This is a genomic window from Streptomyces sp. Ru62 (assembly GCF_002920615.1).
Lineage (GTDB): Bacteria > Actinomycetota > Actinomycetes > Streptomycetales > Streptomycetaceae > Streptomyces.
Genome location: NZ_PQSU01000008.1, coordinates 57,164 through 172,506 on the forward strand (window position 1 = coordinate 57,164; position 115,343 = coordinate 172,506).

The following is a 115,343-nucleotide window of genomic DNA, read 5'->3' on the forward strand; positions in this document are numbered from 1 at the left end:
CGGACCGGGACCGTCGCCGGCCGCGAGCCGGTCCGCGACGGCTCCGGTGACGAAGGCGTAGACGGTCTTGTGCAGGACGTCGAGCACGAGTTCTGTGCGGGGCCAGGTGGCGGGCGGAGCGCCCACACCGGTGGCGTTCTCCAGGATCTGGTCGTTGGTGAGGCGCACGACGGCGAACTTGGCGGAGGCGAGCGGTCCGCGCAGACCGGCCTGTGCCATGACCGAGCGCAGCACGCCGAGCGCGGCGGCCTGGCCGTAGTGCATGGCCCAGTTGACCGGCAGCGGCTGTCTGCCGGGGCGCTCCGGCAGGCCGGTCAGGCGCTGGAGCACGCGCGCGGGCACATGGGAATCGGGCCGGCCGGTGAGGGCCTGCTCGGCCTTCTCCCCGAGAGTCATCACGACCCCACCGGCGATACCGGCGAGCGAGCCCTGCCACAGCGCGCGCCTGATCATGCCCTGACGAGTACCCGGGGGCACCGCGCTCACCCACCCGGAGCGGCCGGCCGACCGCTCCGCCCGGGAACGGGATCGTCAGGACGTCCGCCGCCCGCCCGCGTGACCGGTCCGGCTCCCCGTCCCCCGTACGGCCCGGCGCAGGACGGCGAGGCGGCGGGCGAGCCCCGGGCCGTGTCCGGCGACACCGGCTCCGGCGGGATCGGCTCGGTCACGGGATCCCGCACCACCGGCTGCCACCCGGCGCGACCCCGAGCGTGTCGCGCGGTGCTCCCGGCCGTCTCGCGCAGCGGTCCCGGCGGGATCACGGCGGCGGGAGCCGGAACAGCTCGTACGCGTCGACCGTCCGGAAGCCCATGCGGCGGTACAGCCCGACGCCGAGGCTGCCGGCCTGAAGCGTGCCGGTCCGCAGACCGCGTTCCCGGCCGGCGCGCAGGGCCGCGGCGGTGAGGGCCGTTCCGATGCCCTGGCGGCGGTGGTCTTCGGCGGTGGTGACCACGTAGACGCCCGCGACACCGTGTGCGGCGAACATGAGGGCGGTGCCCACGGGCTCCCCGTGGAGGCGCCCCGTGAAGCGGACGAGAGCGGGGGCATCGGGCCTGGTGGCCTCGCAGCGCACGAGGCCGTCCAGCAGATCGGCGGCGAAGCCGAAGGAGGCGCTGTACACGCGCACCCACTCGGTGAGGGCGTCCGTGCCGTCGACGGTTTCGACCTCCAGGCCCGGAGGGCCGCTGACGTCGGGGAGCCGGTCGGTGCCGACAGCCATGATCGGCATGGAGCCGACCAGGGTCGCGCCGTGGCCGACGAGCCGGTCACGGACCCCGGGGGCACTGTCCGGGCCGACCCACCACAGCCACGGCACCCCGGCCAGGGCGCGGGTGGCGCGCTCGACGCACGGGCCGATCCGGTCGCCGGCACGCAGGCGCAGCACCGCGTTGAGCGAGGGATGGGCCACTCCGCTGCGGTAGTAGGTCAGGCGGTCGTCCTGCCGGTCCTGTGCGCCCCAGCCGAGCCAGTAGTCCCGGCAGTTGGCCAGCAGTGCCTGGACGGAGGGGGTCGCGTGCGCTGTGCTGCCACGTGTGTTCATGTCACTCACCTGTGGGGTGCGGTAGGTTTCCGGCGCCGGCGCGGGGAGCTGTTCCGGGCGCCGCGGGGATGGTCTGCTCGGCCCAGACGAGCTTGCCGTCGGGCGTGCGGCGGCTGCCCCAGCGGCGGGCCAGTCGCGCGACGAGGAGGAGCCCGCGGCCGTTCTCGTCGTAGGGGCGGGCCTGGCGCGGGCGTGGTGCGACGGTGCTGCCGTCGGCGACCTCGCAGACCAGTGCCTGATGGCGGATCAGCTTCAGGCGGACGGGGCCCCGGGCATGGAGCACGGCGTTGGCGACCAGCTCGCTGACGATGAGCTCCGTGGTCGCCGCCAGTTTCTCCAGTCCCCACCGGGCCAGCTGCCGGGTTGCCAGGGAACGTGCCGTGCGGGCGGAGGCCGGGTCGGCGGGCAGGTCCCACGAGGCGGTGTCGTGGGGGCCGAGTGAGCGGGTCCGGGCGAGGAGCAGCGTGACGTCGTCCGGGGGTCGTGTCGGCGGCAGGGTGTCGATCAGGACGCGGGACAACTCCTCCAGGGTGGCGCCGGGCCGGGCGAGATGGGTGCTGAGGCGCTCGATGCCTTCGTCGATGTCGTGGCGGCGGTCCTCGACGAGGCCGTCGCTGAACAGGGCGATCACGCTGCCCTCGGGCAGTTCCAGCTCTGCGCTCTCGTACGGCAGTGTCGCCAGGCCCAGCGGTGTGCCGGCCGGGACGTCGGGGACGCCGACCTTGCCGTCGGGCCGGAGGACCGCCGGCGGGGGATGCCCGGCGCGGGCCATGACGCAGGTGCGGGTGACCGGGTCGTACACGGCGTAGAGGCAGGTGGCCCCCACCGAGGACGCGGACTCCTCCTCGGCGGGGTCGTCCTGTGCCAGGCGGCTGACCACCTCGTTGAGGTGGTCGAGCAGTTCGTCGGGGGGAAGGTCGAGTTCGGCCAGGGTCCGTACGGCCATCCGCAGGCGCCCCATGGTGGCCGCGGCGTCCAGGCCGTGTCCGACCACGTCCCCCACGACGAGGGCCACCCGGGCACCGGGCAGCGGGATGACGTCGAACCAGTCGCCGCCGACGCCTCCCTCGGCGTCCGCGGGCAGGTAGCGGGTGACCACGTCGAGGGCGGCCCCGCCCGTCACACGTCGGGGGAGCAGACTGCGCTGGAGCGCGAGGGCGGTGGTGCGTTCGCGTGTGTACCGCCTGGCGTTGTCCAGGCCGAGCGCCGCCCGTCGGACGAGTTCCTCGGCCAGGAGCAGGTCCTCTTCGTCGAACGGCGCGGGGTTGTCGCTGCGGACGAACACCGCGACACCCAGCAGGACCCCGCGGGCGTGCATGGGCACGATCATCAGGGAGTGCATGCCGTAGGCGCGGATCCTCTCGGCTCGTGCCGGGTCCAGGTCCAGTCGTGCCCGCGTGGAACCGGCCAGGTCGGGTTCGAGCAGGGAGCAGCCGGAGGACAGGACCTGGGTGAACGGTGACGTCTCGGCCACGTAGACCGCCTCGCCCCGGTCCCAGAGCCGCTCCGGTGCTCCCGGCCGGACGGAGGCCAGCCCGGCCCGCCGGAAGACGGGTATGCGCCCGTCCGTCGGGCCGAGCCGGTCCAGGGGCTCCGCGCCCAGCCGTACGGCCTCGGTCAGCTCGACCGTCACGTGGTCCGCCAGGAACGGCACGGCGAAGTCCGCCAGTTCCTGCCCCGTCCGCATGACGTCCAGCGTGGTGCCGATCCTGGTGGCGGCGTCGCTGAGCAGGGACAGCCGCCGCCCGGTCCACCGCCGGCGGGCCGGGTCCTGGACCAGGGAGCAGACGCCCAGTGGGCGGCCGTCGGTGTCGTCGAGCCGGAAGAAGGAGACCGAGAGGACACGGTCCGGGCGCCCGTCGCGCGCGGCCGGTACGCGGTACTCCCGGCCGATCACCGGAGCGCCGTCGGCCAGGACCTGCCGCATCACCGCTTCCAGCGCGTCGGCGTCGCCGCGCAGCGCCCGGGAGGCCGGTCGGCCCTGTCGTCGCGGGGCGGGGACGCCGTCCTGGCGTCCCAGTGTGGCGTTGACCCAGACGCAGCGCAGTCCTGTGTCCCAGACCGCCAGTCCCACTCGGGGGCGGGTCACCAGGGATTCCAGCGTCGCTCTGCCTGCCGTGGACGCGGTGCGCAGGATGCCGTCCAGGCCGGCCGGTATCCGTGCGGTCATGCCGGTTCCTTCCGGTTGGTTCATGAGATGCGTGAGACGGGTGATCGGTGAGATCCGTGACCCATGAGATCCCCGAGATGCATGACTGGGGGAGTCCATGGGCACCGTGCGGTGGCCGGGGTGTCCGGCGGGCGCGGTGAAGGGCTTGCCGCCGTGCCCGCGGGGCCGCCTCAACCCGGGTCCGTGCGGGCCGACCGGGTGCCGCGCTGGGCGGGCGTGTCGTCCCCGGCCGTGGGCAGGGGCGTGGCGGTGAAGACCCGGTCGGGGTCGTAGCGCTTCTTGGCCGCCAGGAGCCGACCGGTGTGGGGGCCGTAGGCGTGAGCGGCCCGGTCGTGGGCTTCGGGTCCGAGGAGGTTGGCATAGCCGCCGGGCAGTGCGTGGGGCGCGAGGGCGTCGGAGGTGGCGTCCGCCCAGGCACGGTGGTGGGTGGCGCGCTCGTCGCCGGGTTGCCAGACCGCCACCATCTCGACGACGAAGTGGTCGCGCCGCAGACCGAAGGCGGTCGACTCCAGGGGCACGCGCGTGGCCGCCCCGTGGAAGTGGTGGACGGAGATCCCGGTCAGGGGTGAGGTCCTGGTGGCAGCGGCTTCGGCCAGTTGGGCGGTGGCGCCGGGAGTGAAGCGGGTGAGGGTCCGGGTGGCGATGGCGTAGTGGCGTCCGGCGGGAGCCCACTGCTCGTTCAGACGCAGTATCCGTGCCAGGGGCATGGGAGCCGTCTGCGCCGCCAGGGGCGGTCCGAGCCGCTGGAGCGGACTGAGGGCCGCTTCGCCGCGGTCGGTGTCGCCGCTCCAGACGGGTGCGAGGAAGAGGACGGGACTGCCGTCCGGGCCGGAGACGAATCCGCTCTGGACGGTCAGCTCGTCCGGCGCGGCGGCGAGGAAGGCGTCCAGACGCTCCCGCACCTGTGCCGCTCGGGACAGCGGGTAGGTGATCAGCCCGGCCACGATGCCGGGCACCGGGTGCAGCCGGATCCGCAGGGAGGTGACCGCGCCGAAGTTGCCGCCTCCGCCGCGCAGGGCCCAGTACAGCTCCGGTTCGCGGTCGGGACCGGCGCTGACGAGGCGGCCGTCGGCGAGGACGACGTCGGCTGCCAGGAGGTTGTCCAGGGCCGGCCCGGCACGCCCGTTGAGGGGGCCGTAACCACCGGCGAGGGTCAGACCGGTCATGCCGACGCCGGCGACCGTACCGGTGGCGGGGCACAGTCCGTACGGGGCGGCGGCCGTGACCACGTCCCCGGCGGTGGCGCCACCCTGCACCAGAGCGGTGCGTGTGCGGGGCTCGACGACGACCTGCCGCATCGCGGACAGGTCGACGACGAGGCCGCCGGGGCGGAGCGAGCGCCCGGCCCAGTCGTGTCCGCCGCCGCGCACCGACAGGGGCAGCCCGTCGCCACGCGCGGCTCGGACCGCCGCCTGCACCTGGGCCGGGGTCCGGGGCCGCACGATCAGCGCGGGCCGGTGCCGTACGGCTCCGTTCCACAGCCGGGTGCCCTGCTGGTAGCCGGGGCCGTCGGTGAGGACCTGTTCCGGGTCCAGTCGCGTCAGCAGTTCCCTGGCGGCGTCGCGGCCCGGGGCGGGGTTCCGCATGGTCGTCTCCTTGATCTCGACGGGAGGGGGGAGTCATCAACGGGGGGAGGGGACTGGGCCGGGCAAGCTCGCCGGGCGGTGGCTCAGCGGGCGTGCGGAATGCGCCGGTGGTCATGAACGGGGGTCCCGACCGGGCAGACCCGGCGGGGGGCGGCTGGGCAGGCGTCCGGAGTGCACCTGGACACACGCCCGTACGACGGGGGGCTACTTCGTGGCCCGGGTGGAGGACATCGCCGTAGCGGACCGGGTCTCACCCGCGACCGGGTCCGCGGTGACCGTCGGCGGACAAGGGCTGCGGCGCGTCCCGGCCCCGGTCGCAGACGTCGTGATCGCGGCCGCGCGCCACGACGGGACCGCCGCCGAAGCCCTCGCCACGGCGATCGTGACTACCGCGCGGGTGGGGCGTTCGTCGCCCGGCGTCCCGCCGACCTGTGCCCTGCGGGACGGCCTCGGTGCCGACAGGGCCTGGACCTCACGAAGCCGTGCTGTGCACCGGACGGTCCAGGAACTCGTCGACGCGGGCCGCGAAGAGTTCCGCGTACTGGAAGAGGAAACCGTGCCCGGAGTCCGGGTAGATCACCAACTCGGCGTCGGGGAGCCGCTGGGACATGACGAACGAGTTGACGGTGGGGATCATGACGTCGTCGCTGCCGTTGGCGACGAGGACGGGTAGGGACAGGCGTTCCAGCGAGTCGTACGCGCCGTCGCCGTCGGCCGACGACCAGTGTGCGATGGCGTCGATCTGCCGTTCCCAGGACTCGGACGGGACACCCGGCTCGCGTCGCGGCCGCTGGTGCGTGCGGTGCCACACCTCCTCCGCGGCGCGCGCACCCGCCGGGGACCGGGTGAAGAACAGCGCCCGCAGCGTGGCCGGGTCCATCTCCGGCGCCGACCGCAAGGGCGCCACCTGGGGGTTGGAGGGCAGGATGCCCTCGCCGGCGCCCGGCCCCGTCCCGGCCAGGACCAGACGCCTGACCAGCTCGGGACGCCCCAGAGTCAGCCGCTGGGCGACGTATCCGCCCAGCGAGAAGCCCAGCAGGTCGACGGGCGGGTCGGCGACCGCGGCGACGAAGGCGGCTGCCGTGACCGCCATCTCGGTGATCGTGCCGGGTGTGCGGCCTTCGGACCTGCCGATTCCGGCATTGTCGAAGAGGATGACGGGCCGCGCCTCCGCCAGGGCGTCGACGAACAGCGGGTTCCAGTCGTCCATCGTGCCGCGGAACCGGCTCAGCAGAACCAGGGGAACGCCGTCCGGGCGGCCGAAGCGGCGGCAGGCGAAGCGTGTGCCGTCCAGTTCCTTGAACAGATCCGGCGCCGTGAGTGAGGGCGAGGTCATCACGTCGTCCTTCCGTGAGGTGGTGCATGCACTGTCGGCAACGCGGCACCCCGGTGAACGCCTCCGTCGGCATGTCCGTACCGCCTGAGCAAAGAACCACCTCATGTGCGAATATACGGAATTAGGCGGAATCCTCTTCCGTGGCGCGCGAGCGGAATCCTCTTCCGCGGGCGAGGCCGGCGGTCATCGAACGGGCCCCTGCCCCGGAGCACCGGTCCCGGGCACCGGGGAGCGGACCGAAGGAGCGGGGTGATGTCGACACTCGCGAAGGCCGGCCGGGTGCTGGACCTGTTCACCCAGGCGACTCCGGAGTGGGGAGTCAGCGATGTCGCTGCCTCGCTGGGGATGCCCAGGTCCACCGCCCATTCCCTGCTCACCGGACTCACGGAGGCCGGACTGCTGCAGGTCCGCCGCCGGGGTCGGTACGAACTCGGCTGGCGCGCCTTCGAACTGGGGGAGGTGCAGCGCTCGTCGTCGGCCCTGATCAGTGCCGCGCACCCCGTCATGGAGGCCGCGGCCCGCCGGCTCGGCGAGACGGTCTGCGTGGCCGTGTTCCTGCGCGGCAGCGTGCTGTTCATCGACAAGGTCGTGGGCGACGCGCCCCTGTCGGTCCTCGGGCCGCGGGTGGGCGCGCGTTACGAGGCCCACGCCTTCCCCTCGGGCAGACTCCTGCTCGCCGCCCGCCCGCCGGCACAGGCCGAGCGGCAACTGCGCGCGCGGCCACTGCGCACCCTCACCACTCGTGCTCTGGTCGACGTCGACGACCTGATGCGGCAATTGGAAGAAATCCGGAATACCGGAATTTCCTTCGACTACGGGGAATCCACCACGGACGTCGGGTGTGTGGCCGCGGCCATCCACGGCCCCCGCGCGGAGGTCGTCGCCTCCCTCAGCATCAGTGCCCCGATGCGCCGATTCACCCAGCACCAGTCGGCCCTCGTCGTCGCGGCGCGGGGAGCGGCGACGCAGGTGGCGGAGCGACTGCGCGCCGCGGAGCACCCCGCCGGGCGATAGGCGCCCTGCCGCGAACCGGCCTCCGGCGCGAGGCTGTGTTTCCCGCACTGCCGGAAACGCGCCCGCCCACCGCCCCCGCTCGGTTTCCCTTTCCCGGCACACCTCTCTACGGTGGGTCCTGCTGTGGGTTCGAAAACCAAACTTACCTACTCCCAAGGGGTCTGCATGCCCGATTCAGCTCCACGCCACGTCAGCACCCCCTCGCAAACCGGAACCGCCACGGGCCCTGCCCCCGAGGCGTGGCCCGCGACCGACGGCCCCGTGCTTATCGACCGCTCCTGGACGTCCTGGTCCGGCGCCCACGGCGGATACGTGGCCGCCCTGGCGCTCGCCGCCCTGCACGACTGCCTCCCCGGACGGACCGGGCACCCGGTTCCGGTCCGCACCGTGGGCGCGCACTTCCTGGCCCCGGTGGACCAGCAGCCGCTGCGGTTCGCGGCCCGGGTCCTGCGCGAGGGCCGCCGCACCTCCATGTCCGCCGTCACCGCGTCCCAGGGCGGCGCCCCCGTCCTGACGGGTTCCGCGGTGTTCGGACGGGGCGGCAGCGGCCCCGCCTACACCGACCTGCCCGCGCCCGCCGTACCGCCCCCCGGGGACTGTCCGCCGTTCGCCCTCCCGGCTGACCTGGCACTTTTCGCCTCCCACCTGGAGATCCGGCCGGCCACCGATGCGCGGCCCCTCGGCGGCGGAGAGCGCGCCGAACTCCTGGCGTGGATACGCTTCGCCGACCGCAGGCCGCTGGACGCCCGGTCACTGGTGGTCCTCGCCGACGCCCTTCCGCCCGCGCTCTTCGCCCTGTGGACCGTGCCGAGGCCGGTGCCGACCGCCGAACTGACCGTGCACTTCACCGACGCCGTGGACGCCGGCCCCACCTCGGACTGGGCCCTGGTCCGTATCCGCACCGAGCACGCCGGCGGCGGCTGGGCCATCGAGAACAGCGCGCTGTGGTCCACCGACGGCCGCCTGCTCGCCCTCGCCCGCCAGGCGCGCGCCGTACGCGAGGGGTCCGGCACCCCACGGGTGGAGTGACCTCGAAGGGGCCGATGCCGCATGTCCCCGCTCACCGGGAAGTGTGTGAGCCGCGGCATTGCCAGGCTGCGCGACAAACCATCACGATGAGGTGACTATGGACGTCAAGGAGAGCAGTCCCTCATGGGTGATCATGTGCACGTGCGGCTCAGCCAGGGCCTGAGCGTGTCGGAACAAGGTGAACTGATCGAGCACTCCCGCTGCCGGTGCGGGGCCACATGGACGAAGGTGTTCGAGGCCGACGGCGAGGATCCGGACCGCCCGAGCTCCTCCTGACCTGGCGCGCCCTCTCCCCTGGAGCGGGGCCTCATGAGGGGGCGTGCGCCGCCGTGCTGTGACCGTCGGCAGGGGCTGCGTCCGGCGTTCCGGGCGTTCCGAGGTGTTGTTCCGCCCACACGGTCTTGCCGTGGACATGGTGGCGGGTGCCCCAGCTCCGGGTGAGCTGGGCGACGATGAAGAGTCCGCGTCCGCCCTCGTCGAAGGTGCGGGCCCACCGCAGATGCGGGGAGGTGCTGCTGTTGTCGGAGACCTCGCAGATCAGTCCGGTGCCTTGGAGGATCAGGCGCAACCGCACGGGTGGACCCGCATGGCGGACGGCGTTGGTGACGAGTTCGCTGACGACGAGTTCCGTGGTGGCGACGGCCTCCTCAAGGCCCCACGCGGCCAGCTTCCCCGCGACGTGCCTGCGGGCCTCGGAGGCGGAGGCGAGGCCGGCCGTGAGCTCCCAGGTGGCGACGTTTCCGGCGCCGAGCCTGCGGGTGCGGGCGGCGAGCACGCCGGCGTGGGCGCACCGCCCGCCGGACAGCAGCGTGTCGAGGGCGGCCTGGCAGATGGCGCTCAGGCCGGGCTGGGACCCGAGGTCCGTCACGGGCAGCGCGGTTGCGCCGGTCTCGGCTGCCGGCTCGGATGTGCCGGGGCCGTGTCCGCACAACAGGAGCACACTGCCCTCGGGGAGACGGACCTCCGTGGCCTCCACGGGCGGCCGCGCGTGGCCGAGCGGCGGGCCGACCGGCAGCTCGACCGTGGTGACGACGCCGTCGGGCCTGATGACGGCCGGCGCCGGAGAGCCGGCGCCGGCGAGGGTGCAGCAGCCGGACACGGGGTCGTAGACCGCGTACAGGCACCTCACGGCGACCTCGGGCGCGCCCGCGCGGTGCCGGCCCGTGTCGTCGGCGGGACGCAGTCGGGTGAGCACGTGCTCCAGGCGGGTGAGGAGTTCCTCCGGTTGCAGGTCGAGGTCGGCCAGCGTACGTACCGCGGCGCGCAGTTCGGCGGCGATGGCAGGCGTGGCGGCCCCGTCCTCGACGGAGCCGGCGACGAGCGCGACCCGGGCACCCGGCAGCGGTATCGCGTCGAGCCAGTAGGCCTGCGCGCCCGCCGTGCCGTCGGCGGCCGTGCGGCGAGCGGCGAGTTCCACCGCCGCGGGCTCCGGCAGGAGATCCAGCGGCAGATCGGTCACCGAGGGCGCAGGCGTGTCAGGGGGCGCGCTGTCGGCGGGCTCCACAGGCCGCCGCGCGGGGGCGGGAGCCGAGCGTCGGGGACGCAGGCGCACCTGGCAGACGACGAGGCTGAGGACGAGGGACAGCACGGCCGCGGCGATCACGACCGTTCGGCCGCCGTCCGAGACGCCATGGATCGCGAAGCCGTAGACGGCCACACTGGCCACCAGCGTCGCCACCCCGATCGTGAGGGTGCCACGGACGGTCAGCAGCGCGGCGGCCATGAGGGGCGCCAGCACCGAGTAGGCGGACCAGCGGACCAGGCCCCCCGCGGACGCGCCCAGTTGGACCGCGCAGGCCGCGCACAGGTAGACGGCGAGCAGCGAGCCCGGGTGCCACAGCAGGCGTCGTACGGTGGCCATCCTCGTCACGGGCCCTTCCGGGTCGGCCATGTGCATCGGAGACACCGGGGGCGGGGGGCCGTCGTCGCTGGTGGTGTCGCTGGTCATGCGGTCGCCTCCGGTGCGGGTCCGGTGATGCTCGCCGGGACGTGGCGGGAGCGGGCGGGGGAGTGTACGGCCACCATGGCGAGGTCGTCGTGCAGGCGCGGGCCCGCATAACTGCTCAGGTCCTTGCTGATGTCCTGCAGGAGGCCGTGCGGACACTGCCACGCCCAGGCGGCGGCGCGTTCGAGGACGGGGTAGAAGCTCCCGGTGGCGTCGCGGGCCTCGATGAGCCCGTCGGTGTAGAGCAACAACGTGTCCCCTGGGGAGAACGCGAAGGTGGCGAGGGGGAATTCCTCCGCCGTGCTGCCGGCCAGGCCGAGCGGCGGAGCGGGTCGGGTCACGGGCAGGGCGGTCACGGGGCCGCGTCGGTTCACCAGAGGCGGGGGATGTCCGCAACTGACGATCCGGACGGTCTCCTCCGCGTCGGGAAGTTCGACCAACAGGGCCGTGATGAAGCGCTCGGCGCTGTCGGGCGCCAGCTCGGCCATCTCGTCCAGGTGTCTGCGGACGCTGCGTTCCAGGGCGGCCGCCAGCTCCGGGAGCGTCGCGTGCCGATGGGCCGCCTCGCGGAACGCGCCGAGCAGGGCGGAGGCGTCCTCGAGGGCGGGGAGGCCCTTGCCGCGGACGTCGCCTATGAGGATGCGGGTGGCGCGGCCGGTGCGGGCGGCGGCGTACAGGTCACCGCCCACCTGGGCGTGCGCGGTGGCCGCCCGGTACGCCGACGCGACGCGCAAAGAGCCCAGTCTGCGGGGGAGGGGCCGTAGCAGAACCCGCTGGGCCGCCTCGGACACGGCCCGTACCTGCGTGAGTTCCCGCAGGTCACGATCGTGCAGGGCGCGAGCGACGATCACCGAGGCGGAGACGGCCAGCAGGGCACCGATGTGAAGGGGCAGCAGAGGCGAACGCACCAGCCCGTCATGCCAGTCGGCGACAACCACAGCCGCACTGGCGGCGAGCGCTATGGCGACCGTGTACGGGGTCCGCGCGACTGCCGCGGTGAAGGTGGGGGCGGCCACAAGGAGGGGTGAGAGGTGAACGGCGAGGGGGGCGAAGGAGGCCGCGAGGGTGATCGCCGCGATCAGCAGGAGGGGAAGGGCAGCCTGGGCTCGGGCGCCGTTGACCAGGGGTCTGCCGGTACCTGGGGGACCGAGCCGGAAGCGATGTCCCCACCGGTGCCGGGGCCCCCGCGAGAGACGGCCCTCGCTGCCCTCCGTACCCGGTGCCGGGACACCGCGGGAAGGAGATTTCATGGGGGGTCCTGTGAGGGCTCGGACCTCATGGGCGCCTGGGAATTCCTGGCGATGCGGCCGAGCCGTTCCGACGCGTGGATCACGGATCCACCGTCCTTACCGTATTCATGCCACTTTCTTGCCATATTGCGAGAAATGGTTTCCGCTATGCGGACTCAAATGTGCGACACCGGTCGGCACGAGTCAAGCGCCCGGCCCGCATCGGGGTCTGCCGTGCGCGCACCCCATAACACCCCGGCCCCTTCATGACAAGACTGTACGCATTAGTGAAGTTTGAAGTAGCTTCATGCCACTTAAGTCATCTGTCCATAAAGGTGATGATTTGGAGAGGCGAAGGCAGGAGGCCGAAAGCCTGCCGTTCCACGAGTGCATCCTGGCCGCCGCTCGCGCGGTGGGCCGGGGAGCGTCCGTGCTGTGCGCCCTGCTCGGTGCGGTGGGCCTGTCCGGTTGGATCTCCGGCATCGCGGTGCTGAAGGGCGCCCTGCCCGGCGGTACCCCGGCCATGAGGCCGAACACTGCCGTGGCCCTCCTCGCGGTCGGTCTCTCGCTGTTCCTGGCGGCTCGCGGGCCCATGACCCGGCAGACGACCGCCGTGGCTCGCGGGGCCGCGGGCCTGGCCGCCCTGATCGGCGGGCTCACCCTGCTGGAGTACGTCACCGGGACCGGCCTCGGCATCGATCAGCTTCTCTTCCGGGACGACAGCGTCCGGCTGATGACCGGGGCGCCCGGACGGGTGGCACCGAGCGTGGCCGCGGCGCTGACGCTCGCAGGCGCGGCATCCCTGGGCCTGAGCATGCGCCGACTGCCCGCCTGGGCGGGCCAGATCTCGGGCCTGTCCGTCCTCGGCCTGGGCCTGCTGCGCCTGTACGGGCTGGCCTACCACGCCCCCGAGATGGAACGCTTCGGCGCCTACATGGCCCTGCCCACCGCGCTGGCCCTGGTGCTGGCGGGCATCGCCGCGTTCCTGGCCCGCCCGGACGAGGGCCTCGCGGGGCTGCTGATGAAGGCGGGCATCATGAGCCCGCTGGGGCGCCGGCTGGTCGCCACCAACCTGATCGTCCCACTGCTGCTGGGCTGGGCCGTCCTGGCCGGTCAGGACGCCGGGCTGTACGGGGGGCGGCTGGGTACGGCACTGCTGGTGTGGGGACACGTGACCGTCTTCACCGTGGTCGTCTTCGTCACCCTGCCCGTGGGCCGCCGAGTCGAACTGGCACACGCCCGGGCCGAATGGCAGGTGCGGCAGAACGAACTGCTGCAGGCGTTCATGGACCACACGCCCGCGACGGTGTTCATCACCGACCTGGACGGCCGCTTCCTGGCGGTCAACTCAAGGTTCGAGGAGAACACCTGCCTGTCGTACGAACAGGTCCTGGGCCGGCGCGCCGAAGACGTCCTGCCGGTCGACCTGGCACGTCACATGAGCTCCGACGACTTCGGCACGCGGGTGCGCGACACCGCCGTACAGCGGGAGGAGCGTCTGCTGCTGCCGATAGGCCCCCGGGACGTCCTCACCACCTTGTTCCCGCTCACCGACCCGACCGACACCCCCTACGCCGTCTGCGGTGTGGTCATCGACGTCACCGAACGGGTCGCGGCCCAGCGCGAGGTCCAGCGCTCCCACCAGCGGTTCCGCGCGCTCCTGGAATCCGCACCCGACGCCACCCTCATCACGGACGGCGACGGCAGCATCGTCATGGCCAACGCACAGGTGCAACGACTCTTCGGCCACAGGCCGGACGACCTCGTCGGCACCAACGTCGCCGACCTGGTGCCCGGCGCCCGGCGCCGCCGACACAGCGCGCTGCTGAGCGCCTACCTGCGACGGCGCGATCCGCAGCCGATCGTCCTGGACCGGGACCTGTACGGGTTGCACCGCGACGGGGTCGAATTCCCCGTCGAGGTCAGCGTCAGCACCCTCCAGGACGAACAGGAGGCGGTGATGTTCATGGCCGTACGGGACATCACCGAACGCCGACAGAGCGAAGCGGAACGAGCCGGACGCTACGAGCAGCAGCGACGCATCGCCTACACCCTGCAGCACAGTCTCATGGGCGAGCCGCCCCGGCTGCCGCACCTGTCCAGCGCACACCGCTACCTGGCGTCCGTCCAGGACCCCGGGGTGGGCGGCGACTGGTTCGACATCATCCCCCTGGACGCCCACCGCACCGGCATCGTGATCGGCGACGTCATGGGCCGGGGGCTGGAAGCGGCGGCCGTCATGGGCCAGCTGCGCGCAGCCTCCCACGCACTGGCCCGTACGGGCATACCGCCCAGCCGGCTCATGACCGGCCTGGACGCGTTCGTCGGTGACCTGGCGGACCAGCTCGTCACCTGCGTCTACCTGGTGATCGACCAGGAAGCCCACGAAGTCACCCTGTGCTCGGCCGGACACATGCCGGTCATCGCCCGGCCCCCTGACGGGCCCGCCCACCGGCTGCCGGCACCGGTCGGTGTGCCGCTGGGCGTCAACGAGCTGTCCGGCGCCGCGGTGCCGTTCGAGGAGACGACCCAGCCGCTGCTCCCGGGCAGTACCGTCGCGCTCTACACCGACGGACTCGTCGAGAGGCCCGGCACCGACATCGAGGTGCAGATCGACGTCCTCACCCGGACCCTCGACGGCGTGTTGAAGGACGCTCCCACCGATCCCGACACCCTGGACGCGACCGCGGCCCACCTGGTCGGCAGCCTCATCCCGGACACGGCCACCCACGACGACGACGTGACACTGCTCCTGCTCGGGCTGCCCGCACCCCAGCAGTGACGCCGTTCAGCGGCCCGCCGCGATGCGCAGTCTGATCGTGCGGGCCTCGGGACGAAGAGCGAACCCGGGCCGCACGTCCGGTCCGCAGGAGCGCGAACCGAGTCCGTGCTGGGCCGCATCGATGATCAGGTGGCTCGTCGTCGACCCGGGAAGCTCGAACGGGTGCCTGGCCCGGGCGGTCTGCCGGGGGGTGTGGCGGCTGAGGGTGAAGCCCGGACGACGCCCGGCCCTGTCCGGGACCGCCTCGACGCGCAGCACCTCGGTGCCGCCGCTCAGCAGCGTCAGCCGGCGCAGTCCCGAGCGGTGCCCGGTCTCCTGGGGGCGCGCGTAGTCGACCGAGAGGTCGCGGACGCCCGCGGTGAAGCGACCTGTGCGCGCCGCACGCAGACTGTCGGGATAGGACTCGAACGGACCGAGACCGAACCACTCGGCGCCGTCGACCGGAGCCGTGCCGTCGGGAAAGCCGAAACGGATCCCGATCCGTGGCCACACCGTCCGCCAGCCTCTCGACGGCTCGATCTCCACCAGCAGTTCCAGCCCGTCGTCGTCGAGGGACCAGACGGAATCCACCGTCACCGAGGAGGCGGAGCCCGCCGCGGCGACCTTGTCGATCGTGCGCAGGGACCGCGCGGTCTGCTCCACGCACACGCGTCGCGTCATCAGCCGGTCCAGGCCGTCGCGACGCCACAGATCGGCGTGGGACACCCCGGCGACGGCGGCGTCGCTGTCCTCGACCCGGTCGGACGCGCTCTCGTCGTTGTCGGTCGGCGCCCGGAACAGTTCCAGCCGTGGGCCCGTCACGGCGCGGCCGGCGAGTCGTACGAGGGATCCGTCGACGAACTCGGCGATCCCCAGCGTCAGGGTCCCGTCTCCCGGCCGCCAGTCGGTCCGGGGCCGGGCCGCCGGAGGGGTACGAGGTGCCGACGCGTCCAGCTGGGCCGTCGCGATGACGTGCCCCTCGGGAGCCCAGGCCGTTCCGGCCGCCAGCACCGCGTCGACCGTGAGCCATGTCTCGGCGTCCCGCGACACCCGGACCGGTGGCAGCGGCACCCGCTCCGAGTCGCCCGGCCCGATGAGCGGGACCTCCAGGTCACCACTGTCCACGGGCACCCCGTCGTGTTCGACCCGCCAGCGGAAGCGCAGGTCGGAGGTGTCGGCGGAGTGCCGCAGGTTCGTGATCGTGACGCCGTCGTCGCCGAAGCCGAAGCGGATCGGCTGCACGACCGCCTTGAACTCGTGGAGGCCGGGCGTCGGCACGTCGTCGCTCAGCAGCATCCCGTCCATCACGAAGTTGCCGTCGTGCACCACCTCCCCGAAGTCGCCGCCGTAGGCGTAGTACGGCGTTCCGTCCGGGGCGTCGGCCAGGATGCCGTGGTCACGCCACTCCCAGACGAAACCGCCGTGCACGCGCGGGTACGTGTGCACCAGTGCCTCGTACGCGTCGAGTCCTCCGGGCCCGTTGCCCATCGCGTGCGCGTACTCGCACAGCAGGAACGGCTTGGCGCGCTGGCGGGCACTCTGGGCCGGAGTGCAGTGCGCCAGCGCCGAGCGGGCCCCGTCGGCGCCGATCTGCTCGATCTCCGGCACCGACGCGTACATGCGTGAGTAGACGTCGGTGTACTCGCCGGTGTGGTCGCCTTCGTAGTGCACGGGGCGTTCGGTGTCGCGGGCGTGGACCCACGCCGACATGGCGGCGAGGTTGCTTCCCGTCCCCGCTTCGTTGCCGAGCGACCAGATCACGATGCTGGGGTGGTTCTTGTCCCGTTCGACGGTGCGCTGGATGCGGTCGAGGAGCGCCCCGCGCCACCGCGGGTCGTCGGAGGGATTGCCGGCCCAGTCGGCGTCTTCGAAGCCGTGCGTCTCCAGATCGCATTCGAGGACGACCCAGAACCCGAGTTCGTCGGCGAGGTCGAGCAGCCGTGGGTGCGGCGGGTAGTGGCTGGTGCGGATGGCGTTCACGTTGAACCGCTTCATCCGGGCCAGGTCCGCACGGGCATGCTCCTCGTCGAAGACGCGCCCGCGCTCGGGATGCGCCTCATGGCGGTTCATCCCGTGGAACACGACGCGGCGGCCGTTGACCAGGAACCGGTCGCCCCTGATCTCGACCGTGCGGAACCCCACACGCAGGGCGATGCTCTCGGCGGCCGTCGACACGGTGGCGTCGTAGAGGCGGGGCCGTTCGGCCGACCAGGGCTCCACGCCGGCGACGCCGAGGGGGGCCACGTCGGCGGGCGTCGCCCAGACCTGCTCGACGCCGAGTTCGGGGATGCGCAGGGTGACCGGGAACGCCGTCGCCTCGGCCGTGACCTCGGGGTCGATGCGTCCGCGCCCGTCGTCGAATCCCGTGCGCAACCAGACGTCCTCGATGCCTCCGGCCGGCCGGGCGATCACGGTGACGTCCCGGAAGATGCCCGGCAGCCACCACTGGTCCTGGTCCTCCAGGTAACTGGCCGCCGACCACTGGTGCACCCGTACGGCGACGACGTTGTCGCCCGGGCGCACCGCTGAGGTGACGTCGAACTCGTGGGCGAGCCGGCTGCCACTGGCGCTGCCGATCTCCACGCCGTTCACCCACACCCTGAAGAACGACTCGACCCCGTCGAAGCGCAGCACGACGCGCTCGGCGTCCGACCAGTCGGCGGGCAGGCCGAAGTGCCGCCGGTAGTCGCCGGTGGGGTTCTCGTCCGGCACGTGGGGCGGGTCGAGCGGGAAGGGGAACCGGATGTTGGTGTAGAGGGGCCTGCCGTAGGCTCCGTCGCCCTGGAGCACCCAGTGGGAGGGGACCGGGATGCTGTCCCAGCCGTCGTCGTCGAACTCCTCCGCCGCGAAGTCCTCGGCCGCCGACGCCGTGGGCGACAGACGGAACCGCCACGGACCGTTCAGCGACCGGGAGGGAGCGTCGGAGTGCAGCCACGACCGCGCGGGACGCAATGCTCCGCGTCCGGGTGCGAGGTCCTGGACATGGGCGGAAAGTCTGGAGGACAAGAGGTCACAACTCTCTCTCGACTGCGAGTGTGCGAGGGTGCGGGCGCTGGGTGTGCGGGCGCGCGCGTGTGTGCGGGCGCCCGAGCGGGCGCGTCGAGCGCCGGCGGCGACCGGTCAGCGCACCCGGACGGTGCGGATCTCCCAGGGGGCGAGGTCGAGTCCGAGCCCGTTCCGCACCGGCGTCCCGGACAGGGGCCTGCCCAGCAGGTCGACCGTGGTGGCTTCCGTGAACGGGCCGGTGACGCGGACGTACGATCCCGTGTCGCTCATCGCCGTCAGCCGGATCTCGGTACCGGCTCGGCGACCTGGGTCGGTGACCCGGCGAACGGCCGAGACGAGGACGTTCGTGCCGTCGACCCGGATGCCGGTCGCGTCCGGGGGCAGGTCACCCCCGGCGGGGGCGGTCCCACGGGTGACGAGGACGTCGTTGCGGAACTCCTCGGCGTGCGCGACCGCCCGCGCACCCTCCCAGCCGGCGGCCGAGGGCAGCACCGCGAAACGGTTCTCGATGCGCATGCCCAGGTCCTGCGCACCCGGTGCGGGGATCTCGCTCGCCGCGGGCTCGTCACGGAGAGGATGGATGTTGACGCTGATCGAGCCGATGGCGCGCAGCAGGGTCAGGGCGAGTTCGGAGCCGCCGTCGACGAGCTCGTACTCACTGGAGTGGGCGAGCAGGACGTGTGCGGCGCCGGCCGACACGAAGGTGCTGGCGGGGAACGTCGGGATCGGGAATTCGCCCCAGCCGCCTTCGGCACTGAGCCCGCGTTCGGTGACGGCGAACTGCCCGGCGGAGGCCGACGTGTCCACGGGTTCGGGCAGCGGCACGTGGAAGCGCAGCCGGTGGTCGGCGGACTGGTTGAGGAAGGCGGTGGAGACACGGACGAACGGCTCCCCGGCACGCACTTCCACCAGCATCTCGACCGGAGTCGGCACGGTCCGGCCGCCGCGCAGGTCGCGGTCGTAGGAGAGCTCCGTGGGCCACTCGTAGACACGGGTGACGCGCACGCGCGAACGCAGCGGGCCGCTTTCCAGGAGCTCGACGCTGATCTCCGCGGGCTCCGACACGAGCACGTCCCGGGCCGGAGGAGCGTAGTTGTAGCTGTCGCCGCGGTCACCGCCGTCGACGAGCCGGCCGACCCCGCTCAGCACGGTGCCGTCGGCGCCGGTCACCTTCAACGTGCCGTCTTCGGCGACTTCGGCCTCGACCAGCCCGTTCGACAGTGTGCGGGCCGTCGCCGTCGCCGGAGCGGGTGTCGCCGCGGGGGCGGCAGGCCGCTCGCTCGGCGCGACCCGGAAGCTCGCCAGCCCGCAGGCGGGGACGCGCACGGGCACCAGCGCGGTGGCGCGGGCCTCCTCCAGCGTCAGCACCCGCCACTCACCCGGATGCGCGGCAGCGGCGGCGGCGACATCGCGGCGCAGGATCAGCAGGTCGAACGGTCCGCTGGTCGGCACCTCGGCGAGGTGGAAGACGAGCGAGCCCGAGGTGAGTTCGTAGCGGTCGATCAGCCGGCCGAAGAGTTCCCGGCGATGGATCCGGCGCAGCACGCGTTCGAGCTGCGAGGCGTCGACGCGCTCGTCGCTGAGTACGGTCGGGGCCTCGGAGATCAGTTGCACGGGGCGTTCGCAGCCGTCCGCGGTCGTCACGACCAGGGTGGTTCCCCGGGGCGGGGCCGCGACCTCCACCTCCACCAACGCCTCGCGGGGGAACGGCAGGGGATTGGCGGCCAGGTGGCCGTCGCTCGGCACCAGGGCGGCGGGCTCGGCGAGGGCCGAGTCCCGGACGGCGCGCGCGATCTGCGCGGCTTCGGCGAGCCGCGCCTCGACCTGGGCGCAGGTCTCGTCGGTGCCGGAACCGACCACCGAGTCGTGGGCCGTCGACTCGATGATCTTGTGCCAGGCGAGCGAGAGGAACGGCGAGTCGTCCCGCCCGGACCACAGCGCGTTCACCCGCTCGGCATGGTCGACGGTGCGCTCGGCCACGGCCATCCGCTGCTTGAGCCCGAGCCGGACGGACAGCACGCCCGGCAGGATGTTGCCGCGCACATGACTGCGTAGCTCACCGGTGACCACGGTGTCCGCCTCGTCGCGCACGTGCGCGCGGACGTACTCGTCGAGTGTGGCGAGGGTGATGGCGCGGTCCGGGCCGGCCGCCCGCCGCAGCCAGGACGCGAGCCGCGGGTCGGGCGCCGAGTGGTCGGTGCCGGCCATCGCCAGCACCGGGTCGTCGCCCCATCGCCGGGCCGTCATCTCCGTGTACTCGCCGAGCGCGCGGCCGATCCGGTCCGGAACCAGCAGGAGGTCCAGGCCGTTGTCGTAGCCGTCGAACAGGAACTCGGTGCGCACTTCGGAGCCGTCGGGAGCACGCCAGCGGAACGCGTGGCCTTCGACGGCACCGGGCACCCCGCGCCACAACGCGGCGTGCTCGATGCCGGCACGGGCCAGGATCTGCGGCATCTGCGCGATGTGGCCGAACATGTCCGGCAGATAGCCGATGGGCATCGCCCCGCCCAGGCTCTCCGCGACCGCCCACCCGAGCTGGAGATTGCGGACGATGGTCTCGCCGGAGCAGAGGAACTCGTCGAGCAGGATCAGCCACGGCCCGATGGCGAGCCGACCCTCGCCGACCAGGGCCGCGAGACGATCGCGGTTCTCCGGCCGCATCTCCAGGTAGTCCTCGATCGCGGCCATCTGACCGTCGACGGTGAACCGGAAGTCCGGGTCCGCCTCGGCCGTCTCCAGCACGGTGTCGAGGGCGGTGACGAGCCGGTGCCGGAACACCTGGAAGGGCTCGTACCACTCACGGTCCCAGTGGAAGTGGGGCACGAACACGGCCGGTTTGGGCATGGTGGCAGACACCTTCTGTGCGTGGGGGCGAACGTCACTTGAGGGATCCGGCGGCGAGCCCGGTGCGCCAGAACCGCTGGAGGAGCACGAACACGATGATCACGGGCACGATCGACACCAGTGAGCCGGTGATCACGGACTGCTGGAGCAGCGGAGCGCGGGCGGTCTGGCCGTTCCACTCGTACAGGCCCAGCGTGATCGGGAACAGGGACTCCTTCTGCAGCATCACCATCGGCAGGAAGAAGTTGTTCCAGATGGCCACGAACTGGAACAGGAAAATGGTCACCAGGGCCGGTGTCATCAGCCGGAACGCCACCGAGAAGAACGTGCGGAACTCACCCGCGCCGTCCAGCCGCGCCGACTCGATCAGTTCCTGCGGGACGGCCGCGTTCGCGAAGACGCGCGCGAGGTAGACGCCGAACGGGCTGACGATGCTGGGCAGGAACACCGCGAGATAGGTGTTGACGAGCCCGGTCGCCGAGAACAGCAGGAACAGCGGCAGGGCGAGCGCGGTGGTGGGTACGAGGACGCCGCCGAGGATGACGGAGAACAGCACCTCCCGGCCGCGGAACCGGAACTTGGCGAGGGCGTAGCCGCACAGAGCGGAGATCAGGGTGCCCACGGCCGCGCCCAGCACCGCGTAGACGACGGTGTTGAGAGCCCAGCGGCCGAAGACGCCGTTGCTGCGGGTGAACAGGACGCGGAGGTTCTCCAGCAGGTTGAAGTGCGAGAACACCAGCCCGTTGGTGGAGGCCAGGTCGCCCTGCGGCTTCGTCGCCGCGACGACGAGGAAGTACACGGGCAGCAGGAAGTAGACGGCCAGGAGGAGCATCAGGGCCATGGCGGCCGTACGGCTGACGGGGCTCTCACGGATCACGGAGGGGTTGCTCACAGTCCGGCCCTCTTCGCGGTCAGTCGCATGAACCCGAAGCTCAACACGAAGGTGATGACGGCGATGACCACGGAAACGGCCGCGGCCTGCTGGTAGTTGTTCCCGGAGGCCACCGTGTACGCGAGCATGTTCGGCGTGAAGGTGCTGGAGATGTTCGAGGAGATCTGGCGCAGCACGGCCGGCTCGGCGTACAGCTGGAGCGTGCCGATGATCGAGAACACCGAGGTCAGGACGATCGACGGAGCGATGATCGGCACCTTGACCCGCCAAGCGATCGTCCAGTTGCTCGCGCCGTCGATCTTGGCGGCCTCGTAGAGCTCCTGGGGGATCGACTGGAGGGCGGAGAACATGATCAGCATGTTGTAGCCGGTCCACAGCCAGGTGGAGACGTTGGCGGTCGACCACAGCACGGCCCCGGGGCCGAGGAAGTCCGGCTTGAGACCGATGCCGTTCAGCAGGTCGACGACAGGGCTGAGTTGGGGCGAGTACAGGTACGACCACATGATGGCGGCGATGACTCCGGGCACGGCGTACGGCATGAACGCGGTGATGCGGAAGAACGCCTTCAGCTTCAGCAGCGGAGTGTCCAGCAGCAGCGCGATGATCAGAGCGACGCACAGCATGACCGGCACCTGCACGACGCCGAACAGCCCGATGCGGCCGATGCTGGACCAGAACTCGGTGTTCCGCAGCACCTGCGCGTACTGCTCGAAACCGCCGAAGGTGGTGTACGAGGTTCCGTACTGCCCGCCGGTGCGGCGCACCACCCGGAGGCTCTGCCAGAGCGCGTAGCCGACGGGCACCAGGTAGAACAGCAGGAACGGCAGGAAGAAGGGGGTCAGGAACGCGGCCACGGTGCCCGCCCGGGGCCCGCCGCCGCGGAGGCGGCGGTGGACGCGGGTCGGCGCCGCCACGGATGCCGCGGGGGCTGCGGTGTCGGTCATGCCGCGGTCACTTGCCCGCCGTGACCGGGATCGCCTGGTCCTTCATCGACTTCAGCGCGGCGTCCTGGGCGGTCGCGAGCGCGTCGGTGAGCGTGCCGTCGCCGGCCGCCGCCTTGGCCATCGCGTCCTGCAGCGCCAGGTTCACCGTCTTCTGCGTGGGGCCCCAGGTGAAGCTGGTGTCGATCTTCTTGGACGAGTCGGCGAAGACGTCGAAGATCTTCTCGTTGCCGTAGTACGGAACGCCCTGCTTCAACGAGGGGAGTTGGAGCCCGGCCGTGGCGGCGGGGTACAGGCCGCCCAGCTTGTTCTCCATGGCGAGCGCCTCCGGATCGGTGTTCAGCCAGGTGTTGAACTCCACCGCTTCGTACAGGTGCTTGCCGCCCTTCATGAACGCGACGGTCGACCCGCCCCAGTCACCGGACGCGCCGTTCGTACCCCAGGTCGGCATCGGGACGACCGACCACTTGCCGGCCTGCTTGGGGAGGTTGTCGCGGAACATGCTGTAGCCCCAGGCGGCTCCGACGTAGCTGGCGATCCGGTCCTTCTGGTACGCGGCGTACATCTGCGTCGAACCGTTGGCGAGGTCGGTGCGCACGAGCTTGCCGGAGATCAGCTTCTGCCAGTACGCCGCCACCTGCCTGCTCCGGTCCGAGTCGACTGTGACCCGCCACTTGTCGCCGGAGTAGCCGTACATCTTCGCGTCGTTCTGCCAGAGGAGCCCGTTGAACCACTCGGCGTTGTTCGGATCGAAGAACGTGATGGCGAGCTCGGGGTCCGCCTTGTGCAGCCTCTGTGCCGCGGACGCGTACTCGTCCCAGGTCGTGGGGATCGCGACGCGGTACTTCTCGAAGAGGTCGCGGCGCACGAAGAGGGCCATCGGGCCGGTGTCCTGCGGGAGGGCGAACACACCGGTGCCGCCGAAGCTGGTCTGGGACCAGGTCCACGGGACGAACTTCGACTTGGCGGCGGTGGCCGCCTTGCAGGCCGAGGCGTCCACGAAGGCGTTCTGGGTGCGCAGGTTGGGGAGTTCGTCGTAGCCGACCTGCGCCAGATCGGGTGCCTTCCCCGCCTTCAGAGCGTTTCCTATGGTGCCGTACTGGTCGTTGGAGATGTTCTTCGTCTCGACCTGGATGTCCGGATGCCGCTGGTTCCACAGGTCCACGACCTTGTCCATGCCCGGAACCGTGTTCCAGTACTGGAGGGTGACCTTTCCCTTGGCGGGCGTGCAGGCCGCTGCCGGTGCCTCGCCCGCCGGAGCGGGCGAGGAGCATGCGGCGAGTACGGCGACACCGGCTGCCGCGGCGACGGTGGCGAGGCGGGTGCGCATGACTGTGCTGCTCATGTTTTCCGTTCCCGAGAACGACCGGCGACTGGGGCCGGCCGGGTCGACGTTGACTCACTCAGGCGGGATGCCGCGGTGGACATGGACGGGCGCGACGGTGTCGGTTCTGGTCCCCCAACACCGTGGCGAGAAGGGGCGAGCTGCTGTAACTTCCGTCCGTGAGCGTTCACGGGAACGTTCACGGGCGCTGTAAAACGTTCGGAAGTGTGCGCTCGGGTGCGGTTGAGTGTCAAGACTCTCGGATCACGATGGGGAGGTGAGCGACAGTGCCGTCCGGGACCGAGTCCCGCAGGGTGACGATCCATGACGTCGCCCGCGCTGCCGGGGTGTCCCGGCAGACCGTGTCACGAGCGCTGAACGACAAGGGGGAGATCGACGACTCCACCAAGCAGCGTGTGCTCGAAGCCGCGCGGGCGCTGGGATACCGACCGAGCCGGTTCGCCAGGGGGCTGGTGCGCCAGGACACGATCAGCGTCGGTCTCGTGATCCCCGACCTGCTCAACCCGTTCTTCACGGAGGTCGCCGCGGCGGCGCTGGAGGCGGCGCGGGCCCGCGGCTGGCACGTCCTGGTCTACGACACCGCGGACAGCGCACAGGAGGAGCTCGGCACCCTCCAGGTGATCGCCTCCCAAGTGGACGCGGTCGTCGGCTACTTCAGCCGGTCCGAGAGCGAGATCGAGCAGTGGACCCGGGGGCTGCCGGTGGTACTCATCGACAGGGGCCGGGACGCCGAACGCTTCAGCTCCATCCGGATCGACGGAAGGGACGGGGTCAGGGCGGCCGTCTCCCACCTCGTCCAGGCCGGGCACCGGCGCATCGGCATGCTCGACCACGCTGCCCGGGCCGAACCGAGCGTCCGGCACGCGTGGTTCGCCGACGCGCTGACCGCCTGCGGACTCGGTGAAGGGCCGGTGTGCCGCGCGGAGCAGAGCGTGGAGGGCGGTGAGAGGGCACTGGTGAGCCTGCTCACCCGGCATCCCGACGTGACCGCCGTCTTCGCCTTCAACGACGTCATCGCCATCGGCGCGCTCCGTGCCGCGCGTCGGACGGGACGCCAGGTGCCCCGTGACCTGGCCGTGATCGGCTTCGACGGAGTGCAGCTCGGCACCCTGGTCGAGCCCCCGCTGTCCAGCGTGGCTCTGGACATCCGCCGGCTCGGAGCACTCGCCGTCGACCAAGCGGCCCGCCTCCTGACCGGCGCAAGCCCCCTCGACCCCGACGACCTCGTGGCGCGCGCGGAACTCCGGCTCCGCGAGTCCACGTAGGGCCGGCGGGAGGCCGGTCGGCGAACCGTCGGGGCGGAGCGCACCTCTGCCCTCGTCATGGTGATCATCCTCTCCCGCGGCCCACTCCGTCCGAACGCGCGGGCGTGCTCCAGCTCATGTTCGTCGGCGCTGATGTCCAGGCCCACTCGGTCAGGAACGCGGCGTGCCCTTCCTGCCGCTGCCCCCTGAGCCACTGCTCTGTCATGCCGTGCGCCCTCCCCGACTGCGGTTCCCTCAGGCGCGGTCGGAGCGCATGCCGACCGCTCGGAGGAGGGCCTTCCGGCACGCCAGCACGGCAGGGTGCCGGCCGGCGCCGCGGCGTACCACGGTGAAGATGCGGCGCGTGCGCTGACCGCGGGGGAGCGGACGCAGCGTGACGGTCGGGGGCTGCCCGGTCCGGACGAGGCCGGGCAGGAAGGCCGCGGCGTGCCTTTGCTCGACCAGGCGGAGGTGAAGCAGGAGGTCGGTGGTCTCGAACCGTACGTCCGGTTCGAAACCGGCGTTGCGGCACAGGGTCACGGCCCAGTGCCGGGCGGCGGTGCCCTCCGGTTCCATCACCCAGGCGTGGTCGGCCAGGGAACGCAGCGCCGCGGTCGGGCCGTCGGCTTCCCCGGTCCCGGCCGGTGCCGGCAGGGCGAGGTGCAGGGGGTCGTCGAGCAGGTCTTCCTGTTCGAGTTCGGCGGGCCGCGGGTTGGGGTCGCCGGGGTATTCCTCGGCGAGGACGAGGTCGAAGTCGCGGGCCTGGAGCGCCGGCAGGGCCCTTTCCGGTTCCATGTGCGTGACGTGGACGCGCAGGTGCGGGTGCTGGTCACGCAGCAGGCCGAGCGCGGTCGGGACGAGGGCGAGGGCGGCTGTCTGGAACGAGGCGATGCGCAGGGTGCCGGTCAGGTCGGACAGCGAGGCGGCGATGTCCGCCTCCGCGCGCTCCAGACGTTCGAGGACCGCTTCGGTGTGGGCGACGAGGATCTCGGCCTGCTCGGTCAGCCGTACCCGCCGTCCGACCGGTTCCAGCAGCGGGACGCCGACCTCGGCCTCCAACTGGGAGAGCTGCTGGGAGACGGAGGAGGGGGCGTAGGACAGGGCGGCGGCGACGGCCGCCAGGGTGCCGCGGTGCTTGAGTTCCCGGAGCAGGCGCAGTCGGTGCAGGTCGAACATGGCACGTCCGCCTTCCCTCGCCCTCGCGGACCGACAGCCGATCGGGTTCATGGGCCTATGGTCGGTTCTCCCGACGAGTATAGGTCGGAAACATTCGCTGGACCGATCGTAGGAGCACACCGCACTCTGATCCTGTGCCTGACAACACCTGCTCCCCCCGTACGCTGCCGTGGTTCGCGCGCTCCGAAGCCCGTGCCTGGCGGTGTGAACCCGCGCCGGCCGAGGTGCGGGCCTTCCATTTCTCCCTGCCCGACTACGCGCCCACCCCGCTGACCGAACTCCCGTCGCTCGCGCACGCGTGGGGGGTCGGCCGGGTCTTCGTCAAGGACGAGTCGTGCCGTCTGGGGCTGCCCGCGTTCAAGGCCCTGGGCGCGTCCTGGGCGGTCCACCGCATCCTTGCCGAGCGGGCGGCGAACGGCGGAGAACCGGCCCCGGTCACCCTCGTGACGGCCACCGACGGCAACCACGGTCGCGCGGTGGCCCGGATGGCGCGCCGTCTCGGCCAGGAGGCCCACGTCTTCGTTCCGCAGGGCGTGCATCCCCAGGCCGTGGCGGCCATCGTCGCCGAACAGGCGAAGGTCACCGAGGTCGCAGGGCCGTACGACGAGGCCGTACGCCTGGCGGCCGAGGCGGCTGCCGCACCGGACACGGTCCTCGTCCAGGACACCGCCTGGCCGGGTTACGAGCAGGTCCCGCGGTGGATCGTCGAGGGTTACGCCACCCTGTGCGCGGAGATCGACGAGCAGTTGACGGCCGAGGGGGTCGCCGAGGGCCCCGACCTCGTGTCCATACCGGTGGGCGTGGGGTCCTTGGCACAGGCCGTGGTCACCCACTACCGCAGCCGCCCCTCCGGGCACGCCCCGGCGCTGCTGTCGGTGGAACCGGAGACCGCGCCGTGCGTCCTGGAGAGCCTCACCCGCGGCGCACCCGTCAGTGTCCCCACGGGCGAGACCACCATGGCCGGGCTGAACTGCGGCACCCCGTCCAGCATCGCGTGGCCCCCTCTGCGTGACGGTCTGGACGCCGCGGTCGCCGTCGCGGACGCCGAGAGCGCCCGCGCGGCCGGTGTGCTGGCCGCTGCCGGCGTCTCCTCGGGCCCCTGCGGGGCCGCGTCGCTCGCCGGTCTGCGCGCGGCGCTCACCGGCGAGGGGGCCGGGGAACGCCGTACGGCGCTGGGACTGGGGCCGTCCTCGGTCGTCGTGCTGCTGAGCACCGAGGGTACCGCCGCCAACCCGCACGCCGGCGCGACCAGTTCGACCGGTGCGACCGGCGCGACCGGCTCAACCAGTTCGACCGGCTCAACCGGTTCGCCCGGCTCGCCCAAGGGATGGCCGGCAGCGTGCTGACCCACTTCATGGCGGCGATCGGCGTCCTGGGGCTGCTGACCGTCGTGCCCGGCCCGGACATGGCGGTGGTGACCCGGCGCGCGCTCGTGGCCGGTCCCGGGGACGGGTTGCGTACCGTGGGCGGGATCGTGACCGGGCTGCTGCTCTGGGGCGCGTCGACCGTGGCGGGGCTCGCGGCCGTGCTCGCCGCTTCGCCCGCGGCCTACCTGACCGTCAAGCTCCTGGGCGCCGGCTACCTGGTGTTCCTGGGCGCCCAGGCGCTCTGGCAGCACGGCCGCTCGGCACCGGCCGGTCCAACGGATGCCGGTCCTGCCGCCGTGGGGAGCCCCTGGCGGACCGGCTTGGTCAGCAACGCCCTGAACCCGAAGATCGCCGTCTTCTACACCGGGCTGCTGCCCACGCTGGCCCCGCCCCGGCTGCCCGCCCCCTGGGCCATGACGCTGCTCGTGGTCCTCCACGCCACGCTGAGCGTCGCCTGGCTGAGCAGCTACGTGTTCCTGCTGTCCAAGGCCGGGCGGGCCCTCCACAAGCCACGGATCCGTCGTGCGCTCGGGCTGACCACGGGCGTCGCACTGATCGGCCTCGGGCTCGCCGTCGCCGCCCCCACCGGCTGACCAGCGTCGGCGGGGTACGCGGGTACGCGGGTGTCGCCGGGTTCGCAGGCCGGGGCTCGACGCCGCCCGGCGGCCTCCTACGGCCGGACGTAAGGCCGCGTCATTATCTCCATGTTGTGGCCGTCCGGGTCCGCGAAGTAGACGCCACGGCCACCGAACAGACGGTTGATCTGGTGCGGCTCGGTGTGACGGGGGTCCGCGTAGTAGGTGACGCCGAGCGTCTCCAGGCGGGCGACCATGGCGCTGAACCGGTCGTCGGGCACGAGGAACGCGTAGTGCTGCGACTGGATCGGCTCGTCGCGCTTCTCGTAGTAATCGAGCGTGACGCCGTTGCCCAGGTCGACGGGAAGGAACGGCCCGAACGGCGCGCCGACCCTCAGACCGAGGACTGCGGCGATGAATTCGGCCGACAGTTGACGATCCGTGGCGTAAACGGCGGTGTGGTTCAGCTGGACGGTGGCCGGCGCGGCGACTTCGTGCCGACGCTGCTGATCATGTGGCATGTGGGGATGTGTCTCCGAGTCCTGGATCCGCTGTGGGGCGCCTCGTGCGGGCGCTGGAGGGAAGACGCGGAGAAGTGGCGGGGCTCGCCCCCGCCTCGGGCTCACGCCGAGGCCGGGTGCCTCACTCGTGTATGGCCCATGGCCGACCCGGCAGTCACATGATCGACTCTAGTGCCTCACCGTCCGTCACGGCAAGGCGCTTCCGTGGCCCGCGGACAGCTGGAGTACTGCCTGGCGGGCGGGAGTTCCGGCCGGCAGGTCGAGGCGGTATTGCCCCGGCTCCTCCCGCGGTTGGGGGGAAAGACCTACGGCGTCGACAGAGCCGTGCGCTCCGCCTTCTCCAGCCAGTCGGTGTACCAGCGGGCGAACCTCACCGGCGTACCGTCGTCGTCGAGGAGCGGGGCGAGGTCGACGTCGTCCACCCGGCAGTCGGACCAGATCGTGCCGCGGTGGCTGCCGCTGATGATCAGCCACTCCCTCTGGGCACAGCCGAGGTGGGAGATCACGATCGCCCCGGCCGTGCGCTCCGGGGCGAACATGACGGCCTCCCAGCGCTCGTCCCACGCCTCGATGGCGTCGTCGAAGTCCTCGATGTCGTCGAAGTCCTCCTCCTCGGGACGCTGCGCAAGAACACCGTTGAGCAACTCCGGGTCCGGACCCTGGTCAGGAAACGGCTCGGCAAGCGTCGACAGGTCGGCAAGGTCCGCGCCGTCACCCTCCCAACGCCAACGGCCCTGTACGCGGCGGACCGGGAACAGGCCGTGGGCGGGGCCGGCCCCACCCGCGCCGACGTGGAGCAGGAACGCCCGGTACTCCTCCGGCAGCCGCACGCCCACCTGAGCTTCGAGTTCGCCCAACTCGTCCTGCGTGAGCGGGTCTTCCAGGACCCACTTGTGCGCCAGTGCCCCGAACACCGCGCTGCCCCCGGGACCCGCACCCGCCGCCTCGACCCGCCGTCGTACGTCCACCCACCACTCGTCAGTCATGCGCAGACCGTACGTGCCGCCACTGACACCCAGGGCACGAGGCCCATGGTTACCGCGGGAACGGTCCGGTTCATGTGACGGCTCACCTGGTCGACTGGCGAGGTGTCTCGGTACGAGGCGGCGACGCAGCCGGCCGCCCACCTGGCGGGCCCACGCGCACGCTCCTGCTCGTGTGGCGTCCGGCAGGAGCCCGGCTGATGACGGTCACGCGGAGTGGCGGGCGGCCGGGAACAGCCCGGACGGACGGAGCCGGACAGTCTTTCCCAGCGGTCGCCATGTGCGTGAGCGGTCACCTGACCAGGCTCGCGGAACCACCGACGCCGGCCGGACCGGTCAGTGCACGCGTTCACCGCACTCCGCCGGGAACAGGAGCGCGCCGGGCGGCAGTTCGCCCGGAGGCCGTCCCTTCACCCGCAGACACGCTTCAGAAGAGTCCTCCACAGGCGGGTATTCGAGGGCGACCTCGTCCAGTACGGCGATCTCCCCGCCGAGGTGCAGTTCCACCGCGTGCACACCGGCCGGGAAGCGGCCGGCCAGGGTCCCGAAGGCTGCCGTGTCGTCGCCTTCGGCGACGCACTCCCGGACCTCGAAGCGCCAGTGGTCGGCCGCATCGGCGAGCAGTGCCCTGGTTCGCTTGCCCAGTCCGGCGAGGAGAGCTGCGCGGGCCCGCAGATGGCCGGCGATGGCGCAGCAGATCGGGACCGCCGTGCCGTAGGGCGTCGTCACCCGCGTGTACCCGGCGTGCGGATAGGACGACAAGGCCTCGTCGATCAGCCCCAACGCGGTGCTCCGCGCGGCCGGGTGCCCCCGCTGAGCCATCTCCAGCAGGAGAGGGGCCGCGACCGCAGCCGCCGGAAACACCGCCGCACTGTGGCCATGCACGATCCCGCCGCCACCGAGCAGTGAGCCGGCCTCCGCCGCCTCCACCAGGTTCGCCGCACAGGCCAGGGCCCGCAGACCCCGGGCGGCACGAGCCGGTTCGTACCAGTCGGGAGGGCCCGGTACGGCAGACCAGTCCACCGCGTCGATCGCATCCAGCACGACAGCATCCTGGCAGGCTCATGGGCGGGAGGACGCACGTCCGGAACGCGTCGAGGTCCGACGATCCGCGCCGTTGACGACCACGTGCTCGGGTGTGTGTTCGTAGCGGCGGTGGCGGTGGCGGTGGCGGTGGCGGTGGTGGTGTCGGCGGCGGTGGAGGAGCACCGGACAAGCCGGGACAGTTGCCGCCAGTCGAGATCAGCGCGCGTCGCCGTCGGTAGCGGCGCCGTGCCGGCGATGGCCCCGCCCGGGCGACCAGGCCGCCGTACACCGAGGCGAGTGCGGTGAGATCCATGGGGTGGTCCGTTCCTCTGCGAAGGGAGCGGTCAGCGGGGCGGTGACGGCATGACCGTCACCACCCCACCCCGCGCCTCATCCTTCGAGGCTCATGTACAGACGGGTGCCTTGAGGTCGGTAGCCGACGCGTTCGTACACCCGGCGGGACCCTTCGCCCGAGTACTCCAGCCAGACCGATCGTGCTCCTCGCAAGAACATGGCCTGGGTCAGCGCCGAGGTGACCGAGGCGGCAACTCCGCGCCCACGAAAGGCCGGACGGGTCCCCACACCCGCCAGCTCCGACGTGCCCACGGCCGGCGGGGAGCAGGAGGCCGCGCCGGCGCATCCGCCATCGGGGGCCCGGACGAAGCGGACGGCACCACCGTTCTCCTGAGTGCGCCGCAGTCGGGCGGCGCCTTCGGCGGAGGGTGTGAAGTCACCGGCGAACGCCTCGGACAGGGCAGCGTCGATCGCCGCGTAGTCCTCGTCGGTGCGCGGGATCTGCACGCCGGGCCCGGCGGCTGTCCGGTGGCCGTTCGGCCGCAGGGCCAACGTGGCGGGAGTGCAGACCATGTACACGTGCACTGCCTCTGTGGTGAACCCTGCCCGGCGCAGTGCCGGATCCACGGCGGGCGCGGCCTCGGGAGCGAACTCCAGCCGGGGCCTGAGTCCGCGCTCACGGAACGCTTCGATCAGCGCGGCCACGTCTCGGTCGGTTGGACGGATGCCGGGCACGGGGGTCGCGTAGTTGATGAAGGGGCTGGTGGTCGCCGGATCGAATCCCGCGACGAAGCCGCCGATCTCGACCGCCGCGGGGCGGCGGCGCAGGTTGGCGACGGCGAAGTTCTGGACGGCGATGTCCACGATGACATCCTCACTGGAGATACCGGCGGAGCGCGCTGCCGCCGCACGGGCGGAACGGGATCAACGCGCGAGCTGTCGTACCGGCCACAGCCGGGGACCACCTCCGAGCAGGGAGGTGGGGCGGTGGTTCGGCCACCGCGTCGTCGGGCCGCCGTGAGGAGACGGACGCGGCACCGGTGACCGCCGCCCTTGAGGGAGACGGCTCAGTGCCGACGGCGGCCGCTGCGGGACGCCGTGAACAATTGGCTTCAGTCCTTCGCCGTGAGTGGGTACGTGCCGGAAGCTGGATGGAGGCTCCCACATGCTGAGGAGCAGGGCAAGCGGGAATGCCCGTCGGGCTGGGGGACGACCGACACGGCGTTGGGTGGTCGGGGCTCCGCAGGACGGGGTGAGCCTGTCGTCGTCCGGTCCTCGTCTCGGGTTACAAACCTGGAAGCAGGGCAGAACCAATCACGCCCGTCGTCATCGGTCCAGGCGTGTATCGAAGGCATCGACGGGCCGGACGAGGTGACGACCGGGTCCGGCCCGTCCGTTCGCCGCTAAGTGTCGAGCTGGTACTGGTGTGTCGTGTGCGTGGGTGTGTAGCCGAGACTGTCGTTGATGTGTCTCATGTGTGTGTTGCTGTCGGCGGTGTCGGTCAGGAGGCCGCCGAGGCCCGGATAGAGCCCGTGGACCTGTCGGATCGACTCTGCCTTCATCCATCGGCCGAGGCCGTGCCCACGGTGCTCGGGCAGCACGCCGGTGCCGTAGTGCTGGCCATCGCCTGTGCCGTTGCCGGGAACGACGAGTTCGGTGAACCCGGCAACCGAGCCGTTGGAGGCGTCGATGGCGACGACGGTGTGCAACAGGTCGCCGCGCTGTTCGACGGCCTTCGCCGCGGCCCGGACGCGGTCCACGTCCCAGGTCACGGAGCCGTGGTCGGTGTCCTCCATGGGCATGTCGTCCATGGCGCGACGTGAGGCGGCGAATGTCTGGGCGAGGCCGTGCGGGACGACTCCCCGCCATGACACCAGCCGGTAGCCGGGATGCGGACGCTCGATGATCCCGGCGAGGGCGGCGGTGTCCACATCGGCCAGTGACAAGCGGGAGCACCTCAGAGTGAGGACCTTGCGAAAACCGCGCGCCTCCAGGAAGCGGTCGCCGGGCGATCGGGCCTCAGCCTGTGCTACGACGCGGCGTCGGGCATTGTCCCGGGCGGCGGCCACGGCGGCGTCGAGGAGCCGGGAACCGACGCGCTTGCGTCGCTCCGCGGGATGGACATGGAGGGTCAGCTCGGCCAGGTGCTCCTGTCCAGGATCGGTGAACAGCCGCAGGAAGGCCGCTCCGGCAGGGATGGAATCGGCGTCGGACGCCAGCCATGCAAGACGCCGGCTGCGCGGCCCGTGCGCGGGGTCGGTCAGTGGGGTGATACGAAGCGACAAGGTGTCTCCGTCGTGAGGGTGTGGCGAAGGGCAGTACGCGGGCTCAACTGCTGGGCACTCCTGCGCATGTGCTCCACACCTCCTCGTCGACAGCGCCGGTCCGGAACGACGCGGACGGCTGGTGGAGAATCTAGCTGTCCATCGGTTCCTCGGCCAAGAGTTGATGAAGGACCGGTACGAGTGTGTGGTCATGGCCACCCGTGGATGGTCCTGGGTTCGCGCCGTTCTGGGAACTCCTCGCCGAGGCAGCTCGGCAGATGATGCTCGACCGCAGCCGCCGGTGGTGCGAGTGGCGGGGCTGGGGAGTCCGGCACGGCACCGTCCGGGTGACACTGAGCTTGCTGCAAGCGGAGAAGGCCGGACGCCGGACCGCCTTCTCCGGGGACGGTCGGCTCAGACCGCTGTGGGACATCGGTGGCCGCACGGTCGACGGCGAGTGAGACGTGAACACGGCGACGTGGGCGAGCCGACCCCGAGGCGGTAGCCCGGCAATCTGCCCCCGGGGGAATCGGGCACCGTCGGAGCGCGCGGGGGTCCGGCCATTCGGAGGTGTTGTGGTGGCGCCTGCCGGTGGTGGCCCACAGGCTTGGTCTGGATGTGGGCGCGCCGCCGTGCAGGGGTGGCGGCAGGATTCCTGGAGGACCGTATGACCGCTTCGTCGCCGTCCACCGAGACACCTCCGGCCCGGTACGACGACCTGCGGGCCCTGGTGATCAACTGCACCCTCAAACGCTCGCCGGAGACGAGCAACACCCAGGGGCTGATCGACCGGAGCACCGGCATCATGGGCGCCCAGGGCGTACGGGTCGATGTCGTCCGGGCGGTGGATCTCGACATCGCCACCGGCGTGTGGCCCGACATGAGGGAGCACGGCTGGGAGACGGATGCCTGGCCGGAGCTGTACCGGCAGGTCATGGGGGCCGACATCCTCGTGCTGGCCGGACCGATCTGGCTGGGCGACAACAGCTCGGTGATGAAGCAGGTGATCGAACGCCTCTACGCCTGCTCCAGTCTGCTGAACGAAGCCGGTCAGTACGCGTACTACGGCCGTGTCGGCGGCTGCCTGATCACCGGCAACGAGGACGGCGTCAAGCACTGCGCCATGAACGTCCTCTACAGTCTCCAGCACCTGGGGTACACCATCCCTCCCCAGGCGGACGCGGGATGGATCGGCGAGGCAGGGCCCGGACCCTCCTACCTCGACCCCGGCTCGGGCGGACCGCAGAACGACTTCACCAACCGCAACACCACGTTCATGACCTGGAACCTGCTGCACCTGGCGCGGGCGCTGAAGGACCTGGGAGGCATCCCGGCCTACGGCAACCAGCGCACCGCATGGGACGCGGGCTGCCGCCACGACTACGAGAACCCCGAGCACCGGTAGCCGTGACCGGTCGCTGAGCCGCCCCCCTGCCGAGCCCGGCGCCCGGCAACCACGCGTCATGTCGCCACCGTTGCGGAGCCGTGTTCGGTGAGCAGCAGGGCGATGTCGTCGGCCCGGTAGGAGGAGCCGCGGGCGTGGTGCAGGAGCCGGTCGGCGAGTTCGTCCAGTGAGTCCGCGCGGGCGTGGGCCAGTGATACACGCAGGCGGTCGATCCCCATGCCGATGTCGGTGCCGGGCTTCTCCACGAGGCCGTCGGTGTAGAGGGCGAGGAGGGATCCGGGCGGGAGAGCGATACCGGTGGGTCGGTAGGTGCTGCCGTGGTCCACGCCCAGCAAGGTCCCGACGTCGAGGTGCAGCGCGTTCGTGGTGCCGTCCGGAAGGCGGAGCAGGGGAGCGGGATGACCGGCGGTGACTGCCCGGGCGTGATCGCGGTCGGTTTCCAGGTGGACGTAGCAGCAGCTGGCCAGCAGGTCGCTGTCGAGGTCGATGAGGGTGCGGTTGACGCCTGACATGACGTCGCCCGGATCGTGGCCGGCGGCCACGAACGCGCGTACCGCACTTCGCAGCTGGGCCATGGTGGCCGCGGCGGCGATGCTGTGCCCCTCCACGTCACCGATGACCAGGCAGACTCCGCTGTCGGTGGGGATGACGTCGTACCAGTCGCCGCCGATGTCCATGCCGCTCGTAGCGGGCAGGTACCGTGCGACGGTCCGGATGCCCGGCACCCTGGGCAGGTGGTGCGGCAGGAGCGCCTGCTGCAAGCCGTGCGCGACGGCGAACTCCGAGTCGTACAGCCGTGCTCGTTCCAGGGCCTGGGCGATCAGCCCGGCGAGTGCGGTCAGGACGCCCCGGTCCTTTTCCGTGAAGTGGTGGGGTGCGTCGAAGCCGAGGACGCAGGTGCCGACCGGGCGGCCGGAGGCGGTCAGGGGCAGGTACGCCCAGGAGCTCACCTGCCCTGTGGGGATGCCCGGATAGCCCCGGACGAGATCCTTCTGGGACTCGATGAAGAGGGGGGCACCGGAGGTGAGTGTCTCCGTTCCCGGCAGGCGGGCGTGCAGGGGAACGCCCTGGAGCCAGTCGAGGAACGTCTCGTGGTGGCCGGTGTGGTGCAGGAGGCGCATCGCCCTGTTGCGGACCACGTAGATCGCCATCTGCTGGCCCCCGAAGGCCGGCAGCAGCTGGTCGGAGACGACTTCGCAGACCTGGCGTGTGGTCACTGCCTCGGTCAACGCGCAGCTGAGCTGCAGGACGTGGTACATCGCGCCCAGGCGTGCCGGTGCCGGTGCCCCTGCGGGTGCTGCGCACGTCGGGGGAGGAGCGCAGGCCGCCTCGCCCGACGCGGGCCGGGTGGTGGGGGTCACCCGGCAGGTCACCCCGTCCGGCTGTGGATCGAGGGAGAAGGCGAGCCACTGGTCGGGCGGCCGGCTCACCAGGAAGGAGGACGGGGCCTGCGAGATCATCGCGGAGCGGTGCCGGTACTCGACGCTGGGATCGGACAGCCACGGCAGTACGTCCCACAGGCACTCGCCGACCACCTCGTCGGCGGAGATGTCCAGCAGGTGCAGGGCACGGCGGTTGGCGTAGGTGACACGCCCGTCGGGGGCAAGGGAGAACAGCCCGTGCGGCAGCCGTTCGACTGCTGCCACGGCCGCACCGCCCGCCCGGGTGTCCAGGACCGCGCCGACCATGTGCGTGACCGCGCGAGCGTCGTCCGCTTCCGGTACACGCCCCCACAGCTGCACCGTGCGGTACCTTCCGCCGCCGCCGTGATCCCGCACGCGCAGGCGCCGTGCGCCGATCCGGCCCTCGCCCGCCGCCTCGCGCGCGCAGGCCCGGAAGGCGGCGCGATCACCGGGGTGCAGGCGCGCCGCAAGGGTCTCGGGGCGTCCGTCGAAAGCACCGGGATCGAGACCGAAGACCGCGCAGAACGTCTCGTCCACGGTGAGGATGCCGGTGCCGAGGTCCCAGTCGAACAAGCCCACCTGTACCGCCGCGGCCGAGTGAGCCGGGGTCTCGACGGCAGCCGCCCGGGGTTCCCACTCGACGGGCTCACCGGTACGGGCGCGGAGTTCGGCCAGAGCGTCACCGAGCCGGCCGGCGATGCTCCGAAGGTGGCGACGCTGGGCCTTGGACAGCCCCTCGCTGCCCGGTGCGGCCGGCCACACGATCGCCAACGATCCGAAAAGCTCACCGTCGCCCGTGCGTACCGGTACGGAGCAGGAGCCGAAGGCGTACGGCAGGGCCACCGCCAGCTGCGGGTAGCGCCGCATCGTCTCCTCGGCGCTCGCAAGATGGACCGTGCGCCCGGACGCGTACGCCACAGCGACCGGGATCGGACTGCTCGCCGCGATGAGGCGCCAGCCACCCAGCAGGGACGGCGGCACCCCGCACGTCGCGGCGAGCACGATCGACCGGCGGTCGGGGGAGCGCAGGAAGACACTCGCCGCGTACGCACTCGTTCCCTCTACGGCCTCCACCGCGGCGGCCGCGAGCAGGTCCTCACGCTCAGCCGCCCCGCCGGCCGTCAGCCCGTGCATACATCCAGTGTGCGCAGGTCAGAGCGCGGGCGCGTCCGCAGCCCCGGCGCTCCTGCCGGCTCCGCCGCCACCGTCGGCATTCCTCCGCCCAGGGGCACAGCCCCGCCGTCCCGGTCGCCGGCCACCCCAGCGGTGTCCGGATCGGAGACACGCGGGGCGCGGGCCACTGGCGTACCGCTCCGGCCGCACCGGTCCCGCGACGGGCGATCCGCTGCGGCACCCGATGCCGCGAACGCGTCGTGACCGCACGGCCGCGGCCGGCGGGCCAGGGTCTCGACGGCAGTCGTCCACGGCCCCGTGCCGATGCCGGACCCGACGCCGAGGCAGCGGCGGCGGCCGCCTCGGGCACCGCTCGGGCCGCTGCCCGGATGGGCCGGCGCTTGAGATCGGCGCGGCCGTAGCGCCCGGTCGGGACGCAGCGGGTGACCGGTGCCGGCGCAGCGTGCGCGGTTTGACCTTGACACAGTGACAAGGTCTTCACTGCTTGCCGAGGAGGTGGTCTCGATGACGATCCCGAGACAGGACACGCATGCGGTACGAGAGCTCCAGGGGTTGGAGGACAGCCGGCCGTCCGTGCGGCTGCGGGCTGCCATGGCGGCCGGCACGACACCCGGCCCGCGCTTCGTCGACAAGCTCATCGAGCGATGCGCGATCGAGCCCGAGTTCTTCGTCCGTGACATGCTGACCTGGGCGCTCACCCGTCACCCGGTGTCGATGACGCTTCCCGGACTGCTCCGCGAGGTCCGCTCGGAGCGGGCGCAGGCGCGGAGCCAGGCGCTGCACACACTGTCCAAGATCGGGGACCGTCAGGCATGGCCGGCGATCACACGGGCACTCCTGTCCGACGCCGACGACGAGGTGGCGCGAAGCGCCTGGCGCGCCGCGGTCGTGCTCGTGCCGGAAGGCGAGGAGCCCGCGTTGGCCACGGTGTTGGTGACGCAACTCGGGCGCGGTGAGCGGGAGACGCGGCTGAGTCTCAGCCGGGCACTGGTCGCACTGGGCGAAGTGATCGTGCCGGCTCTCCGTTCCGCGGCGACGGCCCCCGACCCGCGCGTACGAGCTCACGCGCTCGCCACACAACGGCTGCTGCGGGACCCGGACACCGGATTCGAATGTGCGATCGAGGAGGCGAAGCGCGTCGTAGCCCTCGGCGGGCCCGACCCGGAGGAGCGATAAGGCGTGTTGATCGGTGAGGTGGCGCGACGGTCGGGGGTCAGTGCCCGCATGCTCCGGCACTACGAGTCGCTCGGTCTGGTGCGCCCTTCGGGCCGTACCGGCTCCGGATACCGGGAGTACTCCCGCGAGGACGTGCGGAGGGTCTTCCACATCGAGAGCCTGCGGTCGCTGGGACTGTCGCTGCGCGAGATCGGACGCGCGCTCGACGATCCCTGTTTCACACCCTCCGCACTCGTCGACGACCTCGTCCGTCAGACGCGCGACCGCATCGCGGCCGAGACGGAGCTGCTCACGCGGCTCCGCCGGATCCGGGCCGCGGACCCGGCCGGCTGGGAGGACGTCCTCCAGGTCGTCGCGCTGCTCCAGGCACTGGGATCGAAGAGCGCCGACGCGCGCCAGCGCGCGGCCCTCTCCTCGGCCGACGAGGTTCCGGTACCGGTGGAGGCCCTGGTCGAGGCGGTACTCAGCGAGACGGAGCCCAACGTCGCCGGGGCCTTGCGCTGGGCGCTGGCACGATCCGGCGACGGAGGTCCGGCACTGCTGGCGGAGGGCCTCGGCTCACCGGTGGCGGCGGTGCGGGAACGTGCCGTTCAGTGCCTCGCCGAGATGCCCGGTGCCGAAGCCACCGAGCAGCTGCGGGACGCTCTGGCGAACCCCGACGTCGTGGTGCGCGGACACGCGGCTCTGGCGCTCGGCACACGGGGTCTGGTGGACGCGGTACCGACGCTCATCGACATGGTCGTGGAGGGAAGGAACGACACCGACGCAGCCGACGCACTGAGCGTGCTGGCCGGCGACACCACGACGGCGGACCGGATCGCGACCACGCTCGTCGACCGCCTCGCCCATGACAGGACGCAAGCGCCCGCACGCGGGCGGCTGACCCAGGCGCTGGCGGGCATCCCGGGAACCAGGGCGACATCTGCCCTCGTGGAACTGTCGCACGACGTGGACCGTGCCGTCGCGCTGACCGCGGCATACCTCCTCCGGCTACGCGAAGCGGGTGCGGGCGGCCCGCAACCTGCCCGCGCCGGGTCAGCGCGGGGCCCTGTCCGCCCTGTCGCACCGGCCTCGGCACGTGCGGGCGTTGTCAGTGCTGCCCGCTACGTTGATCGCATGACGTACGGCGAAGGCAGGACCGAGCGGGTGCGGCCGCAGCAGTTCCATGAGACCGCGGACCTGGACGACTGGCGTGTCCTCGGCGAGGGAGCCTGTGCGTACTTCCGCGCGGGGTCGTTGGCCGCCGGTGCGAGGCTCGTGCAGGCGATCGGCGAACTGCCCGGCGTCGAGGCCGGACACCCCGACATCGACGTGCGATACGACGGCGTGACCGTGCGCCTGATCACGCTCGCCGACGACTTCTACGGGCTGAGCGAGCGGGACGTCGCACTCGCCCGGCGCATCTCGGCCTTGGCACGCAGGCTCGGAATCCCGGCGGACCCGTCCGTCGTCCAGACCGTCCAGGTCACCGTCGACGCGCTCGCAGGGCCGGAGGTGGCGAGGTTCTGGCGTGCGCTGCTCGGCTATGTCCATCGGGCGAACAGCCCTGAGGACTTGATCGATCCGCAGCGCCGCGGCGCGCCCTTCTACTTCCAGCAGATGGACGCACCCCGTCCGCAGCGCAACCGGGTGCACGTCGACGTCTGGGTGCCTTATGACCAGGCCGAGGCCCGCATAGCGGCGGCCGTTGCCGCCGGCGGCCGGTTGGTGAGCGATGCCCATGCTCCGTCGCACTGGGTGCTGGCCGACCCGGAAGGCAACGAGGCCTGCGTCGGAACCGCCGGCTGGATCGGCCCGGAGCCCACTCGGGGGTGACCGCGTCGACCGGACGGGCCGTCAGCCGGCGGCGGCTACCAGCCGTCCGCCGGAGCGGTCCGGACCGTGCCGTCCGTCCGGACCATGACGTCCGTCTCCTGCGTGGCGGCCCAGGAGGCGAGGAGGCGCAGGGCCTCGTGCTCCGGTGTACCGGGGGCGGCGCTGTAGGCGGTGAGGGTCAGTCCGGGCAGGGCCGGTAGCTCCATGGCGTCGAAGTCCAGGGTGAGAGCACCGACGGCCGGGTGGCGGAACGACTTGCGGCCGGTGTGGTGCAGGCGCACGTTGTGCTTGGCCCAGGCTGTGCGGAATTCCTCGCTGCGGGTGACGAGTTCGCCGACGAGCCCGGTCAGGCCGCTGTCGTGCGGGGCGCGTCCGGCCTCGGTGCGCAACAGGGACACGGTGGTGTTCACGGACTCCTCCCAGTCCGGGAAGAAGTCCCGGCCTTGTGGGTGGAGGAACTGGAAACGGGCGATGTTGACGGACTTGGTGGTGCTGTCGGGGAAGAGGGGGAAGTACAGCGCGCGGCCGAGGCGATTGGTGGCCAGGATGTCCAGGCGGCCGTTGCGCAGGAAGGCGGGGGAGTCGGTCATGGACTCCAGGACGCGCAGGACGCTGTCGGGCAGCGGGCCACTGCGCCTGGTACGGCGGGCGGGACGTCTGGCGGCGGCGCGGGCCAGGTCGTGGAGGTGGGCGCGTTCGGCTTCGTCGAGCTGGAGGGCGTTCGCGACGGCGCCGAGGACTTCTTCCGAGGCGCCGGCGAGGTGGCCGCGTTCCAGGCGGACGTAGTAGTCGACGCTGACACCGGCGAGCAGGGCGACTTCCTCCCGGCGCAGTCCCGGCACGCGCCGGTTGCCGCCGTACGCGGGCAGGCCCGCCTGCTGCGGGGTGATCCTGGCGCGGCGGGAGGCCAGGAACTCGCGGATGTCGCTCTCGGGGCTCACGATGGTCAGGCTATGCCGGATGCCGCATGTGTGGGGGGTCCTGTCAGTACCTGGAACAGCAGACCCTTCTCCACCTCACCGGCCTGCGGTTTCCTCGATGGCGGCGGCTGCACCCGAGAGGTTCGCCGACGAGCCCGCCCACGCCGGACGCGGGCCGGGCGCCGACTTCGCTCGCCGCGTCGACGCCGCCCGCCGGCCGTGCCCGGGCCTCACCCGCACCGGCGCCGCCCGATCCATTCCCGAGACCCGTATCTCCGAGAGGGAACACCATGGAGTTCGTCAAGCAGCAGGGCACGGTCAAGGCGCCCGCGAACTGGTTCACCGGCGACGTCTGGTTCGATGTGCTCTACGCGGGCCAGGAGCCGTCCCGGATGCGCGCCAACATGGTCCGTTTCTCCCCGGGCGCCCGTACTCACTGGCACTCCCACGTACTGGGCCAGACCCTGCACGTCGTCTCCGGCATCGCCCTGATCGGCACCCGCGACGGCACCGTCTTCGAGGCGCACCCCGGCGAGACCGTCACCTGCCCCCCGAACGAGGAACACTGGCACGGCGCCACCGCCGACCGCTTCATGGAACACATCGCGATGTGGGAGGGCAAGGGCGACGGCAGTGAGGAAACCACCTGGAACGAGCCCGTCACCGACGAGCAGTACAACCGCCCCCGCAGCCGCTGACCCCGCGCCGGACCGATAAGGATCTTCGATGGCCGACCGACCCGAGCAGATCGGCGGCGGACGCCGTACCGTCGGTGACTTCGCTCCGAAGCTCGCCGAGCTCACCGACGACGTCCTGTTCGAGGACGTGTGGAACCGCCCCGAGCTGGCCGCCCGCGACCGCAGCCTGATCACCGTCGCCGCGCTCGTCGCCGGTGGTGACGCCGACCAACTCCGCTTCCACCTCGGACGCGCGAAGGAGAACGGCGTCACCGAGACCGAGCTGATCGAGGCGATCACCCACCTCGCCTTCTACGCCGGCTGGCCCAAGGCCATGACGGCGATCACGACTGCGAAGCAGGTCTTCGCGGCCTGAACACGGGGGGAGGAGCCACCGGGCTCCTTCCCGGCAGCGTATCCGTACCCGGACCCAGCACCCGGACGAGCCCACAGGACCGGCCCAGACAGAAGGAGGTATTCCTATGCGAGGTTCTTCCCGGATCGCTGTGCGAGGGTCTTCCCGGACATCGCGCGTACGAGAGGGGGCGCGACCTTGAGTCGGATCCTGGTGACCGGCTCCGCGGACGGCCTGGGACGTGCCGCGGCCGACGCGCTGTTGTCCACCGGACACGAGGTCGTGGTGCACGCCCGCAGTGAGGAGCGCGCGGTGGCCCTCGACCCGCTGGTCGGCCGCGGGGCGCACCTCGTGGTCGGCGACTTCACGGACCGCGACGCCGTACGGCGCATCGCCGCGGAGCTGAACGACGCCGAGCCGCTCGACGCCGTCATCCACAACGCCGGCGTCTGGAGCGGGCCGGCCGTCATGCCGGTCAACATCATCGCTCCGTACCTGCTCACGGCCCTGCTCCGCGGCCCGCGGCGCCTGGTGTACCTCAGCAGCGGCTCGCACTTCGGCGGGCGGCCCGTGCTCGACGGTGTCGACTGGCGGGGGCGGAGCGCGGGGTCGTACGCCGACAGCAAGCTGTTCGTCACGACGCTCGCGGCCGCGGTGGCCCGCCTCCGCCCCGGCGTGCTCAGCAATGCCGTGGACCCCGGCTGGGTGCCGACGAAGATGGGTGGGCCGAACGCCCCGGACGACCTCGAACTTGGCCATAGGACGCAGGAGTGGCTGGCCTCCGGCGACGACCCCGAGGCGCTCACCACCGGCGGGTACTGGTACCACCGCCAACGGCAGGAGCCGCACCGCGCCGTCCACGACGAGGCGTTCCAGGACCGTCTGCTGCCGGCATTGGCACAGGAGACGGGTACCGCGCTGTGAGCGAGCGGCGAAGCCTCCCCGCCGTCGGCCGGGGAGGCTTCGTGCCGACGTGGTTCGCCCCGGCCCGGTGCGGGACGGACGCCACCCTGAGAATGAACGCCATGGACCATCTGCTGCACCTCGACCGCACGCTCGACGAGCTGGACCCACCCCGATGGGCGCCTCCTGCCGCTGACGCCACCCACCTGGTGCGCACAGTGCACGAGTTGCGGCGGGTGCCCCTGGGTGAACTCGGTCCGGCGGATCTGCGCGTCCTCCTCTCACAGCGGGTGGCACTGCCCCACGTCCTTCCACTCGCCGTGCGCCTGCTGGTGGAGGAGCCGCTGCTCGACGCCCGTTTCCACGAGGGCGATCTGCTGCTCGCCGCCGTCAACGCGCCTGCTGGCGCTTGGGAGTTGCTGCCGGAGCCGGGTGCGCGGCTGCGGGCCGTGATCGCGACGCTGCCACGGGAGGCGGTCGCCGAGCTGCCGCGCGGTGCCACCGAGGCGTTCGCCCGCTTCACCGCGCAGCCCGAATCGCGTCGTTGACCCGCCGGGGCCGTGCGGTGCCGCTCCGGCTCGCAGCCGGTGCCTCACTGCTGGCAGCTTCCGAAGGTGACGACGTACGTTCCGGCTCCGCTCGCGTCCGTTCCGGCCGGGTCGGCGGAACCGGCCTGAGCCCAGCGCCCGATCTCACGCAGTCCGGGATCGAGGATGTTCGCCCGGTGGGGCGGAGAGTTCATCCACCAGTTGACGGCGGCGTTCGGCGTCCCCGCACCGCCCCAACCGGTGTAGGCGATCTCGGCGAACCGCCAGGACACGGGGTTCGGGCAGTAGCCCGCTCCCTGGATACGGCTCTGCGGTGTCGAGCCCGTCTGCGGGTTGGTGTGCGGGTCCTTTCCGGGTCCCCACCACTTCTGCGCCACGGACGCCGAGGCGTGCTCCTGGGCCGCTGTCGTCAGGTTCTGGTTGTAGGTCAGGGCTGGAAGACCCCGTTGCGTGCGCTGGGCGTTGATGAGGCACACGACCGCTTCCCTCACCTGGAAGTTGCGGTGTCTGACGAGGCGGCTGTGGCCGTGCATCGGAGCGCGAGCGGCGGCTGCGCACTCCTGTGCCCAGGCCGGCGACGCCGTGAGCGGTACGAGTGTCGTCGACAGAGCTCCGGCCACCGCGAGGCCCACTGCGGTTCCGGTAATCGAGGCCCGGTTTCTCATGGAAGGTCCACCTCCCGCGATCACGAACAGTGATGTCGATCGGTGCGCGGGGCTCCCCGAAACTTGGATCCACCTCTCAGAGTGCCATCCAGCCACCCTGATCGCTATCCGGTGCCGGGGCGGACCGGAGGAGTCTGCCCTGCCCTGCCCGTCCCGCACCTTCGGTCCACCAGCGTGGGAGTTCCGGCAGGTGCCCGTCCGACGCGGCAGCGGAGCGCAGCCGTTCCTCCGGCACCTGCCCGTGCAGCCTGTGGCGACCAGGTCCCGCGCCGACGTGCGGGGGCCGTGACTCGCGGCGGCTGTCCGGGAGATGGGTTTCCCCCACTCACCGGTCCGCGCCAGGACATCGCCGCATCAGGAGCTGTCCGGCCGACTGCGTGCGGGCCGGATCATTCTCGCGCGCCGGGGGTACCGCGCCCGCTGGCAGGTGAAGGAGCGGAATTTCAGCGGGGATTGGAGCCCTCGCAGCGCGGTGCCGTCGCAAGTACCAGGCTGCCAGGGCGCTTTCGGAGTCTTCAGGACGGTGGAGGGGCGTGCGCGGTGTGAGTGAGCGAGCGGCTGACGGCCGGCCCTTGCGGGGCCCTGCCGCGGCCCGGGTGACGCGCTTCCCGGTCAGCAGGGCGTGTGCCCCGGCCGCACGTCTGCGGCCACCCCACCTCGGTATCGCGGCCCGGCGCATCAGCTGACCCGCATCCGGTCCCACGGTCCTCGGCCCCGCGCATGTGCCGGGCCGAGGCCCACCTCCACGGCCCGAAGTTGATCGTCGCGCTCCCAGGACCCGACAGCCGAAGGAGCGGGGGCGCTCGGCAGCAACCGAGCTCTGCCGAGCTCTGCCGGCCGCGGTGGGATGCGAGCCGGCCGCCGGCCTGCCGCTGTCGCTCGGCCCACCGGCCGCGGCGCCCCCTCACTGTCCGCGTTCGGTCCGCGATTCGCCGGTGTGGGCGAAGCGACCCCTGCTGTTATTCAATGAGGTGTGCGGTCAGGGATCTCGGGGACCCCGTCGCACGGGTCCGAGTACGGCCCCGGCGCTGCGCCGGGGATTGCTGAGAGAGCTGCATGGACTCCACACCCTCCCCATCGTCCTCTTCGGCGTTCGACCTGGTCAGCAGGGCTTTGGGGCGCTACATCCCGCGCGGCGGAGCGGCAGCGCAGGCCGGTCCTGCCGATGCGCGGGGCGACCGCACCGGGCGCCGGAGCGGACCGGAGGACCCGGCAGCCGGCCGCCAGGAGCAGATTCTCGGCGCGGTCAACCTGGACAGGGATCTGATCATCACCCGCTGCAATCTGGACGCCCCGGTGTTCGCCGGCCTCGACGCCGTGGTCGGGAGGCCATTCGTCGGTCTCCTGCCCCCCGGGGACGTACCGACGGTCACACGGCGGTTGCGGCAGGTCCTGGAGACCGGTGAGGCGCACGTGGCCCGGATCCAGCGCCTGCGGCGCGGCGACGGGTCGGAGCTGGTCGTCTCGATGAGCATCCTGCCCGCCGCGGCGCCCGAGGAGGGCCTGACCGTCTCCCTGATCGCGATGGCCAGGAGGCTGCACCTCTACGCCGCCGAGACCGCGATCGGCACCTCACTGGACATCGGCGAGACCGCTCAGTCGCTGGCGGAGTCCCTGTTGGCCTGGGGAGACGTGGCCGCCGTCGACCTCGACTTCGCCGTGTGGACGGGCGAGGGGGTCACCGGCCAGAAGAAGGGGCGCATCCGGCTGCGGCGGGCGGCCCTGGTGCCGGACCGGGCGTGGCCCGAGGGCTACGTGACCCCGGGCGAGGATCTTCCCGGCGACGCGAGTCGCCTGCTGGCGCAGGCGGTACTGCGGGACGATGCCCCGCAGACCATCGTCATACCCGACCGGAAGGCGGTCGAGCGGGTGCTCGGCAGTCCACGAGTCGTGCGGGCCCTAGTGCCCGGTGACCGGTCGGCGGGTGTGGCGTGCATCCCGCTCGTCCTGGACGGCGCGCCGCCCGTCGTGCTGGGCGTGGCCGAGGTCTGGCGGCGGGCGGACTCCCCCTTCCGCGACAACGAGCTGCTCGACCTGCAGGAACTGGTGGCCCGGACCGCCCATCACGTCGACCTGGCTCGTCAGCACCAGCGCGAGCACACGCAGGTGCTGGCTCTGCAGCGTCGGCTCCTGCCCCGGACCGGCGGCGACACCATCGAGATAGCCAGCGTCTACCAGCCCGCCACCCCCGACAGCGCGGGCGTCGGCGGTGACTGGGTGAACAGCTTCCCGCTGCCGGACGGCCGCACCGCGCTGGTGGTCGGTGACGTCGTCGGACACGGTCTGGGAGCCGCGGCGACCATGGGCCAGCTGAGCATGGAGGCCCGCGCGCTGCTGTCCGCGGGGCTCGCGCCGGACGAGGTACTGGAGCACCTGGACGAGACCGTCTCGCTGCTGGACGACGCCGACGCCGGGCTGACGGCCGGGTACAGCGCCCTCGGGTCGACCTGCTGCATCGCCCTCTACGACCCGGTCAGCCACCATGTGACGCTGTCCAGCGCCGGCCATCTCCCCCCGGTCCTGGTCTCCCCGGACGGGCAGGCGGGCCCGCTGGAGGTCCGCCCCCACCCCGGCCTGGGCGCCGAGTTCGCGCTGCGGGAACCGTTCGACGTGCACACGTTCTCTGCACCTCCGGGCTCCCTGCTCGCCCTCTACACCGACGGCCTGGTGGAGGATCCGGCCGTGTCGATCGACGAAGGCATCGGCAGGCTGGCGGACGCCGTGTCCACGGTGCACCCCTGGGACACCCTGCGGCAGGCCGCACGGCACGTCGTCTCCGCGCTGGCACCCGCGCACCAGCGCGACGATGTGACCCTGCTGCTCGCACGCATGCTCGGCTACCGTAAGGGGGACACCGCGACCTGGCGGCTGCCCGCCCGCGACGACGCCCCCGCCCGTGCCCGCGCGCAGGTCTCCGTGCTGCTGCGGCAGTGGCGGACAAAGGACGACACCCGGGACAACGTGGTGCTGCTGGTCAGCGAGCTGGTCACGAACGCCGTGCGCTTCGCCACCGGCCCCGTCACGGTACGGCTGATCAGGTCCGGCCACGGGCTGCTGTGCGAGGTGGGCGACACCGGCAGCGGCAGCCCCCGTCTGAGGCGGGGCGGCCTCCTCGACGACGGCGGTCGCGGCCTGCACATCGCCCACAAGCTCACCACCCGGTGGGGGGTCCGGTGGACGGACACCGGCAAGGTCGTCTGGGCGAGAATCGCGAGATGACGCGGCTGCGCCTCTGAGAGACGCCTGGTACCAGTACGTGTGGTGCGTCCTGGTACCAGTACGGGCTGTGCCGCCTCGTGCTACAGCCACTCCCCTTCCAAGGCGGTGGCGGTGAGGCCCGGTGCCGCCGCGTACAGCACGGCGCGACTGCCCGGCTTCTGCCCGGCGTCATGCGCCCGCCGCAGGATGTCGAACACGGCGGCGCCTCCGCGGTTGCCGGTGGTGTAGCTGTCCCGGCTGTAGTCCAGCAGCCCCGACGGCCAGGCGTCGGGCATCGTCTGCTCCATGTACTCCAGCACTCGGGTCCCGCCGGGGTGCGCGAGCAGCACGTCGGGGTGCCAGGCGTCGGGGTGGTCCTGGTAACGGACGCGCAGCCACTCCCACATCGCGGTCACCGTCTCCTGTACGGCCCGCGGCCCGCGCCGGTCCATCACGAAGTGGGTGCCGTCCGCCCGCGTCTCCAGGCGGTGCAGGTCCTGGGTGCCGGGCAGGGTGTGATGCCAGGCGGCGTCCAGCCGCAGTACCGACTCGCGCCGGGGGCGTCCCGTGACTACCGCTGCGACCGCGGTGTCCGCGAACAGCAACCGGACGATCAGCGACTCAAGGGTGTCGTCCGCGGGCTGGTACGTAGTGCTCAGCGCCTCCGAGATGACGACCAGGACCACTCGGTCGGGGTCCGCGGCCACCAGGTCCGCGGCCAGCGCCAGGGAGCGGGTCCCGGCGATACAGGCCCACTGCGTGGCCGGCAGCAGCATCACATCGCTGCGCAGCGAAAGCTTGTTGGCCAGGGCTATGTCCAGACCCGGCAGCGCGGGGGTGGTGGAGTGACTGGTGATCAGGCAGTCGATGTCCGCGGCGTCCAACCCGGCGATCTGAAGGGCCCCGCGCGCCGCGCGCTCCCCGTAGGACTGCACGGCCTCCCAGGCCGGACCGGTGCGTTCCTGGACGGTCTGCGGCGTGGGTATCGACTCAAGCGCGGCGATCACGCGGTCCACGTCCTGCTGGGTGAACCCGTCGCGGGCCAGTGCCTCTTGGGTCGGCTCGACGCCGACAGCCCGCAGGCCGCCGCCATCGCCGGGCGCGACGGCGGTCTCCAGCGGCAGCATCCACCCGCGCGTCTCGATGCCCGTACTGGCCGCGATGCCGTCGATCCGCGGCGCCCACGCCGCGTGCGGGTGCCGGTCGCGCACCTCCGCCACGATCTGGCTGGTCTTCACGGGGTGCTCGCCGTGTATCACGGCAGGAGGACAGAGGTAAGCGGCCATGGGGCACCTTCCCAGCGGAACAGGAGGAACAGGAGGAACAGGGGGAACGGGAGAACAGGGAGAAGGGTGGAATGTCACTGGTGTTGTGGCATGAGTCACTTTGTGACCTCACGCCCAAGGGGATGCCGATAAGCCCCACTTCGGGGGTCGGTATCCGCTTCGAGCATGGACGCCAAATGGACATTTCCGCTGTGATGCAGACAACTCAGGCGGCATGTGAAGCACGTGACACGGCGCACATCCCTGAATCAGGGGGCCTTGGGAGCGGTTCCCGGGCCGCCACCTGACTTGTCGTCAGTCAGGGGCCACCTGGTCACGTCGAAAGGGGGCCATCAGTCGAACCGAATGTGCTTGATCCCGGTCCAGGCCCGCCGCGCACGTCCTCGCAGCGCTCCGTCTCCGTTCGGCGCGAGCGTCAGGCCGACGGCAGCGGCGATGTGCTCGGCGACCTCAGGCACAGTGAGGCGGTCGGTCCATACCTGGTCCCCGAACTCCTCCGCACGCAGGCGATCCAGACAAAGGTCGAGCCTGGACACGGCGAAGCTCTCCCGGTGCAAGGGAGCGTTCTTGCCCGCGATGAACTGGACAGCGCGTCCGAAGCCGCGCTCGCGCAGCCGACGCAGCACGGTCCCACGCTCGGCCAGCAGTGCGAAATGCCGCACATCGTGGCCGCGCTCGCGCAGTCGGCCGACGGTCTCGCGGAAGTACGCCGGCTCCACGACCGTCATGGGCACGATCACCGTCCCGTCGTGCTTGCTCAGGACGTGATCCAGTACTTCGACCACCCCCTGCCGCCAGGCGGCAAGGTCCTGGAAGTCTCCGCGCAGGGACGGGGGCATCATCCGGTGCAGACCGAAGCCGACGTGTTCGGGATCGCAGACGACACTGCCGGCAAGCCGACGCCGGAGTTCGTAAGCGGTCTGCGTCTTCCCGCCACCGTGGGGACCATTGATCCAGAGGAGCACGTGCCCGACCCTACGGGGCCGGGGTGGTTGTCAGTGGTGTGTGTCACCCACCCTTCGTCCCTGCGTCATGACGTGGCCGGCCCTCACCCAGGACGAGCACGGCACCTCGCCCTGGCCGACCGGCCCGCTGGTCGGCGAAGCCCGCGGGCCGGCCGACTCGTACCGTCGCGGCGCGCCTCAAGGTCCACCGTCACCAGGGCCGTGTCCGGACGGAGGCGCACCCGCGCCCGCGTCACCGGCCCCGTCGGTGTACCGGCTGGCGCAGGATGGTGCGCAGCCGGGACGGGGGAGCGGTGTGGGACGGCACGAGGTAGATCTCATGGTGCCTGCCCGCGGGGACGAGGCCCTGTTCGTCGAGGTGGCGGTGGAGTGCGCCGATCGTCGCGGGCTCGTTCTCGATCGGGCCCTCGTGCAGCACCTGGACACACAGGCCCTCGCGCAGGGTGCGCGCCCGCAGGGCGGACACCGCGGCCGCGGATTCGGGAGTGTGGCAGACCCCGGTGAGTTCCGCGCGGGCCGCCGCCAGTGTGGCGGCGTCCACCGCGTGACGCTGTCTGAGCAGCAGGGTCCAGCGCCAGCTCGTACGGTCGCGCCAGCAGGCCGGGTCGCCGCTTTCGAGGTTCAGGTCCGGATCGGTGCTCCACCACAGCCCTTCCAGCGGGCTCGGCCCGTGGTCCGCGTCGCCGGGCCGGGGGCCGCCGGACGTCACCGCCACCGCTGCCGCCGCCGTGTACAGCGTGTCGACCGCGGCGGCGAACAGCTTGGAGTCCTGGGGATCGCCCTCCCCGTCCACGGCGAGGTACTCCAGGGGCGGCACGTCGACCAGTGCCGGTACGGAAGTTGCTTCGTAGAGTCCGTGATAGGGATGGTGATGCGTGGTGTTGCTCAGGGACATGCGCGCGGTTCCTCGTGCTGGGGCTGCTGCCAGGAGTCATGGAGCCGGCCCCGCGTCATCCAGGCGCTGCGGAGCCCGTCTCCTGTGAGAACGCGCCAGTGCCACACAGGGCACGGGTGAGCGAATCAGTCATATAGGTCAAGCGGTCGAGTCCCGTTCCAGTGTCCTTTGACTCGAACGGTCAACGTCCCGGGCCGCCCCTCCCCCTGCCGCCGTCCAGCGATGAGGCTTCTCGTCGTGTCCCGGACGAGCAGAGAGGGGATCTGGATGCACGCCACTGAGGAGCCGTTCCACCCGTCGCGGATGCGGAGCGGAGCATGAGCGGCGGACCGCGGCCCGCGTCGGGCGCCAGGACCCCGGGCCCCGACTGGAACCCGACCCCGGTCGTGCCGGCCGGTGCCCCGGACGAAGTGCCCGAAGCCTGGTTCAACCTCGTACCCAATCTGCCGGCCCCGCTGCCGCCGGCCAGGGACGGCGACGACGGCCAGCCCTCCCGGCTCGCGCTCCAGCGCCGGATCCGCCTCGACGCGGTGCAGGAACAGGACGCCTCCACGGAGTCCTTCCTCCCCATCCCGCAGCGGGTCCGCGAGGAACTCGCGGCCATCGGCCGCCCCACCCCTCTGTTGCGGGCGCGGGCCCTTGAGGCTCACCTGCGGACCCCTGCCCGGATCTACCTCAAGCGCGAGGACGTGCTGCCCACCGGCAGCTTCAAGCTCAACTCCGCCGTCGCACAGGCCTACTTCGCCGCTCAGCAGGGCGTACGGACCCTGGTGACCGAGACCGGAGCGGGGCAGTGGGGCCACGCGGTGGCCTGGGCGGCGCGGCTCTTCGGTCTGCACGCGGTGATCTTCTGGGCCGGCGTGTCGGCGCGGCAGAAGCCCGGCAGGCACACGGTGATCAAGCTGCTCGGCGGCGAGGTGTACCCGTCGCCCAGCGAGCGGACGCAGGTGGGCAAGGCGCTGCTGCGCGACGGCCGCCATCTGCTCGGCTCCCTCGGCACCGCCATCGGCGAAGCCATCAGCTATGCCCAGGACCACCCCGAGACCCGTTACATCTCGGGCAGCAACCTGCCCCACGTGCTGGCGCACCAGTCCGTCATCGGACAGGAGGTCAAGGCACAGCTCGCGGCGCTCGGCGAGACCCCCGACACGCTGATCGCCTGTGTCGGCGGCGGCAGCAACCTGGGTGGCCTGATGGGCCCGTACCTGGCGGACAAGGCCGAGCGCGGCGACGGACTGACCCTGATCGGCGCCGAGTCGGCCAGCGCCCCCCGGCTGACCCGCGGCGAGTGGCGCTACGACCACGCCGACCCGGAAGGCATCACGCCGCTGACCAAGTCCTACACCCTCGGCCGTGACTACGAGCTGCCCGAGACCCATGTCGGCGGCCTGCGCCAGCACAGCGGCTCGGCGGTGGTCGGTGTGCTGCGCAGCCAGGGCCTGATCGACGCGGTCGCCTACGAGGAGGCGGAGGCGTTCGAGACCGGCTCGCTGATGCTCCGCCACGAGGGCGTCCTCATCGCCCCGGAGTCCTGCCACGCGGTGCGCGCCGCCGTCGACCGGGCCGTCGAAGCCCGTCGTACGGGCCGCGCCGAGACCATCGTCGCCTGTGTGAGCGGCAACGGTGCCCTCGACCTGGAGGGCTACACCGCGCACCTCGGTGACGGTGCCTGATCCGCCCCCGTGCGCGGACGTGATCGTCCGCCATCCCATGAAGGAGCGAAGTGGCCAGGGGAAGCATCATCGAGCTGTCGAACGGAGCGAGCCCCAGCTGTCCGTACTACCTGGGGGACGGCATCGCCGACCAGTTGCCGGCGTACCTGCACCGGCATGCCTTCGACGAGGTCTACCTCGTCACCAGCGACCGGCTGCACGCCCGGTTCGGCAAGGAACTGGCCCGGACGCTGAGTGACGCGGGCATCGCCGTCAACGTACTGACCGTGCGCGAAGGAGAGTCCGCCAAGGGCTGGCAACAGCTCACCGACCTGTGCGAGCGCCTGGTCGCGGCCGGCGTCACCAAGGACTCCCTGGTCATGGCGCTCGGCGGCGGCATGATCGGCAACATCGTCGGTCTCGCCGCGGGCCTCACCTACCGGGGCATCAGGTACGTCGAGGTCCCGACGACGATGCTGAACCTCACCGACGGCTCGCTCAGCAACAAGCAGGCCGTCAACGGTTCCCTGGGCAAGAACCAGTTCGGGATGTACCACGCGCCGCTGTTCATCTGGGCGGACGTCGCCTACACCCGGCAGGAGCCGGTGCGCCAGCACCGCAGCGCCATCACCGAGGCGATCAAGAACGGCCTGGTCAACGACGCGGCCTGGTTCGAGCGGCTGGAGGAGCTGCTCACGCCGGACCTGGCCGCCGTCCGTGACGACCTGCTGGGCTTCTGCCACGACGTGGTGCGCAGCAAGCTGTCGATCCTCGCCCTCGACCCGGGTGAGCGGCACGCGGGCATCATGCTTGAGTACGGCCACACCGTCGGACACGCCGTGGAGTTCCTCAGCAACGGAAAGCTGCTGCACGGGGAAGCGGTCGGCATCGGCATGTGCGCCGCGGCCAAGGTGGGCGTACGCCTCGGTCTGTGCGAGCCCGAGGTGCTGCACCGGCAGGAACACATCCTCAAGCGGCGGCTGGGCAGCGTCGTCGCGCTGCCCGAGGAGCTGACGGCCGAGCAGATCGTCGAGGTCATCCTCAGCGACAACAAACGCCGCGCCGGAGCCGCGATCCGCTTCGTGCTCGTGCCCCGGGTCGGCACCGTGCGCTGCGTCGACGGCGACTACGAGACGCCCGTCGCCGAGCCACTGCTCAAGAGCGTCCTGACCGAGGCCTGATCCACCGACACCGCAGGGATGGGCTCATGAACACCACACTGCACCACACACCCGAGGTGGAGGAGACGATCTACCGTCTCGACGGGCCGCTGCGCTGGGCCCTCGGCGAGGTCCAGGGACTGCTGCGCTCGGCACAGGCCGCACCGGGACAGCGGGTTCTGGACATCGGCGCGGGCACCGGGTACGCCACGATTCCCGCGGCCCGCGCGGTCGGCCCCGACGGCAGCGTCCACTGCGTCGACGGCAGCGCCCCGCTCCTGAAGGTGCTCGAACGCCGCGCCGCGAAGGAAGGACTCGCCGCACGCGTGACCACGCAGGTCGGCGCCCTCGCCCCCCTGGACGTGCCCAGCTCCAGCGTCGACCTCGTGCTGTGCACCTACGTCCTGCACGAACTGGCCGAGGACGCGGCCCTGGCGATCACCGAGATGCACCGGGTCCTCAAACCCGGTGGCCGCGTCGCCATCGCGGACTACCGCAAGACCCCGGACCTGGCGCGCAACCGGGAGATCGAGGCCTGGTACGCGCGGCAGCCCGACGGAGCGGGACCCGACGAGCGCCATCTGCGCTTCTCCCTCGAAGAGCTGGAGCAGATGCTGAGCGGCGCCGGTTTCCAGCAGATCGAGCTGCGCACCTGGCACGACTTCCACACCCACGCCATCGCCGCCCGGTGACGGCCCCACCCTGCGAAGGAGCCCCTGTGCACCGCTTGAGCTACAACGCCAACGGTCTGCGTAACCTCACCGTGGAGCGGGCCGTCGAGGAGGTCGCCGAGGCCGGATACGACGGCATCGAACTCTCCCTCCACCCCGCGCACATCGACCCGTTCTCCTTCTCCGACAACGAGGCGTCGGTCATCCGCAAGGCGCTGGAGCGCACCGGCATCGAGGCCTGCTGCCTGGCCGCGGGCGCCGACAACCTGCTCAGCGAGGAGAGGTTCGAACCCTCGCTGGTCCACCCGGACGCCGCCGGCCGTGCCCGCCGCGTCGACCTGGTCAAACGGTCCGTACGCATCGCGGACATGCTCGGCATCCCGCTGATCAACTTCGCCACCGGCAAGCGCAAGCCCGAGGTGGACCCGGCCGACGCGCGGCGCTGGCTCATCGAGGGCATCACCGAGATCCTCGACAGCACGGACAGCGACGTCGTCCTCGCCATGGAACCCGAACCGGAGTTCTTCCTGGAGACCAACGCCGCGGTCGCCCAGCTCGCCCGGGAACTGGACAGCCCGCGCTTCGCCCTCGCCCAGGACCTCGGGCACTGCCGCGTCGTGGAGGAGGACTACCTCGCCTCCGTCGAACGCCACCTGCCGATCACCCCCGTGTTCCAGGTCGAGGACATCAAGGGCCGCACCCACTACCACGAGATCCCCGGCGACGGGGACATCGACTTCGTGGAGTTCTTCCGCATCCTGCGCCGCGGCGGCTACGCGGGGCACGTCAGCGTGGAGCTGTACAACCACAGCGACGTCTACCGGCACGCCCTGCGCCGCAGCCACGAGGTGCTCACCGCGGCCGCAGCCTCCGCCGAGTCCTCCTCGGGAGACTGACCACCGTGCGGCCGGCCACCGCCGCCGGCCGTGCGACCCCCGCGCCACAGCTCCTGGCGCCCCGGGGCGCGCACGGACCCGGCCTCGTCCCGCTCTTCGACCACCACATCCACAGCGATCTACGCAACGCCGACGACTACGAACTCATGGCGGTCAGCGGTGTGACGAGTGCGCTCGCCCCCTGCTCCAGCTCGCATGAGCGCCGCTCGTCGGGCGACGCGTTCGCCGCGCGGTTCGAGCGGCTCACCGAGGTCGAGACCGCCCGCGCGGCGGTGTACGGCATCGATCTGTACGTCGGGCTGTCCGTGCACGCCGCCGACATGAACGATCTGCGCAGCGCTCTGGAGGGCGTCGACGAACTCCACAAGCGGCTCGGCCACCCACGGGTGAAGGCCCTGGGCGAAGTGTCGCTCCGCCACCGCACCAGTGACGAAGTGACGGTGCTGGAACGGCAGTTGCGCCTTGCCGCCGACACCGGGACACCGGTGATGGTGGAGACCCCGCCGCCGCTGGAGGAGTTCACGGCGATGCTGCCGCTGCTCGCCGGCGCCATCGAGCGCTCGGGCATCGATCCGGGGCGTGTCGCCGTGATGGACCTCGACGAGCACAAGCTGCGCCTGGTCCACGGACACGGCGGCCTCGACGGGCTCGGCGGCTACGGTCTGCCGGTCTCGCCGCGCACGGACGCGCTGTTCGCCGTGCGCCAGAAGGTCACCCACCGTGAGGTGATGCGCATCCTCGACAGCCGGGGGCCGGACCGCCTGATGCTCAACACCGGCTTCCACTTCGGCTCCGCCGACCCGCTCGGCCTCGGCAAGACCGTCCATCGCCTCCGCCTCGGAGGCGTTCCGGAACAGACCGTGAGGGCTCTCGTCCATGGAAACGCTGCTGGGTTCTTCGACATCCCGCACCGGATCGGCTGACCGGGCGGCACGTGCCCGGTCCACGGGCCTGCCCGAGCACGGCCGGGACACGGCGGCCGTCCTGGCCGGCCTCGACGCCCTGCGCCGCGACGACCACGACTACGCCGACGGTACCGTGTTCAACTCCATCTGCTCCGCGCCGCTCCCGGTGGCCCGGCAGGTCTTCGCGCAGGCGCTGGAGACCAACATGGGCGACAACCGGATCTTCCCGTCGCTGCGGCGCGCCGAGACGGAGGTGACGGCGCTCCTCGGCGACCTCCTCGGTCTTCCCGACGCCGGGGGAGTGGCGACCTCCGGCGGCACCGAGGCCAACCTCCTCGCGGTCCTTGCCGCGCTGCGCCGGGACGGGCAGCGCCCCCGCACGGGCGGCCCCGCGCGGATCGTGCTGCCGGAGAGCGCCCACTTCTCCTTCGACAAGATCCTCACCATGCTGGGCGTGGAACCCGTGTACGCCCCGCTCACCCCGGACCTGCACGTCTGCGTCGAGACGCTGCGGTCCCTCGTCACCGAGGACACCGCGCTCGTCGTCGCGACCGCCGGTACCTCCGAGACCGGCGCCGTCGACGACGTCCCCGCCATCGCGGAGCACACCCGGGCCCTGGGCGTCCCCCTGCACGTCGACGCGGCGACCGGCGGCTTCCTGGTCCCCTTCGCCCGCGAGCTCGGCCACCCGCTGCCGCCGGTCGGCCTCGACGTGCCGGGAGTCACCTCCGTCACGCTCGATCCGCACAAGTACGGCGGCGCGCCCATCCCGGCCGGCCAGCTCCTCGTACGCGACGCGGCGGACCTGGACCGCCTGCGCGTCGCCTCCCACTACCGCGGCACCCACGACCACCACGGTCTGCTCGGCACCCGCCCCGGCGCCGCGGTGCTCGCCACCTGGGCCGCGCTGCACACCATGGGCCGCGCCGGCTACCGCACGCTCGTCGCCTCGGTGTTCGAGCGGCGGGAGCTCCTGCTCGGCCTGCTCCGCGGGTCCGGGTTCACCGTCGTCCCCGCGCCGGACCTCACCGTCGTCACCGTGCGCCACCCGGCGCCCGGACAGCTCGTCGACGTACTGGAACGGCGGGGGTTCATCGCCTCCGTCGCCCGCCGCTACGGACTCCTGCGCCTGGTCGTGCACTGGCACCAGAGCGAGGAGCAGCTGCGGGCACTGGTCGCCGCCCTGACGGACGCCGACCGTGAGATCGGGGGCGGCGCCGGATGAGGGTCATGTTCGTCTCCGTCAACAAGCTCAAGTCGTTCCGCCCGGTGCTGCCCATCGGCATGGTCACCGTGGCGACCCAGGTGCGGGCCGCGGGGCACGACGTGCGCGTCCTGGACCTGATGTGGGAGGAGGACGACGAGAAGGCGGTGCGCGAGGCGGTCGCCGCCTTCCGGCCCGACGTCGTGGGGATCTCCATCCGCAACGTCGACTCGCAGAACATGCTGGAGCCGGTCATCTACACCCCCCTCGCCCGTGAGGTCGCCGACTGGGCGCGTGCGGAGCGGCCCGGCGTCACCGTCGTCCTCGGCGGCCCCGGCTTCTCCACGGTGCCGGACGACCTGATGGACTTCGTGGGCGCCGAGTACGGCATCACCGGCTTCGCCGAGGAGTCCATGGTGCCGTTCCTCGCCCACCTGCGCCGCGGCACCGAACCGGGGGACGTGCCCGGTGTCATCTTCCGCGCGCCGGACGGCTCCTACCACCGCAGGGACCCGGTCTTCGAGATCGACTACCGCAAGGCCGCCCGTCCCGACCCCGGACTGTACGACCCGCGCTACTTCACCTACTCCTACGAGACCCACGACCGCAGCGAGAAGGTGCCGGCCACCATCCAGACCAAGAAGGGCTGCGTGCTGGAGTGCGTGTTCTGCAGCAACTTCCTGGTCGACGGCACCGGCGTGAAGTTCGACGACGTCAAGAGGGTGGCCGACGAGGTGGAGCGGCTGCGCGACGAGGGACTGGAGGTCCTGGAGATCGTCGACGGCGTCTTCAACCTGCCCCTGAACTACGCCGTCGAGGTGTTGCGGGAGTTCGTCCGGCGCGGCATCGAGATGCCCTGGTCCTGCATGATCAACCCGGGGAACGTCACTCCCGAACTCGTCGACCTCATGGTCCGCACCGGCTGCTACTACGTCGAGTTCGGCACCGACTCCTGCAACGACCGGGTGCTGCGCCGGCTGAAGAAGAACTTCCGCCAGCGGCAGATCATCAGCGCCCACCGGCGGTTCGAGCAGGCCGGGATCCGCGTCGAGCACTGCCTGTTCATCGGCAGTCCGGGAGACGACCGGGACTCGGTGCGGGAGACCTTCGACGTCATGTCCGGCCTGGTGCCGCCCGGCGCGCCCGAGGCCCACGCCTACTGGACCCTCGGCCTGCGCGTCTGCCGCGGGACCGCCCTGCACACCACCGCCGTCGAGGAGGGCCTGCTCACCGGCGACGAGCGGTTCATCGTGCCCAAGTACTACGTGTCCCGGGACGTCATCGAGGACAGCGCCCTCCTCGACGAGATCCAGGAGCGGGTGCTGGCCAACGACAACTGGTACCTGTGGTGGGGCCTGCGCACCATCGGCCTGCGCGAGCGCATCCGCATGGCGCGTCAGGAGAGCGAGCGGATCGAGGCCGAACTCCTCGCCCATCTGCCCGAGCGCCGCCCCGCGCCCCTGCCCGTCACCCTGACCATCCGTGGGGAGGAAGGCCGATGAGCCGCGTCCAGGACCTCCTGCTGACCGCGCCCGGCGAACTCCGCGCCGCGCACCGGGTGCCGCCGCTGCCCGCGCTCGGCGCCGACGACGTCCTCGTCGAGGTGGACCGCGTCACCCTGTGCGGCAGCGACCACCGCCTGTACGACGGCACCTACGGAGGCCCCCGCTCCTACCCGATCCGCTTCGGCCACGAGTGGTCGGGCCGCGTGGTGGACACCGGGCGCGGCGGCGCCGCGCTGCTCGGACAGTGGGTCACCGGTGACTGCTCCCGCTGGTGCGGCGACTGCGCCGGCTGCGCCACCGACCGCAACCTGTGCCGGCACATCGAGAAGTTCGGGATCACCGTGGACGGATTCTCCAGCCGGCTCAAAGTCGTCGACCGGCGCTACCTCTACCCCGACACCTGTGCGCTCGGCGCCGGGCTGCTCGCCCTCACCGAGTTCTTCGCCGTCGCCGACCACGGCCTGCGCCGCCTCGCCCCCGGTACCGACGACGACGTCCTCGTCATCGGCGCGGGTGCACTGGGCCTGGCCTCCTATCTGATCCTGACCGGCCACTACGGGGTCCGCTCGGTGCGGCTGCTGGAATCGGACCCGGCCAAGGCCGAGCGGGTGAGGGAACTCTTCCCCGCCGCCCTGGTGGAGTCCCCGCCCCGGCCCGACGACCGGGCCACGGGCTACGCCGGCCTCGCCGAAGGCGCCGACCACCCCGTCGTCGTCGAGTGCTCCGGCAGCCAGGACGGCCTGAACACCGCGCTGGCGCTCGCCCGGCCACGGGGCCGCGTCCTCTGCTTCGGCCTGCGCCGCAGCACCGAGATACGTACGGACCTGCTCGTGGTCAAGGGGCTGACGCTCATCGGGTCCATCGGGGGCACGGGCAGCTTCCCGGCCGTCCACGCGTTCCTCGACGCCCACCGGGACCAGGCCGCACGGCTGGTCACCCACCGATTTCCGGCCGACGCCGCCGAACAGGCCTTCGCCGCCCCCGCGAGGGGCGGACGGGCCGCTGCCCGGATCAAGACCCAGATCGTCTTCGGGGAGGAAGACCAGTGACCGAGACCACCGTCCCGCCCCACCTGCGCTACGACGAGATCCGCCGCTCGGCCTGCGCCGACCTGGAAGCGTTCGACAAGCTCACCCCCGACCGGGCGGCGGAGCTCCAGCTCGGCCGGCTGCGGGAGTCGGTGGCGCACGCCCTCGCGGCCTCCCCCCACTACCGCCGGAACTGGGCCGCCCACCGGGACACGCGGTTCGACACCCTCGACGACATCCGGAAGCTGCCGTTCACCACCAAGGGCGACCTGCGCGACGCCTACCCGTTCGGCCTGGTCGCCGCCGACCGGCGGGAGATCATCCGCTACGGCGAGTCGACCGGCACCACGGGCCGCCCCACCTCCGCCGTCATCACCTACGAGGACTGGATACGCGGCAACGTCGCCGTCGAGCGCTCCGTCAGCCACGTCTTCGGCCCCGGCGACCTCGTCTTCATCGCCATCCCCTACGAACTGGCCTTCGCCTCCTACGACCTCGACCGGGCCCTGGAACAGGCGGGCGCCGGCGTGGTCGCGGTCGGCACGCTCAGCAGGGTCTGCCCCTTCGAGCGCATGGTCGAGATGATGTGGACGGTCAAACCGACCGGCCTGGTGTGCACCCCCAGCCGGGCGCTGCGCCTCTACGACCTGCTCAAGGACAGCGGACGCGACCCCCTTGAGGTGGGCCTGCGCACCTTCATGTACGTGGGGGAGACCTGCTCGCCGGCCAAGCTCTCCAAGATCGCGGACCTGTGGGGGGTGCGGCTGTCCAACGCCTACGGCTCCACCGAGACCAACTCACTCGGGCTCACCTGCGCCGAAGGCAGCCTCCACCTCACCGAGGACCGGCACCTGTTCGAGGTGATCGACCCCGAGACCACCGAGCCCGTCGCCGAGGGACACCCGGGCGAACTCGTACTGACCAGCCTGGTCAGCCGGGCCATGCCGCTGCTGCGCTACCGCACCGGTGACTTCGTCACCGTACGGTCCGCGTCGTGCGCCTGCGGCAGTCCCCGCCGCACCCTCGACCACCACGGGCGGGTCAGCGAACAACTCCTGGTCGACGGCAGGCGGATCAACAAGCTGGCGCTGGAGGACATCGTGCTGTCCACCCCGGGCTCCGGCCTGTACTGGGCGGCCGGGGTGACCGGCGCCGGACTGGAGATCCGGGTCGAGGCCGACGGCGGTGACCCGGCGCGGCTGTGCTCCGACGTGACGGAGCGGGTCGCGGCGGCCATCGGCATCACGCCTGTCGTCGAACCGATCGACCGCACCCTGGTACGGCGCGCCATGGACCGGATGCTCAAGCCGGGCAGCCTCACCCTCGAAGACCTCGCGGCGGCCGCCTCATGACGGGCGCGACCGCACTGCGGACCGTGGGCATCGCCGGGACGGGCCGTCTGGGCACGGTGCTCGCCGCCCGTCTGAAGGAGCGTTTCGCCGTGCTCCTGTACGACACGGACCGCGCCTGCGCCCGGCGCGCCGCCGCGACGACCTCCCTGCCCCTGACGGACGCCGACACCCTGGTCACCGCCGACGCGGTGCTGCTGTGCGTGCCGCCCGAGAAGACGGACGACGCGCTGCTGGACCTGGCCCGCCGCGCCGCGCGCGCAGGCCGCCGGCCGCTGTTCGTCAGCCTGGCGACGAGCGTGCCCACCGCGCGCCTGCGCTCGCTCCTGGCGCACTCCCCGGACCTGCCCGGCATCGACGTCGTCGGTCTCAAACCGGTGTGCCAGTTCGCCGCCCTCGGCCACGGTGTGCCCACCGTCCTGGTCACCGGGGACACCGGCCGCCTCGACGAGCTGCGTCACCTCGCCTCCGGCCTGGGCACCGTCGTCGTCGGAGACGAGAGCGTCGTCGGCCCCGTCAACCGGGCCGCCACCAAAGCGGCGCTGCGCGCCTGCGACCGGCTCACCGACGAACTCTCGGCCCGGGGCGTGGACCTCCTCCTGGTCCGCGCCGCCGTGCGCAACGTCCTGGCGGGCACGGCCCTCGACCATCCGCCGGCGCCCGACAACTCCTACACCCGCTCGGTGCTCGCGGAACTCGCGGCCGAGCAGGCCCACCCGCGGCCCGTAGCGCGGACCGTCCCCGCGACCGCCGCCGACACGAAGGGAACGCGCGCATGACCGCCCACGCAGTCGGCCGCGAGAGCCCGATCGCCCCGACCCTGGACCGCTTCGGCGGCGCCCACTGCGAGACCGCCGCCCTGCACAAGGTGCTCGCCCACCACGGCACGGAGGTGAGCGAACCGCTGCTGTTCGGTGTGGCCGGTGGCATCAGCTTCATGCACATGCCCAAGGGGCCGGAGGGCCGCGCCTTCGTCGGAGGCCGCAACGGCCCCTTCCCCGACTTCACCCGCCGCATGGCCGCCGGCGTCGGCCTCAGCCTGGAGGTGGTGCTCCCCGCCGACCCGCGGACCGCGTGGGAACAGGTACGCGGCCAACTGGCCGTCGGCAGCCCGGTGATCGTCTACGGCGATCTGTTCCACCTGCCGTACTACCAGGCCACCCGGCACTTCGGAGCGCACGCCTTCGTCGTCCTGGACCACGACCCGGACGCCGGGACCGTCACCGTCTCCGACCGGTGCGTCGCCCCACGCACCCTCTCCCTGGACGACCTGGCCGCCGCCCGCGGCTCCGAGCACGCGCCGTTCCCTCCCCGGCACGCCTGGCTGCGCGCCGACTGGGCGGCGGCCCGCGAACCGTCCGCGGACGACATCCGGCGCGGGGTCCGCGCGTCCTGCACCGCCATGCGGAACCCGGTGGTGCCCACCTTCGGACTGCGCGGACTGGCGGCCTACGGCGCGGGTCTGGACCACCTCGTGCGGCGCAGTCCGGCCGAGGACGTCCTCACCGCCCTGTGCGGCGCCTACGTCGACTTCGAGCTGGCCGGCACCGGCGGCTGCGGCTTCCGGGCGATGTTCGCCGACTTCCTCACCGAAGCCGCCGCCCGCACGGCAGACCCGGCGCTCGAACGGGCGGTACCGCTCGCGCGGGGTGCCGTGGACGCCTGGCACGACTTCCTCGCCCTGCTCCTGCCGTCGTGGACCCCCGCGTTCACCGAACTGCGCGACACCCTGAACGAACGCGACCAGCGCCTGCTGCGCGGCAGCGCGGAGGACGAGGCAGCGGCCGCCGCCCTCGGCGCCCGGCTGCCCGCGCTGCGCACCGCCGCCGCCGAAGGACTCGACCCGCTGCGCGAGCAGCTCTCCGGGCAGCTCCGCGCGGCCGCGCAGCGGGTCGTCAAGGCCGAGGAGACCCTGTTCGACGTACTGAAGGAGGTGTGACCCGGCGATGGCCACGGCCCCCTCGCTCGCCGTACGCGTCCCCGCGCGCCATCCGCGCTCCAGCGACAAGGAGCGGCAGGACTACGACCGCTACCTGGCCGAACGCGGCCGGTACAAAGGCGAGTTCCTGCGCGAGGTCCTGGACGCGGCCGGCGCCGGCCCGGTTCTCGAAGCCGGATCGGGCTACGGCGGGCTCGGCGTGGAACTGCTGCGCCTGGGCGGCACCGAACTGCACGCGGTCTGCGAGTCGGAGCACGCCGCCGCCCTGTACGAGCGCCGCCTCGCCGAGGCCGGCCTGCGGGCCACGGTGCACAGCGTGCCCGGGGGAGTGCCGGACCCCGCCCGCGCGCCCTGGGACACCCGGCGGTTCGCCGCCGTCTACAGCGCCAACGCCTTCGCCGCCTGGCCGGACCCGGCCGACGCACTGCGCCGTCTGGCCCGGCTGCTCCTACCGGGCGGCCAGGTCCTCGTCAGCGATCTGAGGCGCGACCCCGACCCGTTCATCCTCGAACACTCGCTCAGGGAGATGGCCGACGACACCTCCGAGGCGGGCCGCTACCGGCTGCGGACCTTCCTCACCTCGTTGCGCGGCGCATACACCCTCACCGAGGCCAGGGCCCTGCTCACCGCCGCGGGCCTGAACGACTGGCGGGCCGAAGCGGACGGTCCCATGACGTTCGCCATCCGATACGGGAGGAACCCGTGACCGACACCACCATCACCAGGAACTTCCTCGACACACCCAGTTTCTGGCGCGAATACCCCGAACGCGACATCGAGTTCGTGCGCTGGTACCCCTGCGACGTCAGGCCCCTCACCGCCGACGCGATGTACGCGCAGCAGGAGAAGTTCCCCAAGACCACCTCGTTCTACGTGCACATCCCCTTCTGCAACCAGGTGTGCACCTCGTGCCCGTACAACAAGTTCAACACCCGCAACACCCTGGTCAGGCGGTACATCGAGGCCCTGAAGGCCGAGATCGACATGTACTCCCGGCTGCCGTACCTCAAGGACGTGGTCTTCACCTCCGGCTACTTCGGCGGCGGCACCCCCACGACCCTGCGCGCCGAGGAGCTCGACGACCTGCTCGGCTTCATGAAGCAGCGCCTCAACTTCAGCGACGACTGCTCCGTCACCATCGAGTCCACCCCCGTCGACGTGGACCAGCACAAGCTCGATGTCCTGCTCAAGCACGGGGTGAACCGCATGAGCCTGGGTGTGCAGACCTTCCACGACCCGCTGCTGCGCTACCTCGGCCGCGCCCGGGCGCACACCGGCGAGTCCGCCACCAGGACCATCGAGCTGATCGACCGCAGCGGCATGGAGAACCTCTGCATCGACTACATGATCGGCATCCCGGGCCAGACCCACGAGCTGTGGGCGCAGGACATCAGGACCCTGATGGACCTGCCCGTGACGTCGTTCTCGGTGTACAACTACGCGGTCCTGCCCGGCTCCGAGGTGTTCTTCGCGCTGCAGTCCGGGGCCACCCCGCCCTGCCCCAGCACGCACGAGGCCGACGAGATGTACCAGTACCTGCACACCACGCTGATGGACGCCGGGTACCTGGCCCTGACCTACAACGACTTCATCGAACCGATGAGGCCCGAGTGGGAGGCCAAGGGCGTCAGGACCTACCCGGTGCTCACCGACGGCTCCAAGCCCTACCGGGGCCTGGAGACCGACACCTTCTACCTCACCGACCACCTCTCCCAGGTGTGGGGCCGGTGCGGTGACATGGTGGCCATGGGCTCCGGGGCCTACGGCTACCTCAACAACCGGATGTACCTCACCGAGCCCGACATCAACGCCTACATCGAGACCTGCAACGCGGGCCGGCTGCCCGTCGTGATGGGCGCCTACACCGACGAGCACGAACAGCGCTGCCGCAGCCTCGTCCTCGGGCTCAAGCTGCTGCGGATGAAGCGGTCCGTCTACCGCGAGCGCCACGGGGTCGACCCCTACGAGTACTTCAAGGACAAGTGCGACGACCTGGCCGCCAAGGGCCTGATCGAGATCACCGACGAGGCCATCCAGGTCACGTACCCCAAGGGCTGGTACTACATCGACAACATCTGCAAGACGTTCTACTCCGACGCCAACTACCGCCTGCCGCAGCCCACGTCGGCAAGCACCGAGATCCTCAACTGGCAGATCGACCGCGCCGACGGACGGAAGGGGCTCCCCGTTGTCCAGCTCTGAGACCACTCCCGCGAAACTGCGGCGCCGGCCCCGCGGCCGCATCTTCGACCTGGCCGAACGGGTCCCGCAGAAGGACACGTTCGACGACGTCGACCAGTGCCGGGCCTACGACCGCAACATCCGCACCTCGATGATCATCCCGATGCAGCACATGATGAAGCTCATCGGCCCCCACTGCGGCGACGGCAAGGAGGTCCTCGAAGTCGGCTGCGCCAGCGGCCTGATCTCGCTGCGGCTCGCCGCCCAGCACCCCGGCGCCCTCTTCACCGGCGTCGACAGCAACGACGCCTTCCTCGAAGTGGCCCGCGAGAACACGATCTTCTCGAACCTGGTCGGCTACGGCGGCGACTTCTCCTGCGAGTGGGCCCGCCTGACCCGGCTGCCCTACGAGGACGACTCCTTCGACGTCGTCTTCAGCTTCTGCGCCGTGGCCCGCTGGGACAAGCCCGACCGGATCGTCAGCGAGTGCGCCCGGGTCTGCCGGCCCGACGGCATCGTGGTCCTCTACGACCTGGCACGGGACGCCGACGAGGGCATGGTCTCCTTCGTGCTGCAGTACGCGGACGGCGACGCCGAGTCGTTCATGACGTCGCTGCGCGCCTCCTACAGCGAACCCGAGATGCGCGAACTGCTCGACCAGCGCGGTCTGGGCTCGTGGACGGTTGCCAAGGAGAACATCAACCTGATCACCTCCTCGCGCCCCCTGCACGTCGGCTACAGCGTCGGCGAACCAGGCATCTACGACGCGGTGTTCACCGGCTGAACCCCAGTCGGCCGCCCGCCCCCGCCACCGGACGTACGCCACCCAGGAGCCCTCCCATGACCCCTCGCAGACGGCTGCGCGTCGGCCTCGTCCAGCTCTCCGTGGCCACCAACCGCCGCACCGACAACCTCCGGCGCGCCGACGCCCTGATCCACGAGGCCGTGGACGACGGCTGTGAACTGGTCGTCCTGCCGGAGGCGTTCGCCACCGCGCTCAACCTGCCCAAGAGCCACGAGGTGGCCGAACCCGTCCCGGGCCCGGTCACCGAATGGCTCGCCGAACGGGCCGGCCGGCACGGCGTCTGGATCGCCGCGGGGCTCCTCGAACGCAACGGCGGGCAGGTGCACAGCTCGGCCGTCCTCATCGCCGACGACGGCAGCCTCGTCGACGTCTACCGGCGTACCGTCGTCTACGACCTGGAGGCCCACTTCCTCACCGGGGAGGTGGGCACCCGGGTCGTGGACACACCGCTGGGCCGCATCGGCCTCGTGGTCGGCTACGACATCCAGTTCCCCGAAGTGCTGCGCGGCCTGTTCGCCGAAGGCGTCGAGATCGTCGTGTGCCCGTCGATCCTGCTGCGGCCCTTCGCCGAGCCGGTACGGCAGATGCTGCTCGCCCGCGCGGCCGAGAACTGCGCCTACGTACTGTTCGCCGGAGCCACCGGGGAGAACACCCTGGCCGGCCTCACCTACATGGGCCGCACCGCCGTCATCCGCAGTCCCATGGCGATCGGCGCGTACTCCCGTGACTTCCGCCGCCAGGAACCGGTCCTGGCCGAGGCCGACCGCGAGGAGTGCGTGGTCAGCGCCGACCTGGACCTGCACGAACTGCGCCGCATGCAGGCGGCGGCGCCCTTTCCCGCCGACTTCCGCCGCTCGCCGCTCGGCCAGGCGCTGATCGCCGCGTCCGCGCGGCCCGGCGCCCTACCCCTTGGAGACCCCCGGTGAAGCCCACCACCCGGCCCCGCGTCGCCCTCCTCCAGACGCTGTGGGACCTCGACCCCGACGTCAACCTCGACCGGACGATGGCCCTGCTCGACACCGTCGAGGCGGTCGAACTCGTCGTCCTGCCCGAGTTCTTCCTCGGCCCGCCCTTCTACTTCCCGGGCCGCGCCCACCTCAAGGGAGTCATCGACCAGACCGTGCCCGGCCCCGTCTTCGAACGGCTCGCCGCGCAGGCCCGCAGGATCGGCGCGTACATCCTGTGCGGCACCGTGGTCGAACGCGACGGGGACCGCTACTACAACACCGCCGTACTCCTCGACGATCACGGCGAGATCGTCGTCAAGGCCCGCAAGACGCACCGCTTCGCCGCCGAGATGGTGTCCGTGAGCCCGAGCGACGAGTTCGCCGTCGTCGACACCCCCTTCGGGCGGCTCGGCGTCTGCGTCTGCTCCGACTTCTGGATCCCCGAGGTGCCCCGCATGCTGGCGCTGCGCGGCGCCGAGATCATCGCCGTACCCGGAGCCGCGCTGCGCGGCAACATCCAGATCACCCGGCCCTGCCTTCAGGCCAACTCCTCCTTCAACGTCTGCTACACCCTCCTCGCCAGCGCCGTCGGCGGCGTCACGGGCGAACGGGCCGGCCGTCAGGTCTCCATCGAGGTCGCCGGGCACAGCACGGTCGCCGCTCCCGAGGAGCTCCTGGCGAGCCTCGACGAGGAGGAGGCCGTCCTGACCGCCCGGCTCGACCTGGACTACCTGCGCACCATGCGCGAGGTCGACCTGTCGTTCCGGCGCAGCCTCTACTTCTGCCTGCACGGCCGCCGCCCCGAGCTCTACGGCGGCCTCCAGCAGCCGTACGCCGGGCACGAGGACCTCGAAACCCTGCTCAGCGACTACCTCACCCGGAGGTGAGCCACACCGTGCTGTTTCCTGTCAGCGAGGCCATTCCCACCGGGGCCGACCGGGAGCCCGTCCTGCAGAAGTTCCTGGACTGGGCCGACGGGGCCCACGACACCCCCGTGCCCGAGGTGCTGAGCGCCTTCTTCGGCCAGCCCCTCGACGCGCGCACCCTGCGCATCACCGGACTGCACCACGTGGCGCTCTACATCGGTGACTACCGCCACGAGACGGACTTCGAGGACTGGCTGGAGACGGTCCGCGCCTGCCCGCGCGTCGGCCACGTGACCACCGGCCCCTCCCACATAGCACCCCGCGCGTACGGCACACCCGGCCACTGGATCAACCTCCGCACCGACCTCGGCAACGAGGTGGAACTGTTCACCTGCCGCCGGCGCGACATCTGGGCCGAACGGCCGGCCGAGCAGAAGACCAGCCTGATGTCGCACTTCGGTCTCTGCATCGACACCCCCGGACACGTACGGCCCCTGCTCGACTTCCTGGCCAGCTTCGACGGGATCCGCCTGCTCGCCTACGCGCCCGCAGACGAACTCGGCCACACCTACGGGCACCTGCTGCGCGAGGACACCGACCGCGTCCTCGAACTCGTGCACGCCGGCACCGAGCCGGGAGGACCCGCATGACCGTCCAGGACCCCGCCCGCGTACCGGACAACGCCACGGGCCGGTTCTACGTCAACGTGGAGTGCACCGACTGCGACACCTGCCGCTGCGTAGCCCCCGACTTCTTCGCCCGCAACGACGAGGCCGGCTACTCCTACGTGCTGCGCCAGCCCGAGACCGAGGACGACGAGGACGCCGTGTACGAGGCGATGGACTGCTGCCCCGCCGACGCCATCTGCGAGGACGAATGACCCCCACGGCCCCGGCCGCCGTCCTGGGCATCGGCGGCAGCATGCGCCCCGGATCCACCAGCCAGACGCTGCTGCGCCGCGCGCTGCGCACCCTCGCCGCGGACGGCCACCCGGTACGGTTGCTCGACCTGCGCGAGCTGCAACTGCCCTTCTGCAACGGCGACAAGCGCGAACCCTGGCCGCACTTCCCCGACGTGGCCGTCCTGCGGGAAGCGGTCCGCGCCGCCGACGGCATCATCCTCAGCGGCGCCGAGTACCACGGCGGCGTCAACGGCGCGCTGAAGAACGCCATCGACCTGCTCGACTTCGAACACGTGGAGGGAAAGGTGTTCGGCGCCATCGTGGCCCTCGGCGGCCGCAGCAACAGCAACGCCCTGAACGACCTCAGGAACACGGCCCGCTGGCTGCGGGCCTGGATGGTGCCCGGCCAGGTCGCCGTACCCCAGGGGCGCACCGCACTGAGCGGCGGCGTCCCCGTCGACCCGGAGCTGTACGACCGGATCGACGATCTCGCCCGAAGCGTCGCACGCGCCGCCGGCGCCCTGCGGACCACCACGGGCGGCGTCCCGCTCGCCCGAGGCTGAAGGAACCGCGCATGCAGGCCCCGCCCCCCGCCGCCCTGGCCGCCGAACTGCGGGCACGCCTGGAGGACAACGCCGTCCCCGGCCGGGCGGCAGGAGAGAAGAAGTACCTCCGCAGCGACCTGCACCACATCGGCGTACCCCTGCCGGCGATGCGGGGCGTGGTCCGCTCCTTCACCAGGCGGAGCGGGCAGGGGCTCGGGCACGCCGAACTCGTCGACCTGGTCACCGACCTGTGGGCACAGCCGGTCCACGAACACCGCTCGACGGCCCTGCTGCTCCTGGACGCCTACGCCCCCCTGCTGCGCCCCGACGACACCGCGCTCCTGGAGGACCTGCTGCGCACCTGCGCCACCTGGGCCCACACCGACCTGCTCGCCCCCTTCGCGGCAGGCCGGCTCCTGCTGCGCCACCCACGGGGGACCACCCCCGCGGTGCTCCGGTGGACCGCCGACGAAGAACAGTGGGTACGGCGCGGCGGCATCCTCTGCTTCGTCCCCGCCCTGCGCGGCGAGGACACCTTCACCCGCTGGTTCCCCGTGTTCTCCGCCGCCGTCGATCCCCTTCTCGACGACGACCGGTTCTTCGTCCGCAAGGCGATCGGCTGGACCCTGCGCGAAGGCACCAAACACCACCCCGCGGCGGTCACCGGCTGGCTCACCCCGCGTCTGTCCCGGGCCGCCCCGCTCACGGTGCGCGAGGCCCTCAAGCGGCTGCCCGACGACGCACGCGCCCCCTTGCTCGCCGCCCACGCCGCCGCGCGGCCACGCCGCGGCCGGCCCCACGCGCCCACCCGACGCCCGGAGGCACCCCAGTGACCGACCCAGAAGTGACGACCCTGGTCGAGGACGGCGTCCACCGCACCGTCTGCCGGATGTGCCACGGCGGCTGCGGCGCCCTGGTGGACGTACGGGACGGACGCCTCACCCGCGTCGAGGGCGACCCGGACAACCCCAACAACCGCGGATTCCTGTGTGCTAAGGGCCGCGCCTCCCTCGACCAGCTGTACGGCAGCGACCGGCTGACCCGGCCGCTGCTGCGCACCGGTCCGCGCGGCAGCGGCGGCTTCCGGCCCATCGGCTGGGCGGAGGCCCTCGACCGCGTCGCCGACGCCCTCGACCGCACCCGGACCCGACACGGCCCCGAGTCCCTGGTCGTCGCCCAGGGCACGGACCGCAACTACCAGGAGTGGCTGTTCCGGTTCGCCAACAGCTACGGAACGCCCAATGTGCTGGGCCCGGCCCACGTCTGCTTCTATCCACGGGTGATGGCGGGCATCCTCACCATGGGCGCCTTCACCTTCTGCGACTACGAGGGCTCGCCCGACGTCGTCCTGCTGTGGGGCTGCAACAAGTCCATGACCCACGGAGACGGCGTGATCGGCACCCGGCTCCTGGACGCCGTACGCCGCGGCACCCGCATGATCGTCGTCGACCCCCGGCGCACCGCCCTCGCCAACCGCGCCCTGCACCATCTCCCGGTACGTCCGGGAGGCGACGCCGCGCTCGCCCTCGCCATGATCCACACGGTCATCGAGGCGGACGCCTACGACCACGCCTTCGTCCGGGACCACACCGTCGGGTTCGAGGACCTGGCCGAACACGTCGCCGCCTACACCCCCGAGAAGACCGAGGACCTCACCGGAGTCCCCGCCGCCGCTGTGCGCGAGGCCGCCCTCGCCTACGCCTCCGCACCCGCCGCCGCCATCGAACTGGGCACCGGCGCCCAGCAGAACCGCAACTCCTTCCACGTCTGCCGGGCCCTCGCCATCCTCTCCGCGATCTGCGGGAACATCGACCGGAGGGGCGGCGACGTCATCTTCGAGCCCCCCGGCATCATCGGCCGCCGGACCCTGCCGCTCACCGAGGCCCTGCCGACGGCGCAGCACCCCAAACGGCTCGGTGCCGACCGCCACCGCATCCTGTCGATGGCCGGCTGGGCACATCCCCGCGCCGTCTGGGACGCGATCCTGGACCACCGCCCCTACCCGGTCACGACCATGCTGGTGCACGGCAGCAACCTGCTGGTCAACTACGCGGACTCCGACCGCGTCCACGCCGCGCTCGACAGCCTCGACTTCCTCGCCGTGGCCGACCTGTACCTGACGCCCACGGCGGCCATGGCCGACATCGTGCTGCCGGTCGGCGGCTGGCTGGAGCGGGACCAGATCGTCGAACACGCCCACTACGTCGCGGCGCGCCGCAGGTTCGCGCAGGTCGGCGAGTGCCGCTCCGACGAGGAGATCCTGACCGGGCTCGCGACGCGCCTCGGGCTCGGCGAGCACTTCTGGGACAGCGCGGCGGACTCCCTCGACGCACGGCTGGCCCCCCTCGGCATGGACTTCGCAGCCCTGACCGCGCAGCACTACCGCGCCACACCGCTGACGTACGAGAAGTACCGCACCCAGGGCTTCGCCACCCGCGGCGGCCGCTTCAACATCCGCTGCGACGCGCTGCGCGCCTTCGGCTACGCACCGCTGCCCGTGCACCGCCCCGGCGCCGAACGCCCCGAGGACGGCCCGTACCTGCTCACCTCCGCGCACTCGCCGTTCTTCTTCAACTCCGAGTTCCGCAGTCTCCAGCCGCTGCGCGCCAAGGAACCCGACCCCGTCGTCGAACTCCACCCCGAGGCCGCGGCACGCGAAGGAGTCCGGGACGGCGCCTGGGTGCTCGTCTCCGCCCGCGGCCGCACGATCCGGATGCGCGCACGCGTCACCGACACCGTCGCCCCCGACGTCGTCGTGGCCGCGGCCACCTGGTGGTACCCCGAGCGCGGCGCGGACGGCGGCTGGCGCGAGAGCAACCTCAACCGGCTCACCGGCGACGACGACGAGAACGAGGAGATGGGCTCGTCCAACTTCCGCGGGATCCGGTGCGCGGTCCGCCCGGAGCCCGACGCCTGAGGCGACCGAGCGCGCCTCTCCCGGCCCACCCTGCGGAGTCTTCCGCTCCACCCCGCGTCCGCGGCGCTTCGCCATCCCGGTCAACTCCCGCGGGACCCCCGGAGAAGTAAGTGACCTTCGCGGACGCCTTGGTGCCGGGCGCGGGCCGGCGCCCCCGGCCGCTGGAAGACTCCGCCGCACGGACGGCCGCGGCGCCGTCACCGTCACGCGGACGAGAGGGGACACCGTGGAGGCAGCCTCGCGCGACGACAACGGTCCACTGGCGCTCGATCCGGCCTGGGAACACGAGAGCCTGCGTCTGGAGATGCTGGCGGCCATGACCGACCCGGCGACCATCGAGATCCTGGACGCCTGCGCGCCCGCCCACCCCCGCGAGATCGTGGAGATCGGCGCCGGCTCGGGCACCGTGGCCCGCCACCTGGCCCGCCGCCACCCCGGCGCCCGGGTCTGGGCGACCGACATCGACCTGCGCCACCTGGACGGCGGCGGTCTGCCCAACCTGGTCCCGCTGCGGCACGACGCCGCCGTCGACCCGGCCCCCGTGCAGGGCGTCGACCTCATCCACTGCCGCTCCGTGCTGATCTTCCTCGACGATCCCCAGGCGGTCCTGGGACGCCTCGCCGGCTGGCTCGCGCCCGGCGGCTGCATCGTCGTCGAGGAACTGGCCGGATTCCCCCCGTACGACCCCACCACGGTGGTCGGCGGCGCCCTGGACGCCGTGTCCCAGGTGCTCAGCCGGGATGCCGGCGCGGACCCGCAGTGGGTGCGCGATCTGATGGTCGACCCGCCCCAGCCGCTGGTCCGTCACGGACTGACCGACTGCGGCGCCCAGATGCGGGTCTACCCCTTCCGCCCGGGCAGCGCTGCGTCGGAGTTCTCACGGCTGACACTGGAGCAACTGAGGCCTCGGCTGCTCGGCCGCGGGCACCTCACCGCCGCCCAGTTCGAAGCCGCCGTGTCCCGGCTGCGCGACGACGACCTCGCCGAGCCGTCCAGCTCCGTGCTCAGCGTCTGGGGACACCGCCCCCGCTGAGGCCGCCGGCCGGGCGACCGCCCGGCATCCGATCACCGAGGAACGAAGCGAAGGGTGGACGATCATGCCTGCTCACCACCGCGCCCCCGGTCCCCAGGACCGGTCCCACGAGCAGAAGATGCTCACCACATACCTTCTCAAGCCCGGACGGGACGAGGCGGCCCGTGAGGTCCTGGCCCGTCACTGGCCGCTCCTGCGCCGCCAGGGCCTGGTCACCGGCGAACCCTCCTGGATCGCCCACGGACAGGGCAGCGACGGCCCCTTCATCGTCGAACTCGTCACCTGGGGCGTGCCGGGCGCCGTCGACCGCGCCTACCTCGACCCGGAGATCAACTCCCTGTGGCAGGAGATGTTCGCCCTCACCGAGTCCCGCGGCGCCCGCCCGCCCGTGGACTGGCCGGCCGTCACCCGGCTCACCGGTGGCGCCGCCCACGACACCCCCGCCGGCACGCCCCTGCAGACGCTGACGACCTACCAGGTGCGCGAAGGCGGTACCGAGCGGCTCGCCGAGCTGCTGCCGGGCTACTGGGACGCGCTCACCCGGGCCGGACTGCTCGCCCCCGGCGCGCCCGCGCTGTACGCCGGCGAGAACCCGCACGGCCCGTTCCTGGTCGAACACCTCGCGTGGAGCGACCCGCACGGACCGGCGAAGGCATCCGGCGAACCGGCGGCGGGCGCCCTGTACGCCCGGGCCGCGGAGCTGGCCGAGGAACGGGGGGACCGGCCGGGCATCGAGCGGTGCCCGGTGAAGCCGCTGCACTTCGGCTTCATGACAGAAACAGTGACTGGAGAAGACACGTGACCTCACCATCGGAGACCAGGCCCACGGGTACCAATCCGTGGGCGGCGCTGGGGATGCTCTGCCTCGGCGTCTTCATGACCCTGCTCGACGTCACGATCGTCAGCTCGGCCACGCCCAGCCTCATCGAGACGTTCGACGCCTCGATCGACCAGGCGGTCTGGGTCTTCAGCGCGTACATCATGGCCTTCGCCACCACGCTGATCCTCGCCGGGCGGCTCGGCGACCTCCACGGCCCGCGGCGGATGTACCTGATCGGTCTCACCGTCTTCGTCACCGCGTCGGTCCTGTGCGGCACCGCCCAGGCTCCCTGGCAGCTGATCCCGTTGCGGGTGCTGCAGGGCGTCGGCGGAGCGCTCCTCGTACCCCAGCTCATGCCCATGATCACCACGCTGTTCCCGCCGCAGAAGTGGGGAGCCGCCTTCGGGTTCACCGGCGCGCTGTCGGGACTGGCCGTGCTGGCCGGCCCGCTCGTCGGCGGATTCCTGGTCACCGGCGCCTCCTGGCGCTGGATCTTCTACGTCAACCTGCCCATCGGCCTGCTCACGTTCTTCCTGGTGCTGCGCTTCCTGCCCGACCCGAGGCCGGGGCTGCGCCAACCGCTGGGCATCGGCTCCGTCCTGCTGCTCCTGTCCGGCGTCGGCGCCGTCGTCTTCGGCCTCGTCGAGGGTGAGCGGCTGCACTGGGCGGCGACGGTCTGGGCGGTCATCGTGGCGGGCCTGGCGCTGCTCGCCGCCTTCTTCGCCGACCAGCGCAGGCGGCAGTCCGGTGTGCCGCTGGTGCCGTTCGCGCTGTTCCGTGCCCGCAGCTTCACCCTCATGAACCTGATCGCCGTCACCGTCGGCTTCGGCGTCGTCGGCGCGTTCCTGCCCCTGACGCTGTACCTGCAGAGCGTGCAGGGCCTGTCCGCGGCCAGGGCCGGACTGGTGATCGCCGTGATGCCGCTGGCGTCGGTCGCCACCGCCGTCATCAGCGGCCGGGTCATCGAGACGGCCGGTCCCAAACGCGTCCTGCTCGGCGGCCTGGTGTGCTTCTCCGCCGGCCTCGGACTCATCGCCCTGCAGGCCACCGCCCACGCCTCACTCTGGCAGCTCGTGGGGCCGCTGGTGCTCGCCGGCGTCGGCACCGGCTTCACGTTCGCACCGATGTTCAGCGTCGGCATGCGCGAGGTGCCGCCCCAGCTCAGCGGAGTGGCCTCCGGAACCGTCAACACGGTCCAGGAGCTCGGGGGCCTGCTCGCCAGCGCCGCCATCGGCGTGGTGCTCCAGGTCCGGCTCGGCGAGGGGCAGAACATCGCCACCGGCCGGCCGGTGGAAGCCGGGGGCCGGCCGACGCAGGCGGCCCTGGACGCCTTCCACGAGACCCTGGCCGGCGCCATCCGCGTCAGCATGCTCATCCAGATGGCCGTCCTCGCGGTGGGCGCCCTGTGCGCGCTCGCCATCAAACCGGCCCCGCCCGCGGCGGCGCCGACGGGCGAGCCGTCCTCCGGCGAGCCACGGACGGCCGACGTCGACTGACCCGGCGCCGCCCGATACCCCGCCGCCCGACAGGGCGCCGAACGCTACGGCGCTCCCCGCGTCGGCCGTCCCGAGGGCCGGCGCAGGGGTGCGTTCCGGGCCGCGCCGGGGTCGGTCCCGGCCCCGGCGGCCCGTTCCCGGCCCTATCGCCCCTGCACGAACCGTGCCCGCTCGGCCGGCGCCAGCCGCTCCGTCGCATAGCGGACGGTGATGCGCGGCAGCTCGTCGAGGTGCCGGTCGAGGAAGGCCACCATGAGCGGTTCGTCCCGGCGGCCGATCTCCCGCAGCATCCAGCCGAGCGCCTTGTGGATCAGAGGTTCCGGATCCCGGCGCAACGCCAGCACCAGGCGGAACGTCGGCTCGAAGCGTCCCTCGCGGATCAGCGCCAGCGTGGCGAGCACAGCGATCCGCCGGTCCCACAACCACGAGGACGCGGCCAGTTCGTCCAGGACCCGCAGGTCCCCCTCCAGTAGCCACGGCCCGAGTACGACGTGCGCGGAACCGTCGACCAGGTCCCAGTTGTCCACGCACTCGGTACGCGCCAGATAGAAGTCGACCAGCGCCTTGCGGTCCGCGCCGCGCGCCGTGCGCACCTGCTCGGCCAGGACCAGCAGCCCGGCGAAGCGCTCCTCGTGGACCCGGCTGCGCAGCAGCGCGTCCACGTCGTCGAGGGACAGGCCGCGGTAGGCGCGCGCCAGCTTGCGCAGCACCGGCACGCGTACACCGAGCAGTTCGTCGTCCTGCGTACGGCTGAGCACCCGCTCCTGCTGCGCCCGCACCGCCGGCTCCGCCAGATCCCGCAACCCGGCCCGTAATTCCTTGAGCGAAACGATCGTCATGACGGCGGACGCTAGCGCAGGGCGGCCGCACGTGCCGCCGAGACCCCCGCGAAGGGGCGGCTGGTCAACTTCGTCGCGGCCGACGCCTCCGCAGTTGACCGTCGCGCAGATCCTCGCCGCCCCGGCTTCCGCCCACGCGCCCCACGGCCACATCTTGTACAAGACCGTACTAACCGTCCTGCCGACGGGACCCGCCATGCCGGGAGCCCACGAGCCGAAGGAGAACTTGATGCCGCGGAAGGCGTTCAAGGTGCTGGTGATCGGCGCGGGTCTCGCCGGACTGACCCTCGCTCAAGGACTGCGCCGACAGGGCATCGACGTGGAGGTGTTCGAACGCGACGTCGCCCCCGTCGACCGCTCGCAGGGCTTCCGCATCCACGTGAACCCGTTAGGGACCCGCGCGCTGCGCGCCTGCCTGAGCGACGAGTTGTTCGAGTTGTTCCTGGAGACGAGCGGCAGCGGCGGCAGGGGCCTGTGCTTCACCGACCACCGCCTGAGCCCCCTGCTCAGCCTGGAGGGGCCCAGGAACGAGGACCCGCTGCGCAACCACCGGTCCGTGTGCCGGGTGACACTCCGTCACCTCCTGCTGCGCGGCCTGGAGGACGCGGTGGGCTTCGGCCGCCGGTACGAGCGGTACGAGGAGCGCGCCGACGGCCGAGTCATCGCGCACTTCGCGGACGGGTCCACGGCGGAGGGCGACATCCTGGTCGGCGCGGACGGCTGCCGGTCCCGGGTGCGTACCCAGCGGCTGCCCCAGGTGCGCGTGTCGGACACCGGAGCGATGGGCGTGGCCGGGAAGCTGCCCCTCGACGACCGGCTCCGCGGCTGGATCCACCCGCCACTGCTGGCGTCCGCGCACATCGTGATGGGCCCCCACGGCTCCCGGATGTTCGCCGCCACGCACGAGTACCGCACCAGGCCGAGCAAGGCCCTCGGCCTGCCCGCCGCCGGCGGCGACCTGCTCTTCGACACCGACACCGACTACCTGATGTGGGCGATCACGGCCACTCCCGGGCGCCTGGGCCTGCCGGCGCAGACCTCGCTCGGTCCCGAGCGACTGGCCCCGGCAGTGCGGAGCCTGGTCGACGACTGGCACCCGTTGCTGCGGCGCGCGGTCGCCGACGCCGACCCGGACACCCTCACCGCACTGTCGGTGCGCACCGCCGAGTCCGTGCCCGCCTGGCAGCCGTCCCGGATCACCCTCCTCGGCGACGCCGCGCACTGCGCGACCCCGCTCGGCGGGATGGGCGGCAACATGGCCCTGCGCGACGCCGAACTGCTCACCCGGCACCTGGCCGCCGCCGCCCGCGACGACGAGCGGCTGGAACAGGCGGTGGGGGAGTACGAGTCGGCGATGCGCGGCTACGCGGCGGACGCGGTCCTGAAGTCGAAGAAGAATCTGGAGCGTTCCCTCGCCGAGAACGCCGTCAGCCGGGCGCTGACCCGCGCCACGTTCCGGGTGATCGACCGCATGCCCCCCGTGAAGCGGCGTATGGCCGCCGAAGTGGGCGGCTGACCGGGCCGTGCGCCGTCCCTCAGGCCCGCGTCGGCGTCGTCTGCGCGGGTCCCAGCGGCAGGCTCACCCACGCCAGCGTCCTGACCTCCGGCCGGCACCAGGGAATCCGCTCGTACTCCACCAGGTAGGGCATGGGTGGCCGGTCGCCGTCGTACAGGCCCAGCATCACGGCGCTGACCGCAAGGTGCATGAAGGTGTAGGGGATCAGCTGCACGGGGCCCGTGTGCGTGATCTGCAGCCGCCGTTGCGCGGGAACCACCTGGAGGCCGATGCCGTCCGACGGCACGAACGCCAGCGGCACCACCGTGCCCACGTCGAAACGGATCGACGCGTCCTGGTAGAGCTCCGGGTCGTCGTGGGTGATCTCGACCGGTTGCTGCGCGTCCGGCTCGTACCCGTGGACCTCCAGCCAGTCCCGCATCTGCCGCCAGCGGCCGGACAGCGACGCGTGACTGCCGAAGTGCCGTAGGAAGGCCACCACGCGACTTCCGCTGTCCACCTCGACCAGGCCGGAGCAGCCCGGCCCGGACGTCGGCCACGGCGCGCTCGGCTCCCGGCGCCGCAGTTCGGCCGGCGTGCTCCCGAAGGCCTCGCGGACCGCCCGCGTGAACGGCGCGTGCGCCGAGTAGCCGCACCGGGCGGCCACCTCGTGCACCGGCCAGCTCGTGAACACCAGCCGGTACGCCGCCAGTTCCAGACGGTACCGGCGCACATAGCGCTGCACCGACTCTCCGGTGGTGTCCCGGAAGATCTTCCGGAAGTAGTGCGGAGCCGTGTGCACCTGTTTCGCGATGACGTCGATGTCCACATTGGACGAGGCGTCGCGCAGTCTGGCGACGATGTGGGGAATGGCGGACAGCACCCTGCTGTCGTGAAGCGCCACCGTCGTCACACGCATGCCGCCACGACCCGTGCCCACGCCAGGCAGATATTCCGGCACTCGGAGCCCCCGTATCCGGAATGAGCGGCACCACCCCGAAGAGAGGCGGCCCGCGCAGTCACTTGAGGGCGGATCCTGCCACATCACGGAATAGGGTCAAAGTCGTTCCAAGGCCAAGTGCGGGAATACAGTCGGGAAGTGCACGGATACCGCTCCGGTATCCCGGACGACCTCGCGAAGGCAGGGGACATGGCCGGAAGACACGTCACCGGGACAGGCGCGACGCCGGCACGGGACACCGTGCTGGCGTCCGGACAGCGCATCTTCACATTCGTCGAGTTCGGCCCGCTGCCGGTCATTTCCCTCCGTCACTCGGGAACCTTCCGTACACTCGCGCGGACTTGGCGCAATCTCATCGACTACACGGACTCCTGCGGCCTGACCCAGGGCGTACAACTCGTCGGAGTCGTCTACGACGACCCGGCGTACGTCCCGGCCGAGTCCCTCCGCTACGACGCCTGCGTCGCCGTTCCCGAAGCCGGACTGCGCCGGCTCCCGCTACCGGCCGACAGCGGACTTCCCGTCCGTTACGAAACCCTCGGCCCCGTATGGTGCTGGCGCACCACCCACCGCGGTCGCTTCGGCACCCTGTCCGAGACCTATCGGCGTGCCCTGGACACCACCGCCTTCCAGCAGCAGGGCGTCGTCGCCCCCTGCCCGAACCCCCCGTTCTACGAGATCTACCGCTCCGGCCTCGGCGCCGCCCCGGACGACGACGCCCGCATCGACATCCACCTCCCCGTCGCCTGACAGAAACCGGCGACCCCCGTACGCGTGGCGGCATCCGCACCCGGCCGCATGAGCAAGCGGGTCAACTCCCGGACCGGCACCCACCGTCCGAGGTGACCCTCACGCAGAACCGGACCGCCCGTCCCTGGGCGACCGCCACCACCGCTGGAAAACTCTCGGATCCGTGACGCAGCCCACCAGCGGCCGCACCGATCAGGGGAGAGGAGCCGGCATGGCGACGGCCCCGGCCACCGGCGGCAAGAAACGACAGGCCCTGCCGGGCAGGGAACCCAGGCCGCCGCTGTTCGGCGGCGCCCACTGCGAAACCTCCGCCTTCCGCAAGGCCCTGCACGCCCACGGCCTCGACGTCGGCGAGGAGATGCTGCTCGGCCTCGGTGGCGGCATCGGATTCATGTACGTCCCCAAAGCCCCCGGCACGCCACCGTTCCTCGCCACCCGCAACGACCCCTTCCCGCTCTTCACCCGCCGCATGGCCGCCGGCGTCGGCCTGGAACTCGACATCGCCACCACCACCGACCCGCGCGCGGCCAGCGACCAACTCGCGGCGGAACTCGCCGTACACGGCCTCGCGATCGTCTACGCCGACATGCACTACCTGTCGTACCTCAGCGCCGAACACCATTTCGGCGGCCACTGCCTCGTGGTCCTCGGCGCCGACGAGGAGAGCGGCTGGCTCCGGGTCTCCGACCGCCCCGCCCGGCCCCGCACACTCGCCCCGGAGGAACTGGCCGCCGCCCGCGCCTCCCGGCACCAGCCCTTCCCGCCCCGGCACGCCCTGCTGCGTGCCCCGTGGGACCAGGCCGTCCCGCCCACCGAGGACCGGATCCGCTCGGCTCTGGCCGCCGCCGCACGCGCCGGCCTGGAGCCGGCCAACGCCGCCCTCGGCATCCAGGGCCTCCACATGCTCGCCGAACGCCTCGTCGCCACCGTCCGCGACTCGGCCACCCCCGAGGCCGTCGTCGACACACTCGTCCAGGCCTTCATCGACCTCCACCTCGCCGGAACGGGAGGCGACGGGTTCCGGAGCATGTTCCACACGTTCCTCGACGAGGCGGCCACGCTGCTCGACGATCCGCGGATCACCGACGCGATCCCCCTCGCAGCGGCCGACGCCGCCGCCTGGCAGCACCTGATCGCGACACTGCTGCCCGCGGGCACAGCCCTCGGCGATCTCGCCGACGCGCACCGCGCGCGCGAGGAACACATCCTCTCGGGCACCCCCGAGCGCCAGGTGGAGGCATCAGCCGTCGCCGTGCGCCTGCCCCTCCTGCGCGAGGAGGCCGTCGCCGCCGTCCCGGACCTGCGACAGGGCCTGGCGACCGCGCTGCACGACGCCGTGCACGACATCATCGACCACGAGACACGGCTGCTGCGCCTGCTGGCACCCGCGGGCGGCGGGAGTGAACCGCGGCGCTCGACCACGTACGACGACATCACCGTGAGCGAAGGAGCACACGTGAGCGCGAGTTCCACCACCACGACGACAGACGTCGCGCATCAACTCGGCCTCCTCACCGACCTGGTGACGCCGTGGGCCGTGCGCGTGGCGGCCACCCTCCGGCTCGCCGACCACATCGGCGACGACACCGTGTCCGTCGAGGACCTCGCCCGGCACACCGACGCCGCCCCCGACACCGTGGGCCGCCTCCTCGAACACCTCGCGGCCCGCGGCGTGTTCCAGCCGGACGGCCCCGGCCGGTACCGCAACACCGAACTCTCCCGACGGCTGCGCCGCGACCACCCCATGACCGTCCACCCCTGGCTCGACATCGAGGGCGGGATGGGCCAGTACGACATCGGTCTCAGTGCGCTCCTGACCGCGGTCCGCACCGGAAAGGACGCCTACACACCCACGTTCGGCCGGTCCTTCTTCGAAGACCTCAACAGCGACGCCCGCCGCGGCGCCGCCTACGACGAACTGATGGCGACACTCACCGCCTGGACCCTGCCGGAGATCGTCCAGGCCTACGACTGGACGACGGTCGGGCACGTCGCCGACATCGCCGGCGGCAGCGGTGCCCTCCTGACCGGCCTCCTGCAGGCCCATCCGCACCTGAGGGGAACCCTCGTCGACGACGCGCGCGCCGTGGGCACCGCCACCGAGAGGTTCACCAAGGCCGGTGTCGCCGACCGGGCCACGGCCGTCGCCGGATCCATGTTCGAACCGCTGCCGCGCGGTGCCGACCTGTACCTCGTCAAGTCGACCGTGATGGGCTGGGGAGACGAAGGGGCCGCGGACATCCTGCGCCGCTGCGCCGACGCCGCCCGCCCGGGCGGCCGCGTCGTCGTCGCCGAATTCCTGCGCGGATCCCCGCGACTGGTGCCCTCCCTCGACCTGTACATGGCCCTGCTGGGAGGAAAGGAGCGCACGGAGGACGAATTCCGGGCGCTGGGCCGCACGGCCGGGCTCACCCTGCGGACCGTCCACCCCACGCCGTCCGGATACTGCCTGCTGGAGTTCACTCCCGACGCATAGGGTCGTGCACACAACTGCCGGCAGCAACACCGACGGGACCTCCAGTGCAGAACGCGACACTCCTTCGTTCCCACGACCGGCCCATGGAGCAAGGTGCCTCCGGCACCCCTCACTGGACGGTGGTACGCGCCCAGCCCCTGCTCGTCCTCAGCCTCAGAAACCCGGGGGGAGCGGACACGTGGAGGGACACGTGGCGCAGCCTCACCGCCCTCGTCTTCTCCTGCGGCCTCGCGACCAGGGAGACCAGAGCGCTCGAAGTGCACTACGACGCGGGCACGACGCGCCGCTTCGACGCCTGCCTGTCCATCCCGTCCTCCAGGCTCGCGGCAGAGGTGACCGCCGACGACCTCGCCCAGGTGCCCGGAGCGAGGATGGAAACCGTCATGGGCCACGGACCGTTCCTCCACCACAGGCCCACCGCCGGGCAGGACGGGCGGCCCGCCCCGGCAGCACCCCTGCCCCCGGCCGCCGCCCCGCACCCGACCTCGCTCGTCCCCGCCTGGCCCCGCTACCACGTCTACGCATGCAGCCCGGCCCTGGCCGGGGAAACACCCGTGATCACCGACACCTACATCACCCTGACCGCGTCCGCACCCGCCCGGCCCTGACGCGCACGGCCCGGGGTGCGGTGGCACGCGGCTGACGAGCTGTCCCTACCCGACCCCGGACGGAGCGCCACCATGACGACGCCCACCACCGCGCTCGACTGGAACCGCAGCTACCGCAACGGCGACCACCACACCTACTGGGAACTCAGCCACCCCTCCGCCGAACTCGTCGGATTCCTGGCAGCCCACGGGCCGGGCGCCGGACGCACCGCCCTCGACATCGGCTGCGGAACCGGCTGGGACGCCATCGCCCTGGCCGGCGCCGGATACCGGGCCACCGGCATCGACCTCAGCGCGGAAGCCCTCACCCTGGCCAGGGCCCGCGCCGCGGAGGAAGCCCCCGAGGACGCCCCGCCCGCCTTCCAGCAGGCCGACGTGCGCGACCTGCCGTTTCCCGACGGTACCTTCGACGTCGTCGTGGACCGCGGCTGCTTCCACCATCTCGGCGGGGAGGACCGCGCGCTGTACGCCGGCGAAACCGCACGCGTCCTGCGTCCGGGCGGCTGCCTCTACCTCCGGGGCAGCCGCGTGGACAGCTTCCCGTTCAAGCCGCTCACCGCACAGGGTCTGGCCGACGTCTTCGTCCGCTTCGGCTTCGCGGTCGGCCCCCTGCTGCCGTTCCACCTCCAGACGGACGCGATGAGCCTGCCCGCGTACGCCTGCGTACTGACCCGGACCACCACCAGCGACGGAGCGAACGCATGAGCACGACGACCTCGGCGCGCACGACGCGGACGCCGGTTCCTCCCGCCACCCCCGGCGACCCCGCGGTCGCCCGCCTCGCGGCACTCACCGACCTGGTCACGCCGTACGCGATCCGCGCCGCGGCCACCCTCGGTCTGGCCGACCTCGTCGCGGAGGGCGTCACCACGGCCGACGCCCTGGCCGAACGCACCCGGAGCGACGCCGACGCCCTGCGCCGGCTCCTGGACCACCTGGCGGCCAGTGGCCTCCTCGAAGAGCCGGAGCCGGGCCGCTACGCCCTCACCGACCTCGGGTCCGTCCTGAGGAACGACCATCCCGCGCGCACCCGTGCCTGGCTGGACCTCGACGGCGGCATGGGCCGCTCCGATCTGGCGCTCAGCGGTCTGCTCACGACGGTCCGCACCGGCGAACCGGCCTACCCGGACCGGTTCGGCGCGTCCTTCTGGGAAGACCTCGCCGCCGATCCCGCACGAGCCGCGTCCTTCGACGCCCTCATGGAGACGCACCTGGCGAACGTGGAGGCGGCGGCGGACGCCTACGACTGGAGCGGCGTCGGCCACGTGGTCGACGTGGGCGGAGGGACGGGGAAGCTGCTCACCCGCATCCTCGAAGCGCACCGCGAACTGCGCGGCACCCTGGTCGAACTCCCCGGCACCGCCGAGAACGCCCGCCGACGGCTGGCCGAGGCCGGCCTCACCGACCGCTGCACGGTGGTCCCCGGCACGTTCTTCGACCCCCTGCCCTCCGGCGCCGACGCCTACGTCCTCTCCTTCGTCCTGCACGACTGGAACGACCGGCAGGCCGCGCGGATCCTGGACCGCTGCGCCACGGCCGCCGCGCCGCACGGCCATGTCGTGGTGATCGAACGGCTGAAGGAGGAAGGCGTCAAACAGCCGTGGGCGACCGCGATGGATCTGCGCATGCTGCTGACCGCGGGCGGCCGGGAACGCACCCTCGACGATTACCGCGCCCTCGCGGACACGGCGGACATCACCCTGCGCACCGCCGTACAGACCTCCACGGGCGCCTCGGTACTGACGTTCACGACGGATCGCCGAGGGGGCTGACGGCGGTGCGTGCTGAGGACCGATGCGGTCGGAGCGGCACGAGGAGCAGGCTCCAGGACTGGGCGGGCCCGGTGATGCGCTGCCTCGCCGCCATGGGATCGATCTGGGTGTCCGTGCCTCTGGGCACAGCCGATGGAGGACCGGCGCCCGGTCACCCCGAACGGCTCGTCCCCAGCACGCCGTCGACCCCCGCGGAACGGGCGCTGCGACGGCAGCTCAAGGGTGTGGAGCGTGCCGCCTGGTGGTGGCACTGGTGGCACGTGGCGGACGTCCGCCGACGGCAGTCGAGTCCGGCCGCGGCCCCCAGACGGTGACGTGCCCGCCGCCCCCGGCCCGGTCCGTCGGGGGACGCCGGCGCGGTGACCGTCTCCGCCGGGGGCGACCGAGCTCGGTCACCCGTCCGGGCGGGTCCCGTTGTCCCTTGTCATATGTGCTCAACAGCCGAGAGGGTGCGGTCCATGACGCTCGTCTTCGGTCTCCTCGCCCTGGCCGCGGTCTGCCTCGCCTGGCGGAGCGGGGTCCGCCTCCGCCGAGCGGGAGGTGCGCTCCGGATTCGTGCCCGCTTCGACCCGGCCGCCGCCCATGGGACTGCACCGCGGCCACGGTTCATGCCGAGTTGCTCCTCCAGCACGCCTGGGCGGTGCGGGGGAGCGGATACGCACACACCGTCCCGGCCGATCGCATGGCGCGCTTCAAGGCCCTGCTGAAGGAGGCGACACGGTCCGGCCGTGCCGCGCTCGCGCCCTCTCGTGCGGTCAAGGACGTGCTGGAGAGCGTCGCCCGGTCACTCGACCAGGCCCCCGGCCACGACGAGCACCTGCCGTGGCTGCGCCATCTGCCTGCCCACCACCTGGTCGAAGCGCGATGCCACGAGGCCGCGCCGGAACAGTTCCGGCGGATCGGCCCGTGGTGCGGTGCGGAAGCCTGGACGAAGCACCGCGATCCGGTCGCGGCCTCCGACCGGGCCCGGGCCGTCGCGGCGACACGATCCCGACGGAGCTGACGCGGAGCGGGGCTCGCGGGCGCGTGGCCGACAGCGTCGGCAGACGACCGCTCGTCGCCGCTCAGCCGGGGAAGCGTCCCGAGGCGCGGAGCGTCCAGCGTCGTTCGGCGTAGGCGAGGTCGTCGCGCCACAGGCGCGCCGAGGCCGCGCGCACGAGCGGTCGCAGCAGCGGCGCCGCACGGCGGACGACGGCGAAGCCCAGCCGGTCGGAGGCGGCCACCACCGCCTCGGTCACCGTGGTCCGCGGCCGGCCCGACCGGTCGGGACCGAGTGGCGTGGCGTGGGTCTCGACGACGGAACCCGCCCCCTCACCCTCGGTGATGCGCATGACGACCGTGCGCGGCTCCGGGGCGGTGAACACGGCGCGGACGGGTACGACCAGGCGCCCCGCCACCTTGAAGGAGACGTCGACGGTGAAGGCGTCCTCGGTGCCGCTCCCGGAGCCGTCGGGTGATCCGACCACCGTGAGGTCGACGAACGAGTACGGGTGCAACCACGCACCGTGCCACGGGTCCAGACGGTTGGCCACCACGTCCTCGACCTCGCAGACCCCCGTGCCGGTGTAGACGGCTGCCAGCGCGCGTGCCCGCTCCGGCCGCCGCACGACGACCGGCGCGTCCGACGGGGGCTCACCGCCCACCGCGTCCAGCCGGACCCACAGCAGCAGGCCGTCGTCGTGCACCGGCAGCGGAGCCCAGCCGGCGTAGGGGGTGCCGTCCAGGGCCAGCCCGTGCCAGTGGCACACCAGGGTGCCGCACCGAACCGGACTGTCCCGCAACGGTGCCCCGAGATGGGGACAGACACCGGGGCCGGCCACCGGACGGCCATCCGGACCGCGCCACACGACCACCTCCTGACCCGCCACGGTTCCCGCGAGCGGACGGTCGTCGCGCAGAACGCCCGACGCACCGACGACGTACCAGTTGCCGGACGGCCGGGCCCGCGCCCGTTCCAACGCCTCCGCGATCACGCCCGGCCCGGCGTCGCGCCAGGTCGGCCGCTGACGCTCCCACGGCACCGGCCGTCGGCGCAGCGACAGCGGAAGACGACCGCGCCGGACCGGTGGGACGGGGTTCACCCGACCTCCGCCGCGGCCGGTGGGCAGGGTCCGCCGAGCACCGGGGCGGGCAGCGGACGCGGTGCCCCGGGTCGCCGGGAGGAACGCCCGGCGCGCAGCCGCGCGGTGACCGCCCGCACGAGGCCGTCCGCGGCGACCGCCGCGCGCCGCCGGCGCGGGACCACCGCGCGGCGGTGCAGCACCGAGTAACCGTCCTGGGCGACCGCGTCCAGGATGCCGCCGTACAGGACGAACGCGGTGCGGATACAGGGACGGGAGACCGGGTCCAGCATGCCGAGGCCGGGGAGCGCCTCCCGGTAGACACCGCGCGTCAGCGCCTCGAACTCGCGCAGCGCGGCCGTGATGCGAGGCTCGTGCCGGCCGGTGTCCCGGCTCCACCGCAGCAGTTCCCGGTCCACTCCGTGGCCCGCGAGGAGGTCGGCGGGCAGATAGACGCGGCCCCGGTCCAGGTCCTCGCCCACGTCCCGGAGGAAGTTGCTGAGCTGGAAGGCGACACCCAGCGCCGCCGCGTACGGCGCGGCCTCCTCGCGCGGCACCACGGTGCCCAGCACCGGCAGCATCTGCAGTCCGATCACCGCGGCCGAGCCGTGCATGTAGCCGCGCAGGTCGGCGTAGGTGGCGTAGTCGGTCACCGTGAGATCCGAGCTCATCGCGGACATGAAGTCATGGAACAACGCGTGCTCGATGCCGTACCGGTGCGCGGTGTCGGCGAGCGCCAGGACCACCGGCTCGTCACCGCGCCCGTACCGCAGTCCGTCCTCCAGGCTCCGCCGCAGTTCCGCCAGGGCCGCCGCCCGCCGCCCGGTGTCCGCGCCGGTGCCGAAGGAGTCGACGATGTCGTCGGCCCAGCGGGCGAAGCCGTACAGAGCGTGCACGGCGGGCCTGCGTTCGACGGGCAGCAGCCGGGTGGCGAGGAAGTACGTCCTGCCGTGCCGCGCGTTCAGAGCACGGCAGTGCCGGTACGCCGCGCGCAGCGCCGGATCACCGATCCCCGCCGCGCGCAGTTCGCGGTCCGTCATGTGGTGGTCTCCTTCACGCGCAGGGGAGGGACGGGGGGCCGGGAGGGTGCGGGACGCGGCGGACCGGTGATCCGCGCGGCGGCGAGCTTCCCGGACAGCAGCACGGTCGGCACGCCGACGCCCGGCGTGGTGCCGCAGCCGGCGAGGACGGCGTTCTCGGTGCCCCGCACGAGGTTCCGCGGCCGGAACGGCCCCGTCTGGGCGAAGGTGTGGGCGGCCGAGAAGGGGGTGCCCGCGGCGTGACCCGCGGCCCGCCAGTCGGCCGGGGTGACGAGACACTCCTCCTCGACGGCGGCCTCGATGCCGTGCAGACCCCGCCGCTCCAGCTCCCGCAGCAGCGTCCGGCGGTAGCGGGGGCCGAGTTCGCGCCAGGCGCCGGCATCCGGCCCGATGTCGGTGTTGGGGCAGGGCGCGAGGATGTAGTGCAGATGGCGGCCCGGCGGTGCGAGCCGGGGATCGGTGGCGGTGGGCCGGGTGACGAGCAGGGAGGGATCGCTCATCAGCCTGCCGGTGCGCGTGAGTTCGGTGAACGTGGTGTGCCAGGCCGCGCCGAAGAACAGCGTGTGGTGGGCCAGTCGGGGCCAGGTGCGGTCCGTTCCGGCGTGCAGCACCACGGCGGACGGTGAGTGCCGCAGGCGCAGCGGACGCCGGGGGGAACGGCCGAGGAGCCGGTAGGCGACCGGCAGGTCCGGGGTGAGCACGACGGCGTCGCAGGGGATGCGGTCCTGGTCCGTGACGACGGCGGTGACGCGCCCGCCCGAGCGTTCCAGACGGGTCACCCGCTGCCCGTACCGTAGGTCGGCGCCCGCCTCGGCGGCGGCGTCCGCCATGGCCCGCGGCAGGGCGTGCACGCCGCCCCGCGGGAAGTACACGCCCGCGACGGTGTCCATGTAGGCGATGACCGCGTACGCGGCCAGCGCGCGGGCGGGCGGCACACCCGCGTACAGCGCCTGGAAGGAGAAGACCCGGCGCAGCCGTTCGTCCTTCAGGAAACGCCCGATCCGGGCGTCCAGCCGGCCGAAGCCGCCGAGCGCGGCCAGCCGGGCCAGGTCGGTGTTCAGCAGGTTGAGCGGGGAGTCGAAGTTGGCGTCGATGAAACGGCGCATCTGCGCCCGGTGCAGCTTGCCCAGCCAGTCGCGCAGCCGCCGGTACCCCGCCGCCTCACCGGGACCGGCGAAGCGCTCCACCTCCGCCGCCATCGCGTCGGCGTCGGTGTGGACGTCGAGCGTGCTGCCGTCCGCGAAGCGGGCCCGGTAGGCCGGGTGCAGGGGGATCAGTTCCACCCTGCGGTGCAGGCTGTCGCCGACGGCCGCGAAGGCTTCGTCGGCGAGTTCGGGCATGGTCAGCACGGTGGGACCGGTGTCGACCCGGTAGCCCCCGAGGTCCAGGCGTCCGGCCCGGCCGCCGGGCAGGGCGTCCCGCTCGAGGACGGTGACACGTCGACCGGCGCCCAGCAGGTGCAGGGCGGCCGACAGCCCGGCGAGGCCGGCCCCCACGACGACGACGTGGTCGGTGCGTCCGGGCAACGTGCGCGTCACCGGCCGGCCTCCTGCGCGCCGGAGCCCGCCGGCGACGGGCTCCCTGCGGATGCCAGGTCCTGTCCTCGGCCCCGACCCGGCCCGGGGCGGGGGTGCCTATCGGCCGTCGCGTCACCGGTGGCGGAGGCGGGCGGCGGGCTCCCTGCGGATGCCTCCCGGCGCACCCGGACGGGGGATCCCGACGGCAGGGCCGGGCGCGGGGCGGGCGGTGGCGTGACTGCATGGTGTTCCTTCGCCTGTGTGGGGCGCATCCTGTTCCTCTCGTCGTGGTCACCAGCGGTCCGTCACCACGTCTCCGCCGCGTGCACCGGGCGGGCCCGCGGCACCGGCCTCGGCGCGGCCGGCCGTCTGCGGCGATGCCTTCCACATCGCCGACCCGTCGTGACCCCCGTGTGCCGCATCCGGGTGACCCGCGTCCGTGCGGGCACGTCGGCGGGAAGAGACGCAGGGCACGTGCACGCACAGCACGGAAGGAGCCGACGTGTTCGAGGCGGAGGTGGCCGTTCTGGGCGGCGGAGCCGCCGGCCTGTCCCTGGCCCACCGTCTGGCCGGGCACGCGCGGGGGCTGCGGACGCCGTCCGTCGTCCTGGTGGACGCGCCGCCGGGCCCTCTGCGCGCGCCGCGCCGCACCTGGTGCTTCTGGGAGCCGGGCCACGGGCGCTTCGACGGCGCCCTGACGGCCTCCTGGGGGCGCCTGCGCGTACGGCCCCCCACGGGCGAGCCGATCGAAGGGAACCTGGCGCCGCTGCGCTACAAGATGATCCGGTCCGACGACTTCGAGGGCCTGGTCGGGCGGGACCTGGCGCGCAGCCCGAACGTGCGGCGGCTGGAGGCCACCGTCGAGACGGTGGAGGACGTCGAGGGCGGAGCCCGCGTCCTGGCGCGGGGCGCCGACGGAGAGGCCCGGGTGCTCACCGCCCGCTGGGTGTTCGACTCCCGGCCGCCCGGCAGCCTGCCCGCCGCCCGCACCACACTGCTCCAGCACTTCCACGGCTGGTTCGTCCGCACCGCACGACCGGTCTTCGACCCCGGCACCGTCGACCTCATGGACTTCCGCACCCCGCAGCCCGCCGACGGCCTCTCGTTCGGCTACGTCCTGCCCGTCGGACCGCACCAGGCCCTCGTCGAGTACACCGAGTTCTCACCCCGGGCACTCACCACCGCCGGTTACGAGGCGGCGGTGCGGCACTACGTCGACGACGTGCTGCGCCTCGGCGACACACAGGTCCTCGCCACCGAGAAGGGCGTCATCCCGATGACGGACGCGCCGATGCCCCGGCAGGTGGGAGCCTCCGTCTTCCGCATCGGTGCCGCAGGCGGCGCCACCCGCCCGTCCACCGGCTACACCTTCGCCGGTCTGCAACGCCAGACGCGGTCCGTCGCCGCCGCCCTGCGCCGGGGACACCGGCCGGTGCCGCCTCCCGCCCACTCCGCCCGGTCCCGCGCCATGGACGCCGTACTGCTGCGGGCCCTTGCCACCGGCCGGGTCGACGGTCCCGCACTGTTCTGCGGCCTGTTCGCCCACGTACCCGCCCCGAGGCTGCTGCGCTTCCTCGACGGACGCACCCGCCTGCGCGAGGACCTGGCCATCGGCCTGCGCACCCCGGTCGGTCCGATGCTCCGGTCGGCGCTCGAACTGCCCCTCCTGCCCCGCCGCCCCTTCGACTGACCCACCGGTCCCGCTTCGCCGCCCCCGCGACTGATCACCCCCCGACCGCACCGACCTGGAGACCGCATGACGCTGCTGCGCGACGAGGACCTCACCGCCGCGTTCGACCACGCCGCCCGCGGCTACGACGCGCTGGTGGCCGCCAACCCCGGTTATCACGCCCACCTCCGGCGCTCCGTACGCCGTCTCGGCCTGCCCGGGTCCGGAGCGGGCCTGCGCCTGCTGGACCTCGGCTGCGGTACAGGCGCCTCGACGGCCGCGCTCCGCGCCGTCCTGCCGGCCGCGCACATCACCGCCGTCGACGCCTCCGCCGGCATGCTGCGGCGGGCCGCCGCCAAGCCCTGGGCGGACGAGGTGACCTTCGTGCGGGCACCGGCGGAACGCCTGGCCGAGGCAGGGGTGACCGGTCCGTTCGACGCGGTCTTCGCCGCCTACCTGCTGCGCAACGTCGCCGATCCCGACGCCGTCCTCACCGCCGTACGGGACCTGCTCGTCGCCGGTGGCCGGCTCGGCGTGCACGAGTACACCCTCAGCGGCCGACGCGTCGACCGAGCGGTGTGGAGCCTGGTGTGCCGCGGCCTCGTACAGCCCGTGGCGTCCGCCCTCGGGGACGGCGGGCTGTACCGCCATCTGTGGCGCAGCGTCATCGAGTTCGACACCGTCGAACGCTTCGCCGCGCGCGTCCGCGCGGCCGGCTTCGAACGCGTCCGGGCCCTGCCCCTGCCGGGCTGGCAGACCGGCATCACCCACACCTTCGTCGCACGGCGCGCGGAGCGCGCGCGATGACCGCCGCCGAGGCGCCGGACGGTTCCCGGCGGGGCCGGGACCGGCGGGCCCGGATGCTGCCGGCGCCCCCCGGCGGGCCGCGCCCCGACGGGGCCCGACCCAGCACCGCCGTCGTCGGCGGCGGCATCGCCGGTCTCGCCGCCGCCACGGCACTCGCCGAACGCGGGGTGGCCGTGACGGTGTACGAGCGGCAGCCGTATCTCGGCGGGCGCGCCGGAGGCTGGCCGACCACCCTGCGCGACGGCACCCCGGTGACCATGAGCCGAGGTTTCCACGCCTTCTTCCGTCAGTACTACAACCTCCGCGGACTGCTCCGCCGTACCGACCCCGGCCTGCGGCGGCTGACCGCACTGCCCGACTACCCGCTGCTCCACGCCGGCGGAACGCGCGACAGCTTCCGCCACGTCCCGCGCACCCCGCCGTGGAGCGCGCTCGGCTTCGCCGCGCTCAGCCCCGCCTTCACCGTGCGGGACCTGCGTCGCATGGACCCGGTCGCGGCCCTGCCGTTGCTCGACGTCCGGGTCCCCGGCATCTACGACCGGCTCGACCACGTCAGCGCCCATGCGTTCCTCGACGCCGTCCGCTTCCCCGAGCAGGCCCGGCACCTCGCCTTCGAGGTGTTCTCGCGCAGTTTCTTCGCGGACCCCCGGCAGCTCTCGGCGGCCGAGATGGCGCTGATGTTCCACATCTACTTCCTCGGCTCGGCCGAGGGCCTGCTGTTCGACGTACCCCGCGCGCCCTTCCCGGCCGCCCTGTGGGAGCCCCTGGCCGGCTACCTGCGGCGGCACGGCGCCGAGGTGCGCACCGCCACGGCCGTCGAACACATCACGCCGCGGCGCACCGGCGGTTATCAGGTCACCTCCGCCCGGGACGAGCGGTACCACGACAGCGTGGTCCTCGCCCTGGACACCGCGGGCCTGCGCCGCCTCGTCGCCCGCTCGGACCTGCTGGGGGACGCCCCGTGGCGCGAGCGGATCGCACGGTTGCGCAACGCCCCGCCGTTCCTGGTGACCAGGCTCTGGCTGGACCGCCCCGTGGCGCCCGGCCGACCGGGATTCCTGGGCACCGGCGGATTCGGGACCCTGGACAACGTCAGCGTCCTGGAGCGCTGGGAGGACGAGGCCGCCCACTGGGCCGCACGCACCGGGGGGTCCGTGGTGGAACTGCACGCCTACGCGGTGCCGGCCTACGCCGCCCGGGACGTCGAGGAGAAGCGCCTGATCGAGCAGATGCACCGTGTCTACCCCGAGACGCGCGACGCCACGATCGTCGACGCCCGCCACGAATGGCGCGACGACTGCCCCCTGTTCCCGGTGGGCGGTTACGGAGACCGGCCGACCGTCCGCACCCCGGACCCGGGTCTCGTGGTGGCCGGTGACATGGTCCGCACCGGCCTGCCCGTGGCGCTGATGGAACGGGCCGCGACGGCCGGCTTCCTGGCGGCCAACGCCCTGCTGGAGCGGTGGGGGGTGCGGGGGGTGACCCTGTGGACGGTTCCACCGCACGGCCGGAACGCCGTACTGCGGCGACTGGCCCGAGCCGCCGCCCGGGCCTGGGGCACCCGGTGAACGCCTGTCGTCGGCTGGGTGTCCCCGGGGAAGCGCACGGACGCGCCGCACGCGACGACCCGTCACACGTCCGGCCCACGCCGCACACGGTCACCCGGCGCGACGGGAAGGGATGCGGGGACCGAAGGCGCCACAGCACCCAGGGAGTGCCATGAACGAGTACCAGGGCCGGCCCGACCACCGGTACCGCCGCCCGGAAGGCGTCGACGACCTGACCGTCGAAGCCCTCGGATCGCTGTCGAAGGCCCTGGAGACCACGGAGCGCGCCCGCGGCCACCTGTACAGCTTCCACCAGCTGACCGGCGGGGCCGACCTCGAACTGGAACGGGCGGTACGGCTGTTGCGCGAGGCCGGGCACACCGAGTGGGCGGCGAAGGCCGAGGCCGAGATCCTGGGGCGCGACGTCATCCCCGGTCACTGGACGTTCCAGATCGTCGAGGCCTACAACGACACCTACTACCGGCCGTTCCAGGAACTGGAACGCAGTGTGGTGAACGCACTCGCCCAGGGCCGGGACCACCTGTACGAGGCGGAGATGAGGGAGGCGCGTCGCGCCCTCGGGCACCCCGGCCACACGGCGGGTCCCCCGGCCGCGGACGGCTGACCGCGGCCCGCACGGACCGAGACCGCCGGGCCCGTTGGCCCCCCGAACTCCCCTACGCGCTCAAGGACTTCCAGGACGGCGCCCATGCAGACGTTCCTGCCCGATGCCGACTTCCGGCGCTCCGCCCTGATCCTGGACCGTCGCCGCCTCGGCAAGCAGCGGGTCGAGGCACTCCAGGTCCTGCGCGGCCTGACCGTCCCCGGATACGGCTGGCGCAGGCACCCGGCCGTGCGCATGTGGAGCGGATACGAGGAGGCCCTGGTCCGCTACGGACTCGAAGTGTGCCGGGTCTGGCGCGAGCAGGGACACCAGGACAGCTGTGCCGCGTCACTGGTCGCCGGGTACGCCGCAGGCCGTCCGGGCGCACACGTACGCGATCAGCCCGCTCTCGCCGCGGCGGGCGAACTCCCGCCGTGGCTCGGTGACGAGGCCTTCCACCGCAGCCACCAGTCCGCGCTCGTCCGCAAGGACCCGGACACGTACGCACCCGTGTTCCCCGGCGTCCCGGACGACCTGCCCTACGTGTGGCCGTCCTCCGACCGGGAGGCGGGGAGGTAGACGAACGGCTTCGGTGCTCGGAGGTGCCGAACACCTCCCAGGTGTCCAGGGCCCCTGCGGGTCCTCCACGACGACGGACCGGGTTGTCCGTGCGCCGGGCACCGACCGCTACCCTTCTGGCATGTCATCGTCAACACCACCCGCTCGCGGCGCCCCCTCGGGCAACCCCGGCCCCGACCCCGTCCCCACCGCCCCGGCCCGCCGGGTGCACCCCTCCTTGGCCGCCGCCCTCGTCGTGGGGTTCGTGCTGGGCGCGGGCGGCGTCGGCACCGCCTGGGCGCTCAGCGGCGGGGACGGCTCCGCCGACAGCGGCGCGGCCGGCGACGCCCGCCAAGCCTGCGACGCCCTGCGGGGCTTCGACGAGTCGGACCTCGCGGCCGACGGGGCCAAGAGGGAAATCGCCTTCGACCGCCTCGGCGCCGCCGCCGTGCTGTCCACCGCGGCGGCCGCCGGTGATCGCGAGTTCAAGCCGTTGGCCGAGGCCATGAGCCGGGTGCAGAACCGGCTGCTCCGCTTCGCCGACCTCTCTGAGCCCGAGGCGCAGAAGGAATTGAAGACCGCCCGGTCCGTGTGCGCCGGTCTTTGACCCCGATCTCCGGGCCGCTGTGCTGCCCGTGACCGACCCGGGCTGCGACTCGTGGATGGCGCGCAGCGGCGGGCCGTTCATCGGCGTGGGTCACATTCCTGACCCCGACCGGCGGGCGCGCAGCTTGCCGAAGAGCCGCTGGGCCTGGGCCCGACGGCGCGGATCGGCCGCGGTACGCCGTACTTGTTCGATCGTGCGCCGGCCCTGCGGACTGTTCGCGAACTGCTTGAGTCGCTGGAGTACTCCGGACATGACACTCCTTTCGGCAGGGTGCCCTGCTCTCGTTGGGGCCCCACGAGGTTCGGCTACCCGGAACTCATGGGTCCAGCCTCGCGCGGTACACCGATGTCGACGTGGCCGTCATCGTGTCGAGTGGGCGCTGCCGGCGCGGACATCGCCTCCCCGCGCCCTGAGGGGCGCGCCGGCTTCGGTGAGCACACGGTGCACGAAGCCGTACGACCGGCCATGCGCCTCGGCTATGGCGCGGATCGACTGCCCCTCGCGGTACTCCTTGGTGAAGGCTTCGGCCAACTCCTTGCGTGCGCTGCCTGTTATCCACTTGCCCTTGTGCACGAAGAATCTCCTCCCGCTCCGCGGAAACGTGATCACCGGATTCCCGCGTCCACGCGACTCATGCGGGCGAGCCTCGCCGAGTGCGGGAGCCGCGGCGCGCAATGCCGTGGCTGACCGACCGTCGATCCCCAGTCGGCCCGGAGGCCGCGACGAGGGCGCGCACGGGAGAGGTTGCCGAAATCCCGGTTCGGCAGCGCCGCGTCCAGGAGCGAGCGGAAGCCGGCGTACCCGCTTCACGACCCGTTCCCGCAGTCACCGCCACAGGAGCCCGACCACGTGAGCAGGGCAGCGTTTCGGGACGCACGATCACCCCATCGGCTCGGCCACGGCTCCTCCGTCGGCCGCGCCACTGCCCGCCGACGCGGGGTCTGGTCGTCGGGGACGTGCGGGGAGGGGAAGCGGAACGGTACGCCGAGGTGGTCGGCCAGCGCCCGGCCGGCCTCGGCGGCGGCAGTGCGCGGAGGGGAGCCGTCACGACGGTGGTGGACGGTCGCCAAGTGGCCGTCCCCGTCCGGATCCTCCAGGACCGCGATCAGCACCACGAACCAGTCGTGCACCGTGTCGCCGTCCCACACAGCCTCGATCGCGGCCACACGGCCCGGGAGAGCCGCGGCACGGGCGGCGAGTGAGGGCACGTCGAGCGGATCGGGGGGTGTGCGCCGCACCTGGTCGGCGAGAGCCTCGTACCGCGCATGGACCACCCGCTCCGCCTCGGCCAAGCCCAGCCCCAGCGGGCGCAGGGCGTTCCATACGGACCTGACCGCCGGCAGGCGGCGGTCCCGCAGCACTTCGGCGTCGACCTCTCGGCGGGTCCGTTCCTCCAGAAGGGGCCACCAGCCGCTCACCGGTTGACCGGCCGGAATCCCCGGATGCGTGTCATGGGCTCGAACGTACGCCAGGCCGCCGCCCGTGACGCAACCGAGTTCCGTGATCAGTGGTCTTGCCCCGTCCCGGAGTTCGGCGAGCTCGTACCTCTCGGCGGCCACTCGGCCGAGTGCTCGGCGGCGAGCGGCCGGAAGTCGGCGGCGAAAGCGGGAAGGGCTTCGTGACCGTGCGGGGCGTTGGACCCCTCGGCCCGGCCGTGACCTACGGAGACGTGGTCCAACGCGGTGCCGTCCGGGCCCAGGCGGTGTCCCACGCGGCGAGGTTGCGGCGCAGGATGACGCGACAGGTGACGCCGTAGGCGGCGGCCGCGGTGGCGTGGACGCCGAGGGCGGCGATGATGGCCGATCCCATGGCGCGGCTGCGGACCTCGCCGGGGCTCAGCGGTGGGTCCGTGATCTTCCCGTCGGTGCCGACCCAGACGCGGACGGCGCTGCCCTTGGGCAGCGCGGGCCGGACATCGGCGGTGGCGGTGCGGGTGCGCCCGTGGGGGTCGGTGAAGCGGACCTCGGCCGGGTAGCGGGTCTTCCTGGCTTCGGCGGAGCCGGGTTCGGGGTGGCGCCGGGCGTCCTGGAGGAGGACGGCGGTGGTGTGGTGACGGGTGGCGGCCTGGTGCTGGGCGGCGTGGGCGTAGTGGCGGTGGGCGGCGTCGCCGACGAGGACCATGACGGCAGGGGTGGCTGCCGGCGCGGCCAGCAGCAGGACGAGACCGATCCACGCCTGGACCAGGTCGTTGCGGCGGCACAAGGGATTGCGTCTCAGGCGCCGGAGCATGACCACGGACAACTCCTCGTGAGGTGGCGGACGCGGCCGGGCACGTGTCCTCCTTCCGGCGGCGGACGCGGCGGATGCGGAGCCCGGGGAAGCGGGGGGGGCGAACGCGACGCGGCGGACGTACCGCGCCAAGTCCCGCGGCCCCGGGACGATCCGCACGCCACAGCCTCGGGCTCACGCCGAGCCCGCTCACACCGTCCGGTGGGGGCGGACGGCCGGCGGGAGAGGGTCGGAGGAGGCGGAGGGGTGGGTGTGGGCGGCTTGCAGAAGCCTGGCGGCGCCGCGAACCGATGCGGTGTGCGGAGCCGGGACCACGCGCACCGGCATGTGCCGCTGCTCGGTGAGGTGGCGGATGACCTCGGGACGCAGGGCACCGCCACCGGCCAGCAGGATGCCGCGGTGCACCGCGTCGGCGGTGAACGAGGTGCGGTCCTGCCGCAGCATCGCGGTCACCATCGAGGCCACCACCCCGGCGATCTCCCCGGGTGTGGTCGTGTCGTCCAGATCGCTGGTGCCCAGGGCGGTGCGGCGCGCGTCGGTGATGTCGCCGTCACCCAGCAGCACCACCTCGGTGAGGTGGGCGCCGATGTCCACCACCATCAGCGGACGGGACATGTCCGCCCCGGCCGCCACGGCGATGGCACGGGCGCCGGGCACCGTCAGGACGCTGTGCGGCCGGAGCACGTCGACCGCGGTGCGGGCCTGGGTGCGGTAGGCGAGGCCGTCCAGGACGGGCGCGGTGACGATGACCATGGGGCGGGCGGAGCGGGGCAGACGGTGGGCGAGGAGGCGCTGCAGCATGCGGGCGCACTCCGGGGTGTCGATGATGGTGCCGCGCTGGACGGGGTGGACCGCGCCGGCGCCCGGGAAGGTCACGGTGGGTACGTCGACGACCACACCCTTTCCGGCGATCCAGGCGCGGGTGCGGGCGCTTCCCATGTCCAGGGCGATGCCGCAGCAGCGCCGGCACAGCGGCCAGGGCCGGTGCCGGGCAGCGGTCGTGCCGGAGTGGTCGACGCCGGTCATGGGATCGCCTCCCTGACCTGCTGGCAGCGGGCGCAGTAGCGGCACTGCGGCACGATCATCAGCCGTTCCCGGTCGATGGGGCGCCGGCACAGGTGGCAGGTGCCGTACGAGCCGTCGTCCATGCGTCGGAGGGCCGCCTCGACGTCGGCGAGAACCATGCGGGCGGACGCGGCGAGCTTGACGCGGACCTCGATCTGCGCGGCGGCCTGCCGCTGCAGCCGGTCCTCGGCGCGTGAGGTGACCGGTCCGGCGAGCTGCAGCAGTTGCTCCTGGCGGAACCGGCACTGCTCATGAAGGTCCCGGCGCAGTGCGGCGAGGTCCTCGGCCGACAGGTGGGTCGTGCTCTGGCCGATGGTCTGGTGGTTCACCACTTCACCCCTTCGAGGGCAGAGGGCGGGAGGTCGGCGCGGGCGGTGGTCAGGTGGCTCGGCGCTGGCAGGCGACGCAGCACCGGGTGTAGGGGAGGATCTCCAGCCGTTCCGCGGGGATGGGCTTGGCGCAGTCCTGGCAGGTGCCGTAGGTGCCGTCGTCGATGCGGGTGAAGGCTTCTTCGATCTCCTTCAGGGCCCGCTTCATGGCGGCCCTCTGCTCGGACAACAGGTACGCGTCCGTGGTCTGCCGGGTCTCGTCGAGGGCTCGCAGCTGGGCCAGCCGGGAGACGCGGGCGTGCTCCAGGTGCCGCCGGGCCTCGTCCGGATGGGGTTCGGCCCGGGTGACGTCGAGTGACATGGTCAGTCCCTTTCGCGGCGGCGCACAGCGCGGCGGCGTTGCCGAGCCGACGCTTCTCGTGGGCGGTGATCGTGTGCCTCCCACCATGGCCGGTCCGGCGGCGGACACCTATCGGGCGCGGGCCCCATCTACGCCGGGGCACGGGACCCATACGGACCGACCATGGGTGGCGCGCACCCCGGGAAATGGGGTCCCGGCCCCATCGACGCGGCACGTGGGACGGGAGACGCTGGCCGCAGGCGCACCCGAGCGCCCCGGTACCGTGGACGCGGTGGGGCTGCGCGATGGCCGACAGTGGAGGTGGAGCGAGGTTGTAGAAGGGGAGGCGTTGGGCCGGTGTCCTTGTTCTGGCGGATCTTCGCCCTGAACGCCGTCGTGCTGGGCACGGCGACCGCGCTGCTCCTGTGGGCTCCGGTGACCGTCTCGGTGCCGGTCCTGCTCACCGAGGCCGTCATCCTCGTCGGCGGCCTGGCCGTGATGCTGGTCGCCAACGCCGCGCTGCTGCGGCTCGGCCTGGCCCCGCTCGACCGGCTCACGAAGCTGATGACCACCGTGGACCTGCTGCGCCCCGGCCAACGTCTGCCCGCTTCCGGAGGCGGCGAGGTCGCCGAGGTGATCCGCACGTTCAACGCCATGCTGGAGCGGCTGGAGCACGAAAGGGCCACCAGCAGCGCCCGGGCCCTGCTGGCCCAGGAGGCCGAACGCCGCCGTATCGCCCAGGAGTTGCACGACGAGGTCGGCCAGAGCATGACCGCGATCCTGCTGGGACTCAAGCGGGCCGCGGACGAGGCGCCGGCGGCACTGCGGGAAGAGCTGCACGAGGTGCAGGAGATCACCCGGGAGAGCCTCGACGAGGTCCGTCGCCTGGTGCGCCGGCTGCGGCCCGGCGTGCTGGACGACCTGGGCCTGGTCAGCGCGCTGACCTCGCTCACCGAGGACTTCGCCACGCACACCGGGCTGCGGGTCAGCCGGCGCTTCGACGCCGACCTGCCCGCCCTCGCGCCGGAGACCGAACTGGTCCTCTACCGCGTCGCCCAGGAGTCCCTGACCAACGTCGCCCGTCACGCGGACGCCCAGCGGGTGACGGTCGCCCTGCGCCACGCCGACGACAGCGTGGTGCTGACGGTCACCGACGACGGCTCCGGCATCGAGGCCCCTCGCGAAGGCGCCGGCATCCGCGGGATGCGCGAGCGGGCCCTGCTCATCGGGGGCAGCCTTGAGATCACCCCGGCACCCGGTACCGGCACCCGGGTCCAGCTCACCGCGTCCGTTCCGAGGAAGCAGCCCTGACCATGCCCGACGACGCCACCACTTCCCCGACGGGAACGCCGCCCTGGAGGGCCTCCCGCAGCACCATCCGCATCCTGCTCGCCGACGACCACGCGCTGGTCCGCCGGGGTGTGCGGCTCATCCTCGACCAGGAACCGGACCTGGAGGTGGTCGCCGAGGCCGGTGACGGCGCCGAGGCCGTCGAACTGGCCCGCACAAGTGACGTCGACCTGGCCGTCCTGGACATCGCCATGCCGCGCATGACCGGCTTGCAGGCCGCCCGGGAACTGGCCGTCCTCAAGCCGGGTCTGCGGATCCTGATGCTCACCATGCACGACAACGAGCAGTACTTCTTCCAGGCTCTGAAGGCCGGTGCCAGCGGGTACGTGCTGAAGTCGGTCGCCGACCGGGACCTGGTCGCCGCGTGCCGGGCCGCGATGCGGGACGAACCGTTCCTGTATCCCGGCGCGGTCACCGCCCTGATCCGCAACTACCTGGACCGGGCCCGGCGCGGCGAGGAAGCCCCCGATCAGGTCCTCACCCCCCGCGAGGAGGAGGTCCTGAAGCTGGTGGCCGAGGGGCACTCGTCCAAGGAGATCGCGGAGCTGCTGTTCATCAGCGTCAAGACGGTCCAGCGGCACCGCGCCAATCTGCTGCAGAAGCTCGGTCTGCGGGACCGCCTGGAACTCACCCGCTACGCCATCCGTGTCGGCCTGATCGAACCCTGAGCTTCCGTCCGGTCCCCGCCGGCAGCCGCCCGCTCCCGGACCGGACACCCGCGCCCGCACACCACGAGGAGAGGGGACGGGGCATGCACCACCCTGCGCGCACCACCCCCTGCCCCGGCAGCGCCCGCCACTCTGCCGTCGCCGCGCTGGCGGTCGTCCTGACGCTGCTGGCCACGGTGGGCCTCGCCGGCCCCGCGGCGACGAGGGGTGTGGCGGCGACGAGTGGCCCGGTGGCGACGAGTGGTCCGGCGGCCACGACTGGTCCGGCGGCCACGAGTGGTCTGGCATGGACGACCGGTCTGTCGGCCACGACCGGTTCGGCGGCCACGACCGGTTCGGCGGCCACGACCGGTTCGGCGGCCACGAGTGGTGTGGCGTCGACGAGTGGTCTGGCGTGGACGACCGGTCTGTCGGCCACGACCGGCTCGGCGGCCACGACCGGCTCGGCGGCGACGAGCGGTCTGGCGGCGACAAGTGGTCTGGCGGGCACGACCGGCCTGGAAGCGACAAGCGCCCCTGCGGCCGTAGCGGCGGCGGCAGCGGGTCACCACCGCGACGCCGGGCTGCACGCCGACGACGGCTGTGACCCCGTCTGCGACGACGGCTGTGACCCCGTCTGCACCGTGCGGGCGGCATCACGCCAGGAGCAGCACCGCGAGCATCCGGCTCCGCGCTGCCACCTCGCCCTCCGCCCCCGGAGCACGACCGTTGCCCCGCCCCGCCCGGCGCGGCCCACGGAGTCGACCGGGCACGTCCCCTCCTCGAACTCTCACGCACCCCGTGACCGTGGACGGGCACCGCCTGTGGCCTGAGGCACCTGACACCCCCTCATTTCCGTTCACCGCTCACCCCGCCCCCGGTCAGCGGCCACTCTCCGGCCGCCGCCGTGGCCGTGGTGTGCCTGCCGGAGGCCCCCGTTGACCCGTTCCCCGCGGGTGAGAGCGTCGCTCGCCCTCGCCGTCATCGCCGTTTCCCTGTACATCGCCGTCACCGTGCCGGTCCGCCTCGGACTCGACCTGCGCGGCGGCACCCAGATCGTGCTCCAGACCCGGCCCACCGCCGCCACCGACACCGACCGCGCGGTCACCGACCGCACCCTGGAGGTGCTGCGCGGCCGCGTCGACGCGCTCGGTGTCGCCGAACCCACCCTCGTCCGCTCCGGCGACGACCGCATCCTCGTCGAACTGCCCGGTGTACAGGACCCGAAGAAGGCCGTCGCCGTCCTGGGCCGCACCGCGCAGCTCACCTTCCACCCGGTGCTCGGCACCGCTGAGCGCGCGGACGACGGCTCGCGGACCCTGCCGAAGAGGCCCCGGCAATCCGTTCTGCCCGATGAGTCCGGCACGCCGCTGCGCCTCGGTGCCGCGGCTCTCACCGGCGCGCACGTCAAGGAGGCCGCCGCCCGCTTCGACCAGCAGGGCGGCGCCGGATGGCACGTCACCGTCGGCTTCGCGGGCGCCGGCCGTGACGGCTGGGCCCGGCTGACCGGCGAGGCCGCCTGCCATCCGCCGGGCGACCCGGAGCGGCGGATCGCCATCGTCCTCGACGGCAAGGTCATCTCCTCACCGCAGGTCGCCCCGTCCGTCGCGTGCCGGACCGGCATCCGCGACGGCGCCACACAGATCACGGGCTCCTTCGCCCCCGAGGAAGCCCGCGAGCTGTCCCTGCTCATCAACGGCGGAGCCCTTCCCGTGCCGGTCGAGACCGTCGAACAGCGCACCGTCGGCCCGACCCTGGGCGCGCGGGCCATCACGGCCAGCGCCTGGGCCGCGGCCATCGGCACGGCGCTGACCTCGCTGTTCATCATCGTCGTCTACCGGCTGATGGGGGTGCTGGCCGCCGTGGCCCTGGTCTGCTACGGCCTGGTCGCCTACGCCGCTCTGGCCGTGCTCGGCGCCACCTTGACCCTGCCCGGCCTGGCCGGCTTCGTCCTGGCGATCGGCATGGCCGTGGACGCCAATGTGCTGGTCTTCGAACGGGCCCGCGAGGAGTACGCGGCCCGCCGCCGCCCCAGTGCCCGCTCGGCGCTGACCGCCGGGTTCCGCAACGCTCTCAGCGCGATCGCCGACTCCAACATCACCACCCTGATCGCGGCCGCCCTGCTGTTCTTCCTCGCCTCCGGGCCCGTGCGGGGCTTCGGTGTCACCCTCGGCATCGGCGTGCTCGCCTCCATGTTCAGCGCCCTGGTGATCACCCGCGTGCTCGCCGAGTACGCCGCCGGCCGCCCCGGACTGCGCCGCCGCCCCCGTCTCACCGGCATCGCGACCACGGGCGCCGTCCGCGACCGGCTCACCCGGCGCGCCCCCCATCTCATGCGCCACCCGCGCCGCTGGCTGGCCACGTCCGCCGCCGTGCTCGTCCTGGCCGCGTCGGGCATCGCGGTGCGCGGCCTCGACCTCGGTGTGGAGTTCACCGGTGGCCGCCTCATCGAGTACCACACGAGCGCGCCCGTCGATGCCGACCGGGCCCGCACCGCGCTCGCGGAGGCCGGCTTCCCCCGGGCCGTCGTGCAGTCCTCCGGTGACAGGGGCCTGACCGTGCGCACCGATGCGCTGACCGACGCGGAGGAGACCGAGATCACCGGCACCGTAGGCGACCTCGCGGGCGGGGCGGACAAGGTCCGCGACGAACTGATCGGCCCCAGCCTCGGGGACGAGCTGCGCCGCGGTGCCCTGATCGCGCTCGCCGTCGCCCTCGGCGCACAGCTCGTCTACCTGACGGCGCGCTTCCGCCTGCTCTTCGGCACCGCCGCGGTGGCGGCCCTCGCCCACGACGTGGTGATCCTCGTCGGCGTCTTCGCCTGGCTCGGCAAGCCCGTCGACGGGGTGTTCCTGGCAGCCCTGCTCACCGTCATCGGCTACTCGGTGAACGACTCCGTGGTCCTCTTCGACCGCGTCAGGGAACTCGCCCGCAAAGCCACCGGAACACCGCTGGCCGACATCGCGAACCAGGCGATCGTGCAGACCCTGCCCCGCACGGTGAACACCGGCATGGGCGCCGCCTTCATCCTCACCGCCCTCGCCGTGCTCGGCGGATCCTCGCTCACCGACTTCGCCCTGGCCCTGCTCATCGGCCTCGCGGTCGGCACGTACTCCTCCGTCTTCACCGCCGCTCCGGTGGCCGTGGAACTCCACCGGCACGGCGACCGGCCGCGCCCACCCGGTCGCCCCTGAACCTGTCCAGCGGGTTCCCAGCCGTCGACGCGGTGGTGACAACCGTCGGCGCGATCGCCCGAAGCCCGCTGGTGCGTCACCACCCTGACGGACGTATCGTGACAAAGGGGGCGTCAAGGGGGACGTCAAGTGGCGTTCTCATCAAGCCGGTCCACTCCTTTCCGTCCCCCCTTCAACAGTCCATCCCTGGACGTTCGGTCGGCGTTCGCCGGTGGATCGCGACGCGCCGGCCTCTGCAGGAAGGCCTTCGGAACATGACACGCGATCAGCACACCTCTGTCTCCAACCAGCCCGAGGAACAGTTCGCCCTGACCGCGGAGCAGGCTCTCTTCCAGCCCCCGTCGGAGGGCGTGGAGGGCACCGCGGCGCAGGCAGGCTCCAACGGACTGGAACAGGTCGAAGGGTATGTGCGTCCCGAGTACGACAGGATGCCGGCCGAGGCTTGGACCCCGCCGACCGCGGACCTGCCCGACATCGGCGTGGCGTCGTTCGGTCCGCCCCGGCCGGTGGCCGAGACCGTCCACCTGCCGGACGACAGAGTCCAGATCACGAACACGGTGGACTATCCCTGGCGAGTGCACGCGTCCCTGCTCATCACGGCGGCGAACGGCGACCGGTACATCGCGACCGCCTGGTTCATCGGGCCGCACACGCTCGCGACCGCCGGCCACGTGGTGTTCATCAACCACCCCGGTCATCCCGACCACGGCTGGGTCCAGAGCATCCAGGTCATGCCGGGCCGCAACGGCTCGACCCTGCCCTTCGGCTCCGTCACCAGCACCAACTTCCGCTCCGTGAGGGGATGGACCGAGTCGGGCGACGAGAACTACGACTACGGCGCGATCATCATTCCCACAGAACTGGGCTCCACCACCGGATGGTTCGGGTTCGGAGCATGGCCGGACGCCGATCTGCTGAAGACCACCGGCAACATCTCCGGCTACCCGGGCGACAAGCCTCCGGGCACCCAGTGGTACGACGCGCGAGGCATCAGTTCGGTGAACCCGTTGAAGGTGTACTACGACATCGACACCGCCGGCGGGCAGAGCGGCAGCGCCGTGTACCGCGTCATCAACGGCAGCCGCTACGGCATCGCCGTGCACGCCTACGGCGGTGCGACCGTCAACTCCGGGACCAGGATCACGCAGCCCGTCTACGACAACCTGGTCGCCTGGAAGGCCTGAGGTGGCGCACGGCGATCACTCCGTCCACCTGATCACCGGGGTCGTGGAGGACACGACGACGGGCAGGCCGGTCCCGGAGGCCAGTGTGTATCTGACCGCCGGTCCGGGGCCCTACCCCGACATCGCCGCGTTCTCCGGGGCCGACGGCAGCTTCACCCTCTCCGTACGGGGGGCGGGCGTCTACACCCTCCAGTGCCGCACCCCGGACGACAGGACCGGCGAGGCCACGGTCACCGCGCAGGGCGACAGCCCGACGCGAGTCCGTCTGCGCGTGTGAGACAGGGGAGGGCCCCGGTGAACGCCGGGGCCCTCCCCTGTCGGGGAGCTCACCGCCGACGGCCGACCGGGGCGCCATGGGCGTGCGCCGGCGGAATGCGGCCTCCGCGCCCGCTCCCGGTACGCCCACGGCGACGCTGTCCCCGCCCGCGAACACCGCCGGCGACCGCTGCGCACGCGCGAGCAACTCCTCCGCGCCCTCGTGTCCGCCCCGTTGGGCGCGGCTGGTGGAGACGACGTCGGTGCACCTTCACCGTGGGCTGAGCCGACGCGCCACCCCGCAGGCGCCACGCCGCGAGCCTGGCGCCGGCGGCTTCGGTTCAGGGGAGGTCCGATGGTGGGGCCCGGCTACGGGATCAGCGGCTTGAAGTGAACCGGTACCCAGTCGTAGCCGTCACCGGCGCGGCGGAGGTGGCCGAGGCCGGGGAAGGGCAGATGGGCCGCTGCGACCCACCATCCGCTGGTGGCCACTCGGTCGAGCACCCCCGCGCGTGCGGCGACAGCCCCGGCTTCGTCACTGTCGATGGCGATCGACACGTGAGGACACGGCAGTTGGACGATGTGGCTGTGGACGGTGTCACCCCAGAAGAGCACTGGTTGGTCGTCTTCACCGAACAGGTAGCCGCTGTGTCCTGCGGTGTGCCCGTGCTGGTCGAGGGAGCGCACGCCGGGCAGCGCGTCCAGGCCGTCGAACGCGTCGAGCCGGCCGGCCCTGCGGTAGGGGGCCAGGGCGGACGCCGCGGACTCGTGGATCAACTTCCGGACCCCCTCGGCCCGCGCGTGCTCCTCGTCGAGCCAGTAGTCGACCTCGCCGCGGGCGACATGGACCGTGGCCCGCGGGAAGACGGGCTCGCCGTCGTCCGTGGCAAGACCGCCGCAGTGGTCGGGGTGGAGATGGGTGATGAGGACGTGCTCGATGTCGTCGGCCGCCACCCCGGCGGCGGACAGTGCCTCAAGAAGGTGTCCGGCGGTGGGGCCGAGCGTGTTGCCGCTGCCGGCGTCGACGAGAACCCGCTTGCCGTTGTGCTCGACGAGGAAGCCGATGACGGCCGTATGCGGATCGCCCTCCTCCGGCAGGTACGCCTCGGTGAGGCGCCGGCGTATCTCGTCCTGCGGCTCGCCGTGCAGGTCCTCGGCGAGAATGGGGACGTATCCGTCGTACAGGGCTGTGACCAGAAGACTGCCGAGACGGAACCTCTGGAAACCGGGTGCCTGGCGCGGCGACGTGCGGGACATGGGTGTGCTTGCTCCAGTGGGGAGTACGTCGGTCGGTGAGGGTGACGCAGGATGCGTCGAGGCCGCTGAGCATGATCGGGGTCGACTGTGCCGGGTGGCAGGGGAGGAGGCTCAGGCGGTGGCGGCGGCGAGGAACTGTTCCAGGGTGGTTCCGGTGGTGATCGTCCGGCCCGTGCCCAGCAGCCGGATGCGTCCCTGGGCCACATCGAGCGTCATGTCGACGATTCCGTCGGCCATGTGGGCGCTGAACCCCGACTCGATCAACATGCCACGCACCTCGTCGCGGGACCGGGGGACGTACCGGGCGTCGTCGGCTCCGACGGCGGCCCCGATCACGCGGGTGGCCTCGGCCAGGGTCCGGTAGGCAGGGCCGGCCACCTCGACCGGGCCGGGCAGGAAGGGGCGGTCGCCGCGCAGGAACTCCGCGGCGACCTGCCCGATGTCCGCGGCGGCGATCATCGGCAGGGGAAGGTCCGGAGGAACGAGACCACCGGTGGTGCCGGTGGCCTTGATGGAGGCGATGTCGGTCCGCAGGTTCTCCATGAACGAACCCGCCCGCAGGTGGACCGCCGGTACACCGGTGGCGTCGATCGCTTCCTCCAGCCGCTTCAGCCCCCAGACCGGCCCGCGCGCACCCGGATGGTTCGCGGCCCAGCCGCTCAAGGTCACCACACGGCGAAGGGAACCGCGCCGGTACGCCTCCCGCACGGCCCGCGCCTGAGCCGTGATCAGAGCCCGCTGATAGGCCGGGAAGTCCGTACTGGTCGCGAGGATGCCCGGCGCCAGCATGACGAACGCGCCGGTGGCGCCGTCCAGGGCCGCGGACAGCCGGTCCGCGTCGTCGAGCGGGCTGACGTGGGTCCGGGCACCGTGCTCGGCGTACGGCTGAAGCCGCTCGCGGTCGCGGCCCACGGCCACGACCGCCGAACCGCGGTCCAGGAGAGCCCGGACAACGGCGGACCCGGTGTCGCTGGTGGCGGCGGTGACGACGAACAGATCCCTTTCCGCCCCGGCATGTCGCGCGGAGACGCTTGCGGAAGTGGTTGCGGGGGTGCCTGCGGAAGTGCCTCCGGAGGAGTGCATCACGTTCATGACCCCACCGTCCGGCACGGCTGGGCGGCCAACCAGACCATGCCATGGACACCCACGGGACAGGTGCAGTCGTGACAGGCGCGCCGGACACCTTCGCCCGGGGCTCGGGCCCGGGTGACCACGGCATGGACAGGCACCACGGCGGGCTGGTTTGCGACACTCGAAGCATGAGCAGCACCTGGTCGTCGTCCATGGAGCTCGGGGCGTTCCTGCGCAGCCGGCGGGCGGCCCTCACGCCCGAGGAGACGGGCGTGGCGTCGTGCGGGCAGCGCCGCGTACCCGGTCTGCGGCGTGAGGAGCTGGCCCATCTCGCCGGCATCAGCGTGACCTACTACACCCGCCTGGAGCGGGGGGAGAGCCATCAGGTCTCGGACTCGGTCCTGGATTCCCTGGCCGGCGTCCTGAAACTGACCCCCGACGAGCGCGCCTACCTGGTCAGGCTGGCCCGGCCCAGCAGGGCCGGCAGCCGCGTGGGCGAGCCCGAACAGCTGCGCCCCGCGGTCCAGGCCCTCGTCGAGGCCGCGGGCAGCCAGGCGGCGATCATCGTGGGCCGGCGCGCCGACCTCCTGGGCGGCAACCGGCTCGGCTACGCCCTGTGGAATCTGCCCGCACCACAGGACGCCCCCGGCGAGCCCCGTCCGAACATCGCCCGGATCACCTTCCTCGACGCATCGGCCCGCGATCTCTTCCCGGACTGGGAAAGGCAGGCCAGGGACCTCACCGCCTACCTGCGTCATGCCGCGGCCCATCACCCGGACGATCAGGAACTGCACGCGCTGATCGGCGAGTTGAGCGTCCATAGCCAGGACTTCGTGCGGATCTGGTCGGAACACCCGGTCAGCGACTGCCTGCCCTCCCAACGCGCGTACCGCCACCCCCAGGTCGGCAGCATGACGCTCGACGAGGAAGTGGTCCGGCTGACCGACGACCCCGGGGTACGCATCATCTTCAGCGGCGCGCAGGAGGGCACCCCGTCCGCCGAGCGCTTGCGCCTGCTGGCCACCCTGAGCTGACGGCGGCTGCCCCCGGTCCTGGGGCGTCACGGCAGGCCGAAGGGGCCACCCGGCACCAGCGAGGTGTCGCCGTGCTCGCTGATACCGGTGGCCGTGGCGACGGCGGGCACCAGGCCCTCGTCGCCGGACGTCACCCCGCAGGGGAGGGCCGGGCGGGCCTGCCCGCCGGTCAGAGTCGCACCACGATCAGCGCGATGTCGTCGCGGCCGCCGCTTGAGACGCCGAGGCGTGCCAGGACGGTGTCGGCGAGTTGTCCGGTGCCGAGGCGGCCACATTTGCTGAGCACATCGGTCAGGCGCTCAAGGCCGGCGTCGATGTCCTCGCCGCGGCGCTCGATCAGCCCGTCGGTGTACAGCACGAGGGTGTCGCCGGGTCTGTAGGGCAGGCTGGCCTGTGGGCGCGGGACGTGCTGAGGGCGGGCGCCGAGCGGTGGGTCGGTGGCCTGGTCGAGCTGTTCCCAGCCGCCGTCGGGGTGGAGGAGTATCGGCGGTGGGTGACCCGCGTTGCTGTAGGTGATCAGGCGGCTGCGGGTGTCGATGAGCACCTGGACGGCGGTGGTCCCCAGAGCGTCCTCGATGGACCGGGCGTACAGGCCGAGGACTTCCAGCGCCTGGGCGGGGCGTTCCAGGGCGCGGGTGGCAGCGGACAGGGCGCTGCGGAGCATGCCCATGACGGCGGCGGCCTGAAGGCCGTGGCCGATGACATCGCCGACGGCGAGGGCGAGCCGGTCGGGTGGGATGTCGACGACGTCGTACCAGTCACCGCACACGTTCAGGGAGCCGGTGGCGGGCAGGTAGCGCACGGTGACATCGTGGGGGTGCTGGGCCAGGTCGGGGGCATGGAGCATGGCTTCCTGCAGGGCGAGGGCGACCTCGCGTTCCCGCGTGTGGGCCTGGCGCAGTTCCTCGTTCAGCCGCTGCAGCTCCCGCGCCCGCGCGTACAGTTCGGCCTCCAGCGCCTCGGTCTCCCCCAAGTACTGGCCGACCCGGACCCCGGCGGGCTCCGCGGCCTGGTGGGCTTTGACGAAGGCGGTGACGTCCTCGACCCGGTGGATGATGTAGACCACCCGCCCGTCCGGGCCCAGGACGGGTGTGTTCACCGGGGACCACCAACGTTCCTCGAAGACGCCCGGCCGGCCCGTGACGGGGATGTCGTACTTCTGCAGGCCCATCGTGTCGGGCCGGCTGGTGGCGAGGACCCGGTGCAGGGAAGCGTCGAGGTTGCGGACCCCGTCGGCCTCCGGGTCGGCGGGGTTGTCGGGGAACGCGGTGAAGATGTGCAGGCCGAGCAGGTCCTCGCGGGTGCGCTCGGTGGCCTCCAGATAGGCCTGGTTCACATCGACGATGATCAGGTCCGGGCCGAGTACCAGGTACGGGCTCGGTGTGGCGGCGAACAGTGCCGCGTGGTCAACCCGCGATGCCATCGGCGGCACTCCCTTCCGGCCCCAACAGCCCTCACCCTCAACTTAAGGTCCGCCCTCCGTCCGCGCCCGCCATCTCCTCCCTCACTCCCGGACCAGCCACCCACCAGTGGACCACTTCCGGACCAGCCACCCACCAGGGGAACCGCGGGACGGCTGCCCTCTGGCGGTCGGCCGGCCGTACGGGACCGGGCGGCGGCGCCGCGCGCCGGGGTTCCGCGGTGAGGCGGGCGGCCCGGGCCCGGCGCCTGATGCTGACGCCCGAGCCGTCGGCATCACCCGACCCGGCGACGACCGAGGGCCCGGGCGGTGCGACGACGGGGGCCGGGTTCTAAGCTGCGGTCATGACCGAGATCCAGAACCCGACGCCCCGAGACGCCTTCGAGCTGCTGTTGTCCGGTAACCAGCGCTTCGTCGCCGGCACCCCGGAGCACCCGAACCAGGACGCCACCCGCCGCGCCGAGATCGCACCGTCCCAGCAGCCCTTCGCCGTGCTGTTCGGATGCTCGGACTCCCGGCTGGCCGCCGAGATCATCTTCGACCGTGGCCTGGGCGACCTGTTCGTGGTGCGCACCGCGGGCCACGTGGTGGGCGCGGAGGTGCTGGGCAGCATCGAGTACGGCGTGGACGTGCTGGGCTGCCCGCTGGTCGTGGTGCTCGGTCACGACTCGTGCGGCGCGGTCGGCGCGGCGTGCGCCGCGCTGGAGGACGGCATGACACCGGCCGGGTACGTCCGGGACGTCGTCGAACGCGTGACCCCCAGCGTGCTGGCGGCGCGGGCCGCCGGACGGGTCGAGCCGGACGAGATCCTCGCCGAGCACATAAGGCACACCGTCGACCTGCTGCTGGACCGCTCCCGGGTGCTCGCCGAGAAGGTCGCCGCCGGCCAGGCCGCCGTGGTGGGCCTGTGCTACCGCCTGGCCGACGGCAGTGCCCAGCTCGTCGCCTCTCGCGGCCTCGACGAGGTGGTCCCGGCCGCGTCCTGACCGCCCCGGCCGCGGCTGTTCAGCGTGGTGTGCCGTGGTCGGAGATCCCCTGCTCGATCATCCATGGAACGGCACCGTCCGATGGCTCGCGGAGCCGACCACGTGCCCGGCACCGCCCCCGCGCCGACCTGACGCGGGGGCGTGGGCTGCGAGGTGCGAGATGCCGGGGGAGGGGCGACGGCCCTCACCGGCGACAGGAGGCATGTGCGTACCCCTCCCGCGACCGGCCGGTGGCCAAGGGACGGTGCGCCGGGATGAGCAGTATCAGCCGACGGTGAGCTGGAAGTAGGCAGTCGCCCGGTAGCCGGTGTCGGGTACGGCCACCTCGACGGTGACCGGGACACCTGCCCGGGTCGGCTTGACGTGGACGGGTACTGCGCGCTTCTCGCCCTCGGCGAGCGGCGGCACCAGGTCGGAGGCGGCTGCCTGGTCATTCAGCCAGTCCAGGTCGTAGTCGGTGACGTAGTCGTCGAAGCTTCTGCCGGGACGTACGACCAGCGCTGCCGGGCCGATCTCGGAGACGCTGTCTTCGAGCGACGGGCCACCTGGGAGCACTTCGGCGTCGGTACCGTTCTCATAGGTCACGGAGAAGGTGTGGGTGCCGTCGCCCTTGGCGACCGGCGGACTCACGGTGACCTTCAAACCGTCTTCGAACTGGGCCGTCCCGCCGGGACCGAGGGGATCGACCTATGTGTCCCCACGTCCCTGGTTCCGCGCCGTGTGCGCGCTCGGCCCTGCCCCGCCCGAACGCCGTGCCGCGTGCGCCGACCCGTCAGGCCTCGAAGCGTCGCCGGGCGGACTCGATGTGCCGGAAGTACCGGTAGGTCCACTCGCACATCCCGTCGACCGTCGCCCGCAGTCCGCAGCCCGCCTCGGTGAGGGTGTACTCCACACGGGGCGGGACGGTGGGGTGGACGGTCCGCTCCACCAGGCCGTTGCGCTCCAGCATGCGCAGGTTCTGGGTGAGGCGCCAGGGAGTCGGCGCGCCGCAGGTCGGCATCCTCGGCCGAGCCGCTGAACTGCTTGGTCACTATCAGGTTCCCCAGTCATCGAAAAGTGCGTCCTTCCATGTCAACGCACACTCTCCTACGGTTCCTGAGTAACCTCGAAGGTGGTCTTCATCGCCGGGCAGGTCTCCTGGGACGCGGAAGGGGTCACGGTCGGCGAGGGCGACCTCGCTGCGCAGGTCGAGCGGTGCTACCTCAACATCGCCAGCGCGCTGGCCGAGGCCGGTGGTTCCTTCGACGACGTGGCGAAACTGACCTTCTACGTCGTGGACCGGACTGCCGACAAGATGCCCGCGCTCCTGGAGGGAGTCAACCGGGCGGCCGCGAAGCTGGGGGTCACTCCCGTGCCACCGGTCACGCTGATCGGCGTCGCGGCGCTGGACGTCCCCGAGCACCTGGTCGAGATCGAAGCCACCGCGGTCCTGGACTGAGCGTGTCGCGCGCCGGAACGGTCGTCCAAACCGCCCGGTTCCCCGCCGAAACGGCCGTACAAGCCGCCCGGTTCCCCGCCGGAACGGCCGTACAAGCCGCCCGGTTCCTTGACGACTGAACCGCGCCCTGCCAACGGAGTAACGAGCTTCCGATGCCATGCCATGCCATACCCGGCTCCGCCCTGTCCGTCCCGGCGACCCAGCGGGCCTGGGCGCGCTTGCCGCCGGTCTCCGGCACAGGGAGGCGGCGCAAGCAGCCCCCCGGTGCGCCGGCCCCGGTACACACGCGCGTTTCGTGCAGCCCGGCGCGCGCATCGTGCAGGACGACGTGCCGCCCTCCTCCGCACACTCGGTGATCCAAGCCATCGACGCACACCTGATGACAGGCGGAGGCAGAACTCGATGCGGACGTTCGTCTACACATCCCGTCCCTCGCGGGTCGTCTTCGGATCCGGCACGGTGGGCCGGCTCCGCGAGGAGGTCGAGCGGCTCGGCCGCTCCCGTGTCCTGCTGCTGTCCAGCCGGCCCCTGGCCGGGACCGCCGCACGGGTCCGCGAGGCGCTGGGAGACCTCGTCGTGGCGGAGTTCGACGGCGCCGCGATGCACACCCCGGTCGAGGTGACCGAGCAGGCGCTCGACGTGCTCACGCAGGCCTCGGCCGACGTCGTCGTGGCCGTCGGGGGCGGCTCGACGACCGGCCTGTCGAAGGCGCTGGCCCTGCGTACGGACCTCCCGCAGGTGATCCTGCCGACCACCTACGCCGGCTCCGAGGTGACCCCGGTGCTCGGCGAGACCAGGGACGGGCGCAAGGTCACCCAGTCCTCCCCGGCGATCCTGCCCGAGACCGCCGTCTACGACGTCGACTTCACCCTCACCCTGCCGCTTCCCATGACGGTGACGAGCGGCGTCAACGCCCTCGCGCACGCCGTCGAGGCCCTGTACTCGGCCGATGCCAACCCGGTGACGGACCGGCAGGCGCTCGACGCGATCTCGGGCATCGCATCGGCACTGCCCCGGCTGGCCGCCGACCCGGCCGACCCGGACGCCCGGGCCGACCTGCTGCACGCCGCCTGGCTCGCCGGTACCTGCCTCGCCACGGTCGGCATGGGACTGCACCACAAGCTGTGCCACACCCTCGGCGGCAGCTTCGGCCTGCCGCACGCCGAGACCCACACCGTCGTGCTGGCGCACGCCATGGCCTACAACGCACCCGCCGTCCCCGACGTCATGCGCCGCGTCGCCGACGCCCTGGGCGTGCCCGACGCGCCGAGCGGCGTGTACGACCTGATCGTCTCCCTGGGCGGCCCCACCTCGCTGCGCGAACTCGGCATGGCCGAGTCCGACCTCGCACGCGCGGCCGAGCTGGCCGCCGCGACGCCGTACCCCAACCCGCGCGAACTGACCACCGAGGGCATCGGCGAGCTGCTGGCCGGCGCCTGGCAGGGACGCCGCCCGCAGGGCCCGCCCTCGACGGAGGCGAAGCTGGCCCGGCTCACCGAGGAGGTGGTGGCCAGCTTCGCGCACACCCCCGACCCCCGGGTCCGTACGCTGATGACCGACCTCGTCAGGCACCTGCACACCTTCGTCGCCGACAACGACGTCACCGACGCCGAATGGCAGTACGCCATCGACTTCCTCACCCGGACCGGACAGATCTGCACTCCGACCCGCCAGGAGTTCGTGCTGCTGTCCGACACCCTCGGCGTCTCCAGCGCCGTGGACCTGCTCACCAACTCCCGCACGCCCGACACCACCCCGTCCGCGGTGCTCGGCCCCTTCTACGTGGAGGGCCCGCCCGAGACCCCGCTCGGCAGCGACATCTCCGGCGGCCTGCACGGCACACCGCTGTGGGTGGACGTACGGGTCACGGACAGCGACGGCGAGCCGGTCAAGGACGCGGTGGTGGACGTGTGGCAGTCCAACGAGGACGGCTTCTACGACGTCCAACTCCCCGATCTGGACGGGCCGGTGCTGCGCGGTCGGCTGCGCAGCGACAGCCAGGGGCGGGTCACCTTCTGGTCCATCCTGCCCTCGCACTACCCGATTCCCGCCGACGGACCGGTCGGGCAGATGCTCGACGCGGTCGGCCGCCACCCCTACCGGGCGCCCCACCTGCACTTCATGTTCGACGCGACCGGCCATCGCCGGCTCGTCACGCAGTTGTTCGTGGCCGGCGGAGCGTATCTGGACAGCGACACCGTCTTCGGAGTCAAGGACGAACTCGTCGTGGACTTCACACCGGGGTCCGGCCCCACCCCCGACGGCCGTCCGGTCGACGGCCCGTGGTGCCGGCTCGACTACACCTTCCGTCTCGCCCCCCAGGCCGGATGACCGAGGAGCGCACACCCATGACGACCACCGACCCGCTCGACGCGTACGACACCGACGTCCTCGTCGTCGGCAGCGGCCCCGCAGGCGGCTCGGCCGCCCTGCTGCTGGCCACCTACGGCGTCCGCACCCTGCTGGTGACGAAGTACGGGTGGCTCGCCAACACCCCGCGCGCGCACATCACCAACCAGCGCACCATGGAGGTCCTGCGCGACCTCGGCGTCGAGTCCGAGGCGCTGGCCCTCGGCAGCCCCTCGCACCTGATGGGCGACACCGTGCTGTGCACGGCGCTGACCGGCGACGAGATCGGCCGCATCCGCAGCTGGGGCACCGGCCCCGCGACGGCCACCGAGTACTCCGCGAAGAGCCCCTGCGAGATGATCGACCTGCCGCAGACCTACCTGGAGCCGATCCTGGTCGACAACGCGGCGGCCCGCGGCGCCAAGGTCCGCTTCGACACCGAGTTCATCAGCTTCGAACAGGACGAGGACGGGGTCACCGCCCTGCTGCGCGACCGGGTCCGCGGGGACGAGTTCACGGTGCGGGCCCGCTACCTGATCGGCGCCGACGGCGGGCGCAGCGCGGTCGCCGAGCAGCTCGGCCTGCCCTTCGCCGGCCGCATGGCCAAGGCCGGCAGCATGAACATCGTCTTC

103 protein-coding genes and 4 pseudogenes (2 of these 107 running past the window's edge) are annotated in these 115,343 nt (G+C 72.3%); 66 read left to right on the plus strand and 41 right to left on the minus strand.

Annotated elements, in window-relative coordinates; translation table 11 throughout:
* The 5 genes from C3492_RS12645 to C3492_RS12665 all read right to left on the minus strand — a co-directional run.
* A protein-coding gene (locus tag C3492_RS12645) for a hypothetical protein (protein ID WP_103811851.1) crosses the window boundary here: on the minus strand, nt 1–453 show its 5' portion. 81 nt of this gene lie to the left of the window's left edge; only the first 453 of its 534 coding nucleotides appear in the window; the start codon lies at nt 451–453; the stop codon falls past the left edge of the window.
* Between the two features lie 304 nt (nt 454–757).
* A complete protein-coding gene (locus C3492_RS12650; RefSeq protein WP_103811852.1) occupies nt 758–1,540 on the minus strand; it encodes a GNAT family N-acetyltransferase in 783 nt (260 codons plus the stop codon).
* A 1-nt stretch (nt 1,541) separates the two neighbouring features.
* Entirely contained in the window at nt 1,542–3,710 is a 2,169-nt protein-coding gene (locus tag C3492_RS12655; RefSeq protein WP_103811853.1) for a SpoIIE family protein phosphatase, read from the minus strand.
* A 170-nt stretch (nt 3,711–3,880) separates the two neighbouring features.
* On the minus strand, nt 3,881–5,296 hold the full coding sequence (locus C3492_RS12660; protein WP_103811854.1) for an FAD-binding oxidoreductase: 1,416 nt from the start codon (nt 5,294–5,296) through the stop codon (nt 3,881–3,883).
* 472 nt (nt 5,297–5,768) lie between these two features.
* On the minus strand, nt 5,769–6,632 hold the full coding sequence (locus C3492_RS12665; protein ID WP_181140338.1) for an alpha/beta fold hydrolase: 864 nt from the start codon (nt 6,630–6,632) through the stop codon (nt 5,769–5,771).
* Nucleotides 6,633–6,884: 252 nt separating this feature from the next.
* Between C3492_RS12665 and C3492_RS12670 the strand changes: the two genes are divergently transcribed.
* The 3 genes from C3492_RS12670 (at nt 6,885) to C3492_RS44580 (ending at nt 8,951) form a co-directional block, all read left to right on the plus strand.
* Nucleotides 6,885–7,646: an IclR family transcriptional regulator gene (locus C3492_RS12670; RefSeq protein ID WP_103811856.1), complete on the plus strand. Its 762-nt coding sequence runs from the start codon at nt 6,885–6,887 to the stop codon at nt 7,644–7,646.
* Nucleotides 7,647–7,907: 261 nt separating this feature from the next.
* On the plus strand, nt 7,908–8,675 hold the full coding sequence (locus C3492_RS12675) for a thioesterase family protein (protein ID WP_308461143.1): 768 nt from the start codon (nt 7,908–7,910) through the stop codon (nt 8,673–8,675).
* Nucleotides 8,676–8,798: 123 nt separating this feature from the next.
* Nucleotides 8,799–8,951 carry a hypothetical protein gene (locus C3492_RS44580; RefSeq protein ID WP_165951814.1) on the plus strand — a complete coding sequence of 51 codons (153 nt, stop codon included), beginning with the start codon at nt 8,799–8,801 and terminating at the stop codon, nt 8,949–8,951.
* A 31-nt stretch (nt 8,952–8,982) separates the two neighbouring features.
* Here C3492_RS44580 and C3492_RS12680 read toward each other — a convergent pair whose 3' ends face one another.
* Together C3492_RS12680 and C3492_RS12685 are read right to left on the minus strand one after the other, a co-directional pair.
* Entirely contained in the window at nt 8,983–10,623 is a 1,641-nt protein-coding gene (locus C3492_RS12680) for an ATP-binding SpoIIE family protein phosphatase (RefSeq protein ID WP_103811858.1), read from the minus strand.
* A complete protein-coding gene (locus C3492_RS12685) occupies nt 10,620–11,636 on the minus strand; it encodes a PP2C family protein-serine/threonine phosphatase (protein WP_103812015.1) in 1,017 nt (338 codons plus the stop codon). Before C3492_RS12685 ends, C3492_RS12680 begins: the two co-directional genes overlap by 4 nt.
* Nucleotides 11,637–12,192: 556 nt before the next feature.
* Here C3492_RS12685 and C3492_RS12690 point away from each other — a divergent pair.
* Nucleotides 12,193–14,631 carry a SpoIIE family protein phosphatase gene (locus C3492_RS12690; RefSeq protein WP_181140339.1) on the plus strand — a complete coding sequence of 813 codons (2,439 nt, stop codon included), beginning with the start codon at nt 12,193–12,195 and terminating at the stop codon, nt 14,629–14,631.
* A 6-nt stretch (nt 14,632–14,637) separates the two neighbouring features.
* Here C3492_RS12690 and C3492_RS12695 read toward each other — a convergent pair whose 3' ends face one another.
* The 5 genes from C3492_RS12695 to C3492_RS12715 form a co-directional block, all read right to left on the minus strand.
* Nucleotides 14,638–17,616, minus strand: coding sequence for a glycoside hydrolase family 2 TIM barrel-domain containing protein (locus C3492_RS12695; RefSeq protein ID WP_103811860.1), 2,979 nt, complete (start codon nt 17,614–17,616; stop codon nt 14,638–14,640).
* A gap of 114 nt (nt 17,617–17,730) precedes the next feature.
* A complete protein-coding gene (locus C3492_RS12700; RefSeq protein ID WP_103811861.1) occupies nt 17,731–20,460 on the minus strand; it encodes a glycoside hydrolase family 38 C-terminal domain-containing protein in 2,730 nt (909 codons plus the stop codon).
* A 34-nt stretch (nt 20,461–20,494) separates the two neighbouring features.
* The gene (locus C3492_RS12705; protein WP_103811862.1) at nt 20,495–21,352 is read right to left on the minus strand and encodes a carbohydrate ABC transporter permease; all 858 of its coding nucleotides are present in this window, start codon (nt 21,350–21,352) and stop codon (nt 20,495–20,497) included.
* A complete protein-coding gene (locus C3492_RS12710) occupies nt 21,349–22,296 on the minus strand; it encodes a carbohydrate ABC transporter permease (RefSeq protein ID WP_103811863.1) in 948 nt (315 codons plus the stop codon). Before C3492_RS12710 ends, C3492_RS12705 begins: the two co-directional genes overlap by 4 nt.
* A 7-nt stretch (nt 22,297–22,303) precedes the next feature.
* The gene (locus C3492_RS12715) at nt 22,304–23,638 is read right to left on the minus strand and encodes an extracellular solute-binding protein (RefSeq protein WP_258055658.1); all 1,335 of its coding nucleotides are present in this window, start codon (nt 23,636–23,638) and stop codon (nt 22,304–22,306) included.
* Between the two features lie 266 nt (nt 23,639–23,904).
* Here C3492_RS12715 and C3492_RS12720 point away from each other — a divergent pair, with 266 nt between their 5' ends.
* Nucleotides 23,905–24,903 carry a LacI family DNA-binding transcriptional regulator gene (locus tag C3492_RS12720; RefSeq protein WP_103811865.1) on the plus strand — a complete coding sequence of 333 codons (999 nt, stop codon included), beginning with the start codon at nt 23,905–23,907 and terminating at the stop codon, nt 24,901–24,903.
* A 234-nt stretch (nt 24,904–25,137) separates the two neighbouring features.
* On the opposite strand, the gene C3492_RS12725 is transcribed toward C3492_RS12720, so the two are convergent.
* Nucleotides 25,138–26,058, minus strand: a complete 921-nt coding sequence (locus C3492_RS12725) for a LysR family transcriptional regulator (RefSeq protein WP_103811866.1) — start codon at nt 26,056–26,058, stop codon at nt 25,138–25,140.
* Nucleotides 26,059–26,192: 134 nt separating this feature from the next.
* Here C3492_RS12725 and C3492_RS12730 point away from each other — a divergent pair, with 134 nt between their 5' ends.
* Nucleotides 26,193–27,404: a diaminopropionate ammonia-lyase gene (locus tag C3492_RS12730; protein ID WP_258055659.1), complete on the plus strand. Its 1,212-nt coding sequence runs from the start codon at nt 26,193–26,195 to the stop codon at nt 27,402–27,404.
* Nucleotides 27,398–28,018: a LysE family translocator gene (locus C3492_RS12735; protein ID WP_103812017.1), complete on the plus strand. Its 621-nt coding sequence runs from the start codon at nt 27,398–27,400 to the stop codon at nt 28,016–28,018. Before C3492_RS12730 ends, C3492_RS12735 begins: the two co-directional genes overlap by 7 nt.
* A gap of 77 nt (nt 28,019–28,095) precedes the next feature.
* Here the strand turns inward: C3492_RS12735 and C3492_RS12740 are convergent, their stop codons facing one another.
* From C3492_RS12740 to C3492_RS12760, 5 genes are all read right to left on the minus strand, one after another.
* Nucleotides 28,096–28,521 carry a VOC family protein gene (locus tag C3492_RS12740; RefSeq protein ID WP_103811867.1) on the minus strand — a complete coding sequence of 142 codons (426 nt, stop codon included), beginning with the start codon at nt 28,519–28,521 and terminating at the stop codon, nt 28,096–28,098.
* A 305-nt stretch (nt 28,522–28,826) separates the two neighbouring features.
* Nucleotides 28,827–29,507 carry an SMI1/KNR4 family protein gene (locus tag C3492_RS12745; protein WP_103811868.1) on the minus strand — a complete coding sequence of 227 codons (681 nt, stop codon included), beginning with the start codon at nt 29,505–29,507 and terminating at the stop codon, nt 28,827–28,829.
* Nucleotides 29,508–29,840: 333 nt separating this feature from the next.
* Nucleotides 29,841–30,548, minus strand: a complete 708-nt coding sequence (locus C3492_RS12750; protein WP_103811869.1) for a hypothetical protein — start codon at nt 30,546–30,548, stop codon at nt 29,841–29,843.
* 372 nt (nt 30,549–30,920) lie between these two features.
* Nucleotides 30,921–31,688 carry a GNAT family N-acetyltransferase gene (locus tag C3492_RS12755; RefSeq protein WP_103811870.1) on the minus strand — a complete coding sequence of 256 codons (768 nt, stop codon included), beginning with the start codon at nt 31,686–31,688 and terminating at the stop codon, nt 30,921–30,923.
* 539 nt (nt 31,689–32,227) lie between these two features.
* Nucleotides 32,228–33,109, minus strand: a complete 882-nt coding sequence (locus C3492_RS12760; RefSeq protein WP_103811871.1) for a GNAT family N-acetyltransferase — start codon at nt 33,107–33,109, stop codon at nt 32,228–32,230.
* Between the two features lie 200 nt (nt 33,110–33,309).
* Here C3492_RS12760 and C3492_RS12765 point away from each other — a divergent pair, with 200 nt between their 5' ends.
* Nucleotides 33,310–33,549, plus strand: coding sequence for a hypothetical protein (locus tag C3492_RS12765; RefSeq protein WP_258055660.1), 240 nt, complete (start codon nt 33,310–33,312; stop codon nt 33,547–33,549).
* 206 nt (nt 33,550–33,755) lie between these two features.
* Entirely contained in the window at nt 33,756–34,493 is a 738-nt protein-coding gene (locus tag C3492_RS12770) for a flavodoxin family protein (RefSeq protein ID WP_103811872.1), read from the plus strand.
* A gap of 56 nt (nt 34,494–34,549) precedes the next feature.
* On the opposite strand, the gene C3492_RS12775 is transcribed toward C3492_RS12770, so the two are convergent.
* Nucleotides 34,550–37,030 (minus strand): SpoIIE family protein phosphatase, encoded by a 2,481-nt coding sequence (locus C3492_RS12775; RefSeq protein WP_103811873.1) that lies wholly within the window; start codon nt 37,028–37,030, stop codon nt 34,550–34,552.
* 504 nt (nt 37,031–37,534) lie between these two features.
* On the opposite strand from C3492_RS12775, the gene C3492_RS12780 reads away from it, so the two are divergent.
* From C3492_RS12780 to C3492_RS12790, 3 genes and pseudogenes are all read left to right on the plus strand, one after another.
* The gene (locus C3492_RS12780; RefSeq protein WP_103811874.1) at nt 37,535–38,206 is read left to right on the plus strand and encodes a HEAT repeat domain-containing protein; all 672 of its coding nucleotides are present in this window, start codon (nt 37,535–37,537) and stop codon (nt 38,204–38,206) included.
* A gap of 3 nt (nt 38,207–38,209) precedes the next feature.
* A pseudogene (locus C3492_RS12785) lies at nt 38,210–39,208 on the plus strand (MerR family transcriptional regulator); the annotation flags it as partial.
* A 168-nt stretch (nt 39,209–39,376) separates the two neighbouring features.
* Nucleotides 39,377–40,021 (plus strand): annotated as a pseudogene (locus tag C3492_RS12790) (VOC family protein); the annotation flags it as partial.
* 35 nt (nt 40,022–40,056) lie between these two features.
* Here C3492_RS12790 and C3492_RS12795 read toward each other — a convergent pair.
* Nucleotides 40,057–40,962 (minus strand): helix-turn-helix domain-containing protein, encoded by a 906-nt coding sequence (locus C3492_RS12795; protein ID WP_103811875.1) that lies wholly within the window; start codon nt 40,960–40,962, stop codon nt 40,057–40,059.
* A gap of 269 nt (nt 40,963–41,231) precedes the next feature.
* Between C3492_RS12795 and C3492_RS12800 the strand changes: the two genes are divergently transcribed.
* The 4 genes from C3492_RS12800 (at nt 41,232) to C3492_RS12815 (ending at nt 43,424) form a co-directional block, all read left to right on the plus strand.
* The gene (locus C3492_RS12800) at nt 41,232–41,639 is read left to right on the plus strand and encodes a cupin domain-containing protein (protein ID WP_103811876.1); all 408 of its coding nucleotides are present in this window, start codon (nt 41,232–41,234) and stop codon (nt 41,637–41,639) included.
* 28 nt (nt 41,640–41,667) lie between these two features.
* Nucleotides 41,668–41,994 carry a carboxymuconolactone decarboxylase family protein gene (locus C3492_RS12805; protein ID WP_103811877.1) on the plus strand — a complete coding sequence of 109 codons (327 nt, stop codon included), beginning with the start codon at nt 41,668–41,670 and terminating at the stop codon, nt 41,992–41,994.
* A 177-nt stretch (nt 41,995–42,171) separates the two neighbouring features.
* Nucleotides 42,172–42,897, plus strand: a complete 726-nt coding sequence (locus tag C3492_RS12810; RefSeq protein ID WP_103811878.1) for an SDR family NAD(P)-dependent oxidoreductase — start codon at nt 42,172–42,174, stop codon at nt 42,895–42,897.
* Nucleotides 42,894–43,424, plus strand: a complete 531-nt coding sequence (locus tag C3492_RS12815) for a contact-dependent growth inhibition system immunity protein (RefSeq protein WP_258055661.1) — start codon at nt 42,894–42,896, stop codon at nt 43,422–43,424. Before C3492_RS12810 ends, C3492_RS12815 begins: the two co-directional genes overlap by 4 nt.
* 44 nt (nt 43,425–43,468) lie before the next feature.
* Here C3492_RS12815 and C3492_RS12820 read toward each other — a convergent pair whose 3' ends face one another.
* Nucleotides 43,469–43,900 (minus strand): CAP domain-containing protein, encoded by a 432-nt coding sequence (locus C3492_RS12820; protein ID WP_258055662.1) that lies wholly within the window; start codon nt 43,898–43,900, stop codon nt 43,469–43,471.
* A 1,245-nt stretch (nt 43,901–45,145) separates the two neighbouring features.
* Here C3492_RS12820 and C3492_RS12825 point away from each other — a divergent pair.
* A complete protein-coding gene (locus C3492_RS12825; protein ID WP_103811880.1) occupies nt 45,146–47,308 on the plus strand; it encodes a SpoIIE family protein phosphatase in 2,163 nt (720 codons plus the stop codon).
* An 80-nt stretch (nt 47,309–47,388) separates the two neighbouring features.
* Here C3492_RS12825 and C3492_RS12830 read toward each other — a convergent pair whose 3' ends face one another.
* From C3492_RS12830 to C3492_RS12840, 3 genes are all read right to left on the minus strand, one after another.
* Nucleotides 47,389–48,573, minus strand: coding sequence for a polyketide synthase (locus C3492_RS12830; protein ID WP_103811881.1), 1,185 nt, complete (start codon nt 48,571–48,573; stop codon nt 47,389–47,391).
* Between the two features lie 332 nt (nt 48,574–48,905).
* Nucleotides 48,906–49,538: an AAA family ATPase gene (locus C3492_RS12835; protein WP_103811882.1), complete on the minus strand. Its 633-nt coding sequence runs from the start codon at nt 49,536–49,538 to the stop codon at nt 48,906–48,908.
* A 232-nt stretch (nt 49,539–49,770) separates the two neighbouring features.
* A complete protein-coding gene (locus C3492_RS12840; RefSeq protein ID WP_103811883.1) occupies nt 49,771–50,433 on the minus strand; it encodes a GyrI-like domain-containing protein in 663 nt (220 codons plus the stop codon).
* A 317-nt stretch (nt 50,434–50,750) separates the two neighbouring features.
* Here C3492_RS12840 and C3492_RS12845 point away from each other — a divergent pair, with 317 nt between their 5' ends.
* The 24 genes from C3492_RS12845 (at nt 50,751) to C3492_RS12960 (ending at nt 75,253) form a co-directional block, all read left to right on the plus strand.
* Entirely contained in the window at nt 50,751–52,106 is a 1,356-nt protein-coding gene (locus C3492_RS12845) for a TrpB-like pyridoxal phosphate-dependent enzyme (RefSeq protein WP_103811884.1), read from the plus strand.
* Between the two features lie 50 nt (nt 52,107–52,156).
* Complete coding sequence (locus tag C3492_RS12850; RefSeq protein ID WP_103811885.1) at nt 52,157–53,266, plus strand: 2-deoxy-scyllo-inosose synthase; 1,110 nt, start codon at nt 52,157–52,159, stop codon at nt 53,264–53,266.
* A gap of 26 nt (nt 53,267–53,292) precedes the next feature.
* Nucleotides 53,293–53,937: a class I SAM-dependent methyltransferase gene (locus C3492_RS12855; RefSeq protein ID WP_258055663.1), complete on the plus strand. Its 645-nt coding sequence runs from the start codon at nt 53,293–53,295 to the stop codon at nt 53,935–53,937.
* A gap of 26 nt (nt 53,938–53,963) precedes the next feature.
* Complete coding sequence (locus C3492_RS12860) at nt 53,964–54,812, plus strand: sugar phosphate isomerase/epimerase (protein WP_103811886.1); 849 nt, start codon at nt 53,964–53,966, stop codon at nt 54,810–54,812.
* 5 nt (nt 54,813–54,817) lie between these two features.
* A complete protein-coding gene (locus C3492_RS12865) occupies nt 54,818–55,735 on the plus strand; it encodes a TatD family hydrolase (protein WP_103811887.1) in 918 nt (305 codons plus the stop codon).
* Nucleotides 55,689–56,942 (plus strand): tyrosine decarboxylase MfnA, encoded by a 1,254-nt coding sequence (gene mfnA / locus C3492_RS12870; RefSeq protein WP_103811888.1) that lies wholly within the window; start codon nt 55,689–55,691, stop codon nt 56,940–56,942. Before C3492_RS12865 ends, mfnA begins: the two co-directional genes overlap by 47 nt.
* A 5-nt stretch (nt 56,943–56,947) precedes the next feature.
* A complete protein-coding gene (locus C3492_RS12875; RefSeq protein WP_103811889.1) occupies nt 56,948–58,423 on the plus strand; it encodes a B12-binding domain-containing radical SAM protein in 1,476 nt (491 codons plus the stop codon).
* Nucleotides 58,420–59,475 carry a zinc-binding dehydrogenase gene (locus tag C3492_RS12880; RefSeq protein WP_103811890.1) on the plus strand — a complete coding sequence of 352 codons (1,056 nt, stop codon included), beginning with the start codon at nt 58,420–58,422 and terminating at the stop codon, nt 59,473–59,475. The genes C3492_RS12875 and C3492_RS12880 overlap by 4 nt, the downstream gene beginning before the upstream one ends.
* Nucleotides 59,472–60,806: a phenylacetate--CoA ligase family protein gene (locus C3492_RS12885; protein ID WP_103811891.1), complete on the plus strand. Its 1,335-nt coding sequence runs from the start codon at nt 59,472–59,474 to the stop codon at nt 60,804–60,806. Before C3492_RS12880 ends, C3492_RS12885 begins: the two co-directional genes overlap by 4 nt.
* Entirely contained in the window at nt 60,803–61,582 is a 780-nt protein-coding gene (locus C3492_RS12890) for a hypothetical protein (RefSeq protein WP_103811892.1), read from the plus strand. Before C3492_RS12885 ends, C3492_RS12890 begins: the two co-directional genes overlap by 4 nt.
* Nucleotides 61,579–62,742 (plus strand): BtrH N-terminal domain-containing protein, encoded by a 1,164-nt coding sequence (locus C3492_RS12895; RefSeq protein WP_103811893.1) that lies wholly within the window; start codon nt 61,579–61,581, stop codon nt 62,740–62,742. The genes C3492_RS12890 and C3492_RS12895 overlap by 4 nt, the downstream gene beginning before the upstream one ends.
* Before the next feature lie 7 nt (nt 62,743–62,749).
* Nucleotides 62,750–63,448, plus strand: coding sequence for a class I SAM-dependent methyltransferase (locus C3492_RS12900; RefSeq protein ID WP_103811894.1), 699 nt, complete (start codon nt 62,750–62,752; stop codon nt 63,446–63,448).
* Nucleotides 63,445–64,944, plus strand: coding sequence for a coproporphyrinogen-III oxidase family protein (locus C3492_RS12905; protein ID WP_014677041.1), 1,500 nt, complete (start codon nt 63,445–63,447; stop codon nt 64,942–64,944). Before C3492_RS12900 ends, C3492_RS12905 begins: the two co-directional genes overlap by 4 nt.
* Nucleotides 64,931–65,707: a class I SAM-dependent methyltransferase gene (locus C3492_RS12910; protein ID WP_103811895.1), complete on the plus strand. Its 777-nt coding sequence runs from the start codon at nt 64,931–64,933 to the stop codon at nt 65,705–65,707. The genes C3492_RS12905 and C3492_RS12910 overlap by 14 nt, the downstream gene beginning before the upstream one ends.
* A 56-nt stretch (nt 65,708–65,763) precedes the next feature.
* Nucleotides 65,764–66,654, plus strand: coding sequence for a carbon-nitrogen hydrolase family protein (locus tag C3492_RS12915; RefSeq protein ID WP_103811896.1), 891 nt, complete (start codon nt 65,764–65,766; stop codon nt 66,652–66,654).
* Complete coding sequence (locus tag C3492_RS12920) at nt 66,651–67,562, plus strand: carbon-nitrogen hydrolase family protein (protein WP_103811897.1); 912 nt, start codon at nt 66,651–66,653, stop codon at nt 67,560–67,562. Before C3492_RS12915 ends, C3492_RS12920 begins: the two co-directional genes overlap by 4 nt.
* Nucleotides 67,563–67,570: 8 nt before the next feature.
* Nucleotides 67,571–68,191 (plus strand): hypothetical protein, encoded by a 621-nt coding sequence (locus C3492_RS12925; RefSeq protein WP_103812021.1) that lies wholly within the window; start codon nt 67,571–67,573, stop codon nt 68,189–68,191.
* Nucleotides 68,188–68,421, plus strand: coding sequence for a ferredoxin (locus C3492_RS12930; RefSeq protein WP_014677046.1), 234 nt, complete (start codon nt 68,188–68,190; stop codon nt 68,419–68,421). The genes C3492_RS12925 and C3492_RS12930 overlap by 4 nt, the downstream gene beginning before the upstream one ends.
* A complete protein-coding gene (locus tag C3492_RS12935) occupies nt 68,418–69,005 on the plus strand; it encodes an NADPH-dependent FMN reductase (protein ID WP_103811898.1) in 588 nt (195 codons plus the stop codon). The genes C3492_RS12930 and C3492_RS12935 overlap by 4 nt, the downstream gene beginning before the upstream one ends.
* Nucleotides 69,006–69,016: 11 nt before the next feature.
* Nucleotides 69,017–69,820 (plus strand): DNA alkylation repair protein, encoded by an 804-nt coding sequence (locus C3492_RS12940; protein WP_103811899.1) that lies wholly within the window; start codon nt 69,017–69,019, stop codon nt 69,818–69,820.
* A complete protein-coding gene (locus C3492_RS12945) occupies nt 69,817–71,904 on the plus strand; it encodes a molybdopterin-dependent oxidoreductase (protein ID WP_103811900.1) in 2,088 nt (695 codons plus the stop codon). The genes C3492_RS12940 and C3492_RS12945 overlap by 4 nt, the downstream gene beginning before the upstream one ends.
* Nucleotides 71,905–72,130: 226 nt before the next feature.
* Complete coding sequence (locus C3492_RS12950) at nt 72,131–72,937, plus strand: trans-aconitate 2-methyltransferase (RefSeq protein ID WP_103811901.1); 807 nt, start codon at nt 72,131–72,133, stop codon at nt 72,935–72,937.
* A gap of 64 nt (nt 72,938–73,001) precedes the next feature.
* Complete coding sequence (locus C3492_RS12955) at nt 73,002–73,739, plus strand: hypothetical protein (RefSeq protein ID WP_103811902.1); 738 nt, start codon at nt 73,002–73,004, stop codon at nt 73,737–73,739.
* Nucleotides 73,736–75,253 (plus strand): MFS transporter, encoded by a 1,518-nt coding sequence (locus C3492_RS12960; RefSeq protein ID WP_258055664.1) that lies wholly within the window; start codon nt 73,736–73,738, stop codon nt 75,251–75,253. Before C3492_RS12955 ends, C3492_RS12960 begins: the two co-directional genes overlap by 4 nt.
* Before the next feature lie 143 nt (nt 75,254–75,396).
* On the opposite strand, the gene C3492_RS12965 is transcribed toward C3492_RS12960, so the two are convergent.
* Nucleotides 75,397–76,092, minus strand: coding sequence for a DNA alkylation repair protein (locus tag C3492_RS12965; protein ID WP_103811904.1), 696 nt, complete (start codon nt 76,090–76,092; stop codon nt 75,397–75,399).
* A gap of 229 nt (nt 76,093–76,321) precedes the next feature.
* Between C3492_RS12965 and C3492_RS12970 the strand changes: the two genes are divergently transcribed.
* Nucleotides 76,322–77,608: an NAD(P)/FAD-dependent oxidoreductase gene (locus C3492_RS12970; protein ID WP_258055665.1), complete on the plus strand. Its 1,287-nt coding sequence runs from the start codon at nt 76,322–76,324 to the stop codon at nt 77,606–77,608.
* Nucleotides 77,609–77,627: 19 nt separating this feature from the next.
* Here the strand turns inward: C3492_RS12970 and C3492_RS12975 are convergent, their stop codons facing one another.
* Nucleotides 77,628–78,506 carry a GyrI-like domain-containing protein gene (locus C3492_RS12975; RefSeq protein ID WP_258055666.1) on the minus strand — a complete coding sequence of 293 codons (879 nt, stop codon included), beginning with the start codon at nt 78,504–78,506 and terminating at the stop codon, nt 77,628–77,630.
* Between the two features lie 180 nt (nt 78,507–78,686).
* On the opposite strand from C3492_RS12975, the gene C3492_RS12980 reads away from it, so the two are divergent.
* The 7 genes from C3492_RS12980 to C3492_RS13005 all read left to right on the plus strand — a co-directional run bounded on the left by C3492_RS12980 (nt 78,687) and on the right by C3492_RS13005 (nt 85,157).
* On the plus strand, nt 78,687–79,298 hold the full coding sequence (locus C3492_RS12980; protein ID WP_103811906.1) for a GyrI-like domain-containing protein: 612 nt from the start codon (nt 78,687–78,689) through the stop codon (nt 79,296–79,298).
* 211 nt (nt 79,299–79,509) lie between these two features.
* A complete protein-coding gene (locus tag C3492_RS45660; protein ID WP_258055667.1) occupies nt 79,510–81,774 on the plus strand; it encodes a methyltransferase in 2,265 nt (754 codons plus the stop codon).
* Between the two features lie 83 nt (nt 81,775–81,857).
* Nucleotides 81,858–82,382, plus strand: coding sequence for a hypothetical protein (locus tag C3492_RS12990; RefSeq protein ID WP_258055668.1), 525 nt, complete (start codon nt 81,858–81,860; stop codon nt 82,380–82,382).
* Between the two features lie 72 nt (nt 82,383–82,454).
* Complete coding sequence (locus C3492_RS12995) at nt 82,455–83,087, plus strand: bifunctional 2-polyprenyl-6-hydroxyphenol methylase/3-demethylubiquinol 3-O-methyltransferase UbiG (RefSeq protein WP_103811907.1); 633 nt, start codon at nt 82,455–82,457, stop codon at nt 83,085–83,087.
* Nucleotides 83,084–84,154: an acetylserotonin O-methyltransferase gene (locus tag C3492_RS13000; protein ID WP_258055669.1), complete on the plus strand. Its 1,071-nt coding sequence runs from the start codon at nt 83,084–83,086 to the stop codon at nt 84,152–84,154. Before C3492_RS12995 ends, C3492_RS13000 begins: the two co-directional genes overlap by 4 nt.
* 74 nt (nt 84,155–84,228) lie before the next feature.
* Nucleotides 84,229–84,468 carry a DUF6059 family protein gene (locus tag C3492_RS46875; protein WP_374938342.1) on the plus strand — a complete coding sequence of 80 codons (240 nt, stop codon included), beginning with the start codon at nt 84,229–84,231 and terminating at the stop codon, nt 84,466–84,468.
* A gap of 368 nt (nt 84,469–84,836) precedes the next feature.
* Nucleotides 84,837–85,157: a hypothetical protein gene (locus C3492_RS13005; RefSeq protein ID WP_103811908.1), complete on the plus strand. Its 321-nt coding sequence runs from the start codon at nt 84,837–84,839 to the stop codon at nt 85,155–85,157.
* Nucleotides 85,158–85,218: 61 nt separating this feature from the next.
* Here the strand turns inward: C3492_RS13005 and C3492_RS13010 are convergent, their stop codons facing one another.
* From C3492_RS13010 to crtI, 3 genes are read right to left on the minus strand one after another with little or no spacing between them, the layout of a single operon-like run.
* Nucleotides 85,219–86,235, minus strand: a complete 1,017-nt coding sequence (locus C3492_RS13010; protein WP_103811909.1) for a DUF5914 domain-containing protein — start codon at nt 86,233–86,235, stop codon at nt 85,219–85,221.
* Nucleotides 86,232–87,254, minus strand: a complete 1,023-nt coding sequence (locus C3492_RS13015) for a phytoene/squalene synthase family protein (protein ID WP_103811910.1) — start codon at nt 87,252–87,254, stop codon at nt 86,232–86,234. The genes C3492_RS13010 and C3492_RS13015 overlap by 4 nt, the downstream gene beginning before the upstream one ends.
* Nucleotides 87,251–88,792 (minus strand): phytoene desaturase family protein, encoded by a 1,542-nt coding sequence (crtI, locus tag C3492_RS13020; RefSeq protein ID WP_103811911.1) that lies wholly within the window; start codon nt 88,790–88,792, stop codon nt 87,251–87,253. The genes C3492_RS13015 and crtI overlap by 4 nt, the downstream gene beginning before the upstream one ends.
* A 481-nt stretch (nt 88,793–89,273) precedes the next feature.
* On the opposite strand from crtI, the gene C3492_RS13025 reads away from it, so the two are divergent.
* The 6 genes from C3492_RS13025 (at nt 89,274) to C3492_RS13050 (ending at nt 94,563) form a co-directional block, all read left to right on the plus strand.
* Nucleotides 89,274–90,461, plus strand: coding sequence for a lycopene cyclase family protein (locus C3492_RS13025; protein ID WP_103811912.1), 1,188 nt, complete (start codon nt 89,274–89,276; stop codon nt 90,459–90,461).
* 66 nt (nt 90,462–90,527) lie between these two features.
* On the plus strand, nt 90,528–91,247 hold the full coding sequence (locus tag C3492_RS13030; protein WP_103811913.1) for a class I SAM-dependent methyltransferase: 720 nt from the start codon (nt 90,528–90,530) through the stop codon (nt 91,245–91,247).
* Entirely contained in the window at nt 91,244–92,815 is a 1,572-nt protein-coding gene (locus C3492_RS13035; protein WP_103811914.1) for an FAD-dependent oxidoreductase, read from the plus strand. The genes C3492_RS13030 and C3492_RS13035 overlap by 4 nt, the downstream gene beginning before the upstream one ends.
* Before the next feature lie 151 nt (nt 92,816–92,966).
* On the plus strand, nt 92,967–93,419 hold the full coding sequence (locus tag C3492_RS13040) for a hypothetical protein (protein WP_103811915.1): 453 nt from the start codon (nt 92,967–92,969) through the stop codon (nt 93,417–93,419).
* Nucleotides 93,420–93,503: 84 nt separating this feature from the next.
* Entirely contained in the window at nt 93,504–93,977 is a 474-nt protein-coding gene (locus C3492_RS13045; protein WP_103811916.1) for an MSMEG_6728 family protein, read from the plus strand.
* Between the two features lie 121 nt (nt 93,978–94,098).
* Complete coding sequence (locus C3492_RS13050; protein WP_258055670.1) at nt 94,099–94,563, plus strand: hypothetical protein; 465 nt, start codon at nt 94,099–94,101, stop codon at nt 94,561–94,563.
* 90 nt (nt 94,564–94,653) lie between these two features.
* Here the strand turns inward: C3492_RS13050 and C3492_RS44590 are convergent, their stop codons facing one another.
* The 7 genes from C3492_RS44590 to C3492_RS13080 all read right to left on the minus strand — a co-directional run bounded on the left by C3492_RS44590 (nt 94,654) and on the right by C3492_RS13080 (nt 98,547).
* Nucleotides 94,654–94,815, minus strand: a complete 162-nt coding sequence (locus tag C3492_RS44590; RefSeq protein ID WP_165951812.1) for a hypothetical protein — start codon at nt 94,813–94,815, stop codon at nt 94,654–94,656.
* A 108-nt stretch (nt 94,816–94,923) separates the two neighbouring features.
* Entirely contained in the window at nt 94,924–95,136 is a 213-nt protein-coding gene (locus C3492_RS13055; RefSeq protein WP_103812025.1) for a helix-turn-helix domain-containing protein, read from the minus strand.
* Nucleotides 95,137–95,369: 233 nt separating this feature from the next.
* Entirely contained in the window at nt 95,370–95,981 is a 612-nt protein-coding gene (locus C3492_RS13060) for a hypothetical protein (protein ID WP_308461144.1), read from the minus strand.
* A 241-nt stretch (nt 95,982–96,222) separates the two neighbouring features.
* On the minus strand, nt 96,223–96,792 hold the full coding sequence (locus tag C3492_RS13065; protein ID WP_181140353.1) for a hypothetical protein: 570 nt from the start codon (nt 96,790–96,792) through the stop codon (nt 96,223–96,225).
* Nucleotides 96,793–96,981: 189 nt separating this feature from the next.
* A complete protein-coding gene (locus C3492_RS13070; RefSeq protein WP_103811919.1) occupies nt 96,982–97,818 on the minus strand; it encodes a rod shape-determining protein in 837 nt (278 codons plus the stop codon).
* Nucleotides 97,815–98,189, minus strand: a complete 375-nt coding sequence (locus tag C3492_RS13075; protein WP_103811920.1) for a TraR/DksA C4-type zinc finger protein — start codon at nt 98,187–98,189, stop codon at nt 97,815–97,817. Before C3492_RS13075 ends, C3492_RS13070 begins: the two co-directional genes overlap by 4 nt.
* Before the next feature lie 46 nt (nt 98,190–98,235).
* Nucleotides 98,236–98,547 carry a TraR/DksA C4-type zinc finger protein gene (locus tag C3492_RS13080; protein ID WP_103811921.1) on the minus strand — a complete coding sequence of 104 codons (312 nt, stop codon included), beginning with the start codon at nt 98,545–98,547 and terminating at the stop codon, nt 98,236–98,238.
* 336 nt (nt 98,548–98,883) lie between these two features.
* Between C3492_RS13080 and C3492_RS13085 the strand changes: the two genes are divergently transcribed.
* The 6 genes from C3492_RS13085 to C3492_RS13110 all read left to right on the plus strand — a co-directional run bounded on the left by C3492_RS13085 (nt 98,884) and on the right by C3492_RS13110 (nt 105,178).
* Nucleotides 98,884–99,837 (plus strand): sensor histidine kinase, encoded by a 954-nt coding sequence (locus tag C3492_RS13085; protein WP_103811922.1) that lies wholly within the window; start codon nt 98,884–98,886, stop codon nt 99,835–99,837.
* 2 nt (nt 99,838–99,839) lie between these two features.
* Entirely contained in the window at nt 99,840–100,544 is a 705-nt protein-coding gene (locus C3492_RS13090; RefSeq protein ID WP_103811923.1) for a response regulator transcription factor, read from the plus strand.
* A gap of 286 nt (nt 100,545–100,830) precedes the next feature.
* Nucleotides 100,831–101,130, plus strand: coding sequence for a hypothetical protein (locus C3492_RS44595; RefSeq protein WP_181140340.1), 300 nt, complete (start codon nt 100,831–100,833; stop codon nt 101,128–101,130).
* Between the two features lie 331 nt (nt 101,131–101,461).
* Entirely contained in the window at nt 101,462–103,717 is a 2,256-nt protein-coding gene (gene secD / locus C3492_RS13100; protein WP_103811924.1) for a protein translocase subunit SecD, read from the plus strand.
* A gap of 254 nt (nt 103,718–103,971) precedes the next feature.
* Nucleotides 103,972–104,901 carry a serine protease gene (locus C3492_RS13105; RefSeq protein WP_103811925.1) on the plus strand — a complete coding sequence of 310 codons (930 nt, stop codon included), beginning with the start codon at nt 103,972–103,974 and terminating at the stop codon, nt 104,899–104,901.
* A 1-nt stretch (nt 104,902) separates the two neighbouring features.
* Entirely contained in the window at nt 104,903–105,178 is a 276-nt protein-coding gene (locus C3492_RS13110; RefSeq protein WP_181140341.1) for a carboxypeptidase regulatory-like domain-containing protein, read from the plus strand.
* A gap of 347 nt (nt 105,179–105,525) precedes the next feature.
* On the opposite strand, the gene C3492_RS13115 is transcribed toward C3492_RS13110, so the two are convergent.
* Both C3492_RS13115 and C3492_RS13120 read right to left on the minus strand, forming a co-directional pair.
* Nucleotides 105,526–106,413, minus strand: a complete 888-nt coding sequence (locus C3492_RS13115; protein WP_103811927.1) for an MBL fold metallo-hydrolase — start codon at nt 106,411–106,413, stop codon at nt 105,526–105,528.
* Between the two features lie 111 nt (nt 106,414–106,524).
* On the minus strand, nt 106,525–107,505 hold the full coding sequence (locus tag C3492_RS13120) for an NmrA family NAD(P)-binding protein (protein ID WP_103811928.1): 981 nt from the start codon (nt 107,503–107,505) through the stop codon (nt 106,525–106,527).
* Between the two features lie 167 nt (nt 107,506–107,672).
* Between C3492_RS13120 and C3492_RS13125 the strand changes: the two genes are divergently transcribed.
* The gene (locus C3492_RS13125) at nt 107,673–108,518 is read left to right on the plus strand and encodes a helix-turn-helix domain-containing protein (RefSeq protein WP_181140342.1); all 846 of its coding nucleotides are present in this window, start codon (nt 107,673–107,675) and stop codon (nt 108,516–108,518) included.
* 169 nt (nt 108,519–108,687) lie between these two features.
* Here C3492_RS13125 and C3492_RS13130 read toward each other — a convergent pair whose 3' ends face one another.
* Complete coding sequence (locus C3492_RS13130; RefSeq protein ID WP_103811930.1) at nt 108,688–109,941, minus strand: PP2C family protein-serine/threonine phosphatase; 1,254 nt, start codon at nt 109,939–109,941, stop codon at nt 108,688–108,690.
* Nucleotides 109,942–110,282: 341 nt separating this feature from the next.
* Between C3492_RS13130 and C3492_RS13135 the strand changes: the two genes are divergently transcribed.
* Nucleotides 110,283–110,924 carry a carbonic anhydrase gene (locus C3492_RS13135; protein WP_103811931.1) on the plus strand — a complete coding sequence of 214 codons (642 nt, stop codon included), beginning with the start codon at nt 110,283–110,285 and terminating at the stop codon, nt 110,922–110,924.
* 264 nt (nt 110,925–111,188) lie between these two features.
* Here the strand turns inward: C3492_RS13135 and C3492_RS13140 are convergent, their stop codons facing one another.
* Nucleotides 111,189–111,554: a hypothetical protein gene (locus C3492_RS13140; RefSeq protein ID WP_146075677.1), complete on the minus strand. Its 366-nt coding sequence runs from the start codon at nt 111,552–111,554 to the stop codon at nt 111,189–111,191.
* Between the two features lie 142 nt (nt 111,555–111,696).
* A pseudogene (locus tag C3492_RS13145) lies at nt 111,697–111,958 on the minus strand (winged helix-turn-helix transcriptional regulator).
* 71 nt (nt 111,959–112,029) lie between these two features.
* Between C3492_RS13145 and C3492_RS13150 the strand changes: the two are divergent.
* The 3 genes and pseudogenes from C3492_RS13150 to C3492_RS13160 form a co-directional block, all read left to right on the plus strand.
* Nucleotides 112,030–112,362, plus strand: a pseudogene (locus C3492_RS13150) (RidA family protein); the annotation flags it as partial.
* 402 nt (nt 112,363–112,764) lie between these two features.
* Complete coding sequence (locus tag C3492_RS13155) at nt 112,765–114,693, plus strand: maleylacetate reductase and hydroxyquinol 1,2-dioxygenase domain-containing protein (RefSeq protein WP_103811934.1); 1,929 nt, start codon at nt 112,765–112,767, stop codon at nt 114,691–114,693.
* A 17-nt stretch (nt 114,694–114,710) separates the two neighbouring features.
* Nucleotides 114,711–115,343 carry the beginning of an FAD-dependent monooxygenase gene (locus C3492_RS13160; RefSeq protein WP_103811935.1) on the plus strand. It continues 1,140 nt past the right edge of the window, so 633 of the gene's 1,773 nt are visible here — the first part of the coding sequence; it begins with the start codon at nt 114,711–114,713; its stop codon lies beyond the right edge, outside the window.

What these genes read in the sequence shown, in the direction of transcription:
- C3492_RS44580 (WP_165951814.1), top strand. Translation starts at nt 8,799, where the DNA reads ATGGGTGATCATGTGCACGTGCGGCTCAGCCAGGGCCTGAGCGTGTCG.
- C3492_RS12880 (WP_103811890.1), top strand. Translation starts at nt 58,420, where the DNA reads ATGAGCCGCGTCCAGGACCTCCTGCTGACCGCGCCCGGCGAACTCCGC.
- C3492_RS12830 (WP_103811881.1), bottom strand. Translation starts at nt 48,573, where the DNA reads ATGGCCGCTTACCTCTGTCCTCCTGCCGTGATACACGGCGAGCACCCC.
- C3492_RS13005 (WP_103811908.1), top strand. Translation starts at nt 84,837, where the DNA reads ATGGCGCGCTTCAAGGCCCTGCTGAAGGAGGCGACACGGTCCGGCCGT.
- C3492_RS44590 (WP_165951812.1), bottom strand. Translation starts at nt 94,815, where the DNA reads ATGTCCGGAGTACTCCAGCGACTCAAGCAGTTCGCGAACAGTCCGCAG.
- C3492_RS12825 (WP_103811880.1), top strand. Translation starts at nt 45,146, where the DNA reads ATGGACTCCACACCCTCCCCATCGTCCTCTTCGGCGTTCGACCTGGTC.
- C3492_RS12990 (WP_258055668.1), top strand. Translation starts at nt 81,858, where the DNA reads ATGGAGCAAGGTGCCTCCGGCACCCCTCACTGGACGGTGGTACGCGCC.
- C3492_RS13015 (WP_103811910.1), bottom strand. Translation starts at nt 87,254, where the DNA reads ATGACGGACCGCGAACTGCGCGCGGCGGGGATCGGTGATCCGGCGCTG.
- C3492_RS12770 (WP_103811872.1), top strand. Translation starts at nt 33,756, where the DNA reads ATGACCGCTTCGTCGCCGTCCACCGAGACACCTCCGGCCCGGTACGAC.
- C3492_RS12955 (WP_103811902.1), top strand. Translation starts at nt 73,002, where the DNA reads ATGCCTGCTCACCACCGCGCCCCCGGTCCCCAGGACCGGTCCCACGAG.
- C3492_RS12740 (WP_103811867.1), bottom strand. Translation starts at nt 28,521, where the DNA reads ATGCCACATGATCAGCAGCGTCGGCACGAAGTCGCCGCGCCGGCCACC.
- C3492_RS44595 (WP_181140340.1), top strand. Translation starts at nt 100,831, where the DNA reads ATGGACGACCGGTCTGTCGGCCACGACCGGTTCGGCGGCCACGACCGG.
- C3492_RS13040 (WP_103811915.1), top strand. Translation starts at nt 92,967, where the DNA reads ATGAACGAGTACCAGGGCCGGCCCGACCACCGGTACCGCCGCCCGGAA.
- C3492_RS13120 (WP_103811928.1), bottom strand. Translation starts at nt 107,505, where the DNA reads ATGAACGTGATGCACTCCTCCGGAGGCACTTCCGCAGGCACCCCCGCA.
- C3492_RS12855 (WP_258055663.1), top strand. Translation starts at nt 53,293, where the DNA reads ATGAACACCACACTGCACCACACACCCGAGGTGGAGGAGACGATCTAC.
- C3492_RS12900 (WP_103811894.1), top strand. Translation starts at nt 62,750, where the DNA reads ATGGCCACGGCCCCCTCGCTCGCCGTACGCGTCCCCGCGCGCCATCCG.
- C3492_RS12700 (WP_103811861.1), bottom strand. Translation starts at nt 20,460, where the DNA reads ATGCCCAAACCGGCCGTGTTCGTGCCCCACTTCCACTGGGACCGTGAG.
- C3492_RS13045 (WP_103811916.1), top strand. Translation starts at nt 93,504, where the DNA reads ATGCAGACGTTCCTGCCCGATGCCGACTTCCGGCGCTCCGCCCTGATC.
- C3492_RS13035 (WP_103811914.1), top strand. Translation starts at nt 91,244, where the DNA reads ATGACCGCCGCCGAGGCGCCGGACGGTTCCCGGCGGGGCCGGGACCGG.
- C3492_RS46875 (WP_374938342.1), top strand. Translation starts at nt 84,229, where the DNA reads ATGCGCTGCCTCGCCGCCATGGGATCGATCTGGGTGTCCGTGCCTCTG.
- C3492_RS12995 (WP_103811907.1), top strand. Translation starts at nt 82,455, where the DNA reads ATGACGACGCCCACCACCGCGCTCGACTGGAACCGCAGCTACCGCAAC.
- mfnA (WP_103811888.1), top strand. Translation starts at nt 55,689, where the DNA reads ATGGAAACGCTGCTGGGTTCTTCGACATCCCGCACCGGATCGGCTGAC.
- C3492_RS12655 (WP_103811853.1), bottom strand. Translation starts at nt 3,710, where the DNA reads ATGACCGCACGGATACCGGCCGGCCTGGACGGCATCCTGCGCACCGCG.
- C3492_RS12975 (WP_258055666.1), bottom strand. Translation starts at nt 78,506, where the DNA reads ATGCGTGTGACGACGGTGGCGCTTCACGACAGCAGGGTGCTGTCCGCC.
- C3492_RS12875 (WP_103811889.1), top strand. Translation starts at nt 56,948, where the DNA reads ATGTTCGTCTCCGTCAACAAGCTCAAGTCGTTCCGCCCGGTGCTGCCC.
- C3492_RS12930 (WP_014677046.1), top strand. Translation starts at nt 68,188, where the DNA reads ATGACCGTCCAGGACCCCGCCCGCGTACCGGACAACGCCACGGGCCGG.
- C3492_RS12780 (WP_103811874.1), top strand. Translation starts at nt 37,535, where the DNA reads ATGACGATCCCGAGACAGGACACGCATGCGGTACGAGAGCTCCAGGGG.
- C3492_RS13050 (WP_258055670.1), top strand. Translation starts at nt 94,099, where the DNA reads ATGTCATCGTCAACACCACCCGCTCGCGGCGCCCCCTCGGGCAACCCC.
- C3492_RS12680 (WP_103811858.1), bottom strand. Translation starts at nt 10,623, where the DNA reads ATGACCAGCGACACCACCAGCGACGACGGCCCCCCGCCCCCGGTGTCT.
- C3492_RS12890 (WP_103811892.1), top strand. Translation starts at nt 60,803, where the DNA reads ATGACGGGCGCGACCGCACTGCGGACCGTGGGCATCGCCGGGACGGGC.
- C3492_RS13030 (WP_103811913.1), top strand. Translation starts at nt 90,528, where the DNA reads ATGACGCTGCTGCGCGACGAGGACCTCACCGCCGCGTTCGACCACGCC.
- C3492_RS12970 (WP_258055665.1), top strand. Translation starts at nt 76,322, where the DNA reads ATGCCGCGGAAGGCGTTCAAGGTGCTGGTGATCGGCGCGGGTCTCGCC.
- C3492_RS13080 (WP_103811921.1), bottom strand. Translation starts at nt 98,547, where the DNA reads ATGTCACTCGACGTCACCCGGGCCGAACCCCATCCGGACGAGGCCCGG.
- C3492_RS13125 (WP_181140342.1), top strand. Translation starts at nt 107,673, where the DNA reads ATGAGCAGCACCTGGTCGTCGTCCATGGAGCTCGGGGCGTTCCTGCGC.
- C3492_RS12715 (WP_258055658.1), bottom strand. Translation starts at nt 23,638, where the DNA reads ATGAGCAGCACAGTCATGCGCACCCGCCTCGCCACCGTCGCCGCGGCA.
- C3492_RS12665 (WP_181140338.1), bottom strand. Translation starts at nt 6,632, where the DNA reads ATGACCTCGCCCTCACTCACGGCGCCGGATCTGTTCAAGGAACTGGAC.
- C3492_RS13090 (WP_103811923.1), top strand. Translation starts at nt 99,840, where the DNA reads ATGCCCGACGACGCCACCACTTCCCCGACGGGAACGCCGCCCTGGAGG.
- C3492_RS12940 (WP_103811899.1), top strand. Translation starts at nt 69,017, where the DNA reads ATGCAGGCCCCGCCCCCCGCCGCCCTGGCCGCCGAACTGCGGGCACGC.
- C3492_RS13000 (WP_258055669.1), top strand. Translation starts at nt 83,084, where the DNA reads ATGAGCACGACGACCTCGGCGCGCACGACGCGGACGCCGGTTCCTCCC.
- C3492_RS12895 (WP_103811893.1), top strand. Translation starts at nt 61,579, where the DNA reads ATGACCGCCCACGCAGTCGGCCGCGAGAGCCCGATCGCCCCGACCCTG.
- C3492_RS13070 (WP_103811919.1), bottom strand. Translation starts at nt 97,818, where the DNA reads ATGACCGGCGTCGACCACTCCGGCACGACCGCTGCCCGGCACCGGCCC.
- C3492_RS45660 (WP_258055667.1), top strand. Translation starts at nt 79,510, where the DNA reads ATGGCGACGGCCCCGGCCACCGGCGGCAAGAAACGACAGGCCCTGCCG.
- C3492_RS12965 (WP_103811904.1), bottom strand. Translation starts at nt 76,092, where the DNA reads ATGACGATCGTTTCGCTCAAGGAATTACGGGCCGGGTTGCGGGATCTG.
- C3492_RS12800 (WP_103811876.1), top strand. Translation starts at nt 41,232, where the DNA reads ATGGAGTTCGTCAAGCAGCAGGGCACGGTCAAGGCGCCCGCGAACTGG.
- C3492_RS12915 (WP_103811896.1), top strand. Translation starts at nt 65,764, where the DNA reads ATGACCCCTCGCAGACGGCTGCGCGTCGGCCTCGTCCAGCTCTCCGTG.
- C3492_RS13130 (WP_103811930.1), bottom strand. Translation starts at nt 109,941, where the DNA reads ATGGCATCGCGGGTTGACCACGCGGCACTGTTCGCCGCCACACCGAGC.
- C3492_RS12840 (WP_103811883.1), bottom strand. Translation starts at nt 50,433, where the DNA reads ATGTCCCTGAGCAACACCACGCATCACCATCCCTATCACGGACTCTAC.
- C3492_RS12745 (WP_103811868.1), bottom strand. Translation starts at nt 29,507, where the DNA reads ATGACTGACGAGTGGTGGGTGGACGTACGACGGCGGGTCGAGGCGGCG.
- C3492_RS13065 (WP_181140353.1), bottom strand. Translation starts at nt 96,792, where the DNA reads ATGCTCCGGCGCCTGAGACGCAATCCCTTGTGCCGCCGCAACGACCTG.
- C3492_RS12935 (WP_103811898.1), top strand. Translation starts at nt 68,418, where the DNA reads ATGACCCCCACGGCCCCGGCCGCCGTCCTGGGCATCGGCGGCAGCATG.
- C3492_RS13115 (WP_103811927.1), bottom strand. Translation starts at nt 106,413, where the DNA reads ATGTCCCGCACGTCGCCGCGCCAGGCACCCGGTTTCCAGAGGTTCCGT.
- C3492_RS13105 (WP_103811925.1), top strand. Translation starts at nt 103,972, where the DNA reads ATGACACGCGATCAGCACACCTCTGTCTCCAACCAGCCCGAGGAACAG.
- C3492_RS12845 (WP_103811884.1), top strand. Translation starts at nt 50,751, where the DNA reads ATGAGCGGCGGACCGCGGCCCGCGTCGGGCGCCAGGACCCCGGGCCCC.
- C3492_RS12710 (WP_103811863.1), bottom strand. Translation starts at nt 22,296, where the DNA reads ATGACCGACACCGCAGCCCCCGCGGCATCCGTGGCGGCGCCGACCCGC.
- C3492_RS12775 (WP_103811873.1), bottom strand. Translation starts at nt 37,030, where the DNA reads ATGCACGGGCTGACGGCCGGCGGGGCGGCTGAGCGTGAGGACCTGCTC.
- C3492_RS13135 (WP_103811931.1), top strand. Translation starts at nt 110,283, where the DNA reads ATGACCGAGATCCAGAACCCGACGCCCCGAGACGCCTTCGAGCTGCTG.
- C3492_RS13155 (WP_103811934.1), top strand. Translation starts at nt 112,765, where the DNA reads ATGCGGACGTTCGTCTACACATCCCGTCCCTCGCGGGTCGTCTTCGGA.
- C3492_RS12805 (WP_103811877.1), top strand. Translation starts at nt 41,668, where the DNA reads ATGGCCGACCGACCCGAGCAGATCGGCGGCGGACGCCGTACCGTCGGT.
- C3492_RS12725 (WP_103811866.1), bottom strand. Translation starts at nt 26,058, where the DNA reads ATGTTCGACCTGCACCGACTGCGCCTGCTCCGGGAACTCAAGCACCGC.
- C3492_RS12650 (WP_103811852.1), bottom strand. Translation starts at nt 1,540, where the DNA reads ATGAACACACGTGGCAGCACAGCGCACGCGACCCCCTCCGTCCAGGCA.
- C3492_RS12660 (WP_103811854.1), bottom strand. Translation starts at nt 5,296, where the DNA reads ATGCGGAACCCCGCCCCGGGCCGCGACGCCGCCAGGGAACTGCTGACG.
- C3492_RS12670 (WP_103811856.1), top strand. Translation starts at nt 6,885, where the DNA reads ATGTCGACACTCGCGAAGGCCGGCCGGGTGCTGGACCTGTTCACCCAG.